General features: G+C 69.9%; 102 protein-coding genes, 1 tRNA gene and 3 pseudogenes (2 of these 106 cut by a window edge). 67 read left to right on the top strand and 39 right to left on the bottom strand.

Annotated elements, in window-relative coordinates; genetic code table 11:
- Nucleotides 1-337, top strand: the final stretch of a protein-coding gene (locus AB0J02_RS25195) for a class I SAM-dependent methyltransferase (RefSeq protein ID WP_363196013.1). 440 nt of this gene lie to the left of the window's left edge; the window shows 337 of its 777 coding nt (coding positions 441-777); the start codon falls outside the window, past its left edge; its stop codon occupies nt 335-337.
- Nucleotides 338-489: 152 nt separating this feature from the next.
- Here the strand turns inward: AB0J02_RS25195 and AB0J02_RS25190 are convergent, their stop codons facing one another.
- The 3 genes from AB0J02_RS25190 to AB0J02_RS25180 are packed head-to-tail and all read right to left on the bottom strand — an operon-like array spanning nt 490 to nt 3,247.
- Entirely contained in the window at nt 490-1,242 is a 753-nt protein-coding gene (locus tag AB0J02_RS25190) for an amino acid ABC transporter ATP-binding protein (RefSeq protein WP_363196065.1), read from the bottom strand.
- Between the two features lie 35 nt (nt 1,243-1,277).
- A complete protein-coding gene (locus AB0J02_RS25185; RefSeq protein WP_363196012.1) occupies nt 1,278-2,219 on the bottom strand; it encodes an amino acid ABC transporter permease in 942 nt (313 codons plus the stop codon).
- A 50-nt stretch (nt 2,220-2,269) separates the two neighbouring features.
- Nucleotides 2,270-3,247, bottom strand: a complete 978-nt coding sequence (locus AB0J02_RS25180) for an ABC transporter substrate-binding protein (protein WP_363196011.1) — start codon at nt 3,245-3,247, stop codon at nt 2,270-2,272.
- A gap of 565 nt (nt 3,248-3,812) precedes the next feature.
- Between AB0J02_RS25180 and AB0J02_RS25175 the strand changes: the two genes are divergently transcribed.
- From AB0J02_RS25175 to AB0J02_RS25160, 4 genes are all read left to right on the top strand, one after another.
- Nucleotides 3,813-5,027, top strand: a complete 1,215-nt coding sequence (locus AB0J02_RS25175) for an NADP-dependent malic enzyme (protein ID WP_363196010.1) — start codon at nt 3,813-3,815, stop codon at nt 5,025-5,027.
- 161 nt (nt 5,028-5,188) lie between these two features.
- A complete protein-coding gene (locus AB0J02_RS25170) occupies nt 5,189-6,151 on the top strand; it encodes a zinc-binding dehydrogenase (RefSeq protein ID WP_363196009.1) in 963 nt (320 codons plus the stop codon).
- Nucleotides 6,152-6,258: 107 nt separating this feature from the next.
- The gene (locus tag AB0J02_RS25165; RefSeq protein ID WP_363196008.1) at nt 6,259-6,468 is read left to right on the top strand and encodes a helix-turn-helix domain-containing protein; all 210 of its coding nucleotides are present in this window, start codon (nt 6,259-6,261) and stop codon (nt 6,466-6,468) included.
- A complete protein-coding gene (locus tag AB0J02_RS25160; protein ID WP_363196064.1) occupies nt 6,468-7,025 on the top strand; it encodes a Clp protease N-terminal domain-containing protein in 558 nt (185 codons plus the stop codon). The genes AB0J02_RS25165 and AB0J02_RS25160 overlap by 1 nt, the downstream gene beginning before the upstream one ends.
- A gap of 125 nt (nt 7,026-7,150) precedes the next feature.
- On the opposite strand, the gene AB0J02_RS25155 is transcribed toward AB0J02_RS25160, so the two are convergent.
- Nucleotides 7,151-8,197 (bottom strand): helix-turn-helix transcriptional regulator, encoded by a 1,047-nt coding sequence (locus AB0J02_RS25155; protein WP_363196007.1) that lies wholly within the window; start codon nt 8,195-8,197, stop codon nt 7,151-7,153.
- A 1-nt stretch (nt 8,198) separates the two neighbouring features.
- On the bottom strand, nt 8,199-9,131 hold the full coding sequence (locus tag AB0J02_RS25150; protein ID WP_363196006.1) for a DUF4097 family beta strand repeat-containing protein: 933 nt from the start codon (nt 9,129-9,131) through the stop codon (nt 8,199-8,201).
- Between the two features lie 166 nt (nt 9,132-9,297).
- Here AB0J02_RS25150 and AB0J02_RS25145 point away from each other — a divergent pair, with 166 nt between their 5' ends.
- Nucleotides 9,298-10,122: a hypothetical protein gene (locus tag AB0J02_RS25145; protein WP_363196005.1), complete on the top strand. Its 825-nt coding sequence runs from the start codon at nt 9,298-9,300 to the stop codon at nt 10,120-10,122.
- A 113-nt stretch (nt 10,123-10,235) separates the two neighbouring features.
- On the opposite strand, the gene AB0J02_RS25140 is transcribed toward AB0J02_RS25145, so the two are convergent.
- Nucleotides 10,236-10,421 carry a DUF6104 family protein gene (locus AB0J02_RS25140; protein ID WP_363196004.1) on the bottom strand — a complete coding sequence of 62 codons (186 nt, stop codon included), beginning with the start codon at nt 10,419-10,421 and terminating at the stop codon, nt 10,236-10,238.
- A 167-nt stretch (nt 10,422-10,588) separates the two neighbouring features.
- Between AB0J02_RS25140 and AB0J02_RS25135 the strand changes: the two genes are divergently transcribed.
- The 7 genes from AB0J02_RS25135 to fxsT all read left to right on the top strand — a co-directional run bounded on the left by AB0J02_RS25135 (nt 10,589) and on the right by fxsT (nt 22,114).
- Nucleotides 10,589-10,987, top strand: a complete 399-nt coding sequence (locus tag AB0J02_RS25135) for a CU044_2847 family protein (RefSeq protein ID WP_363196003.1) — start codon at nt 10,589-10,591, stop codon at nt 10,985-10,987.
- A 5-nt stretch (nt 10,988-10,992) separates the two neighbouring features.
- Entirely contained in the window at nt 10,993-13,104 is a 2,112-nt protein-coding gene (locus tag AB0J02_RS25130; RefSeq protein WP_363196002.1) for a trypsin-like peptidase domain-containing protein, read from the top strand.
- 51 nt (nt 13,105-13,155) lie between these two features.
- A complete protein-coding gene (locus AB0J02_RS25125) occupies nt 13,156-14,172 on the top strand; it encodes a MoxR family ATPase (protein ID WP_363196001.1) in 1,017 nt (338 codons plus the stop codon).
- Between the two features lie 5 nt (nt 14,173-14,177).
- On the top strand, nt 14,178-17,447 hold the full coding sequence (locus AB0J02_RS25120; RefSeq protein ID WP_363196000.1) for an SAV_2336 N-terminal domain-related protein: 3,270 nt from the start codon (nt 14,178-14,180) through the stop codon (nt 17,445-17,447).
- Between the two features lie 67 nt (nt 17,448-17,514).
- Nucleotides 17,515-17,727, top strand: a complete 213-nt coding sequence (locus tag AB0J02_RS25115) for a YxD-tail cyclophane-containing RiPP peptide (protein WP_363195999.1) — start codon at nt 17,515-17,517, stop codon at nt 17,725-17,727.
- 76 nt (nt 17,728-17,803) lie between these two features.
- A complete protein-coding gene (locus AB0J02_RS25110; RefSeq protein WP_363196063.1) occupies nt 17,804-19,006 on the top strand; it encodes an FxsB family cyclophane-forming radical SAM/SPASM peptide maturase in 1,203 nt (400 codons plus the stop codon).
- 147 nt (nt 19,007-19,153) lie between these two features.
- Complete coding sequence (gene fxsT, locus AB0J02_RS25105; protein WP_363195998.1) at nt 19,154-22,114, top strand: FxSxx-COOH system tetratricopeptide repeat protein; 2,961 nt, start codon at nt 19,154-19,156, stop codon at nt 22,112-22,114.
- A 76-nt stretch (nt 22,115-22,190) separates the two neighbouring features.
- Here fxsT and AB0J02_RS25100 read toward each other — a convergent pair whose 3' ends face one another.
- From AB0J02_RS25100 to AB0J02_RS25085, 4 genes are all read right to left on the bottom strand, one after another.
- The gene (locus AB0J02_RS25100; RefSeq protein WP_363195997.1) at nt 22,191-25,985 is read right to left on the bottom strand and encodes a multifunctional oxoglutarate decarboxylase/oxoglutarate dehydrogenase thiamine pyrophosphate-binding subunit/dihydrolipoyllysine-residue succinyltransferase subunit; all 3,795 of its coding nucleotides are present in this window, start codon (nt 25,983-25,985) and stop codon (nt 22,191-22,193) included.
- 240 nt (nt 25,986-26,225) lie between these two features.
- Complete coding sequence (locus AB0J02_RS25095) at nt 26,226-27,362, bottom strand: HAMP domain-containing sensor histidine kinase (RefSeq protein ID WP_363195996.1); 1,137 nt, start codon at nt 27,360-27,362, stop codon at nt 26,226-26,228.
- Nucleotides 27,359-28,096 (bottom strand): response regulator transcription factor, encoded by a 738-nt coding sequence (locus AB0J02_RS25090; protein ID WP_363195995.1) that lies wholly within the window; start codon nt 28,094-28,096, stop codon nt 27,359-27,361. The genes AB0J02_RS25095 and AB0J02_RS25090 overlap by 4 nt, the downstream gene beginning before the upstream one ends.
- A 94-nt stretch (nt 28,097-28,190) precedes the next feature.
- A complete protein-coding gene (locus tag AB0J02_RS25085; RefSeq protein WP_363195994.1) occupies nt 28,191-28,877 on the bottom strand; it encodes a spermidine synthase in 687 nt (228 codons plus the stop codon).
- A 322-nt stretch (nt 28,878-29,199) separates the two neighbouring features.
- Here AB0J02_RS25085 and AB0J02_RS25080 point away from each other — a divergent pair, with 322 nt between their 5' ends.
- The gene (locus AB0J02_RS25080; protein WP_363195993.1) at nt 29,200-29,982 is read left to right on the top strand and encodes a rhomboid-like protein; all 783 of its coding nucleotides are present in this window, start codon (nt 29,200-29,202) and stop codon (nt 29,980-29,982) included.
- Between the two features lie 28 nt (nt 29,983-30,010).
- Here the strand turns inward: AB0J02_RS25080 and AB0J02_RS25075 are convergent.
- Nucleotides 30,011-31,003: pseudogene (locus AB0J02_RS25075) on the bottom strand (DUF3626 domain-containing protein); the annotation flags it as partial.
- 56 nt (nt 31,004-31,059) lie between these two features.
- Nucleotides 31,060-31,716: a GNAT family N-acetyltransferase gene (locus AB0J02_RS25070; protein WP_363195992.1), complete on the bottom strand. Its 657-nt coding sequence runs from the start codon at nt 31,714-31,716 to the stop codon at nt 31,060-31,062.
- A gap of 169 nt (nt 31,717-31,885) precedes the next feature.
- Here AB0J02_RS25070 and lon point away from each other — a divergent pair, with 169 nt between their 5' ends.
- Nucleotides 31,886-34,297, top strand: a complete 2,412-nt coding sequence (gene lon / locus AB0J02_RS25065; protein ID WP_363195991.1) for an endopeptidase La — start codon at nt 31,886-31,888, stop codon at nt 34,295-34,297.
- Nucleotides 34,298-34,356: 59 nt separating this feature from the next.
- On the opposite strand, the gene AB0J02_RS25060 is transcribed toward lon, so the two are convergent.
- On the bottom strand, nt 34,357-35,178 hold the full coding sequence (locus AB0J02_RS25060; protein ID WP_363195990.1) for a lysozyme: 822 nt from the start codon (nt 35,176-35,178) through the stop codon (nt 34,357-34,359).
- A 273-nt stretch (nt 35,179-35,451) separates the two neighbouring features.
- On the opposite strand from AB0J02_RS25060, the gene AB0J02_RS25055 reads away from it, so the two are divergent.
- Nucleotides 35,452-35,964: a MarR family transcriptional regulator gene (locus tag AB0J02_RS25055; RefSeq protein WP_363195989.1), complete on the top strand. Its 513-nt coding sequence runs from the start codon at nt 35,452-35,454 to the stop codon at nt 35,962-35,964.
- A gap of 101 nt (nt 35,965-36,065) precedes the next feature.
- Here AB0J02_RS25055 and AB0J02_RS25050 read toward each other — a convergent pair whose 3' ends face one another.
- Complete coding sequence (locus tag AB0J02_RS25050; RefSeq protein WP_363195988.1) at nt 36,066-36,854, bottom strand: protein phosphatase 2C domain-containing protein; 789 nt, start codon at nt 36,852-36,854, stop codon at nt 36,066-36,068.
- A 559-nt stretch (nt 36,855-37,413) separates the two neighbouring features.
- Between AB0J02_RS25050 and AB0J02_RS25045 the strand changes: the two genes are divergently transcribed.
- From AB0J02_RS25045 to AB0J02_RS25025, 5 genes are read left to right on the top strand one after another with little or no spacing between them, the layout of a single operon-like run.
- Nucleotides 37,414-40,083 carry a nitrate- and nitrite sensing domain-containing protein gene (locus tag AB0J02_RS25045; protein ID WP_363195987.1) on the top strand — a complete coding sequence of 890 codons (2,670 nt, stop codon included), beginning with the start codon at nt 37,414-37,416 and terminating at the stop codon, nt 40,081-40,083.
- Complete coding sequence (locus AB0J02_RS25040) at nt 40,080-40,571, top strand: roadblock/LC7 domain-containing protein (RefSeq protein ID WP_363195986.1); 492 nt, start codon at nt 40,080-40,082, stop codon at nt 40,569-40,571. The genes AB0J02_RS25045 and AB0J02_RS25040 overlap by 4 nt, the downstream gene beginning before the upstream one ends.
- The gene (locus tag AB0J02_RS25035; RefSeq protein WP_363195985.1) at nt 40,568-40,972 is read left to right on the top strand and encodes a DUF742 domain-containing protein; all 405 of its coding nucleotides are present in this window, start codon (nt 40,568-40,570) and stop codon (nt 40,970-40,972) included. Before AB0J02_RS25040 ends, AB0J02_RS25035 begins: the two co-directional genes overlap by 4 nt.
- Nucleotides 40,953-41,582 carry an ATP/GTP-binding protein gene (locus AB0J02_RS25030; RefSeq protein ID WP_363195984.1) on the top strand — a complete coding sequence of 210 codons (630 nt, stop codon included), beginning with the start codon at nt 40,953-40,955 and terminating at the stop codon, nt 41,580-41,582. The genes AB0J02_RS25035 and AB0J02_RS25030 overlap by 20 nt, the downstream gene beginning before the upstream one ends.
- A gap of 53 nt (nt 41,583-41,635) precedes the next feature.
- Nucleotides 41,636-42,886 (top strand): styrene monooxygenase/indole monooxygenase family protein, encoded by a 1,251-nt coding sequence (locus AB0J02_RS25025; RefSeq protein WP_363195983.1) that lies wholly within the window; start codon nt 41,636-41,638, stop codon nt 42,884-42,886.
- Nucleotides 42,887-42,894: 8 nt separating this feature from the next.
- On the opposite strand, the gene AB0J02_RS25020 is transcribed toward AB0J02_RS25025, so the two are convergent.
- The 4 genes from AB0J02_RS25020 to AB0J02_RS25005 all read right to left on the bottom strand — a co-directional run bounded on the left by AB0J02_RS25020 (nt 42,895) and on the right by AB0J02_RS25005 (nt 46,478).
- The gene (locus tag AB0J02_RS25020) at nt 42,895-44,034 is read right to left on the bottom strand and encodes an NlpC/P60 family protein (RefSeq protein ID WP_363195982.1); all 1,140 of its coding nucleotides are present in this window, start codon (nt 44,032-44,034) and stop codon (nt 42,895-42,897) included.
- Nucleotides 44,035-44,171: 137 nt separating this feature from the next.
- Nucleotides 44,172-44,444 (bottom strand): hypothetical protein, encoded by a 273-nt coding sequence (locus AB0J02_RS25015; RefSeq protein ID WP_363195981.1) that lies wholly within the window; start codon nt 44,442-44,444, stop codon nt 44,172-44,174.
- A 207-nt stretch (nt 44,445-44,651) separates the two neighbouring features.
- The gene (locus AB0J02_RS25010; protein ID WP_363195980.1) at nt 44,652-45,377 is read right to left on the bottom strand and encodes a TetR/AcrR family transcriptional regulator; all 726 of its coding nucleotides are present in this window, start codon (nt 45,375-45,377) and stop codon (nt 44,652-44,654) included.
- 162 nt (nt 45,378-45,539) lie between these two features.
- A complete protein-coding gene (locus tag AB0J02_RS25005) occupies nt 45,540-46,478 on the bottom strand; it encodes a diiron oxygenase (RefSeq protein ID WP_363195979.1) in 939 nt (312 codons plus the stop codon).
- Nucleotides 46,479-46,621: 143 nt separating this feature from the next.
- Here AB0J02_RS25005 and AB0J02_RS25000 point away from each other — a divergent pair, with 143 nt between their 5' ends.
- A complete protein-coding gene (locus AB0J02_RS25000; RefSeq protein ID WP_363195978.1) occupies nt 46,622-47,728 on the top strand; it encodes a ferritin-like domain-containing protein in 1,107 nt (368 codons plus the stop codon).
- Here the strand turns inward: AB0J02_RS25000 and AB0J02_RS24995 are convergent.
- From AB0J02_RS24995 to AB0J02_RS24965, 7 genes are all read right to left on the bottom strand, one after another.
- The gene (locus tag AB0J02_RS24995) at nt 47,706-48,161 is read right to left on the bottom strand and encodes a DUF3291 domain-containing protein (RefSeq protein WP_363195977.1); all 456 of its coding nucleotides are present in this window, start codon (nt 48,159-48,161) and stop codon (nt 47,706-47,708) included. The genes AB0J02_RS25000 and AB0J02_RS24995 overlap by 23 nt on opposite strands.
- An 88-nt stretch (nt 48,162-48,249) precedes the next feature.
- On the bottom strand, nt 48,250-49,722 hold the full coding sequence (locus AB0J02_RS24990) for a penicillin-binding protein 2 (RefSeq protein ID WP_363195976.1): 1,473 nt from the start codon (nt 49,720-49,722) through the stop codon (nt 48,250-48,252).
- Nucleotides 49,719-51,122: an FtsW/RodA/SpoVE family cell cycle protein gene (locus AB0J02_RS24985; RefSeq protein ID WP_363195975.1), complete on the bottom strand. Its 1,404-nt coding sequence runs from the start codon at nt 51,120-51,122 to the stop codon at nt 49,719-49,721. The genes AB0J02_RS24990 and AB0J02_RS24985 overlap by 4 nt, the downstream gene beginning before the upstream one ends.
- Nucleotides 51,123-51,162: 40 nt before the next feature.
- Nucleotides 51,163-51,519 carry an SH3 domain-containing protein gene (locus AB0J02_RS24980; protein WP_363195974.1) on the bottom strand — a complete coding sequence of 119 codons (357 nt, stop codon included), beginning with the start codon at nt 51,517-51,519 and terminating at the stop codon, nt 51,163-51,165.
- Between the two features lie 130 nt (nt 51,520-51,649).
- Complete coding sequence (locus AB0J02_RS24975) at nt 51,650-52,909, bottom strand: HAMP domain-containing sensor histidine kinase (protein WP_363195973.1); 1,260 nt, start codon at nt 52,907-52,909, stop codon at nt 51,650-51,652.
- Nucleotides 52,906-53,619: a hypothetical protein gene (locus AB0J02_RS24970; protein WP_363195972.1), complete on the bottom strand. Its 714-nt coding sequence runs from the start codon at nt 53,617-53,619 to the stop codon at nt 52,906-52,908. The genes AB0J02_RS24975 and AB0J02_RS24970 overlap by 4 nt, the downstream gene beginning before the upstream one ends.
- A 133-nt stretch (nt 53,620-53,752) precedes the next feature.
- On the bottom strand, nt 53,753-54,007 hold the full coding sequence (locus tag AB0J02_RS24965) for a hypothetical protein (protein WP_363195971.1): 255 nt from the start codon (nt 54,005-54,007) through the stop codon (nt 53,753-53,755).
- Between the two features lie 220 nt (nt 54,008-54,227).
- Here AB0J02_RS24965 and AB0J02_RS24960 point away from each other — a divergent pair, with 220 nt between their 5' ends.
- Nucleotides 54,228-55,031: an NERD domain-containing protein gene (locus tag AB0J02_RS24960; protein ID WP_363195970.1), complete on the top strand. Its 804-nt coding sequence runs from the start codon at nt 54,228-54,230 to the stop codon at nt 55,029-55,031.
- A 199-nt stretch (nt 55,032-55,230) separates the two neighbouring features.
- On the opposite strand, the gene AB0J02_RS24955 is transcribed toward AB0J02_RS24960, so the two are convergent.
- Together AB0J02_RS24955 and ligD are read right to left on the bottom strand one after the other, a co-directional pair.
- Entirely contained in the window at nt 55,231-56,136 is a 906-nt protein-coding gene (locus tag AB0J02_RS24955) for an ATP-dependent DNA ligase (RefSeq protein WP_363195969.1), read from the bottom strand.
- Entirely contained in the window at nt 56,133-57,026 is an 894-nt protein-coding gene (gene ligD / locus AB0J02_RS24950; RefSeq protein WP_363195968.1) for a non-homologous end-joining DNA ligase, read from the bottom strand. Before ligD ends, AB0J02_RS24955 begins: the two co-directional genes overlap by 4 nt.
- A gap of 77 nt (nt 57,027-57,103) precedes the next feature.
- On the opposite strand from ligD, the gene AB0J02_RS24945 reads away from it, so the two are divergent.
- Complete coding sequence (locus AB0J02_RS24945) at nt 57,104-58,129, top strand: Ku protein (protein WP_363195967.1); 1,026 nt, start codon at nt 57,104-57,106, stop codon at nt 58,127-58,129.
- Nucleotides 58,130-58,192: 63 nt separating this feature from the next.
- Here the strand turns inward: AB0J02_RS24945 and AB0J02_RS24940 are convergent, their stop codons facing one another.
- The gene (locus AB0J02_RS24940) at nt 58,193-59,335 is read right to left on the bottom strand and encodes an acyltransferase family protein (protein ID WP_363195966.1); all 1,143 of its coding nucleotides are present in this window, start codon (nt 59,333-59,335) and stop codon (nt 58,193-58,195) included.
- A gap of 274 nt (nt 59,336-59,609) precedes the next feature.
- Between AB0J02_RS24940 and AB0J02_RS24935 the strand changes: the two are divergent.
- Nucleotides 59,610-59,906, top strand: a pseudogene (locus AB0J02_RS24935) (BlaI/MecI/CopY family transcriptional regulator); the annotation flags it as partial.
- Nucleotides 59,895-60,419, top strand: a pseudogene (locus tag AB0J02_RS24930) (M48 family metalloprotease); the annotation flags it as partial. The pseudogenes AB0J02_RS24935 and AB0J02_RS24930, both read left to right, overlap by 12 nt.
- Nucleotides 60,420-60,546: 127 nt before the next feature.
- Here the strand turns inward: AB0J02_RS24930 and AB0J02_RS24925 are convergent.
- Both AB0J02_RS24925 and AB0J02_RS24920 read right to left on the bottom strand, forming a co-directional pair.
- On the bottom strand, nt 60,547-63,126 hold the full coding sequence (locus AB0J02_RS24925; protein ID WP_363195965.1) for an FtsX-like permease family protein: 2,580 nt from the start codon (nt 63,124-63,126) through the stop codon (nt 60,547-60,549).
- The gene (locus AB0J02_RS24920) at nt 63,075-63,872 is read right to left on the bottom strand and encodes an ABC transporter ATP-binding protein (RefSeq protein ID WP_363196062.1); all 798 of its coding nucleotides are present in this window, start codon (nt 63,870-63,872) and stop codon (nt 63,075-63,077) included. Before AB0J02_RS24920 ends, AB0J02_RS24925 begins: the two co-directional genes overlap by 52 nt.
- 736 nt (nt 63,873-64,608) lie before the next feature.
- Here AB0J02_RS24920 and AB0J02_RS24915 point away from each other — a divergent pair.
- From AB0J02_RS24915 to AB0J02_RS24905, 3 genes are all read left to right on the top strand, one after another.
- A complete protein-coding gene (locus AB0J02_RS24915) occupies nt 64,609-67,185 on the top strand; it encodes a helix-turn-helix domain-containing protein (RefSeq protein WP_363195964.1) in 2,577 nt (858 codons plus the stop codon).
- A 119-nt stretch (nt 67,186-67,304) separates the two neighbouring features.
- Entirely contained in the window at nt 67,305-67,751 is a 447-nt protein-coding gene (locus AB0J02_RS24910) for a winged helix-turn-helix domain-containing protein (RefSeq protein WP_363195963.1), read from the top strand.
- Nucleotides 67,752-67,762: 11 nt separating this feature from the next.
- Nucleotides 67,763-68,332 (top strand): HD domain-containing protein, encoded by a 570-nt coding sequence (locus AB0J02_RS24905; protein ID WP_363195962.1) that lies wholly within the window; start codon nt 67,763-67,765, stop codon nt 68,330-68,332.
- On the opposite strand, the gene AB0J02_RS24900 is transcribed toward AB0J02_RS24905, so the two are convergent.
- Nucleotides 68,320-68,793 carry an NUDIX domain-containing protein gene (locus tag AB0J02_RS24900; RefSeq protein WP_363195961.1) on the bottom strand — a complete coding sequence of 158 codons (474 nt, stop codon included), beginning with the start codon at nt 68,791-68,793 and terminating at the stop codon, nt 68,320-68,322. The genes AB0J02_RS24905 and AB0J02_RS24900 overlap by 13 nt on opposite strands.
- Nucleotides 68,793-69,560, bottom strand: a complete 768-nt coding sequence (locus tag AB0J02_RS24895) for a helix-turn-helix transcriptional regulator (RefSeq protein WP_363195960.1) — start codon at nt 69,558-69,560, stop codon at nt 68,793-68,795. The genes AB0J02_RS24900 and AB0J02_RS24895 overlap by 1 nt, the downstream gene beginning before the upstream one ends.
- A gap of 536 nt (nt 69,561-70,096) precedes the next feature.
- Between AB0J02_RS24895 and AB0J02_RS24890 the strand changes: the two genes are divergently transcribed.
- The 12 genes from AB0J02_RS24890 to AB0J02_RS24835 all read left to right on the top strand — a co-directional run bounded on the left by AB0J02_RS24890 (nt 70,097) and on the right by AB0J02_RS24835 (nt 80,266).
- Entirely contained in the window at nt 70,097-70,366 is a 270-nt protein-coding gene (locus tag AB0J02_RS24890; protein WP_363195959.1) for a DUF6284 family protein, read from the top strand.
- Nucleotides 70,363-70,809 carry a Pycsar system effector family protein gene (locus AB0J02_RS24885; protein ID WP_363195958.1) on the top strand — a complete coding sequence of 149 codons (447 nt, stop codon included), beginning with the start codon at nt 70,363-70,365 and terminating at the stop codon, nt 70,807-70,809. Before AB0J02_RS24890 ends, AB0J02_RS24885 begins: the two co-directional genes overlap by 4 nt.
- Complete coding sequence (locus AB0J02_RS24880) at nt 70,806-71,021, top strand: hypothetical protein (RefSeq protein ID WP_363195957.1); 216 nt, start codon at nt 70,806-70,808, stop codon at nt 71,019-71,021. The genes AB0J02_RS24885 and AB0J02_RS24880 overlap by 4 nt, the downstream gene beginning before the upstream one ends.
- The gene (locus AB0J02_RS24875) at nt 71,018-72,124 is read left to right on the top strand and encodes a conjugal transfer protein (RefSeq protein ID WP_363195956.1); all 1,107 of its coding nucleotides are present in this window, start codon (nt 71,018-71,020) and stop codon (nt 72,122-72,124) included. The genes AB0J02_RS24880 and AB0J02_RS24875 overlap by 4 nt, the downstream gene beginning before the upstream one ends.
- 159 nt (nt 72,125-72,283) lie before the next feature.
- The gene (locus tag AB0J02_RS24870; RefSeq protein WP_363195955.1) at nt 72,284-74,470 is read left to right on the top strand and encodes a cell division protein FtsK; all 2,187 of its coding nucleotides are present in this window, start codon (nt 72,284-72,286) and stop codon (nt 74,468-74,470) included.
- 141 nt (nt 74,471-74,611) lie between these two features.
- Complete coding sequence (locus tag AB0J02_RS24865) at nt 74,612-74,863, top strand: hypothetical protein (protein WP_363195954.1); 252 nt, start codon at nt 74,612-74,614, stop codon at nt 74,861-74,863.
- Between the two features lie 166 nt (nt 74,864-75,029).
- Nucleotides 75,030-75,218 carry a hypothetical protein gene (locus AB0J02_RS24860; protein WP_363195953.1) on the top strand — a complete coding sequence of 63 codons (189 nt, stop codon included), beginning with the start codon at nt 75,030-75,032 and terminating at the stop codon, nt 75,216-75,218.
- A gap of 14 nt (nt 75,219-75,232) precedes the next feature.
- A complete protein-coding gene (locus AB0J02_RS24855) occupies nt 75,233-75,673 on the top strand; it encodes a hypothetical protein (protein ID WP_363195952.1) in 441 nt (146 codons plus the stop codon).
- An 86-nt stretch (nt 75,674-75,759) separates the two neighbouring features.
- A complete protein-coding gene (locus AB0J02_RS24850) occupies nt 75,760-76,620 on the top strand; it encodes a bifunctional DNA primase/polymerase (protein ID WP_363195951.1) in 861 nt (286 codons plus the stop codon).
- Nucleotides 76,621-76,622: 2 nt separating this feature from the next.
- Nucleotides 76,623-78,098 (top strand): ATP-binding protein, encoded by a 1,476-nt coding sequence (locus AB0J02_RS24845; RefSeq protein ID WP_363196061.1) that lies wholly within the window; start codon nt 76,623-76,625, stop codon nt 78,096-78,098.
- Between the two features lie 513 nt (nt 78,099-78,611).
- Nucleotides 78,612-78,803 carry a helix-turn-helix domain-containing protein gene (locus AB0J02_RS24840; RefSeq protein ID WP_363195950.1) on the top strand — a complete coding sequence of 64 codons (192 nt, stop codon included), beginning with the start codon at nt 78,612-78,614 and terminating at the stop codon, nt 78,801-78,803.
- Nucleotides 78,800-80,266, top strand: a complete 1,467-nt coding sequence (locus tag AB0J02_RS24835; RefSeq protein ID WP_363195949.1) for a site-specific integrase — start codon at nt 78,800-78,802, stop codon at nt 80,264-80,266. The genes AB0J02_RS24840 and AB0J02_RS24835 overlap by 4 nt, the downstream gene beginning before the upstream one ends.
- Nucleotides 80,267-80,328: 62 nt before the next feature.
- Here AB0J02_RS24835 and AB0J02_RS24830 read toward each other — a convergent pair whose 3' ends face one another.
- Together AB0J02_RS24830 and AB0J02_RS24825 are read right to left on the bottom strand one after the other, a co-directional pair.
- A complete protein-coding gene (locus tag AB0J02_RS24830) occupies nt 80,329-82,014 on the bottom strand; it encodes a DUF6119 family protein (RefSeq protein ID WP_363195948.1) in 1,686 nt (561 codons plus the stop codon).
- Between the two features lie 296 nt (nt 82,015-82,310).
- Nucleotides 82,311-82,382 (bottom strand) — tRNA-Arg (locus AB0J02_RS24825).
- A gap of 242 nt (nt 82,383-82,624) precedes the next feature.
- Between AB0J02_RS24825 and AB0J02_RS24820 the strand changes: the two genes are divergently transcribed.
- The 25 genes from AB0J02_RS24820 to AB0J02_RS24700 all read left to right on the top strand — a co-directional run bounded on the left by AB0J02_RS24820 (nt 82,625) and on the right by AB0J02_RS24700 (nt 109,111).
- A complete protein-coding gene (locus AB0J02_RS24820; RefSeq protein WP_363195947.1) occupies nt 82,625-83,152 on the top strand; it encodes a response regulator in 528 nt (175 codons plus the stop codon).
- 421 nt (nt 83,153-83,573) lie between these two features.
- A complete protein-coding gene (nrtL, locus tag AB0J02_RS24815; RefSeq protein ID WP_363195946.1) occupies nt 83,574-84,608 on the top strand; it encodes an ArgS-related anticodon-binding protein NrtL in 1,035 nt (344 codons plus the stop codon).
- A 27-nt stretch (nt 84,609-84,635) separates the two neighbouring features.
- Nucleotides 84,636-86,027, top strand: a complete 1,392-nt coding sequence (gene lysA / locus AB0J02_RS24810; RefSeq protein WP_363195945.1) for a diaminopimelate decarboxylase — start codon at nt 84,636-84,638, stop codon at nt 86,025-86,027.
- A 116-nt stretch (nt 86,028-86,143) separates the two neighbouring features.
- The gene (locus tag AB0J02_RS24805) at nt 86,144-87,436 is read left to right on the top strand and encodes a homoserine dehydrogenase (protein WP_363195944.1); all 1,293 of its coding nucleotides are present in this window, start codon (nt 86,144-86,146) and stop codon (nt 87,434-87,436) included.
- Nucleotides 87,437-87,450: 14 nt separating this feature from the next.
- Nucleotides 87,451-88,509: a threonine synthase gene (gene thrC / locus AB0J02_RS24800; RefSeq protein ID WP_363196060.1), complete on the top strand. Its 1,059-nt coding sequence runs from the start codon at nt 87,451-87,453 to the stop codon at nt 88,507-88,509.
- A gap of 384 nt (nt 88,510-88,893) precedes the next feature.
- The gene (thrB, locus tag AB0J02_RS24795) at nt 88,894-89,820 is read left to right on the top strand and encodes a homoserine kinase (RefSeq protein ID WP_363195943.1); all 927 of its coding nucleotides are present in this window, start codon (nt 88,894-88,896) and stop codon (nt 89,818-89,820) included.
- Nucleotides 89,821-90,224: 404 nt separating this feature from the next.
- Complete coding sequence (gene rho, locus AB0J02_RS24790) at nt 90,225-92,300, top strand: transcription termination factor Rho (protein ID WP_363195942.1); 2,076 nt, start codon at nt 90,225-90,227, stop codon at nt 92,298-92,300.
- A gap of 299 nt (nt 92,301-92,599) precedes the next feature.
- Nucleotides 92,600-93,700 (top strand): LCP family protein, encoded by a 1,101-nt coding sequence (locus AB0J02_RS24785; RefSeq protein ID WP_363195941.1) that lies wholly within the window; start codon nt 92,600-92,602, stop codon nt 93,698-93,700.
- Nucleotides 93,701-93,899: 199 nt separating this feature from the next.
- Nucleotides 93,900-94,121 (top strand): 50S ribosomal protein L31, encoded by a 222-nt coding sequence (rpmE, locus tag AB0J02_RS24780; RefSeq protein ID WP_363195940.1) that lies wholly within the window; start codon nt 93,900-93,902, stop codon nt 94,119-94,121.
- Between the two features lie 120 nt (nt 94,122-94,241).
- Nucleotides 94,242-95,318, top strand: a complete 1,077-nt coding sequence (gene prfA, locus AB0J02_RS24775; protein ID WP_363195939.1) for a peptide chain release factor 1 — start codon at nt 94,242-94,244, stop codon at nt 95,316-95,318.
- A gap of 96 nt (nt 95,319-95,414) precedes the next feature.
- Nucleotides 95,415-96,254, top strand: a complete 840-nt coding sequence (gene prmC / locus AB0J02_RS24770; protein WP_363195938.1) for a peptide chain release factor N(5)-glutamine methyltransferase — start codon at nt 95,415-95,417, stop codon at nt 96,252-96,254.
- A 65-nt stretch (nt 96,255-96,319) separates the two neighbouring features.
- Nucleotides 96,320-96,967 carry an L-threonylcarbamoyladenylate synthase gene (locus AB0J02_RS24765; protein ID WP_363195937.1) on the top strand — a complete coding sequence of 216 codons (648 nt, stop codon included), beginning with the start codon at nt 96,320-96,322 and terminating at the stop codon, nt 96,965-96,967.
- Between the two features lie 23 nt (nt 96,968-96,990).
- Nucleotides 96,991-97,623 (top strand): protein-tyrosine-phosphatase, encoded by a 633-nt coding sequence (locus AB0J02_RS24760; protein WP_363196059.1) that lies wholly within the window; start codon nt 96,991-96,993, stop codon nt 97,621-97,623.
- Nucleotides 97,624-97,699: 76 nt separating this feature from the next.
- Nucleotides 97,700-99,004 carry a serine hydroxymethyltransferase gene (gene glyA / locus AB0J02_RS24755; protein WP_363195936.1) on the top strand — a complete coding sequence of 435 codons (1,305 nt, stop codon included), beginning with the start codon at nt 97,700-97,702 and terminating at the stop codon, nt 99,002-99,004.
- A 98-nt stretch (nt 99,005-99,102) separates the two neighbouring features.
- Nucleotides 99,103-100,431: an MraY family glycosyltransferase gene (locus tag AB0J02_RS24750; protein WP_363195935.1), complete on the top strand. Its 1,329-nt coding sequence runs from the start codon at nt 99,103-99,105 to the stop codon at nt 100,429-100,431.
- A gap of 261 nt (nt 100,432-100,692) precedes the next feature.
- Entirely contained in the window at nt 100,693-101,130 is a 438-nt protein-coding gene (locus AB0J02_RS24745; RefSeq protein WP_363195934.1) for a hypothetical protein, read from the top strand.
- A gap of 225 nt (nt 101,131-101,355) precedes the next feature.
- Nucleotides 101,356-102,177, top strand: coding sequence for a F0F1 ATP synthase subunit A (gene atpB / locus AB0J02_RS24740; RefSeq protein ID WP_363195933.1), 822 nt, complete (start codon nt 101,356-101,358; stop codon nt 102,175-102,177).
- A gap of 77 nt (nt 102,178-102,254) precedes the next feature.
- Nucleotides 102,255-102,506, top strand: coding sequence for an ATP synthase subunit C (locus AB0J02_RS24735; RefSeq protein ID WP_018535366.1), 252 nt, complete (start codon nt 102,255-102,257; stop codon nt 102,504-102,506).
- A 40-nt stretch (nt 102,507-102,546) separates the two neighbouring features.
- Nucleotides 102,547-103,101 (top strand): F0F1 ATP synthase subunit B, encoded by a 555-nt coding sequence (locus AB0J02_RS24730; RefSeq protein ID WP_363195932.1) that lies wholly within the window; start codon nt 102,547-102,549, stop codon nt 103,099-103,101.
- Nucleotides 103,098-103,919: a F0F1 ATP synthase subunit delta gene (locus tag AB0J02_RS24725; protein WP_363195931.1), complete on the top strand. Its 822-nt coding sequence runs from the start codon at nt 103,098-103,100 to the stop codon at nt 103,917-103,919. The genes AB0J02_RS24730 and AB0J02_RS24725 overlap by 4 nt, the downstream gene beginning before the upstream one ends.
- Nucleotides 103,920-104,034: 115 nt before the next feature.
- Nucleotides 104,035-105,627 (top strand): F0F1 ATP synthase subunit alpha, encoded by a 1,593-nt coding sequence (gene atpA, locus AB0J02_RS24720; RefSeq protein ID WP_363195930.1) that lies wholly within the window; start codon nt 104,035-104,037, stop codon nt 105,625-105,627.
- 20 nt (nt 105,628-105,647) lie between these two features.
- Entirely contained in the window at nt 105,648-106,568 is a 921-nt protein-coding gene (locus AB0J02_RS24715; protein ID WP_363195929.1) for a F0F1 ATP synthase subunit gamma, read from the top strand.
- Nucleotides 106,568-108,004 (top strand): F0F1 ATP synthase subunit beta, encoded by a 1,437-nt coding sequence (atpD, locus tag AB0J02_RS24710; RefSeq protein ID WP_363195928.1) that lies wholly within the window; start codon nt 106,568-106,570, stop codon nt 108,002-108,004. The genes AB0J02_RS24715 and atpD overlap by 1 nt, the downstream gene beginning before the upstream one ends.
- 127 nt (nt 108,005-108,131) lie before the next feature.
- On the top strand, nt 108,132-108,506 hold the full coding sequence (locus AB0J02_RS24705) for a F0F1 ATP synthase subunit epsilon (RefSeq protein WP_028804231.1): 375 nt from the start codon (nt 108,132-108,134) through the stop codon (nt 108,504-108,506).
- 149 nt (nt 108,507-108,655) lie between these two features.
- Entirely contained in the window at nt 108,656-109,111 is a 456-nt protein-coding gene (locus AB0J02_RS24700) for a DUF2550 domain-containing protein (protein ID WP_356492661.1), read from the top strand.
- A 78-nt stretch (nt 109,112-109,189) separates the two neighbouring features.
- Here the strand turns inward: AB0J02_RS24700 and AB0J02_RS24695 are convergent, their stop codons facing one another.
- The 3 genes from AB0J02_RS24695 to AB0J02_RS24685 form a co-directional block, all read right to left on the bottom strand.
- Nucleotides 109,190-111,052 carry a glycoside hydrolase family 18 chitinase gene (locus AB0J02_RS24695; RefSeq protein ID WP_363195927.1) on the bottom strand — a complete coding sequence of 621 codons (1,863 nt, stop codon included), beginning with the start codon at nt 111,050-111,052 and terminating at the stop codon, nt 109,190-109,192.
- Nucleotides 111,053-111,233: 181 nt separating this feature from the next.
- Entirely contained in the window at nt 111,234-111,878 is a 645-nt protein-coding gene (locus AB0J02_RS24690; protein ID WP_363195926.1) for a response regulator transcription factor, read from the bottom strand.
- Complete coding sequence (locus tag AB0J02_RS24685) at nt 111,875-113,077, bottom strand: histidine kinase (protein WP_363195925.1); 1,203 nt, start codon at nt 113,075-113,077, stop codon at nt 111,875-111,877. The genes AB0J02_RS24690 and AB0J02_RS24685 overlap by 4 nt, the downstream gene beginning before the upstream one ends.
- Nucleotides 113,078-113,238: 161 nt before the next feature.
- Here AB0J02_RS24685 and AB0J02_RS24680 point away from each other — a divergent pair, with 161 nt between their 5' ends.
- A complete protein-coding gene (locus AB0J02_RS24680; protein ID WP_363195924.1) occupies nt 113,239-113,781 on the top strand; it encodes a hypothetical protein in 543 nt (180 codons plus the stop codon).
- On the opposite strand, the gene AB0J02_RS24675 is transcribed toward AB0J02_RS24680, so the two are convergent.
- Together AB0J02_RS24675 and AB0J02_RS24670 are read right to left on the bottom strand one after the other, a co-directional pair.
- Nucleotides 113,778-114,350, bottom strand: coding sequence for a cob(I)yrinic acid a,c-diamide adenosyltransferase (locus AB0J02_RS24675; RefSeq protein WP_363195923.1), 573 nt, complete (start codon nt 114,348-114,350; stop codon nt 113,778-113,780). The two genes, AB0J02_RS24680 and AB0J02_RS24675, sit on opposite strands and share 4 nt — an antisense overlap.
- A gap of 13 nt (nt 114,351-114,363) precedes the next feature.
- Nucleotides 114,364-114,376, bottom strand: the 3' portion of a protein-coding gene (locus AB0J02_RS24670) for an ABC transporter permease (protein WP_363196058.1). 743 nt of this gene lie beyond the right edge of the window; the window shows 13 of its 756 coding nt (coding positions 744-756); the start codon falls outside the window, past its right edge; the stop codon is at nt 114,364-114,366.

Raw genomic sequence — 114,376 nt, 5'->3', positions numbered from 1 at the left:
CCTCGTCCGCGACGGCGGCGTCTTCATGAACGCGGACCACATGACCGACCGGACGACGCCGCGGATCAACGCCGCCGAGCGCGCGCTCCGCCACACCGGGATGGACTCGGCCAAGGCGGGCGGGGCCGTCGACTGGGCCGAGTGGTGGGCGCTGGCCGCCCAGGACCCGGTCCTGGCCGGCCCGACCGCGCGGCGCTTCGAGATCTACGGCGAGCACGCCGACGGGGACACGCCTTCGGTGGCCTGGCACGCGGAGACGCTGCGCGGGGCGGGGTTCGGTGAGGCACGCGCGGTGTGGCGGTCGCCGTCCGACGCGCTGGTCCTTGCCCTGAAGTGACGTTGCGCGTCCGCGCGGTTGGTGTTCGTCGCGGGCTGCGGGCCGGCGGGCGCGACCGGCCGCGACGGCGCTGTGCATGTCCACGCACCGGAAAACGGGGTGGCCGGGGTCCATGACCCCGGCCACCCCCTTTTCCCGGTCCCGCCGGACGGCTAAAGCACCTTCGACAGGAACGACTGCGTCCGCTCGTGCCGCGGGTTCGTCAGGACATCGCGCGGGTGGCCGGATTCGACCACCACGCCCTCGTCCATGAAGACGAGGCTGTCGCCGACCTCGCGCGCGAAGCCCATCTCGTGCGTGACGACGACCATCGTCATGCCGGACTCGGCGAGGTCGCGCATGACGTCGAGGACATCACCGACCAGCTCCGGGTCGAGCGCCGACGTCGGCTCGTCGAACAGCATCAGCTTCGGGTCCATCGCGAGCGCCCGGGCGATCGCCACGCGCTGCTGCTGGCCGCCGGAGAGCTGCGAGGGGTAGTTCTTCGCCCGGTCGGCGAGCCCTACGCGTTCGAGCAGCTGGCCCGCCCGCTCCCGGGCCTGCGCCTTGGACACGCCCTTGACCTGGACCGGCGCCTCCATGACGTTCTCGAGAGCCGTCATGTGCGGGAAGAGGTTGAAGCGCTGGAAGACCATGCCGATGTCCCGGCGCTTGAGGGCGACCTCGCTGTCCCGCAGCTCGTAGAGCTTGTCGCCCTTCTGCCGGTAGCCGACCAGTTCCCCGTCGACGTAGAGCCGTCCGGAGTTGATCTTCTCCAGGTGGTTGATGCAGCGCAGGAAGGTCGACTTGCCCGAGCCCGAGGGGCCGATGAGGCAGAACACCTCGCTCTGCTTGACCTCCAGGTCGATGCCCTTGAGGACCTCGACGCTGCCGAAGGACTTGTGGACGCCTTCGGACTTGACCATGGCGGTCGTGGTCCCGGCGGTCGTGGTGTCGGTGGTCACGCCACGCCTCCCTTCGTGCGGCTCGTGCGGCCGATGACGCCGCGCAGGCGCTGCAACGGGGTCGGGGGCAGCGAGCGGGACGTGCCGCGCGCGTAGTACCGCTCGATGTAGTACTGCCCGACGCTGAAGATCGACGTGAGGACCAGGTACCAGGCGGCGGCCAGGAAGTACATCTCCACCGTGGAGGCGGAGGCCTGGCCGATGTCCGAGGCCACCTTGAACAGGTCGAGGAACTGCACCGCCGAGACGAGCGAGGTCGTCTTCAGCATGTTGATGACCTCGTTGCCCGTGGGCGGCACGATCACCCGCATCGCCTGCGGGATGACGATGCGGCGCAAGGTCTTGGCGTGGCTCATGCCGAGCGCGTGCGAGGCCTCGGTCTGGCCCTCGTCGACGGCGAGCAGCCCGGAGCGGCAGATCTCCGCCATGTACGCCGCTTCGTTGAGACCGAGCCCGAGCAGGGCGGTCAGCAGCGGGGTCATGAACGAGGACCAGTAGTCCTTGTAGACCGGCCCGAGGTTGATGTACTCGAAGACCAGGCCCAGGTTGAACCAGATGAACAGCTGGACCAGGACCGGGGTGCCGCGGAAGAACCAGATGTAGAACCAGGCGATGGTGCTCGTCACCGGGTTCTTCGACATCCGCATCACGGCCAGCACGATGCCGCCGACGACACCGATGACCATGGACAGGACGGTCAGTTCGAGCGTCTTCCACATACCGGTGACGATCCGGTCGTTGAAGAAGAAGTCGGGGATCGTGCCCCACTCGATCTTGCCTTGCGAGAAGGCGTAGACGATGGCGCCGAGCAGCGCGAGGGCGATGACCGCGGACACGTAGCGGCCGGGGTGGCGGACCGGGATGGCCTTGATGGCCTCCGCTCCGCCGACGGCGGGCGCGGAGCCCGCGGGCTCGTTCGCCTTGTTGAGGGAAGTCATGGGTGGTGCCTTTCAGAGCCCGTCAGAGTGCAGGACAGGGGTGACAGGGATCAGGAACCACCGTTGATCTTCGCTTCGGTGACGGCGCCGTCCGAGACGCCCCACTTCGCGATGATCTTCTCGTACTCGCCGCTCTTGATGATCGCGGTCATGGCCGCCTGCAGGGCGTCCCGCAGCTGCGTGTTGTCCTTGGCGACGGCGATGCCGTAGGGGCCCGCCTCGACCTGGTCGCCGACGATCTCGAAGTACTTGCCGCCGCCCGACTTCTTCACCGAGTACGCGGCGATCGGGTAGTCGGCGGAGACGACGTCGGCGCCCTTGGAACGCATCCGGGTCTCGGCCTCGGGGTTGGTGGCGAAGTCCTCGACCTTCAGAGCCTTCTTGCCGTCCGCCTTGCACTTCTTCACCTGGTCCTTGGCGAGGTCCTGGGAGAAGGTCGCCGTCTGCACGGCGATCGTCTTGCCGCACAGGTCGTCCCAGGTCTTGATGCCCTGGTCGTCGCCCTTGTTGGTGTAGAGCGAGACGCCCGCGGTGAAGTAGTCGACGAAGTCGACGCCCTTGCCGACCTTCTTGCCGGTGTCGCTGTCGATGCCCTGCTGGCGGTCCTTGGTGTCCGTCATGGCCGACATGGCGATGTCGTAGCGCTTGGAGGCCAGGCCACCCACGAGGTCGGCGAACTTGCCGTTCTGGAAGTTGAACGTCACGCCGAGCTGCTTGCCGAGGGCCGCGGCGACGTCCGGGTCGATACCGACGGCCTTGCCCGCGTCGTCCTTGTACTCGACCGGCGCGTAGGCGATGTCGGAGCCGACGTTGATGACGCCCTTGTCGCGGATCGAGGCGGGGAGCTTGGAGGCGAGCGGCGCGGACTTGGCCGAGGTCCCGCTGGAGTCGGAGTCGGAGTCCTTCGACTTCGTCTGGTCTCCGCAGCCGGTCAGCAGCAGAGTGCCGGCGACCGCGATCGCGCCGACCGCGGCTATCCGGGACTTCGCGGACTTGGCGGTCGTGCGACGGGTGGTGCTTGCGGTCATGGTTGGGTCCTCCGGCGGGATGGGTGGAGTTGCCGATTCGGTCGCCTGGCACACACCTTCGGGTGTCGCGACCTTGTGCGATGACGGCATCTTGCCATTCGGACGGGGCGCATCAGGGACTCGGCGATGTCAAAATCGGATAACGGGTCCGGCAAGACCCCCAACGCGACGGCACATCAGGGTGCATGGGGCCGCAGCATCTGCGGGTCCGCCGTCCGGCGGCGGAAGATTCTCCTGCGAACTGTCCGCTGTCTCACCATTCGGTACGACTTCCCCCCGCGCTCCAGGCGGGAGTTGACGACTTGTCCAGATATTCGGCTATGAGTCATGTCACCGGGCCGTGATCGATCACGTATGGGCTCGTCCGCGGCATGGTCCGTCGGGTAAGAAGGTTCTTTACACCCCTCATCCGGGGCTCAGGGCGCGCGTGCGGCGCGCCCGTCGCGTACACCCCCGTACAGCGGTTCACAAATTGGGACCGACCGGTGCGTACGCGGTGCCCGCCCGCTCCTCAACCAGGAGCGGACACCCTCAACTGATGTTTAAGACTTAAGGGGTAAGACAAGTGGCAGCGGAGATCGTCAATCCTCGCAGCGACAGCAGTACCGGCAACGAAGGCACTGACGAGCCCTTCGATCCGGCCTTCGCGCTGCACCGCGGCGGCAAAATGGCCGTGCAGGCCACCGTGCCGATCCGTGACAAGGACGACCTGTCCCTGGCGTACACGCCCGGCGTCGCGAAGGTGTGCAGCGCCATCGCGGAGCAGCCGGAACTCGTCCACGACTACACGTGGAAGTCGAGCGTCGTCGCCGTCGTCACCGACGGCACGGCCGTGCTCGGCCTCGGCGACATCGGCCCCGAGGCGTCCCTCCCGGTGATGGAGGGCAAGGCCATCCTGTTCAAGCAGTTCGGTGGCGTGGACGCGGTGCCGATCGCGCTCGCGACGACCGACGTCGACGAGATCGTCGACACCGTGGTGCGGCTTGCCCCGTCCTTCGGCGGCGTCAATCTGGAGGACATCTCGGCGCCGCGCTGCTTCGAGATCGAGCGCAGGCTCCAGGAGAAGCTCGACATCCCGGTCTTCCACGACGACCAGCACGGCACGGCCGTGGTGACGCTGGCCGCGCTGAAGAACGCGGCGCGGCTCAGCGGGCGTTCGCTCGGCGAGCTGCGGGCGGTGATCTCCGGCGCCGGTGCGGCGGGTGTGGCGATCGCGAAGTTCCTCCTCGAAGCGGGCCTCGGCGACGTCGCGGTCACCGACCGCAAGGGCATCGTCAGCCGGGACCGCGAGGACCTCACGGCGGTCAAGCGCGAGCTGGCCGAGATCACGAACAAGGCCGGTCTCTCCGGTTCGCTGGAGGACGCGCTCGCCGGCGCCGACGTCTACATCGGCGTCTCCGGCGGTACGGTCCCCGAGCCCGCGGTCGCCTCGATGGCGCCGGGCGCCTTCGTCTTCGCGATGGCCAACCCGAACCCCGAGGTGCACCCCGACGTCGCCCACAAGTACGCGGCCGTGGTCGCGACCGGGCGCTCGGACTTCCCGAACCAGATCAACAACGTGCTGGCGTTCCCCGGGATCTTCGCGGGCGCGCTGCAGGTGCGGGCCTCCCGGATCACCGAGACGATGAAGATCGCCGCCGCCGAGGCGCTGGCCGCCGTGGTGGGCGACGACCTGTCCGCCGAGTACGTCATCCCGTCGCCGTTCGACGAGCGGGTCGCCCCCGCGGTGACGGCGGCCGTCGCCGCCGCCGCGCGGGCCGAGGGCGTCGCGCGACGTTGAGAACCTGGCGGCGCTGTGTGCTGCTCTCAGGAAAAGGCCCCGCCTTGCGCGGGGCCTTTTCCTTGCTCTCCGCGGGGTCTTTTCCCCGTCCTCCGCCACGGGATGTGTGTCACAGGCGGAGGTGGTTCCCCGGCTACTGTCCGGCGCCTATCGTCAAGGCCATGTTCGCCGCCTACGCAGCCCGCATCGACCGTGACCAGCCGCTGAACGGACTGGAGTTGGGGGAGCGGCCCGCCCCCGAGAACCGGCCCGGCTGGACCACCGTGAACGTCAGGGCCGCTTCCCTCAACCACCACGACCTGTGGTCCCTGCGCGGGGTCGGGCTCGGCGAGGAGGCGCTGCCGATGATCCTCGGCTGCGACGCCGCCGGCATCGACAGCGAGGGCAACGAGGTCGTGCTGCACTCCGTCATCGGACAGAGCGGTTACGGGGTCGGGCCACGCGAAGGCCGCTCCATCCTCACCGAGAAGTACCAGGGCACGTTCGCCGAGCAGGTCACCGTGCCCGAGTGGAACGTGCTGCCCAAGCCGAAGGAACTCTCCTTCGAGGAGGCCGCGTGCCTGCCGACCGCGTGGCTGACCGCGTACCGGATGCTCTTCACCAACGCCGGTGTGCGGCCGGGTGACTCGGTGCTCGTACAGGGTGCGGGCGGCGGTGTCGCCACGGCCGCGATCGTGCTCGGCAAGGCCGCCGGGCTGCGCGTCTTCGCCACCAGCCGTGACGAGGCCAAGCGCAAGCGGGCCCTGGAGCTGGGGGCCGTCGAGGCCGTGGAGTCGGGGGCGCGGCTGTCGCAGCGGGTGGACGCGGTGATCGAGACGGTGGGCGCGGCCACGTGGTCGCACTCGGTCAAGTCCCTGAAGCCGGGCGGCACCCTGGTGATCTCGGGCGCGACCAGCGGGCCCAGCCCGAAGTCCGCCGAGCTGAACCGCATCTTCTTCCTGGAGCTGAAGGTCGTCGGCTCCACCATGGGGACCAAGGACGAGCTGGAGGATCTGCTGTCCTTCTGCGCCGCGACCGGTGTGCGGCCCGTCATCGACGAGGTGCTGCCGCTGGACCGGGCCCGTGAGGGGTTCCAGAAGATGGCCGGCGGCGAGCTGTTCGGGAAGGTCGTACTGACCGTCTGAGGACGTGACGTGACGTGACGGGCGGAGGGGCGCCTTGGCGCCCCTTTTTCGCGCCCGTCCTGTCAACTGCGGTTGACGTACCCGTCCCGTCAACCTACATTGACACCATGACCGAGGCAACAGATCTCGCCGAGCAGGCGGGCGCCCGCGACCCGCGCGTCGGACTGCGGTCGGTCGCCGCGCTGCGGCGACTGCTCGAGCAACTGGAAGCGGTACAGGTGCGCAGCGCGCGCAATCAAGGCTGGTCGTGGCAGGAGATCGCGGCCGAGCTGGGAGTCAGCCGACAGGCCGTGCACAAGAAGTACGGGAGGCGATGATGTTCGAGCGGTTCACCAAGGGCGCCCGGGACGTGGTCAAGGGCGCCGTCACCTACGCGGAGCACGAACGCGCCCCGCGGATCGATGAGGGCCATCTGCTCCTCGCGGTCCTCGACGCCCGCGGCACCCGCGGCTCCTTCGCCCTGGGCGCGCTCGGCATCGACGCCGAGGGGAAACGGGCGTCGGTCGGCGAAGCCCTGCTCGCCGCGCGCCGCCGGGCGGGCCTGACCCAGGCGGACACCGAGGCCCTCGCGGGGCTCGGCATCGACGTGGACGAGATCGTCGCCCGGGTCGAAGAGGCCCATGGCGTCGGCGCGCTGAGCGGCGGGCGGCGGCTCGGCGGGCGTCGGCCCTTCGCCAAGGAGGCCAAAGGAGTCCTGGAATCCTCCCTGCGCATGGCCCTCGCCCACCACGATCGCGCGATCGGCGACGAACACCTCCTCCTCGCCCTCGCCTCCCGCCCGGGCATCGCCTCCGAAACCCTCGCCGGACACGGGGTGACCGTGCCGGCGGTGGAGCGGGTGCTTTATGGGGGCGGTCGGGCGGCTGCCGGTTGAGGGGGCGGGTCCGGGGCCCCGGGGTCTGGCCGAGTGGGGACCGGGGTTGGCGGAACCTGGCTGAGTGGGGCCCGGCCCTGGGCTTGGGCGCGGACCCGTGGTGGACCCCGTAAGGCCTGCGCGGCTCACCCCTTCGGGGCTCGAAGCGTCGCCGCGATGTGTGCGGCCGCCTCCGACAAGTGGTGGCGGGTCGTGCGGAGCTGGTCGTCGGTGACGCCGTGGTCGCGGGCCGTGTCCCGGATGTCGTCGCGGAACCGGTCCAGCAGGCGGTCCAGGTCGCGGGCCGGGTCGCCGGTGGAGTCCTCCGCCGCCCAGGCCGGGACGTACTCGGCGGGTACCGCGTCCGACGCGGGGCGGTACGCGGGCTCCGCGGGGTCCTTGCGGGCGGTGTCCGCGGGTCCCTTGGCCGGGCCGGCGACGAAGTCCTTGCCGAACGACTTGCCGAACTCGCCGAACTCCTTGGCCAGTTCGGACAGCCCCTCGCGCATGCCGGTCGGCCAGTCGCCCCGAGCGAAGTGGTCCTGCACCTGGTCCTGGACGCGCTTGGCCATCCGCTGCAACTCGTCCTGCGCCTGCTCGCGCACCTTGTCCTGGGTCTCCTTGGCCTGGCGGCGCGCCCGCTGGGCCTCCTCGCGGGCACGCCGGCTCTCGTCCTTCGCGCGCCGCGCCTGCTCCTTCCACTCCTGCTTGGCGCGGCGCAGCTCCTCCTTGGCGGTGCGCCAGGACTCCTTGTCGGTGAAGTCCCGGAGGTCGCCCAGGTCCGGCCCCGGGCCGGTGCGGGCGCCGCGGGCCTGGGACGTGGCCGCGCGCACCTCGCGGCGCAGATCGCCCGCCGCCCCGCGCACGTCGTCCCGGATCTCGGCGGCCAGCTCGGCCACCGACTCGCGGATCTCCAGCTCCAGGTCGGCCAACTCGCCGCTGCGATCCGCCAGTTCGGCCCGGCCCGCGTCGGTGATCGCGTACACCTTCCGGCCGCCCTCGGTCGTGTGGGTGACGAGGCCCTCCGTCTCCAGCTTGGCCAGGCGCGGGTAGACGGTGCCCGCCGAGGGTGCGTACAGCCCCTGGAAGCGCTCCTCCAGGAGGCGGATCACTTCGTAGCCGTGGCGCGGTGCCTCGTCGAGCAGCTTGAGGAGGTAGAGGCGCAGACGGCCATGGGCGAAGACGGGAGGCATGTCAGAGCACCTTCTTGTCGGCGGGAACGTCGGCGGGAGCGTCGGCGGGGCCATCGGAGGGGGTGGACGGCCCGGGGCCGTCCGGCGTCGCAACCGTCGGCGGTGGCGCGTCGAGCGGGCCGTCGTCCTCGCCCGGCGGCCTGCGGAGCAGGGCGATCGAGCCGGAGACCGTGGTCGCCTTCAGTGCGCCGGTACCGGCGCCGAGCCGGCCCGCGATCTTGTGCGCGCCCCACTGGCCGGAGACCCGCAGTCCGTCGAAGGCGTTCGACACCGCGCCGCTCGCCGTGTTCGCCTCGACCTCCGTGTCCGCCGGGTGCGGGATGCGGATGGCGATCTCGCCGGAGACGCTCGTCAGGCTCACGTCCGTGGGCCCCGCCGGGTCCAGGTCCACGATCATCGAGCCGCTGACGGTGTCCGCCTTCACGAAGGAGCCCGAGCCCTCGACGACGGTCAGATCGCCCGAGACCGAACTGAACCTCAGGTCGCCGGTGACCGCCTGCGCCTCGACGCTGCCGGAGACCGTGCTCGTGCGCACCGGGCCCGTGACGCCGACGAGGGTCGTGTCCCCGGTGACGCCCTTCACCTCTGTCGGCCCCTCGACACCGGAGACGACGGCGCCCGCGCCGACCACGCCGACCTCGACCCGGGTGCCGCTCGGCACCGCGAGCGAGACGACCGCGCTGCGGTGCCAGCCCTTGCGGTCGAGCCACTTGAGGAAACCCTTCCAGGGCAGGTCCTCGTAGGCGACGGTCAGCGTGCCGTCGTCCTGCGTGACCCGCAGCGGCGGCCCCTCTATGCGCGAGACCTCCAGGCGGGCGGAACCTTCGTCGGTGCCCACCACGTTCACCGTTCCGTTGACGATGCGTACGTGCAGGGCCGTCACCGGCTCGTCGAAGGCGAGCTTCTGCGGCTCCGCGACGGACCACTCGGGCATGGTGCGACCTCCTCCGGAGTGAACGCGCCATATCGCGTCCTGTGCTAAACACGATATATCGCGGATCCGGGAAGTCAAGACTGTCGCGATCCTCCCCCGGCGGCACCGAGCAGCGCAAAGCGCCTATTTGTGGGCTAATTCGGGCTAATTGCCCTAGCGTGGGGCCATGTCGTCCCTCGAACCCGCCGGTGCGCTGCTGCTCTGTCGCGCCGAACCCGCCACCGTCGGCCCCGCCGCCCAACTGCTGCGCCAACGGATGCTGCTCGTCGGAGCCGGGCACGAGTGGAGCGTCCTCGTACCGGAGAGCAAGCCGTGGCTGGCCACGAAGGGCAGCGGCGGTGAACCCGTCGACCGGGTGCTCGGCGGCTGGGCCGGCGCGCTGGCCGTCGGCGCGCCCTGGCCCGTGCTCGCCCTGTGGTGGGACGCCGACCGCAGCGGATTCACGCTCGCCTCGGGCTTCCGCCGGCCCGTCGGTTACGTCTGGCTCGCGAACGGCACCCCGGTCGGCGAGGACGAGGCCCTGCGCACCTTCGCGGCCCGCCTCGGCCTCGACCCCGTGCTCGACGTGCAGTCCCTCTCCGCGCTGGCCAGGCCCGACACCGCGGCCGACGCCCGCGCCCGGATGCTCGGTCTGCTCGCCGTCCTCACCCGCACCGGCCTCGAACTCCCCGCGGGCCTGACCCCCGGCGAACCGGCCGACCGGCTGCGCGAGGCGGCCCGGGTCCAGGCGGACGCGGAGACGATCGAGTGGTCGGGCTGGCGGGACGCCGTCCATGCCGAACTCGACGTGGTGGAGAACACCGGCATCGGCCCCTGGATGCGCGGCCCCAAAGGGCGCTGTCTCGCCGCCGCCCAGCTCGCTGCCGGGGTGCCGCTCACCTTCCACGGCCTGCGGCGGCGCAGCGGTGGCTGGCTGACGGCCGGCGCCCTGCTGCTCGCACACGGGGCGCTCGGACTCGCGTACGACAGGATCCGCGCGGCCCGCGACTGAACCCCGCGGGACGATCGCCGCAGGCAGGGACTACAGACAGGGACTACAGGCAGGACGGCTACAGGCAGGACGGCTACAGGTAAGACGGCTACAGGTAGGACTGCAGGCAGGGACTACTCGTCGTCCTCGTCCTCGTCGTCGAGCCGCGCCAGCCACGTGGCCAGGCGCTCCACCGGCACCTCGAAGTCCGGGTTCAGATCGACGAACGTCCGGAGCTGCTCGGCGAGCCACTCGAAGGTGACTTCTTCCTCGCCGCGCCGCTTCGCCAGCTCTTCGATGCCGCGGTCGGTGAAGTACATGGGGTGCTCCGGGGGCTTGTGGTCGCGCTTTCCCACCCAGGATAGGACCAGGGCAGGAGAGCCCCGGAGGCCCTCGCCCCCCGGGCCCGGGCGAGCTAGCCTGGTGATTCATCAATGCCTATGGGGCGTACGTGCGTTGGTGCGCCGCAGGGACGGGGGAGCGCGGCATGGGGGACGGGATACGGCCGATACAGCTGCCGGACGGCACCGAGGTGTGGGTCAGGGCCTCGCGGCTCGACGGTCCCGGTGACGGCACCGACGAGTACGGCGATCTGTACGAGGACGTCGGTGTCTGGGAGCGCGTGACCACCAGAGTCGAGGGTTTGAGAGAGACGGTGGAGGGCGTCGCCCGGTCGGTGCGCGCGGCCACCGCCGCGGCCGCGCCGGACGAGACGGCGGTGACCTTCGGCATCGAGGTCAGCGCCAAGCCCGGGCGGGCCGTGGCCGTCCTCGCCGACGGCGAGGCCAAGGCGAATCTCTCCATCACCCTGACCTGGCAGCACGCCCGGCGGCGCGCGGAACCCGGCGGCGCCCGACAGGAAGGTGACGACCGGTCCGGGAGCTGACGACGATGCCGGAGCGGGAGCCCCTGTGGCACCTCGCCGAGGACGCGACCGTCGGCATCGGATCCACGCCGGGCACGGACGAGGGCGCGGCCCCGGCCTCCCGGGGCCTGTGGGGCAGCGGATTCTTCGTGGCGCCGGGCTGGGTGCTCACCTGCGCGCACGTACTGGTCGACGGGAGCGGGCGACGCCGGCCGGGCGCCGGGGACGGGCAGGCCGACGTGGGCCTGTACGTGGACGGCCGGGTGCTGCCCGGACGGCTCGCGTACTGCATGCCGATGCCGCGCCGGTCCGTGCCGAGGAGCGGTGGTGCCGGTGACCGGGAGACGTTCGCGTCCGCCGTCGAGGGCATCGTTCCCGACCTCGCCCTGATCGCCTTGCTCGAACCGGTGGAGCGCGAGCGCTGCGTATGGCTCACCGACCGGCCGCCGGGCGAGTTCGCGCGCGACGACGGGGGCGGCATCATCGGCCGGTTCGCGCCCGCGGCGCGCGACGGCGGGCCCTGCGACGCCGAACGGCTCACGTGCGGCCACGGCAGTACGAAGAGCACCCGCATCAAGTTCGGGCTCAGTGTCGACATGCGGCCCGGCACCTCCGGCGGCCCGCTCGTCGACCTGGAGCGCGGCGAGGTCGTCGGGGTCGTCAAGGCTCGTTTCCGGGAGGGTGGTTCGGGGCTCGCGGTCGCGGTCAGCGCGCTGCGCGGGCTGACGCCCGAGGCTCATCTGGAGGGTGCCCCCGACCTCGGCGACGAGCCGTACCACGAGCTGATGCGGCAGCACGACGCCTGGCACTGGCGGCGCCAGCACCCGGAGCACAGTGACGGCGAACCCACCTGGATCGACGTACAGCGCGAACTGCCCCGGCGGCGCGGCACCTGGGACGTGCTCGACCGTCTCGACGCGCTGCACCGGCTGGCGGGCGTGCCGGGCCCGGCGGCGCCCGCTGTCGTACGGCAGCTGGCCAGGGACGCTCTGGGCCGCTCGCTCGGCCACACGGTCGCGCCCGTCAGCTGGCGCGACGGCCACGGCATGCTGCACGGCTTCGGCGGCCGCGACGACCTCGCCGTCCATCTGCGCTATCTCTCCCTGGTGGCCGGCTGGATCACCGCCCACGCGGGCGGACCCGAGGCGGCGGGCGCGGCGCGGGAGCTGTACGAAGCCGTCATGCAACGCGGGCAGGCGCTCGGCGCCAAGGAGCGGGCCGGGCTCGGCAGCCTGCGGCCCCGGCCCCGGGCCGTCCTGCTCGAGTTCGACCACGCGCCGCCGCCCGCCTACCTCGACGAGGGCGAGGTGGAGACCCGCCAGTACACCTGGTCGCTCTTCAAGGGGTACGACGACGGGCGCTGGGAGCTGGCCGTGCCGCCGCCCGTCGAGGGCCGCCCCTTCGAGCGGGCCAGGGGGGAGGCGCTCGACGCGCTCGCCGAAGTGCTGGCCGCGGCCGACGCGGCCCGGCCCGTCGAGGATCCGGTGCCGCTCGAAGTGGCACTGCCCGGAGTCGAGTTCGCCGCCACCGTCGCCGATTGGGAGATCCGGGAGGACCCCAGGCCCAGCTCCCCGCGGAGCCCGATGGGGATCGACCGGCCCGTGGTGCTGCGCGATATCGAGCGGCGCGGCCAGGCGCTGGACCGGGACAGCGCGGCGGCGCTCACCGAGCGGTGGCAGGAGCGGTGGCGCGGTCTGGTCGGGGCGCCGCGTCTGCTGCCGTTGCGCTCAGCCGCCGCACCGGCACCGCTGCGCCGCCCCGACCTGCTGCGGGCGCCCCACGGATCCGTCCCGGTGCTGTGCCAGCAGGTGGCGGAGGGGCCCGGCCACGACGCGGTCCAGCGGGCCGTGGGTCTGGGCTATCCGGTTGCCCTCTGGCGGGCGGACGGGCACCGGATCGCGGACGGCTGCGGCACCCGCTGCACCGCGTTCCACGACGGCGTCGAGGGGCTTCTGGACAGGGGCGGCGACGCCGTACGCACCCTGCCGGGCCGACTGTGGCGGCTGCGCAGTGAGCAGACCGACGCGTGGGTGCGAGGGGTGGTCCTCTTCTACGACAGCCCGGACCATCCCCTCCCACAGGCGGCGGGCAGACCCCTCGAACCGCCCGGCGCCCGGCCCGACCGGAAACAGCCGTGAGGGGCCGCGCCCCCGGTATTTTCGTGGCAGCCTGTCGCGGAGGGGGCCGACATGAGCGAGTGGCTGATCTACCGGGGCGCCGGAGCCCCGCACGACGAGATCCAGCGACTGCCTCCACCACCCCCCTGGCGGGATTTCGACGGTGCGCCCGCGCTGCCCCCGCCCGGCGAACTGGACAGTGCCTCCGTGCGCAGGCTCGGTGTGCGCAGCCGGCAGGCCCAGATGCACCGGCCGGGCGCGGAGGAACGCGAACTGGTCAACGCGGCCCTGTACTTGCGCAGGCCGCTGTTGGTGACGGGCCAGCCGGGCAGTGGCAAGTCCACCATCGCGCACTCCGTCGCGTACGAACTGAAGCTGGGCCGCGTCCTTTCCTGGCCCGTCGTCAGCCGCAGTACCCTGCGCGACGGCCTCTACCAGTACGACGCCATCGGACGGCTCCAGGACCTCCAGATCCGTACCGCACTCGGCGAGGACACCGCCGCGGGCATCGCCGACATCGGGCGGTACATCCGGCTCGGCCCGCTCGGCACGGCCCTGCTGGCGTACGACCGGCCGCGCGTGCTACTCGTGGACGAGCTGGACAAGAGCGACATCGACCTGCCGAACGACCTCCTGAACGTACTGGAGGAAGGGGAGTTCACCGTCCCCGAGCTGGAGCGGATCGCCGACGTCGCCCCCGACGTCGAGGTGCTGACCGACGACGGCGCCAAGGTGACCGTGCACCACGGCCGGATACGCTGCCGCGCCTTCCCCTTCATCGTGCTGACCAGCAACGGTGAGCGGGACTTCCCGGCCCCGCTGCGCAGGCGCTGCATCCAGCTGGAGATGACGCCGCCGGACGCCGAGCGGCTCGCCGGGATGGTGCGAGCCCACTTCGGTGAGGGCGCCGACCGCGAACACGCCACACTCATCGAGCAGTTCCTCGACCGCGACCCCGGCGATGTCCTCGCGGTGGACCAACTCCTCAACGCCATCCACCTGGTGCGGCAGACGGGCTGGGACCAGGACAGCGCGGCCCGCGCCCGGCTGTCCGCTGAACTGATGCATCCGCTCGACCGGACCCGGTGAGGGCGGTGCCCGGACAACCCGGACAAGAGGCCCCCGACCCCCTCGCCCGCCTCATCCGCACTCTCGACGAGGAAGGCACCCCCCTCGACAGCCGGGAACTCGCGGACGCCCTCTGGCTGGCCCGCTGGACCCGCCCCGACAGCGGGGAGCGGAACCGCCCCGGGGCCGCGGCGGCAGAGGGCGGGCCGGCCACCGAACCCCCGGATCCACGCCACGATCCCGGTACGCGCCGATCGGATCCGGCCAATCCCGGAGCGCCTCATCCGACGGAGCCGCGCGCGGCACCGGCCGACGCCGGCGGCACCTCGCGGGCCGCGCCCGAAGCGCCCGCGTCCTCCTCCCCGTCGGTACCGGCACCGGGCGTGGCCGTGCTCCCCGGGCTTCCCCCGCTCCCCGCGCTGAGCCGCTCGTTGCGGTCCCTGCGGGCGTACCGGCCCCCGGGGCCGGCGGCGCTCAGCGAGCTCGATGAGACCGCCACGGCCGAACTCACCGCCACCACAGGTCTGTTGAGCCCGGTGCGGCGGCCCGTGCGCCGCCGCACCGCGGATCTGGTGCTGCTGATGGACGGCGCCCCGTCCATGGCGGTGTGGGACGGCCTCCTGGAGGAACTTCGGCGCGCCTGCGTCCAGGTCGGGGCGTTCCGCGACGTCGTCGTGCAGTACCTGCACCCCCTGGGGGGCGGCCTCGGTGTCACCGCGCAGCCGGGACTCGGGCACGTGCTGCGTCCCGCGCAGGAGGTGTCGGACCCTTCAGGGCAGCGAGTGCACCTGCTGCTCAGCGACTGCACCGGGCCGCTGTGGCGCGACGGCACGTTCCAGCGGCTGCTGCGGGGCTGGGCGGCGACCGCCCCGCTCGCCGTGCTGCAGCCCCTGCCGCGCCGCTTTTGGCAGCGAACCGCGCTGCCCGCCATGGCAGGCACGCTGACGCGTCGTCAGGGGCTGTACCGGGAGCTGGAGTTCAGAAGTCTCGCCCGGGGGGCCGCGTCGGGTCCGCCGCAGCCCGGCCCGTACGTACCCGTCCTGATGCCCACACCCGCCGCGCTCAGCACCTGGGCGCGCCTGGTGTCGGCGGACGGCGGGCTCAGGCTGCGCGCCGCGGCGGCACCACTGGACCTCTCCCGGCCGGCGCCGTCCGCGCGGAAACTGGATGCCGACGACGACGTCGAGCGGCTGCTCGTGGAATTCGACGAGACCGCGTCGCCCACCGCCCGCGACCTCGCCGTCCAACTGTCGGCCGCGCCGCTCGCCCTGCCCGTGATGCGGCTGATCCAGCGCACGATGCAGCCCGGCAGCGGCCCCGGTGAACTGTCAGAGGTCCTGCTCGGCGGACTCGTCACCGAACGGCCCTCCGGCACCGGCGCAGGCCCCGGCCAGGAGCAGGAGAGCCGCACGGGCCCCTGGTTCGACTTCAAGCCGAAGGTGCGGGCGCTGTTGCTGCAGCGGCTCAGCGCCGGAGAGGCCGCACTCGTCCTCAAGCACTGCGCCCTGTACATCGAGCGCACCTTCGGCCGCGGCGCCCGCAATTACCCGGCAGCCGTCGTCGCGTACCTGGAGGGCACCGGCCGCCGCCCCGCGGGCGGCACCGGCAGCGTCCCCGAACCCTTCGCCACGGTGTCGGACCTGGTGCTGCGGCACTTCGAACGCAGCCTCGCCGAACTGCCCGGTACACCCCGGCGCCCAGGCCATCCGCTGCGCGCGGCGGAGAAGCGGCTGCGCCGTTACGAGTCCGGTGGTGGCGCCGACGACCTCCTGGAGGCGCTGCGCCTGCTGCGGACGCGGAAGGCAGCGGGTCACCCCGACGGGAGCCGGCTGTACGCACGGGCGCTGCTGCACGCCTGGCAGGAGTGGCGGGACCCACGGCAGCTCGCGGAGGCGGCGGACGTGGCACGGCGCGAGGCCGACGCCCTCGCGCGGCAACCCGCGCCCGACCCCGAGGCGCTCGGCGCCGCCCGGCTGACGCTGGCGAAGGTGCTGCGGGCGCTCGGCGAGGACCGGATCGCCACGGCGGCCCGGCGCCGTCCCCCGGAAGCCGCCGAGGAACGGGAACGCGGCGAACTGCTCATCGGTGAGGCGCTGGCCCACCTCGAACTCGCCATGGAGCAGCCCGGGTTGACCCCCGACACGCTGCTCGAATGCGCCGTGCTGCACACCGCCGTCGTCAACCGTCGCCTGGACCACTCGCCCACCGGCGACCTCGCCCCCCTCGAACGCACCATCGCCCAGCTGGACCGGCTGACCCGGCACTGGCCCGGAGCGGCGCCGCCCGCCGACCTCTGGTACACGCTGGGCCGGGCCCTGCTCCGGCGCGCCGAACTCGCGCCCGGTGCCACTCGCGAACAACGAGAACTGGCACTGCGGGCCGCTTCGGCCCTCGCGTCAGGGGTACAGCAGAAAGGGGGCGCGAGCGGTAGCGGCGTACCACCCGGGCGTGCGCTTTTGGATCTTGCGGAGGCGCACGCGCTGAGCGGGGGCCTGTTCGGTTCAGTGGAGGAGGGGGAAACCTTGAAGCGGGCCGCGGAGGCGGCCCGGGCCGAGGGCGACGCCGAGGTGGAGGCCGAGGCCCGCGGCAGACTTGCCGCATTCCGATGGGCACGGTACCGAGCTACGGACGAAGCGCACGAACTCGAGACGGCCGAGGCGGAGATGAAGCGGGCACTGAGTCTGTTACGACCGGGCGATCCACAACGAGCTGAACTCCTCGTCTCCTATGGGCAGATGCTGCTGGAGTCGCAGCGCGACCCGGGCGGGGCCGACGACACGAACACCGTCTCCGAGGCCGTCCACAGCCTGCGGGAGGCGGTGGCCGACACCGCGCCGAGCCATCCCTCCGCGGTCGACCGCCGCCTGCTCCTCGCCGGTGCGCTGCGCAGGCGCTACCACTCCGAGTCCATGATCGCCGACCTGTACGAGGCGTGCTGGACGCTGGAGCAGGCACTGAGGGACACCGAAGGCGCCGCTCCGCGGGCCGCCGCCTGCCTTGAACTGGGCATGCTGCACCGCATGTTGGCCCAGCGCACTCTTGAGCGCGAGGAGTGGGTCCGCTCCGACGAGGCGTTCGGGCGAGCCGCCCGGGAGGCCGACGAGGCGCGGGATCCGCGGACCGCTGCGCGTGCGCTGCATGGACGTGGCGAGGTTCTGGAGTATCTGGCGGGCCCCGCCCGCGCCCTGGAGATGTACCGCGCGGCCCGCGAACGGTGGGTGCGGACGCCTGCGGCCGACCCCGGCGAGACGCGGCGCACGGATGACCGAATCCGGCGGCTCGAAGGCACGGAGTGACTCGCACGTGTTTCCGGGCCGGGGGACGGGGGCATGCCCGGGTAGCTGATTGTCACGAGGAGGCGATGTGCAGACCCCGGCCGCGAGCGCGCGCAGTGAATCGTTGCCCGACTTCTCCGGGCTCGATCTGGCGGAGCTGCGGGACCGGAGTGATCACCCGGTGCTCGGGGCGGTGATCGAAGGGCTCCTGGAGCGGCCGCGCGCGGCGGACCGGACCGTGGCCATGTTCGACGACGGCCCGACGGTGGCCATGTACGACGACACGTCCGACTACGCATAACCCACGCGACGGGGGGAGTGGCGTGAGTCTCGACAGCACGGCGCCGGGGGCATCGAGTTCTCTCGCCAGCTGGCCGCTGCGTGACCTGGACGTGCCGGGTCTGCGCCGGTCAGGTGTGCGGCCTGTGCCGTTCCGGCAGTTCGTGCTCAAAGTGCACAGCCGCTGCAACCTCGCCTGCTCGTACTGCTACATCTACGAGGGCGCGGACAGCACGTGGCGGGAGCGCCCTACGCGGGTCGCCGACGTCACGATGCGGCACACTGCCGCCAGGGTCGCCGAGCACGTCCGCACCCACCGGCTCACCTCCGTACGCATCGACCTGCACGGTGGGGAACCGCTGCTCGGAGGCACGGCCCCCCTGCTGCGCTACGTCGCCCTGGTACGGGAATCGGTGCCGGCCGACTGCGCCGTCGACTTCGGCCTGCAGACCAACGGCACTTTGCTGACACCGGGCGCCGTGGCCGAGCTCGCCGCCGCGGGCGTCCGGATCGGGCTGAGCCTCGACGGCGGAAGTCCCCGGCACAACCTGCAGCGTGCCGATCACGCGGGCCGCCCGGCCTGGCCGGCCGTGGCCCGGGCGGCCAGCCTGTTGAGCCGTCACCCCGACACGTATGCGGGCATCCTGTGCACCATTGACCTTGTCAACGACCCGACGGAAGTCGCGAGTTCGCTGTTCGCGCTACGTCCGCCCGCCCTCGACCTGCTGCTCCCGCACGCCAATTGGAGCACCCCGCCGCCCGGTATCGCCCCCGCCGACCCCACAGCCGTGCGACTGCCGCACGATCGCCCCACCCCGTATGGGGACTGGCTCGCCGAGGCCTTCGACCTGTGGTGGACGCGGCGCGGTGAGCCGCCGGTACGGATCCGGCTGTTCTCCGAGATCATCACGCTGTTGCTCGGCCGTCCCAGCGTCACCGAGGCCGTCGGACTCTCCCCGGTCGCCACGGTCGTCGTCGACACCGATGGCGCCATCGAGCAGGTCGACTCGCTGAAGACCGCATACGAGGGCGCCCCCGCCACCGGGCTCGACGTGCGCCGCAACAGCTTCGACCAAGCGCTCGAGCACCCCGGCATCGCCGCCCGCCATCTGGGCCGTGATGCCCTGGGGGCCGGCTGCCGGGCCTGCCCCCTGACAGCGGTCTGTGGCGGAGGCAACTACGCCCACCGCTACAGCGCGCACAGCGGCTTCCGGCACCCCACGGTGTACTGCGCCGACATGGCCCGACTGATACGCCACATAGCGGGCCGGGTGCGTGCCGAGATGGGCACCTCGACCTAGCCTTCCCGGCTGAATTTACCGGTCGCCCGACGCTTCGTCAGGTCTCCCGACCGACCATGAACTACCGTGCCACAAACTGACGTTCCTTCTCGTTCACACCGCTTACAGGACAGCTCGTACGACCTCGTAGGACAGGGAGACGGTCGCATGGCCGAGCACATCACCATCAGTCACGCGGGCTCCAGCCGTCCCTGGGCGGCATGGATCTCGCACCAGCTGGAGCAGCAGGGGATCAGCACCTCGATGCTGCGCTGGGACCCGGCGGTGGAGACCTCCCTCGTCGAGGCCCTGACCGGCCTTCTCGATGCACCCGGTCGCGTACTGCTGGTCCTCGACGACTGGTACTTCGGTCTCGGTCCACGGCCGATGTCGGAGTGGGCGGACGCCCTGCGCGAGGTTGTCCCGGCCCGCTCCGAGCGATTCGCCGCGGTCAACGTCGCCTCGGGTGCGTTGCCCGCCACCGCGGCCGCTCTCGTCCCGGTCGACCTGCTCGGTCTGGACGCGCGGGAGGCCCGGCGCCGGCTGCTGCGCAGGCTCGGAGTGGAGCGGTCGCGCCACGTCGATGACGAAAACGGTGGCCCCCGCTTCCCCAACGATGACCAGGCGCAGTGGAACGTGCCGCCGCGCAACGAGCGGTTCACCGGTCGTGACGCGCTTTTGGAGAAGATCCATTCCGTCTTCGCGGACAGCGGCGAGGGCGAGCGTTGCGTGCTGCGCGGCATCTCCGGTGTCGGCAAGACCCAGATCGCCCGCGAGTACGCGTACCGCTTCCGCAACGAGTACGACATCGTCTGGCAGGTCAACTCCGGTTACCCGGGTACCGCGCGCGAGCAGCTCGCCGAACTCGCGATCCGGCTCGATCTGCCCGCGGGCCGCGAGACCGGTGACCGCATCCGCGCCGTCCAGGGCACGCTGCGCGGTGGCCGCCCCTACCGGAACTGGCTGCTGATCTTCGACGGCGCCGACAGCGTCGAGGGCATCGAGGCCCTGCTGCCCGACGGGCCCGGCCACGTACTGATCACGACCCTCACCCGGGACTGGGCCGCTTTCAGCCGGACCCAGGAGATCGAGGTCCAGCCCTTCACCCGGCGCGAGAGCGTCGCCTTCGTCTCCCGCCGTGCGCCCCGGCTCACCCCCGTCCAGGCGGACGCGCTCGCCGCGGCCGTGCAGGACCTGCCGCTCCTGGTGAACCAGACCGCCGCCTGGCTCGCCATCAACGAGACCATGCCCGTCGAGACGTACATCGAGCGCATCCGCAGCGGCCGGCCCAACGAGTTCGGGCTGAGCATCATCGACGACGACTACAAGAAGAGCGTCTGGACGAGCTGGTCGCTCACGCAGAACATGCTGCGCGAACGGCATCCGGACGCCGCCGAACTCCTCAAGGTCTTCGGCTTCTTCTCACCCGACGCGATCCCCGTCGGCCTCATCCAGTCCGCCCGCCCCGGCGACCTGCCGGCGCACCTGGAGGCACTCACCGCCGATCCGATCGGCTGGCACACCAACCTGCGCCGTCTCAACGAGGCGACCGCGGTGATGCGCATGGACTACCCGGCCGCGGACACCGCTCTCGACCAAGGCGTCGAGAGCGTGCAGATGCACCACCTCTACCACAGCTATCTGCGCTCGGGCATGCCCGAGGCCGAGCGCGAGGCCGCCGCCGCCGCGGCCTGCCGAGTCCTGGTCAGCGGCTCTCCCCGCAACCCCAACGACACACGGTTGTGGGCCCGCTACGCCCAGCTCATTCCGCATCTCGACTACGCCGGGGTGTTCGACAGCGCCGACCCGGACGTGCAGGGGCTCGTCCTCGACTGCATCGAATACCTGCGTGTACGCGGTGAGCAGTCGGCCGGACTCGAACTGATCCAGAAGGTGCTGCCGCGCTGGCAGCAGCGCCTCGAACCGACCGACCGCAACCTGCTCCGGCTCGACTACTACCACGCGATCATGCTGCGCCGGGTCGGCCGCTACCGCGAGGCAGAGGCCGCCGGCCGCAACTCCGTGGCCCTGCTGCAGGTGCACGCCCCGGACAGCAACGATCTCCTGCTGGCCAAGCAGGGCCTGGGCGGATCCCTGTTGGCCCTCGCGGTCTACGACGAGGCCAGGGACCTTTTCAAGGAGGTGTGGGAGGCGTACCGCGGCCTGCTGGGCGAGCAGCACCCACGCACCCTGGGCGGCCACCACAACTACGCCGCCGCACTGGCCCAGTTGGGCCACTACGAACAGTCCCTGGCCATCGAACTCGACGTGCTGCAGGCCCGTGAACGCGTCCTCAAGCTCCGCCATCCCGTGACCCTGGAGAGCGGGACCGCTTGCGCCACCCGGCTGCGCTCGCTCGGCCGCTACGCGGAGGCGCTGTCGCGCCAGGAGCAGAACGTGCGGGTCCAGCGCCAGATCATGGACCTCTACCACCCGCAGACCCTGCGTGCCGAGCACAGTCTCGCGCTGTGCCTGCGCCGTTCCGGCGAGTACCAGCAGGCCGAATCCCTGATGCGTACGGTGCTCACCCGGTCCGAGCAGGTCCACGGCCCCGGTCACCCCGACACCCTCGCGGTGCTCGCCGACTACGCGACCCTGCAGCGCTCCCACGGAGACACCGGCCGGGCGAAGGAGCTGGCTGCGAGCGCCGCGGCCGGGTACGCGTCGCTGCTCGGCGACGGGCACCCCTTTTCCGCCGGAGTCCTCGGCAACCTCGCCCTGGCGGAGGCCGAGTTCGGTGACCGTGACGAGTCGCTGCACATGTCGGAGCGGGCTCTGTCCCGGATGAGTGCGGCGGTGGGCGCTCGGCACCCCTGGACCCTCGGCTGCTCCCTCAACACCTCGGGCGCCCGGGCCCTGGCGGGCGACGTGGAGGGCGCGGCGGAGCTCAGTCTCGCCACCGCCGAGGCGGCCGCGGACGTGCTCGGCGCGCTCCACCCTCTGACGCTCTCCGCGGGGGCCGCGTACGCCACGGATCTGCGTCTGCTGCGCCGCGGCAAGGAAGCGGGCGAGAAGGAGCAGGAAGTCATCCGCGGCCTGGCCGAGACCCTCGGCGACCAGCACCCGCACACGGTCGGCATCCGCCGCCGCTTCCGCCCCTACTGGGACTTCGAGCCGCAGCCGGTGTAGTCACGCGGGCAGAGACACGGAAGGGCCCGGCATCCCGAGGGGGTGCCGGGCCCAACTTCCGTACCGCTAAGGCGAATTACGCCTCGAACACCTCACGCACCAGCTGTTCCTGCTCCGCCTGGTGCCGCTTGGCGGAGCCGACCGCCGGGGAGGAGCCGTGCGGGCGCGAGATGCGCCGCAGGCGCTCCGCGCCGGGGATGTCGGCGCCGACCGCGAGGTCCAGATGGTCGATCAGGTTGAGCGCGATGAACGGCCAGGCACCCTGGTTCGCCGGCTCCTCCTGTGCCCACAGGTACTTCTCGGCGTTCGGGTACTTGGCGATCTCGGCCTGGAGCTCGGTACCCGGCAGCGGGTACAGGCGCTCGACGCGGATGATCGCGGTGTCGGTGACGCCGCTCTTCTTCCGCTCGGCCTCGAGGTCGTAGTACAGCTTGCCCGCGACGAAGACGACCTTGCGGACCGCCTTGGCGTCCACCGAGTCGTCGCCGATGACGGGACGGAAGCCGCCCGTCGTGAACTCCTCCACCTTCGACGCGGCGGCCTTGAGGCGCAGCATCGACTTCGGGGTGAAGACCACCAGCGGCTTGTGGTGCGGGTTGTGCACCTGCCACCGCAGGAGGTGGAAGTAGTTCGACGGGAGGGTGGGCATGGCCACCGTCATGTTGTTCTGTGCGCAGAGCTGGAGGAACCGCTCGATGCGGGCGGAGGAGTGGTCCGGGCCCTGGCCCTCGTAGCCGTGCGGGAGGAGCAGGGTGACGCCGGACGTCTGGCCCCACTTCTGCTCGGCGGCCGAGATGTACTCGTCGACGACCGTCTGCGCGCCGTTGACGAAGTCGCCGAACTGCGCTTCCCAGAGCACGAGCGACTCGGGACGCGCCAGCGAGTAGCCGTACTCGAAGCCCATGACCGCGTACTCGGAGAGCAGCGAGTCGTAGACGTTGTAGCGGGCCTGCTCGGGCGAGAGGTAGAGCAGCGGGGTGTAGTCCTCGCCGGTCTCCCGGTCGATGAGGACCGCGTGGCGCTGGCCGAAGGTGCCGCGGCGCGAGTCCTGGCCGGAGAGGCGGACCGGGGTGCCCTCCAGGAGGAGGGAGCCGACGGCGAGCGTCTCGCCCATGCCCCAGTCGATGGTCCCGTCCTCGATCATCGCGGCGCGGCGCTGCAGCTGCGGCAGCAGGCGCGGGTGCACCGTGACGTTGTCGGGGATGTTGACCTGGGACTCGGCGATCCGCTTGACGGTCTCCTGGGTGATCGCCGTCTGCACGGCCACCGGGAACTCGGCCTGCGGGTCCGGGAGCTGGGCCTCGGCCGGGGCCGAGACGGCTTCGCGGACCTCGGTGAAGACCTTCTCCAGCTGGCCCTGGAAGTCCTGCAGCGCCTGCTCGGCCTCTTCCAGGGTGATGTCGCCGCGACCGATGAGGGACTCGGTGTAGAGCTTGCGCACCGAGCGCTTCTTGTCGATCAGGTCGTACATCAGCGGCTGTGTGAACGCCGGGTTGTCCGACTCGTTGTGACCGCGGCGGCGGTAGCAGATGAGGTCGATGACGACGTCCTTGTTGAACGCCTGGCGGAACTCGAAGGCCAGGCGGGCAACGCGGACGACGGCCTCGGGGTCGTCGCCGTTCACGTGGAAGATCGGCGCCTCGATCATGCGGGCCACGTCGGTGGCGTACATGGAGGAGCGCGAGGACTCCGGGGCGGCGGTGAAGCCGACCTGGTTGTTGATGACGATGTGGACCGTGCCGCCCGTGCGGTAGCCGCGCAGCTGCGACATGTTGAGCGTCTCGGCGACCACTCCCTGGCCCGCGAAGGCCGCGTCGCCGTGCAGGGCGACGGGCAGGACCGTGAAGTCCGTGCCGCCCTTGTTGATGATGTCCTGCTTGGCGCGGACGATGCCCTCGATGACCGGGTCGACCGTCTCCAGGTGGGACGGGTTGGCGGCCAGCGAGACGTTGATCTGCTCGCCGTCCAGGCCGGTGAAGGTGCCCTGGGCGCCCAGGTGGTACTTCACGTCGCCGGAGCCGTGCATCGACTTCGGGTCGAGGTTGCCCTCGAACTCGCGGAAGATCTGCGCGTACGACTTGCCGACGATGTTGGCCAGCACGTTCAGGCGGCCACGGTGGGCCATGCCGATGACGACCTCGTCGAGGCGGGCCTCGGCGGCGGAGTCGATGACCGCGTCGAGCAGCGGGATGACGGACTCGCCGCCCTCCAGGGAGAAGCGCTTCTGGCCGACGTACTTCGTCTGCAGGAAGGTCTCGAACGCCTCGGCCGAGTTCAGGCGGCGCAGGATGCGCAGCTGCTCCTCGCGCTCCGGCTTGGAGTGCGAGCGCTCGATGCGGTCCTGGATCCACTTGCGCTGCTTGGGGTCCTGGATGTGCATGAACTCGACGCCGGTGGTGCGGCAGTACGAGTCGCGCAGCACACCGAGGATGTCGCGCAGCTTCATCATCGACTTGCCGGCGAAGCCGCCGACGGCGAACTCGCGCTCCAGGTCCCAGAGGGTGAGGCCGTGCTCGGTGATGTCCAGGTCGGGGTGCTTGCGCTGCTTGTACTCCAGCGGGTCGGTGTCGGCCATGACGTGGCCGCGGACCCGGTAGGAGTGGATCAGCTCGAAGACCCGCGCGGCCTTGGTGACGTCGTCGTCGTGCGAGGCGTCGATGTCCTTGAGCCAGCGGACCGGCTCGTAGGGGATGCGCAGGGCCTTGAAGATCTCGTCGTAGAACTCGCCCTCACCGAGGAGGAGGTTGGCGACGATGCGCAGGAACTCGCCGGAGGCGGCGCCCTGGATGACCCGGTGGTCGTAGGTCGACGTGAGCGTCATGACCTTCGAGATGCCGAGCTTGTTCAGCGTGTCCTGGGAGGTGCCCTGGAACTCCGCCGGGTAGTCCATCGAGCCGACGCCCATGATGACCGACTGGCCGGGCATCAGGCGCGGGACCGAGTGGACGGTGCCGAGGCCGCCGGGGTTGGTCAGCGAGACCGTGACACCGGTGAAGTCGTCCATGCCGAGCTTGCCGTCGCGGGCCCGGCGGACGATGTCCTCGTAGGCCTGCCAGAACTCGAAGAAGTTCAGCGTCTCGGCCTTCTTGATGCCCGCGACGACCAGCTGACGGTCGCCGTTGGGCTTCACCAGGTCGATGGCGAGGCCGAAGTTGATGTGCTCCGGCTTGACCAGCGTCGGCTTGCCGTCCTTCTGCACGAAGGAGTGGTTCATCGACGGCATGGCCTTGATGGCCTGCACCATGGCGTACCCGATGAGGTGCGTGAAGGAGATCTTCCCGCCGCGGGCGCGCTTGAGGTGGTTGTTGATGACGATGCGGTTGTCGAACAGCAGCTTCACCGGGACCGCACGCACGGACGTGGCCGTGGGGACCTCGACGGAGGCGTTCATGTTCTTCGCGACGGCGGCGGCGGGACCGCGCAGCGTCACGAACTCGGGGCCGGCGGGGGCCTCGGTCGTCACTGGTTCAGCCTTCTTCGGAGCGGGGGTGGCGGGGGCGGGCTTCGCGGCGGCAGGCGCCGACTGCGCAGGCTGCGCGGGCGCCGGTGCGGGAGCCGCGGCAGCGGGCTTGGCCGGGGCCGGCGCGGGGGCGGCCGGTGCCTGCGCGGCGGGGGCCGGCTGGGCCGGGGCCGCGGGCTTCTGGGCCGGCGCCGCGGTCGGCGCAGCCCCCGCGGCTGCGGCACCTGGCTTGTAGTCGGCGAAGAAGTCCCACCAGGCTCGGTCAACCGAATTCGGGTCCTGGAGGTACTGCTGATAGATCTCGTCGACGAGCCACTCGTTGGGACCGAAGGCGGCGGCAGGGTTTTTCCCCTGCCCGGCTTGGTCGGTCTCGGTCGAGATACTCGAGTTACTGGGGGACTGTGGCGACACGGCGGTAACCGCCCTCTTCCGCTTCTCACAAGGTGATGGACAGCGGGAATAAAGGCTACGCCTCCATCAGCGGCACGTGCAGACCGGGCCGGTGATCCGTCGCGTAAGTCACACTGGAAGGCAAGTTTCGGGACGGGAATTGGCGGGAAACAACCGGGGTTTCGGTACGTTCGGACACGCGCCCGGCGTCTTCGGGTACGCCCGGGCACGGCTTGACCTCCGCCTGACCGAAACCCTACGTCAACTTTGCGTTCGCGGCTCTCCCGGAAGAGTGACCTTGATGCGGCAGCCGCGGTCGGATTCGGCCACGCCTATCCGGCCACCGTGCAGGTCGACGGCCCAGCGCGCGATGGCGAGGCCGAGGCCCGTACCGCCGTCGCCCTTGCCGTTGGCCGTGTGTCCCGCGTCGCCCCGGTTGAAACGCTCGAACACCCGGTGCCACTCCGACTGCGGGATGCCGGGGCCCTCGTCGAGCACCTCCAGCTCCAGGGACTCGGGGTAGGGGCCGCGTCGTGCCTGCACGGTCACGCGGCCGTGCGGCGGCGAGTGCTTCACCGCGTTGTCGATGAGATTCGCCACTACCTGGTGGATGCGCTCCGGGTCGGCGTGCGCCGTCAGCTCCGGCGGGGAGACGTCGAGGTGGAGATGGACGTCGGTACGCGTATGGGTGCCGGAGCCGGAGGCGATGCCCGCGCGCTGGGACACCGCCATGTTCGCTTCCTTGAGCACGCCCGACAGATACGGCCAGACCTCGAAGCGGCGGGCCTTGAGCGGCACCACGCCGTTGTCGAGACGGGACAGGTCGAGGAGGGTCTCGACGAGCCGGCCGAGCCGCTCCGTCTGTTTCAGCGCGGTGCGCATCGTCTCGGGGTCGGCCGACATGACGCCGTCGACCACGTTCTCCAGGACCGCGCGCAGACCGGCGATCGGGGTGCGCAGCTCGTGCGAGACGTTCGCGACCAGCTCTTTGCGCTGCTGGTCCTGGGCCGCCAGCTCGTCGGCCATGCGGTTGATCGTGACCGCGAGGTCGCCGAGTTCGTCACGGCGGTCCGCGCCCCGGACCCGGCGGGTGTAGTCGCCGTTGGAGATGGAGCGGGCCACCGTGCTCATCTCGTCGAGCGGCGCGGTGAGGCTGTGCGCCACGAACTGCGTGATCAGCAGCGTCGCGATGATCGAGAACACGGTGATGAAGCGCAGCTCGGTCGCCGTGTACATCGCCACCATGAGCAGGCCCGTGGTGATGAAGACGGAGACGACGACGAGCGTGCCGAGCTTCGCCTTGATCGAGAAGGGGCGCAGGCCGCCCGTGGCCCAGTGCGGGTTGAGGGGATGCGGCCTGTGGGGGCGGCCGTACGGTGCCCGGTCCCCGGTGCTCATGGGTTGGGCGTCTCCAGCGCGTATCCCACCCCGTGCACGGTGCGGATGCGCTCCGCGCCGATCTTCCGGCGCAGCGCCTTGATGTGGCTGTCGACGGTGCGGGTGCCCGAGGCGTCCGCCCAGTCCCACACCTCGGCGAGCAGCTGCTCGCGGGAGAGGACGGCGCGGGGGGTGTTCGCCAGGCACACCAGGAGGTCGAACTCGGTCGGAGTGAGATGGACGTCCTCGCTCCGGACCCGCACCCGGCGCTGCGCGTGGTCGATCTCCAGTTCGCCGAGGCGGAGGATGCCGCTTCGCGGAGTCGCCGCGGCGAGCGCCGCCCGTTCGACCCTGCGCAGGAGTACGTGCACCCGCGCCGCCAGTTCCCGCATGGAGAACGGCTTGGTCATGTAGTCGTCGGCCCCGACGCCGAGCCCGACGAGCATGTCCGTCTCGTCGTCGCGTGCGGTCAGCATCATGACCGGCACCGGTCGCTGCGCCTGTACGCGACGGCAGACTTCCAGGCCGTCGAATCCGGGCAGCATGATGTCGAGAATCAGCAGGTCGGGCTGCCATGCCTCGGCTGTGTCGACCGCCGCCGGACCGTCCTGTGCGGTTTGCACGAGGAATCCCTCGGCCCGTAGCCGGGCGGCGATGGCGTCCACGATCGTGGGGTCGTCCTCGACGACCAGAACCCGGCGCTGGGCGCCCGGGGTCGCCGTGCTGCCGTTGTGGGAGGTGTGTGTCTGCTCCATCGCCCCGCCCCTGAATGCGCGCCGTCCTGACGCGCTTGACGCTTGAATGATCTGGGTTTCGGACGTCAGCGTACGGGGAGTTACCGCCGGTCGGCTACGCGCCCCGTACTGCGAGGTGCACCACGTCGGGTACGCCTCGGACAACGGGGATCTCTTCGGTGCGGACCGCCCGGAATCCGGCATTCCGCAAGGTTCCTTCGAAATTTGCGGAGGGCTGTGCGGACCAGACGGCCAGGACACCGCCGGGATTCAGACGGGCGTGACACGTGCCAAGTCCGACGGGGGAGTAGAGGCTTTCGTTGTCCTCGGTGACGGTCCAGTCGGGGCCGTTGTCGATGTCGAGGCAGAGGGCGTCGTACGTGACCGACGTTTCGCGCAGGTGGCGGACGAGGTCGGCCTCGAGGATCTCCGTCCGTTCGTCGGCGACGGCCGCGGCGGACAGGGGCCGCAGCTGACCTCTCAAGTGCCAGTCGACGATGGCCGGTTCACGCTCCACGACGGTGATGCGGCCCCAGCGGGGGTCGGCCGCGGCATGGGCCAGGGAGAAGCCGACGCCGAGTCCGCCGATGAGCAGGCTCGGTTCGGCCCGCGCGGTGGGGAGTTCGGCCAGTGCCGCGTCGATGAGCAGCCGTTCGGAGCGCCCGTCGGAGGTGTCCATCAGGAACGTGCCGTTGGCGATGATCTGCAGCAGGTCGCCGTGGCGGCGCAGGACGACTTCGCCGTAGGGGCCGGTGCGGCGGTCGAGGACGGTGGGCGGTTCGGTGAGGAAGCTGTCGGGCATGCGGTCATTGTTCTCGGACCGAGGTCTCGCGCAGGGGATGTTCCGGGACGTGGACGATCCGGAACGGGGACGTTCCGGGAAATATGCGGAGGGACCGGTGCGGTCGATGCCGCGCTCCGTGACCACATGCGGGCATGTGGCTACTGTGCGTGCCCGCCTGCCCGTTGCGGACGCCATCGGCATCTGTGAGGTTGCTGTGATTCGGGTCTCATATGGCGCCTGTCGTGGACAGTGGTGCCTGATGAGGCGAAGTCTGGACCGGGATCTATCGGTGTGGATCCGTTCAAAGGATCTGAAAGGGGTGCCTCACGTGGAACCAGGCGTGACGACCGCCATCGAGATGGCACCCGCTCCCGGGGCACGGCGCCCGCTGAACGGCATTCCGCCGCAGCCCCGGCCCCCGGTCCGCGAGAACGAGCCGTCCCGGCGCCCGCGGCTCCGGCGGCTGCTGCCCACACCGACCGGCACCCCCTTCACCTTCACGTACGCCCTCGTCCTCATCGGCACCTCGCTGTTCATGGAGTTCGCCGACCCGCACACGGTCTCCGCCGCACTCCGTGCATCCAGCACCGATGTAACCCATCTGGCCCAGTCGCCGGTGCTCGTGCTCGGGGCCAGCGCGCTGTGGATCGCGGGCGGCATCACCTCCCCGTTCGGGATCGCGTTCGTCGTCGTGCTGACCGCTCTGGAACGGCGCGCAGGCGGACTGCGCACGGCCGGTGTCTTCCTGCTCGGCCATGTACTGGCGACCCTGGCGACCGAGGTCCCCGTGGGTCTGTCGGTGATGGTCGGCCACCTCCCCGACACCTCGCTGCACCGCCTCGACTACGGCATCAGCTTCGGCGTCGCCGCGAGCGTCGGGGCGCTGGCCGGGCTGCTCACGCGGTGGCCGCGCCGGCTGGTGCTCGGCGGGTTCGCGGCGATGCTCGTCGAGGACCTGATCGCGTTCACCGACCCGATGACGAGCTGGGGACACCTGCTGGCCCTGGCCATAGGTGTGGCGAGCTGGCCGCTGCTCCGGCGCCGTCACCTCCTGCTGTCCGGTCGGTCCGGCGCCCCCGAGCGCTCGTCCCGAAGCGCACGACGCAGTGCCACAACTGCTTGAGGTACTGCGCGACCTCGTCCCTCGTCCCGTACGCCGCCCAGCCCTCCGGTGACCTGACCGCGTCCGCGGCGGCCCGCCCGACGGCGGCCGCGTCCACGCCGCCGTCGCCCGTGAACTCCGCGCGCACACGCGCCGCGACCGCGGGCAGCGCGGGCCCGCGGAAGTCCGCCAGGTCGGCGTCCCGGCCGCCGGGGTGCAGCACGTACCCGCCGTGCCACTCCACGGGCAGCCCGAGGCCGATGAGGAGGCCGCCGGCGCGGGTGCCGCGGAACGACGGGTCGAGGACGAGCGCCTCCGCGTCCCCGGCCAGGTCCACGTCGCCGTGCACCTGCGCCTCCACGTAGAAGTCGAGGGACCGGCCCGCTCGCGCGGGTGCCGTCGGGCGCGGCAGGCCGCGGATCACCGCCACCGGGTCGGCGCCCGCGACGCCGAGCGACTGCCCGCTCTCCTCGGCGTCCGCCACCAGCGCGGCCAGTACGGGGTGGAACGTGTCGGCGGTGCCCACGTCGGCGGGCCCGACATGGCTGTCCCCGAAACAGAAGGTGGCCCGCGCGCTCACCTTCGCCCGCAGCCGCACATGGCAGGACCCGAAGCGGGGTGCGGCCCCGTCCGCGTGACGCATCACGTTCAGCGCGCCGTACTTGGGCCGCTCCACGGCGGCGGCGCCCGTGTACGCCCCGCCGAACAGCCGCTTTTCCCAGCTGTCGCGCAGGCCGCCCGGGTGTGCGCTGCGGCTGCCGTTGGAGAGGCCCGTCTCGTACTGGCCGCGGTACCGGCCGTCGGCGGCGAGCCGCTCGGCGACCGTGGTGCGCCCGTCGGGGAGCAGCCGGTCCGGGTGGAAATTGAGGGTCACGCGCGCGTGGGTGCACAGGTCCCCGATGAGGGCGGCGGCCAGTGCGGGGGTGACGCCGTGCGCCGCGAGCCGGTCGAGTGCGCGGCCTCGGGCCGCGCGTCCCGCCGCGCGCAGGTGCCGCAGGGCGGCTTGCTGGGCGCCGGTCAGCGGGAGCGCGGGGGCGGTCATCGCCGCAGTATCGGGCGGTCCGGGCGTCACCGGCAAAGGAATTCCGGGGCGCTCGCTCAGGCCGCCGTGCCCAGGTGCTTCGCGTTCGTCAGCGGTGCCACGATCCGCCAGCCCACCGCCTCGTACAGGAGGCGTCCCTCGGGGGTGCAGGCGAGGACGGCGCGGGTGGCTCCCTGGGCGCGGGCCGCCTCCTGCAGCGTGCCCATGACCACCCTGCCGAGGCCCTTGCGGCGGTGGAGCCCGGACGTCTCGATCTGGTCGACGACCGCGCTCGCGCCGGTCGGGGCGGTCTGGCCGCGCGCGGCGAACGAGCCGTCCGCGTCGGTGAGCAGCACCCGGGTGACGCCTCCTCGGCTCCAGGTGTGCAGCCGGTAGCCCGCGGGGGCCTGCGGTGCGGCGGCGGGCGTCAGCTCGGTCGCCATCAGGAAGTCGCCCGAGCCGTACGGCTGCCACTCGGGCCCCAGCCACGGCAGCACCCGCTCCGGATCGGCGAAGACCTTGAGGTGGAAGGCGCGGGCGCGTGTCGACTCGGCGACCTTACGGACGTCTTCCTCGCGCACGCCGTCGTTGGTGGCGCCCAGCACATGACGGCCGGGCTGTTCCGGCAGGCCCACGTGGATCGTGTATCCCCAGGGCTCGGCGAGCGGGGAAGTGGCCCCGCGCGACACGACCCAGCCGTCGACCCAGTCCCGTACGAGATCGTCCCCCGCCATGCGCGCACTCCCCAAGCTCGTAATGGTCCTGACCGGCAAGCGCACCTTACGCGGCTCGATTCCGGGGGCGACAGACGTGATCGCTGAGAGCGAACGCGTGGCCGGGAACATTCGGAGGCGCCCATGCATTGAGTCGACATAGCTCAACTTGACTGCCTAAGGGGAGATCATGGCTTCGACGTCCACATCGCTCACCTTGCCCGTGCTGCCGCTCGACGACGAGGTCGTGCTGCCCGGCATGGTGGTGCCCCTGGACCTGAACGACACCGATGTACGCGCCGCCGTGGAGGCCGCACAGGCCGCCGCCCGTTCCACCGGGGACAGCAAGCCGAAGGTGCTGCTTGTTCCGCGGATCGACGGCACGTACGCGAACACGGGGGTGCTCGGCACCGTCGAGCAGGTGGGACGCCTCGCCGACGGCGACCCCGGCGCGCTGATCCGCGGCCGCGGCCGCGTGCGCATCGGCGCGGGCACCACCGGGCCCGGCGCCGCCCTGTGGGTGGAGGGCCTGACCGTCGAGGAGGAGGTGCCCGAGCCGCTGCCCGGCGCCGTCGCCGAGCTGGTCAAGGAGTACAAGGCCCTCGCCACGAACTGGCTGAAGAAGCGCGGCGCCTGGCAGGTCGTGGACCGCGTCCAGCAGATCGACGAGGTGTCGACCCTCGCCGACAACTCCGGTTACTCGCCGTTCCTCACCACCGATCAGAAGGTCGAACTCCTGGAGACGGCCGACCCGGTCGCCCGCCTCAAGCTCGCCGCCGAGCACCTGCGCGAGCACCTGGCCGAGCAGGACGTGGCCGAGTCGATCGCCAAGGACGTACAAGAAGGCGTCGACAAGCAGCAGCGCGAGTTCCTGCTGCGGCGCCAGCTCGACGCGGTCCGCAAGGAGCTGCGCGAGCTGAACGGAGAGGCCGAGGGCGAGGAGTCCGACGACTACCGCGCCCGCGTCGAGGCCGCCGACCTGCCCGAGAAGGTCCGCGAGGCCGCGCTCAAGGAGGTCGAGAAGCTGGAGCGGTCCAGCGACCAGTCCCCCGAGGGCTCCTGGATCCGCACCTGGCTCGACACCGTCCTCGAACTGCCGTGGACCGAGCGGACCGAGGACGAGTACGACATCAAGGGCGCCCAGCAGATCCTCGACGCCGAGCACGCGGGCCTGGAGGACGTGAAGGAGCGCATCACCGAGTACCTGGCCGTGCGCAAGCGGCGCTCCGAGCGCGGGCTCGGCGTCGTCGGCGGCCGCCGCGGCGGCGCCGTGCTCGCCCTGGTCGGCCCGCCCGGCGTCGGCAAGACGTCGCTCGGCGAGTCCGTGGCCCACGCGATGGGCCGCAAGTTCGTCCGCGTCGCCCTCGGCGGCGTGCGCGACGAGGCGGAGATCCGCGGTCACCGTCGTACGTACGTGGGCGCCCTGCCGGGCCGGATCGTGCGCGCGATCAAGGAGGCCGGGTCGATGAACCCGGTGGTCCTGCTCGACGAGATCGACAAGGTCGGCTCCGACTTCCGCGGCGACCCCGCCGCGGCCCTGCTCGAAGTCCTCGACCCGGCGCAGAACCACACCTTCCGCGACCACTACCTGGAGGTCGAACTCGACCTGTCCGACGTCGTGTTCCTCGCGACGGCGAACGTCCTGGAGGCCATCCCGGAGGCGCTGCTCGACCGTATGGAGCTGGTGCGGCTCGACGGCTACACCGAGGACGAGAAGGTCGTCATCGCCCGCGACCACCTGCTCCCGCGCCAGCTGGAGCGGGCCGGTCTGGAGAAGGACGAGGTCGCCCTCGACGAGAGCGCGCTGCGCAAGCTCGCGGGCGAGTACACCCGGGAAGCCGGTGTCCGGAACCTGGAGCGCTCCGTCGGCCGGCTGCTCCGCAAGGTCGCGGCGCAGCACGAACTGGGCGAGCGGAAGCTGCCGTTCACGGTGACCGACGCCGATCTGCGGGCGCTCATCGGGCGGCCGCACCACGTGCCCGAGTCCGCGCAGGACCCGGCCGAGCGGCGCACGGCGGTGCCGGGTGTCGCGACCGGGCTCGCCGTGACCGGCGCCGGTGGCGACGTGCTCTTCGTGGAGGCGTCCCTCGCCGACCCGGAGACGGGCGCGGCCGGGCTCACCCTCACCGGCCAGCTCGGCGACGTCATGAAGGAGTCGGCGCAGATCGCGCTCTCCTTCCTGCGCTCGCACGGGGCGGAACTGGAGCTGCCCGTCGGCGACTTGAAGGAGCGCGGCGCGCACATCCACTTCCCGGCCGGTGCCGTGCCCAAGGACGGGCCGAGCGCGGGCGTCACCATGACGACCGCCCTCGCCTCGCTGCTCAGCGGGCGCCTGGTCCGTACGGATGTGGCGATGACCGGTGAGGTGTCGCTGACCGGACGCGTGCTGCCCATCGGCGGCGTCAAGCAGAAGCTGCTCGCCGCGCACCGGGCCGGCATCACGACGGTGATCATCCCGAAGCGCAACGAGGCCGACCTGGACGATGTCCCGGCGGAGGTCCTGGCGAAGCTGGACGTGCACCCGGTGACGGATGTCCGCCAGGTGCTCGAACTGGCCCTCGCCCCGGCCACGGCGGGTGTGGAGGTTCCGGTGGCGGCGTGACGGACGCGACCGGTCGTCGGAGGCCCGGGCCCCTCGCGGGACCCGGGCCTCTCGGCAGGTCAGCCGTTGGCGAGCGCCTGCACGCGGTCCAGCGCGCCGTTGAACTTGTTGTGGTCGCCGACCGTCGGGCCGGACGACGTGTACTGCCAGATCGTCTGGACGCCCCAGCCGGCCGGCAGCGCCCCCACGGTGGAGGCGTAACGGGCGATCCACAGCGGGTTGGTGGACCCGAACGCGGCGGAGTTGCCGGTGCAGTCGGTCCACCAGCTCGTCGCCGTGTAGATCACGGCGTCCCGGCCGGTGCGCGCCTTGTACTGGTTCACGAAGTCCCGGATCCACGTCACCATCGCGGCCTGCGTCTTGCCGTAGCACGCGGCGCCGTACGGGTTCCACTCGATGTCGAGCACGCCCGGCAGCGTCCTGCCGTCCTTGGACCAGCCGCCGCCGTGGTCGACGAAGTAGTTGGCCTGGGTGGCACCGTTCGTGGTGTCCGGGGTCGCGAAGTGGTAGGCCCCGCGGATCATGCCCACGTTGTACGAGCCGTTGTACTGCTGCGCGAAGTAGGGGTTCGTGTAGTACGTGCTCTCGGTGGCCTTGGTGTAGGCCCACTTCACGCCGCTGCTCCACAGCGTCGACCAGGCCACGTTGCCCTGGTGGCTGCTGACGTCGACCCCCTCGGTCTGCGTGACCCTGCCGACCGGGCCCTCGCCGGTGTCGCCGTCGTGCTCGGCCACCCCCATGCCCAGGTGGGCCTCGCCCCGGGCGGGGACGTCGGCGGCCTGCGCGGCGCTCGGCAGGGTGAACAGAAGGGAGAGCGCGGCGAGCAGAGCGCCTGCCGCGATGCTCCTGCGCTTGGGGGTTACGGGTCTGTGCACGGGCATTGCATGCCTCCATGAAGGCCTCGTGGGGGACCAGCGCGTCGCTGATCGGGGACCTGTGCCGGGTGTGCGACCTGTCGGCATGTCACTCTGGCGACGCTTCCGACCGTGCTGGTGTGGACATGCCATGTATGACGCTACGCATGTAGACCACGGGGAGGGAAGAGGTCCTGGATGCTGCCGTTGGTCTACTCCTGCGAAATACTGGCGGAGCTGCGGTAATAGCGGTGATTGGCGAAAACTTTCAGAACAGGGAAACCCGGGGAAACTCTGGCCATGGGTGCTGACGTGCACGAAGACGGGAACGGCGAGCGGCGGTCCGCCGAACGCGACGCGAATTCCGCGGTCGCGCCGACTGGTGTGGACCACGAATTCCTGGCTCTGGAACGGGAGTTGACGGTCTTCCTGCGCCGGGCCCGGGCCTCCTCCGGGGAGATGGCCCGCGAGGTCCACCCCGATCTGGAACCGGCCGCGTACGGGCTGCTCGTGCGCCTGGAGGAGTGCGGTGCGCAGCGGGCCACCGAACTCGCCGCGTACATCGGTGTCGGCAAGGCGACGATGAGCCGCCAGCTGCGTGCCCTGGAGGAGCTCGGGTTCGTCGCCCGCGAACCCGACCCGGCCGACGGGCGGGCCTGGCTCATCTCCCTCACCGAGCGCGGCCGTGCCGACTTCAGTCAGGTGCGGGAGGCTCGGCGCATGCGGTATGTGCGCCAGCTGGCCGGGTGGGATCGGCTGGAGGTCGCTGAACTGGCCCGGCTGCTGCATCAGTTGAATGCCGGGGCGGAGTAGGGGGAGCGCACCGCCTCGGGGCTCCGCCCCGTACCCCGCTCCTCGATCGCCGGAGGGGCTTGATTTTCCGGACCCGGATCGTCGGGCGGCGGGGACTGTCCCTACAACTCCGCGTACACGATGCTCGCGTCGTCGTGGGTCTTGCCGCGGCGCAGATACGTACAAACCTGCGCGTCCGACTGCTCCAGCGCGCGGACCCGGGCCACCACCGCCTCCGCGCCCTCCTTTCGTATGAGCGTGAACAGGTCGGTCCAGTCGCCCTCGTGGAACTTCTCCACCCAGCGCGTCGCCCCGTCGGTCAGTGCGGCGAGCGCCCGGACCTCGGCGCGGGGGAGCGTGCCGGTCACGGCGCGGGCCGCCACCGCGGGGTCGGCGGCCGCGGTGAAGAAGCCGCCCTCCTTGTTGCGTACGGTCGCGTCGGCCACCGCGTCCGAGACCAGGGAGGAGCGCGGCACCCGGTCGAGGCGGTCGTCGAGCAGGGCCGTCACCGAGCCGTCCGGTGCTTCCGTGAGCAGCGCCGAGTCGGACAGCACGAGATGTTCGACGTGCTCCGCGTTCCAGCGGGCGAGGACGACGGTTGCCTGCGGAGTGCGCGGGTGAGAAAGGTCACAGGTCGCGCGGTGGGCGTCGGCGGTGCGGGCGATCGCCGCCGCGAGGACGTCACGCAAGGTCATATCCCGGCGTGAAGCGGACAGTTCGGCCAGCGCGCCCCCGAGGCGGGCGGTGAACCAGGGGACGGAGTGCAGGCAGCCGTCGTCGGCGGGCGGTGGCGTGACGCCGTCGAGGACGACCAGTGTTCCGCCTTGCCCGTGGGCCGGAACCGCTACCGAGGCGTAGTCCTCGTTGGGGCGGCCGGGGTCGCCGGGTTCGGTGGTCAGTTCGATGCGCATTCGGCCAGTCTGCACGAGGCCTTCACGGCGCCGGCCGATCCACGCGGGTTGGCCGGTACCGGCAGGTCGGGCGCCTGTTATGGGTGGAATGATCGACTCCGGCGAGGCGTGGCGGGGCATCTTGCCAAAGCCTGTGAAGGACGTCCAACCGGCACGCCGTTGCCGGGTCGCGGCCGTGACAAGGGAACTTGCTCCTCAACTCCCGCTCGATGTTCACTCCTTCGGGTGGCGGGCAAGGTGATGTACGCCCCCTGCTCACCGGCACTGGAATGGTCAGGGGCCATGCCAGAGGGGCCCAATTGTTGACAGACCGTCACTTGGGTCCATGGGTAGGACGAGTCAGGAATGCGAGCACCAGGTGCGGAACACCTCCGGCGGTAGCGAGGCCAGTGGGACGGGTGGGCCGGACGGTGCGGGTGGCTTGGAATCGATGGCGTCGAACGCGGGTGATCCGGTCACGCCCCGGCCGGTCCCTGTCGAAAAAGGTGCTGGTGCGGACGGCGGAAAGGGCACCGTCAAAGGCACCGGAAAAGGCGTAGGAAAAGGCAAGCGGGCCCGGGTGCGGAACCGGCTGATCATCGCTGTCGCCGTGGTCGCCGCCGCCATCGTCGGAGCGGGCGCACCGGCCGTCATGGCCGCCTCGGAACAGGTCGGGGAGTCCCAGGGGCTCGTCGACGACGCGGAGCGCACCCAGCGCGCGCTCGCGCTGTCGCACGCGCTCGCCGACGAGCGCGACGAGGTCAGCGCCTACATCGCCGCGGGACGCCCCAAAGGGCAGGGTCTGAGCGAGGCACGCAGCGCCCGCGTCGACCGGCAGGTGGACGAGCTGCGCGTCGACGCGGCCGGATCGCTGCGGCGCACCGTCGACGACGTCGCCGCGGTACGGCGCGCCGCCCTCACCGGCAAGGAATCCGCCCTGGAGGCGCACACCGCGTACTCCAAGGCCATCACGGAACTGCACCGGCTCGCCGAAGAGTTGGCCGACGCCACGCCGCCCCGCGCGGGCACCGGCGCGCACGCCCTCGCCGACCTCGACCGCGCCGTCGACCAGGCCTCCGCCGCCCGCGGCCTGCTGCTCGCCGTGTACGCCGTGCCGAAGTCCACCACGACCGCCCTCGACCCCGTCACCGGCCTGCCGCGGACCGTCGTGGACGAGGACTCCGCCGACGGCAGGCAGCGCGACAAGCTCAGCGCCGCCGCCCAGCAGGCCCGGGTGCGCGAGCAGTCCGCCCTGGAAGACTTCCGCGACTCCGCCCCGGCCGCGTCCGTGGCGGCGTACGACTCCACCGTCACCGGGCCCGACGTCGCGCAGGCCGACAAGTACCTGACCCGGCTGACCGACGCCCCGACGCTCTCCGACGACGAGCTCGCCTACAGCGCGAAGAGCGTCGACGCCGCGCTGACCGCCCGGATCGACTCGATGCGGGGCGCCGAGGCCGCGCTCGGGGACCAGCGCGTCAAGAGCCTGGAGCGGCTGCGTGACGACGACGTCAGCGGCCTGGAGATCCGGATCGCGCTGCTGGGCGTCTGCCTCCTCGCGGCCGTCGGCGTCGCCATGGGCGCGGCCCGTTCGCTGACCCGGCCGCTCGCCGTGCTCCGCATCGGATCGGCCCGGATCGCCGACGCCCCGGCGACCGAGGAGCCGGTCAAGTTCACCGGGCGCAACGACGAGTTCGCCCAGGTCGTCCGCTCGGTCAACGCGCTGCACGCGCACGCCGTCGCACTCCACGAGCGGCAGTCCACCCTGGAGTCCGACCGCAAGCACCTCATCGGCGAGCGGCAGCGCATGGCCGACGACCGCGACGCCCTGCGCGCCGAACTGGCAACCGCCGGCGAGCAGTTGGCTCGCGTCAAGAACTCCATCCACGGCACGTTCGTGAACCTCGCGCTGCGCACGCTCGGGCTCGTCGAGCGGCAGCTCGGGGTGATCGAGGGTCTCGAGGACCGCGAGCAGGACCCCGAGCGGCTCGCCACCCTCTTCAAGCTGGACCACTTCGCGACCGTCATGCGGCGCCACAGCGAGAACCTGCTGGTCCTCGCCGGCGCCGAGCACGGGCAGCAGCACGCGGGCTCGGTGCCGCTCGTCGACGTCCTGCGCGCCGCCGTCTCGGAGATCGAGCGCTACGAGCGGGTGCGGATCGCCGCGCTGCCGCCGCACGCCCACATCGCCGGGTTCGCCGCCGACGACCTCAGCCACCTCGTGGCCGAACTCCTGGAGAACGCCACGTCGTTCTCCCCGCCGGACGCCGCCGTCGAGGTCTCCGCCTGGCTCCTGGAGAACGGCGACGTCATGCTCTCCATCCAGGACGAGGGCATCGGCATGACCGAGGAGCGGATGCGGGAGCTGAACAACAGGCTCTCCTCCTTCGCCGCCGAGCAGGCCCACGACCCGGAGGACGCCGAAGGGCTCGGGCTCGGCCTGTACGTCGTCGCGCGGCTCGCGGCACGGCACGGGGTGCGGGTACGCCTGAGGGAGCAGAAGCAGGGAGGCATCGCGACCGTCGTCGTGCTGCCCACCGCGCTGCTCGCCGCCGTGCCCGCCGTGGCGGCGCCGCCGCCGGTCCCGGTGCCGGGCGGGGCGCCCGCCGTGCATCTGCCGGGCTCCGAGGCCGAGGCCAACTCCAATGTCCTGGCCGGCCGTTCGACGGACCGGGTGCCCGAGCCGGACCCGCACGCCGCGGACCCGCTCATCGAGGCCGCGGAACAGGCCGTACGCGAGGCCGAGGCCGAGGCCGAGACCGACTTCGCGCTCAAGCCGCCGGCGCCCGCGTCCGCGCCGGAGTCCGAGTCCGAGTCCGAGACCACGATGGAGCTCATCGCCCCGCCGTCGCCCGACGACTCCGAGCCGGACACCCACGAGCGCACCCCGGACGAGAGCCCCGCCGAACCGGCGCCCGCGCGCGACATACCGGAGCCCGCCGCCGAGGTCCCGCCGCAGCGCGAGCCCCAGTGGGAGCGCGTCACCGACAAGGGCCTGCCCAAGCGCACCCCGAAGGTGTCCGCGCCCGCCGCAGCCCCGAAGCCGCGCGCCGGCGCCGTCGACGCGGACGCGCTGCGGCGCAGGCTCGGCGGCTTCCACCGCGGCGCCCAGGAGGGCCGGCGCGACGTGGAGGCGGAACTCGAAGACGGCACGGACAGCACGGACGGTACGGCCGCGACCAGGGCCGCCGGAGCCGAGGAACGTAGTGGAGAAGCCAAGGGGGACACCGCCGAGGAGGCAAGCAGTTGACTGCGCCCACCCCTGCACTCAACAACCCCGCGCTCAGCACCGAAGCACGCAATCTGCACTGGCTGCTGACCAATCTCGTAGAGGAGGTACCAGGGCTCCTCTCCGTCGCTGTCGTCTCGTCCGACGGACTGCTCCTGCTCTCCTCCGACCCCGGGAGGAACACCGAGGCCCCGGCCGACCACAGTGGCGGCCCCAAGGGCTCCAGCGCCGACCTGGCCACCATCGTGTCGGGCATCGGCAGCCTCACCATCGGCGCCGCCAAGCTGATGAACGGCGGCGGCGTCAAGCAGACCGTGGTCGCGATGGAGGAGGGCAGCCTCTTCGTCATGTCCATCAGCGACGGTTCCCTGCTCGGCGTGCACGCCACCCCGGACTGCGACATGAGCGTGGTCGCTTACCACATGGCGCTCTTCGTCGGGCGTGCCGGGCACGTCCTGACGCCCGAACTCCGCAGCGAACTGCGCCAGTCGATGGAGAGCACCCGGTGACCACTCCGAAACTTCCCGTCCGCGGCGGCGAGCGCAAACCCGCCCGCGTCCGCCCCTACTCCCTGACCGGCGGCCGCACCCGCTTCGGGCACGTGCTGCTCGTCGAGACGTTCATCGCGAGCACGGCCGCCATCGAGGGCCCCGACGAGCGTCTGGAAATAGGGAAGGGGACGCTCGCCGGTGTCATGCCGGAAATGCGGGCCATCGTCGAACTGTGCCGCCGCATGCGCACGGTCGCCGAGATCGCCGCGCTCCTCAAGATGCCCCTGGGCGTGGTCCGCGTACTGCTGAGCGACCTCGCCGACCAGGGAAAGATCCGCGTGTACGGAACCGGTCACGGCCCGGGACAGCCGGACCGCGCGCTGCTGGAAAGGGTGCTGAGTGGACTCCGCCGTCTCTGACCTCTTCGCCGGACTCCCGGGCGAAGAGGAGCAGTTGCAGGCCTGGCAGACGGACCGCACCCGGGCCCCGGTCGCCACGAAGATCGTGGTGGCGGGCGGCTTCGGCGTCGGCAAGACGACGCTGGTCGCCGCCGTCTCGGAGATCGAGCCCCTCCAGACGGAGGCGCTGATGACCGAGGCGAGCGAGGGGACCGACGACCTCACCGCGACGCCGGAGAAGACGACCACGACCGTGGCCATGGACTACGGCCGCCTCACGCTCGACGACGATCTGGTCCTCTACCTGTTCGGCACGCCGGGGCAGGACCGTTTCTGGTTCATGTGGGACGACCTGGTGCGCGGCGCGATCGGCGCCGTCGTCCTCGTCGACACCCGCCGGCTGGCGGACTGCTTCCCGGCCCTCGACTACTTCGAGAGCTGCGGACTGCCGTACGTCGTGGCCGTCAACCACTTCGACGGATCGGAAGAGTTCGACGCGGCCGACGTGCGCGAAGCGCTGACGGTGCCGCCGCACGTCCCCGTGGTGGTCATGGACGCGCGCCGCCGGATATCGGCGATCGAGACACTGCTCGCCCTGGTCGGCCACGCTTTGGACGTCACCCCCGAATAACGCCCCGTCCGTACGCCAGTGATCAGCGATCAGCACTAGTTAGAGGCAGCCGTATGTCCCGGAAGATACTCGTCGTCGGAGCCGGCCAGTCCGGTCTCCAGCTGGCCCTGGGACTGCAGTCCCACGGCTACGAGGTCACCCTGATGTCCAACCGCACCGCCGACGAGATCCGCTCCGGCCGGGTCATGTCGACGCAGTGCATGTTCCACACCGCGCTCCAGCACGAGCGCGACCTCCAGCTCAACTTCTGGGAGTCGCAGGCCCCGCGGATCGAGGGCCTCGGCGTCTCCGTCGCCGCCCCCGGCTCCTTCGACCCCGGCCCCTCGCAGCGCGCCATCGACTGGGTCGGCAAGCTCGACGGCTTCGCCCAGTCCGTCGACCAGCGCGTCAAGATGGCGGGCTGGATGGACACGTTCGCGCAGCGCGGCGGCCAGCTCGTCATCCACGGCGCGGCCGTCTCCGACCTGGACTACTTCTCGCGTACGTACGACCTCGTCCTGGTCTCCGCGGGCAAGGGCGAGCTGGTCTCGATGTTCGGCCGAGACGCCTCCCGCTCCCCGTACAGCGAGCCGCAGCGCGCCCTCGCCGTCGCCTACGTGCACGGTCTGGACGTACGCCCCGAGCACCCGGACTTCGACGCGGTCCGGTGCAACCTCGTGCCCGGCGTCGGCGAGCTGTTCGTCATGCCCACGCTGACCACGACCGGCCGCGCGGACATCCTCTTCTGGGAGGGCGTCCCCGGCGGGCCGGTCGACGCGTTCAAGGGCGTCAAGGACCCCTCCGAGCACCTGGCGCTGACCCTGGAGCTGATGGAGAAGTTCGTGCCCTGGGAGTACGCGCGCGCCACGAAGGTCGAGCTGACCGACGCCAACGGCACGCTGGCCGGCCGCTACGCCCCCACGGTCCGCAACCCCGTCGGCCGGCTGCCCGGCGGCGGCGCGGTCCTCGGCGTCGCCGACGTGGTCGTCGCCAACGACCCGATCACCGGGCAGGGCTCCAACTCGGCGTCCAAGTGCGCGGCCGCCTACCTCGCGGCGATCGTCGAGCACGGCGACAAGCCGTTCGACGAGGACTGGATGCAGTCCGCGTTCGACCGGTACTGGGACACGGCCCAGCACGTCACGAAGTGGACGAACGCGATGCTCGGCCCGCCGCCGGAGCACGTCCTCAACCTGATCGGCGCGGGCAGCCGGCTCCAGCCGGTCGCCGACCGCTTCGCGAACGGATTCAACAACCCGGCCGACTTCGAGAACTTCTTCTACGAGCCGGAGAAGACGAACGCCTACCTGGCCTCGGTCGGCTGAGCCCCGGCCTACTCACTGCCGGGCGCCCCGGCGGCGTATCCCGCGTCGCCGCCGGACATCGCCCCGGCCGGCAGCTCCGGCGCCCGGTACCCGGTCATCGGGCCGGCCCCGGGATCCGGCCGGACCGCCCCGAGCAGCGGGTTCGCCGCGATCGGTGACACCTTCACACGCGCCCCGGGCCGCGGCGCCTGCACCACCATCCCGTCGCCGAGGTACATCGCGACGTGCGTGGCCTTGGGGAAGTACACGACGAGGTCACCGGGCCGCAGCCCGGACAGCGGCACCCGGGGGAGCGTGGCCCACTGCTCCTGCGAGGTCCGCGGGATCACCCGCCCCGCGTGCGCCCACGCCTGCGAGGTGAGCCCGGAGCAGTCGAAGGCCTTCGGTCCCTCCGCGCCCCACACATACGGCTTCCCGATCTGCCGCACCGCGTACGCGAGCGCGACGCCGCCCGCCCTCGACGGTGACCTGCCGACCGAGCTGAGCGCCCCCGACGCCATGAACGTCCGCTGCGCGTCCGCCGTCCCGGCGTTCTCCAGGCGGGCCAGCTGAGCGAGCTGATCCGAGGTGAGGGAGGCGAGCAGCTCCTCGACGTCCTTCAGCCGTTTCCGTACGGCGTCCCGTTCCTTCTTCTGGTCCGTCGCGAGCTTCAGCTGCTGGTCGAGCGCGGCCCGCGCCGTCGTGGCGAGCCCGTCGGCCTTCTTCTCGTCGCCGACCAGCCGGTCGACGGTGGCCTTCTGCTCCTTGGCGGCCCGCTGGAGCACCCGGCCCTGGTCGAGCGCGTGCTGCGGATCGCGGGCGAGCAGCAGCCGTACGTACGGGCCGATCTCGCTGCGCCCCTGGTACTGCTCCCGCGCGAGGCGCCCCGCGGCGAGCCGGCTGCCGTGCAGCGAGCCGCGCGCCACGGCCAGCTTTTCGGCCAGGGACTCGGCCTCCGCGCGGCGCTTCCTGAGCTGCTCCTCGGTCGCGTTGTACGTCTCGGTGGCCTCCTCGGCCTCCTGGTACAGCGTCTGAAGATCCGTCAGCAGCTCGGCGACGGACTTCTCCCCGCCAGGCCCCGGCTCGGGCACCGCGCCCGCCGGGCCCGGCGCGAGCAGCACCCCCGCGACGGCCGCCGTGCACACCCAGCGCACCAGCCTGCCTGACACCTCATCACCTCCGGCGCGGGGTCACCGTCTGCGCCCCGCACCGTGAACATCAACAGACTGCCGCCCCGCCCACGCGGTGGACTGCGCGGTTCGGCCCAACTCCACCACTCCTGCGGTGGTCGCCCGGCGAGCCGCCGCTACGCGTCACGCTTCTTCGTCCACGGCCACCTGACGCCGCGCTCCACCCTCCCGTCGGGCACGAACGCGTACCGCCACTTCTGCACCAGCCGCACGGACTTCCCGTCGGGCACGGGTTCACGTACGTACACGAGCACGGTGTCGGGCCCGCCGTCCCTGTCCGGTACAGGCACCTTGTACACCTTGGGCGGATTGCCGGTGGCCGTCACCAGAACGGGCAGCGAGCGCCCGTCGAGGGGCCCGCCGACAAAGGGGATGTCTTCGCTCTTCACCTGACCAGTGTCCCCTGGACCTCAGCCGAGCCGGGCGGCCCGCGCCTTCAGTTCCTCCGCGAAGGCATCCCGGTCGGGCCCGAAGGAGAGAAGATCGGCCGCCGCGCCGCGCCTCCTCGTCGGCGGTCGAACCGATCGATTCCCGCGTCAGCCGCGTCAGGTCGGACATGATCCGATTCCGTTCACAGGTTGAGCCAGTAGGCGGGGTCACAACAAATGCGCCGCGTCGCTCACCACCGGCAGCACCCGCCGGGCCAGCTCGCCCACCGGGCCGTCGGAGGTTTCCAGGGAGAGGGCGTGGCGGACGACGGCCGCGGTTTCCGGGTCGCGGCCCGCCGTCGCCGTCAGGACCGCCATGAACTGGTCGACCAGGCCGTCGCGCAGCTCGTCCAGCGGCGGCTGCTTCTCCTCGTCGAGCCAGATGAGGGAGGCCGCTTCCACGGCCGTGATCCACATGCGGACGGTCATGCGCAGCCGCGGGCCCGGTGCCGTCACCGACAGGTGGCTGAGGATGTGGTCGGCGGCGGCCCGGCGCACCCCGTCCACGATCGCGGAGGTCCGCGAGGTCTCCACGACGCTGCCGCCCTGGAGCAGCGCCGCGAAGCCCATGTCGTGCTCGTCGACGAAGGCCAGGTAGCGGTCGAGCGCCCGGGCGAGACGGGTCGTGAGGGAACCGTGCGGCGGCTCGGCGAAGCACTGTTCCAGTACGTCGGCGGCGGACCGCAGCGCGGCCTCGTACAACTGCTGCTTGCCGCCCGGGAAGTAGCGGTAGACGAGGGGCCGGGAGACTCCGGCGGCCTCCGCCACGTCGTCGAGGGAGACCTCCTCCGGCGCCCGGTGCGCGAACAGCGACAGCGCCGCCTCGAGCAGCTGCGCCCGCCGTTCCTCGACGCTGAGCCTTCGATACGCGGGCGTGCCGGTTGCCGACGTCATGCCCGAGAGAGTAACCGGCCGGGGCCGGGCGCCGTCAGGCGAAAGCGGGGCGGACGGTGGCCCGCCCCGCCCCGGCTCAGCCGGTCCGGGAGACGCGCCAATGGCTCTCCGCGACGTGCTGCTCCAGCGCGGCACGGTCCTCCACCCCGTCGTCGCCGGCCGTCAGGCCAGCAGTCCGGAAGACTTCCACAGCTGCCGGCCGACACCGCGCAGCACCCCGATGTCGTCCAGGAAGTCCGTGAGCCGCTTCGCGCCGGTCTGCATGATCTCGCGGCGGTGGCCGCTCGCCTTGACCTGGGCCACGGCCTCCCGCTTGTCGAGTCCTACGTTCGTGTAGACCTCGGGGTTGATGAAGGCCTCGGAGAAGATGCGGGCGAACTCGCCCGACGTGAGACGCGTGAACTCCTGGGACCAGCGCGGCGCCGTCACCATCTGGCGCCGCAACTCCTCACGCGCGTACCGGACATGGCGGGCCTCCTCGACCACGTGGATGCGGGTCACGCCGCGGACGAGGGGCTGGACGCGCTCGTCCGGGAAGGTCAGCCGCTGCATCCAGTCGAGGATCTCCTCGCCGAGCAGCGTCGCCGTGAACGACCCGGGGGTGGTGGAGACCGTCTTGAACAGGCGCCCCAGGTTGTGGTGGACGCGGGCCACCGGGTAGTGCGGGGTCTCACCGCGCGTGATGAGCCGCGCGAACATCTTGGAGTGCCGGCACTCGTCCTCGATCTCGGTGAGGGCGTACCGGACGTGCGCGCTCGTCGCCGCCTTGTCGTAGACGTGCCGGACGAGCAGCTGCATCAGGATCAGTTCGAACCAGATGCCGAGCGAGGCGAGCGCCGCCGCCTCGTGCCGGGACAGGTCGATCCGCTGCTCCTCGCTCATCCGCTTCCACAGCGGGGTGCCGTACAGCGACACGAGCTCCGGCGGCCAGAACCACTTGCCCTCCTCGAAGGGGGCTTCCCAGTCCAGCTCCTTGTCCGGATCGAAGGAGTGCTTGGCGGAGGAGTCGAGCAGCCGCTCGGCCACCTGCTCCCGGTCCCTGAGCAGACCGAGCGCGTCACGCAGCCCTTCCAGCGCGTCGGCTTCCGTCACGGTCGTCATCGCTGACTCCCCATCCTCGGTATTAGGAGTTACCGGCAGTCACAACTGTGCCTCCGTTTTATGAGACTGCTTGTCAGCAAGGGCGTCAATCCCTCACGCACGACTTGTTGACCCCGCGTCTACCACCGTGTGAGCCTGCCGGTATGTCGACGCATGAGCTGTACACCAGGGCCCCGGGCGAGCCCAACTGGCAAGTACCGTCGGCCAGTTCGGCCCGCTTCAGCTGGGAATACGACGACGGGCGCGACCGGCTGCTCGCCCTCTACCAAAAGGGCAAGGACAAGCAGTGGGACGGCGCCAAACGCATCGACTGGGAGCTGGAGGTCGATCCGTACGACCCCCTCGGCACCCCGGACGAGGCGATGTCCCTGTACGGCACGCCCCACTGGGCGAAGATGACGGAGAAGGACAAGGGCGAACTGCGCAAGCACTACGCCTCCTGGCAGTTCAGCCAGTTCCTGCACGGGGAGCAGGGCGCGATGGTGTGCGCGGCGCGCATCGTCGAGTCCGTCCCCGACCTGGACGCCAAGCTGTACTCGGCGACCCAGACCATGGACGAGGCGCGGCACGCGGAGATCTACGGCCGCTTCCTCCACGAGAAGATCGGGATGCTGTACCCGATCAACGACAATCTGCAGGCCCTGCTCGGCGACACGCTCCGCGACTCCCGCTGGGACATGCCCTACCTCGGCATGCAGGTTCTCATCGAGGGGCTCGCGCTGGCCGCGTTCGGCATGATCCGCGACACCACCGACAAGCCGCTGCCCAAGCAGATCCTCGCCTACGTGATGCAGGACGAGGCCCGCCATGTCGCCTTCGGGCGGATGGCCCTGCGCGACTACTACAAGCAGCTCACCGACGCCGAACTGCGCGAGCGCGAGGAGTTCGTCATCGAGGGCTGCTACCTGATGCGCGACCGGCTGCGCGGCGTCGAGGTCCTGGAGGACTTCGGCATCCCGAAGGCGCAGGCCGACGAGTACACCGAGCAGTCCGAATTCCTGGCGCTGTTCCGGCAGTTGCTGTTCTCGCGGATCGTGCCCTGCGTCAAGGACATCGGCCTGTGGGGCCCGCGGCTCCAGCAGGCCTACGTCGACATGGGCGTCTTCGAGATGGGCAACTCCAACCTCGATCTGCTGATGACCCAGGACGAGGAGATCGCCGAGAAGCTCGACGCCGAACGCTTCGCGGCGGAGGAGCACGAGCGGGTCGCGGAGGTGGAGGCGGCGATCAGCGCGGGAGCACAGGACTGAACGTCGTGCGGAGAGTGAAGGCGTACGGGGTCGGGCCGTTCTCGCGCAGGTGCGTGAGGCGGTCCTCGGCCTCCGCGACGGTGGGGCGGTGTCCGGCCGGCACCCACCACAGCGCCGTCACCGCCTCGCTGAGGCGCTCGACGAACTCCCGTCTTCGGGCGAGGAGTTCGCGATGTACGCCCTGGTACATGAAGGCTTTCAGCGCTTCGATGTCGCGCCGCACGGACATGTTCACCCACAGCCACTCGTCGTCGTGGATCCGCAGGTCGGTCGCGTCGCCGGAGTCGCCCTGGAGCCGCCGGACGAAGCCGTCGGAGCCGTCGGCCGCGGCGTTGACCGGATCCAGGTTGTTCGTGAAGTCCTTCAACTCGGGGGTGTCGAGAGGGGCTTTGAGGCGGCCGATGTTCACCGGTGCGAGCTGGTGGATGGCCATGGCCGGGACGGTAGATCGCCGCGCGCGCCCCGCGCAGGGCCGGTCCAGTGCGTGACACCGAGACCACCTGCCCACCTGCCCACCTGGCCTACTGGTCACGGGAGTTGAGCACGGCCTGCATCACCGACCGGGCGATCGGCGCCGCGCTGCCGCCACCGCTGATGTCCGAACGGTCCGCCGACGCGTCCTCCACGACCACGGCCACCGCCACCTGCGGCGAGGACGCGTCGTCGGCCTGCGCGTAGGAGAGGAACCAGGCGTACGGGACGCCCTCGTTGTTCACGCCGTTCTGCGCGGTGCCCGTCTTGCCGCCGACCGTCGCCCCGTCGATGCGCGCGTTCGTGCCCGTGCCCTTGGTCACGACGTCGACCATCATCTGCTGCAACTGCGTAGCGGTGTAGGGCGACATGACCTGCTTGTACGTCTTGGTGCCGGTGGTGGAGACGAGGTCGCCGTCACCGGCCGTCGTCTTCTCCACCAGGTGCGGGGACATCAGCGTCCCGCCGTTGGCCACGGCCGCCGAGACCATCGCCATCTGCAGGGGTGTCGCCGCGGTGTCGTACTGGCCGATGGAGGAGAGCGCCAGCTGCGATTTGTTCATTTCGGTGTCGAAGTTGGACTTGGCGGCGGTCATCGGGACCTTGACGCCGCTGTCGTTGAAGCCGAAGTTCCGCGCCATCTTCACCATGCCGTCGAGGCCCACCCGCACCCCGAGGTTGGCGAAGACGGTGTTGCAGGAGACCCGCAGCGCGTACTCCAGGGTCGCGTTCTCGCAGGCGTCGGACGCGGACTCGTTGGTCAGCTGGGTGGTGGTGCCCGGCAGCGTGTACGGGGAGGGCGTGTCGGTCTCCGTGGAGATGTTGCCGACGACCTCGTTCTCCAGTGCGGCGGCGGCCGTGACCACCTTGAACGTCGAACCCGGCGGATACGTCTGCCGGATCGCCCGGTTGAGCATCGGCTGGTCGGGGTCGGCGTTCAGCCGCGCCCACGCGTCCGTCGTGACCGAACCGGTGCCCGCGATGTCCCCGGGGTCGTACGACGGTGTGGAGACGAGCGCCAGGATCTTCCCCGTCGACGGGTCGATCGCCGCGACCGCGCCCTTCTTGCCGCCGAGCCCGGAGTACGCGGCCTGCTGCGCGGCGGCGACGATGGTGGTCTCCGCGTTGCCGCCGGGCTCCTGCGTGCGGGAGATCTCGTGCCAGAAGGGGATCGGGGAGAGCATCGGATCGGTGCCGGAGAGGATGTCGTCCTCGGCGCTCTCGACGAACGTCGTGCCGTACGTCTGCGAGGCGTACCCGGTGACGGGGGAGTACAGCGGGCCGTTCTTGTACGTGCGCTCGTAGCGCAGCGACTGCCCGCTGTCCTTCGAGCCGGTGACCGTCCTGCCCTGCACGAGGATGTCGCCGCGCGGCTGGCCGTAACGCTGGATGGTGGAGCGGCGGTTGGCCGGGTTGTCGTCGAGGGAACCGGCCTGGAAGACCTGGACGCGGGCCGCGTTGACGAGCAGCGCGACCAGCAGGATCAGGCAGAAGACCGACGCGCGGCGGATGTACTTGGTCACTTGGCTGCCTCCGCCTTGTCCGCGGCGTCCGTGGGGGTGTCGGGGAGCAGCGCGCTGCGCGCCCGGTCGCTGACCCGGATGAGGATCGCGACGATGACCCAGTTGGTCACGAGGGACGAGCCGCCCTGCGCGAGGAACGGCATCGCCATGCCGGTCAGCGGGATGAGCCCCATCACGCCGCCCGCGATGACGAAGACCTGGAGCGCGACGATCGAGGCGAGACCGATGGCCAGGAGCCGGCCGAACGGGTCGCGCAGCGCGAGGCCCGCCCGGTAGCCGCGCTCCACGAGCAGCGCGTAGAGCAGGAAGATCGCGGTCAGCCCCACCAGGCCGAGCTCCTCGCCCGCCGTCGCCAGGATGAAGTCGGACTTGGCGGCGAAGCCGATGAGGATCGAGTGGCCGAGCCCGAGCCCGGTGCCGAGCATCCCGCCGGCCGCGAACGCGAAGAGGGACTGGGCGAGTTGGGTGGCCCCGTCACCCGCGTCGATCGACGCGAAGGGGTGCAGCCAGTCCTCGACGCGGCTGTGCACGTGCGGCTCGAAGGACGCCACGACGAACGCGCCCGCCGCGGCGAGCACCAGGCCGATCGCGATCCAGCTCCCGCGGCCCGTCGCGACGTAGAGCATCACGATGAACAGGCCGAAGAAGAGCAGCGAGGTGCCCAGGTCGGTCTCCAGGACCAGGACGCCGACGCTGATCAGCCAGAACGCGAGGATCGGGGCGAACACCCGCATCGTGGGCAGCTGCAGCTTCCAGATCTTCCTGCCGGTGTACTTGAGGGCGTTGCGGTTGGCCGCGAGATAGCTGGCGAAGAAGATCGCGAGCAGGATCTTGGCGAACTCGCCGGGCTGGATGGAGAAGCCGCCGATCCGGATCCAGATCCGGGCGCCGTTCACCGCCGGGAAGAAGATCGGCAGGATCATCAGGATCAGGGCCGCGACGACCGAGAGGTACGCGTACCGCTGGAGCACCCGGTGATCGCGCAGGAAGACCACGAACACGATGAACAGTCCGATGCCGAGCGTCGACCAGATCAGCTGGGTGGGGGCCGCCTCGTCGCTCGGGGTCTCCAGGTCGAGGCGGTAGATCAGGACCAGACCGAGGCCGTTGAGCAGCACCGCGATGGGCAGCAGCAGCGGGTCCGCGTACGGGGCGCGGAAACGGACCGCGCAGTGGGCGAGGAGCGCGAGCACGCCGAGCCCGGCGCCGTATCCGGCGGCGCCGGGCGGGACGGAACCGTCCTTCGCGAGCCCGACGTCGCAGTAGCCGTAGACGCTGAGCAGAACGGCCAGGAGGGTCAGGGCGAGCTCGGTCCCCCGGCGCCGGGGGACGCGGACGGCGGGCACCGAAGAGGGCGCTGACGCTGCTGTCTTTCCTGCCGAGCCCGTTGAACCGGTCATGGCGGGAACGTAGCAAGCCCGTCCGCGATATCCACTTATGTCAGCACCAGCGGGGCGCGGCGCCGATGTTGTCGATGTACTTCGCCGAACCCCAGGCCCAGGTGCCGTCCGTCAGCAGGTACCAGAGGCGGTTGCCGGCCACGTCGCCGCCGCTCGTCTTGCAGAAGATCGTGACGACCGCCCGGTACGGCACGGAGCGCACGACGCGGCTGCCGCGGGTGGGGTTGTCGCGCAGCAGCAGCCCGGACTTCGCGACGACCCGGCCCTTGTAGACCGGCGGGCGGCCGCCCGAGCCGCTCGCGGAGTCGTCGCCGAGGGCGGGGGACGCGGCGGCGGTCAGCGTCGCGAGGGCGGCGACGGTTATGCCGAGACGAGTGGTGACGGACCGTGCGGTCACGGGGGACCTCCTGGGGAGCGGAGCGCGGGGACAGGACCCGTGGTCAGGGCCCTGGCTCTCACTCAATGCGCCACGCGGGGGATGCGCACGGCGGCGGGCGCCGCCAGGGTGAGCCCGGGCCCACCCCGGGTCAGTCCACCGGCTCCTCGTAGGGCAGGGTCAGCGTCGCGAGGGCGCCGCCGTCCGGCGCGTTCGTGAACAGCAGGCGCGCGCCCAGGATCTCGGCCTGCCCCAGCGCGATGGTCAGGCCGAGGCCGTGGCCCTTCGCGCCGCCCTCCGTGCGGAACCGCTGCGGCCCGTGCTCCACCAGATAGTCCGGGTAGCCCTCGCCGTGGTCCCGCACCGTGATCACCGGGCCGTCCACCGTCAGCTCGACGGGCGGGCCGCCGTGCCGGTGCGCGTTGGCCACGAGGTTGCCGAGGACGCGCTCCAGGCGGCGCCGGTCGGTCACCACGCACACGTCCCGGGCCACGACGACCCCGGTGCCGGTGCCGGACGCGCGCACCACCCGCTCGGCCACCGGGCCCAGCCAGGTCGCGTCCAGGTCCACGTGTTCGCTGCGCGCGTCGAGCCGGGAGATCTCCAGCAGGTCCTCGGTGAGCGTGCGCAGTGCGGCGACCCGGTCGCGCACCAGCTCGGTCGGGCGGCCCGGCGGCAGCAGCTCCGCCGCGGCGTGCAGTCCGGTCAGCGGCGTACGCAGCTCATGGGCGACGTCGGCGGTGAACCGCTGCTCGGTCAGAATCCGGGCCTGCAAGGACGACGCCATGCTGTCGAGGGCGCCGGCCACCGCCGCGACCTCGTCCTGGTGCCGGGCCGGGTCCCGGGTCCGCGGATCGCCGACCCGGGCGTCCAGGTCGCCCGCGCTGATCTTGCGGGCCACCCGGGCCGTCGTGTGCAGGCGCCGCGTCACCCGGGTCACCGCGAACGCGCCGACCAGCAGCGTCGCCCCGATGGCCAGCACGGACGAGCCGAGGATCGCCTGGTCGAGGCCGTCGATGGTGCGGGCGCCCTGCGAGTAGTCGATCTCCACGGCCAGCGCCTTGCCGTCGGCCGCCGGGCCCGCCGCCCACATCGTCGGATGCGTGTCGTGGCTGCCGACCATCGTGCCGCGCTGTCCGCCGGCCGCGAGGGCGCGCAGCGAGGCGGGCAGCCCCGGCGGATCGAGGGCGGCGCCCGGCCCGAGCCGGCCGCCGGCCCGGAAGGCGTCGGTCGCCTCGTCGAGCCGGGTCAGCGCCCGCTCACGGGCCTCGCGCACCGTCTGGTTGGTGACCGAGACGTGCACGAGGATGCCGAGCAGCGCGGCGAGCCCACAGCAGATCACCGCGAGGAACGCGGCCGCCTTCCAGGTCAGCGACGCGGTCCAGGAGGGCAGCCGCGGCCGGCGCGTCATGACGCGCTCGGGGAGGCCGAGCGCGTCGGCTCCGCCGACGGCGTCTCCGGCACGGGCGTCGTCGGCGGTCCGGTGCGCACGATCTCGTCGCGCGTCGGCAGCATCGCCCGCTGATGACTGTCGTACGACCACGAGGTCCGGTACTCGTAGCCGGACAGGTCGGCGACCGCGCGCACGACCACGCTGCGGTCGGCCAGCTGGACGCTGATGACGGCGTCCTCGTCGTTCATGATCTGGGTCAGCTTGCCGTCCGCGAACATGTAGACGCGCACCACGAGCTGGCCCTTCGGTGCCCGCACGCCGACGACCATGTCGTCCTTGCCGTTGCCCGTCAGGTCCGAGTAATAGGCCTGCAGCACCGGGCAGTCGGGCCCCTTGGGGCCCGGGGCGCCGCAGTCGTCCAGCCCCTTCTTCACTTCCTTGTACGTGTCCGGGTCCGAGGCGGCCTGGGCGCGGATCACGGCCACCGGGTCCACCTTGCGCAGGTCGCCGTCCGGCACGGGGACGCCCCTGACCACCTGGGTCTCGCCCGCCCCGTAGTCGTCGGCGGGCGCGGACGCGGGGGGCAGCGACGGCCACAGGTGCCGCGGTCCCACCGCCGTGGGGGTCGGGCCCGCGCCTTCGAGGCCTCCGGTGTCCCCGCAGCCCGCGAGGAACAGCACGGCGGCGGGCACCGCGAGGGCCGAAAGACCGAGGCGCCTGGGCGTCACTGCACTCCTGCCTGTCGGGTGCTCGCCTCGGGTCCTGACGAGGTCGGCGTAGGAAAAGTTGCTGTCGCTGCGTACACCTTATTGGCGGGGAAGTCCTTTTTATCGGGGGGTTTGTCGGGGGGCGCGTGTCGGCTCACGTGTCGGCGCGGCCCCGGCGGGCCGTGGAGTACACCAGGCCCGCGGCGCCGGCGGCGGCCATCGCGCCCCCTGCCACCAGGAAGTACGGGTTGGCCCTGGCGTCGCCTGCGCCGTCGTCCGGGGCCTGGGCCGAGGTGTGGGCCGGGGCGTGGTGGGCCTGGGCGTCCGCGAACGCGGCGGTGGGCGCCAGCACCGCGCCGCCGAGAGCGGCGGTGACGACGGCGCTGCGGAGGAGGGCGGGGCGGCGCATGAGAGCTCCGATCGCTTTCGGGGAGTCGCGGTCCTGAGGTGTCGCGGTCCCGGGGTGTCCGGTTCCGGAGCGCCCGGTTCGGGTGTGTCCGGTGTGGCTTCATCACCGTAAGAGGCGGCCATCACGGCAGCTCGGCAGCTGTGTAACAGCGAGCCGACGCTCTGCGGGCTTCTTGCCCTGCGGCGGGCTTGCTGCTCCCATGGTCAGGGGGTGATGAGGCATGAACGGACTACGCGTCATACCGACCTGGCGGCACGGGCAGGAGCGGCTCTACGTCTACGGGGAGGACGGCAGGACCGTCGCCTGGTACGACCGGGAGACGGCCCGGGTCAATCTGCTCACCGAGTCGTCCCGGGAGGCCGTGCTCTCCGTGCTCCGCCCGTTCGTCACCGGCCACGTCACCGTCGGGCCGCCCCCGGTGCCCACGCCCGCCGAGCTGGCCCGGCTCAGCCTCCACCCCGACGACGACCTCGCGCCGAACCGGCCCGGCGAGGCCCTCGTCATCGCCCTCGACCGGGACCCGGCCCCGCAGCGCAGGCTGCGCAGCGATCCCCGGCGCCGGGCACTGGCCGCGCAGCAGCTGATCGGCGAGACGCTCGACGGGATCGAAGGGGCGGGCTGGCGCGTGCTGCACTCCGTGCCGCTGCCCGGCGGGGCCCGCGTCCACCATCTGCTGATCGGGCCCGGAGGACTGTTCGCGCTGCACGTGCTCCCGGCGCACCGGCAGCGGGTGCGGGTGAGCGACCCGATGGTCACGGCGGGACGGGGCGAACCGCAGCCGTTGCTGCGCCGGGTGCGGGCCGACGCGTCGCGGGCGTCGTTCGCGCTGACGGCCGAGGTGCGGGCGGGGCTCGTCCTCGTACAGCCGGCCTCGCTGGACGTCCTGGTGCCGCCCAGGGGCGTGCGCCTGCTGCTGGACACGGAGGTGGCCGGTCTTGCCCGGTCCGGCGGGCTGCTGAAGCCGGCGGACGTGGAGGGGCTGCATGCGATGGCCCGGGACCGGGGGACGTGGGCGCGGGTCTAGGGCCAATGCCGTTGCCTTAGCCGCGATCTTGGTGCGTGCACCTCCGAGCGCAGGCGCGGCGCGCATCCTGGTGACATTCTCAAGAACCGCAGGAGTCCACCGTGTCACGGCGGTTCATGAGCCTGGGGCTACGAAGGGCAAGATCGCCCGTAACGCAACGGCATTGGGTCTAGGGCGCTCGTGAGGGGCCGGTATCGGCTCAGCGGAATCTGACCGGCTCCGCCGAGAAGGCGCCGTGGCGGGTGGTGCGCTGCCGGATCTCCAGGGTCAACTGCGGTTCGGGCGGCAGGAGTTGGTAGGTGACCTCGCCGATGCCCACTGCCGTCACCACCGCCTCCTCGCCCGTCGCGGGCGGCAGCAGGGCCGCCGCGTTCGCGCGCAGCGCCGCCGGCAGCGGGGTCGTCAGGATCGGTGTGCCGTCGCCGGGGAGGGCGATGACCAGGGCGCGCGGCGCCGTCGGCGGGCCCGTGAAGCCGACGGCCACGGCGTCCCGGGTGTCGCTGTGCCGCAGCTTGCGCCAGATGCGGCGGCCGCCGCGGTAGGGGCCGTCGAGACGTTTCGCGACGAGGCCCTCGACGCCGGTCGCGGGCAGCTTCTCGTACCAGGTCAGGGCCGTTTCCCGGTCGGTCGTCGACGGGACGGGCTGCAATGGCGGGCCCAGTGGCGACAGGAGGCGGACCAGCCGGGCGCGGCGCTCGGCATAGGGCAGCGGGCGCAGATCCGTGCCGTTCTCGGCCAGCAGGTCGAAGGCCGCGTACGAGGCGGGCAGCTCGTGCGCCAGGGCACGGGCCCGGGCCGCCGACGCCGCGGCCGCCCGGCGCTGCACCGCCGCGAAGTCGGTGCGTCCCTCGTGCCAGACGACGACCTCGCCGTCGAGCACGGTCCCGGCGGGCAGCGCCCGCGCGGCCGCGACGAGGTCGGGGAAGGCCCGCGCCACCTGCCGCCCCGACCGCGCCTGGAGCATCACGTCGTCGTCCCGGCCGTCCTCCCGGAACCGGAACACGACCATCCGGTGCCCGTCGAACTTCGGCTCGAAGGCCCAGCCGTCGCCCGGCGGCAACGCCTCCACGGACTCGGCCAGGGCCACCTGCAACGGAGGCCTCACGACGGCAGCAGCCCGGCCCGGTCACGGTCGAGCAGCGGGCCGAGCAGATCCCCGTACCGCTGGAGCCTGGGCGCGATGTCGTCGGCCAGGAACACCAGGGCACGGGCGTTTCCGTGCTTCCGGCAGGCCTCGACCTCGTCCCACGTCACCGGCGTCGACACCGTCGGCTCGGGGCGGGCGCGCAGCGTGTACGGGGCGGCCGTCGTCTTCGCGGCGGAGTTCTGGCTGTGGTCGACGAACACCTTGTCCGGGCGGAGGCTGCGCTTCATCAGGTGCACCACCAGCTGCGGCAGGTCCGCCTCGGCCTCCCGCGCGAGCGCCTTCGCGTAGGCGCTGACCTGGTCGGACGGGGCCGGGACCAGGGGGACCAGCAGGTGCAGGCCCTTGGATCCCGACGTCTTCGCGAAGGCGTGAAGACCATCGGCCGACAGCCGGTCGCGCAGCCACAGCGCCACCTCGCAGCACTGGACGATGTCGGCCGGGTCCCCGGGGTCGAGGTCCAGGACGAGCCGGTCGGCCTGCGCGGGCGCGTCGGCCTGCCACTGCGGGGTGTGGAACTCCGTGACCAGGTTCGCCGCCCACATGAGCGTGGCCAGGTCCTGCACGAGGATCTGCCGGGAGGGGCCCTCGGAGCGCGGCACCTCCGCCGTCTTCACCCATGCGGGTGTCCCCGGCGGCACGTTCTTGGCGAAGAAACGCTGGCCGCCGGGCCCGTCGGGGAACCGCAGAAAGGAGACCGGGCGGTTGGAGAGGTGCGCGAGCAGCGGACCCGCCGTCGTCGCGTAGTAGTGCAGCAGCTCGCCCTTGGTGAAGCCGGTGGCCGGGTAGAGCACCTTCTCCAGATTGCTGAGCGGGATCCGCCGCCCCTCCACTTCTGTGATGGGCGTCATACCGTAATACTCTGACAATCCGCACTGAACCGTCGCATCGGTCAGCTGAACGGGACGGACGGAACGGGAGGTCCATCGTGCGCAGCATCTGGAACGGGGCCATCTCCTTCGGCCTGGTCAGCATCCCGATCAAGCTGGTCAACGCCACCGAGAACCACGCGATCTCCTTCCGCCAGATCCACCTGGAGGACGGCGGGCGCATCCGCTACCGCAAGGTGTGCGAGCTGGAGGACAAGGAGGTCCCGGCCGCCGAGATCGGCAAGGGGTACGAGGACGCCGACGGGTCGATCATCCCGATCACGGACGACGACCTCGCGGCACTGCCCGCCTCCGCGGCCAAGACGATCGAGATCGTCGCGTTCGTCCCGGCGGAGCGGATCGACCCGCTCCAGATGGACACGGCCTACTACCTCTCGGCGAACGGCGCCCCCGCGACCAAGCCCTACACGCTGCTGCGCGAGGCCCTGCGGCGCAGCAGAAAGGTGGCCATCGCCAGGTTCGCGCTGCGCGGCCGCGAGCGGCTCGGGATGCTGCGCGTCGTCGACGACGTCATCGCGATGCACGGGCTGCTGTGGCCGGACGAGATCCGCGCCCCGCAGGACGCCGCGCCCGACACCCGCGTCACGGTGCGGGACGCCGAACTCGACCTGGCGGACGCCCTGATGGACACGCTGGGCGACGCCGACATGGACTCGCTGCACGACGACTACCGGGCCGCCGTCGAGGAGATGATCGCGGCGAAGGCGTCCGGCGGGGCGGCGCAGGCCCCCGCGTCGTCGGCGGCAGGGGAAGGCAAGGTCATCGACCTGATGGCCGCGCTGGAGAACAGTGTGAGGGCCGCGAAGGAGGCACAAGGCGACGCCGGTGCCGAGGCCGGGGACATGGCCGAGGTGACCCACCTCGCGGGCCGGTCCCGCAAGAAGGCGGCGCCGAAGAAGAAGCGGGCACCGGCCGCGAAGAAGGCGGCTGCCAGGAAGGGCGGTTCGGCGAAGGACGCGAACTCCTCCGCCACGAAGAAGAAGTCCGCGGCGGCGAAGAAGTCGACATCCGCCACGGCCGAGAAGACGACGCCCCGCTCGCCTCGTAAGAAGTCGTCGGCTTGAGGGTGGTGAGCATGATGCGGGGGCGGAGAAAATCTCCGCCCCCGCATCATGTTCGCTCGCTGTCTATCGCCCGCGGGCCACCGCGGCCGCGTCCCGTTTGAACGCCCACTCCATCTTCGGCTCCATCACGAACCGGAACATCCGCTGCACCGGTGGCGTGCACAGCACAGTGATCACGGACGCGGCGATCAACGTCACCGCGATCTCACCGAGCGGCGTGTGCATCCAGTGCGCGTCGTACCAGTCCCAGAAGCGCGAGCCCTTGGCCAGGAAGCCGTGCAGCAGGTAGCCGTACAGCGTGCCGGCGCCGAGCGAGGTCACCCAGAGCTTGCGCCCCGGCACCCACGCGAAGAAGCAGGCGGCCAGCAGAACCGAGCAGCCGAACATCGCGAGAGTCATCACGGCGCCGCTCCAGCCGGGCGCCGCCAGTTCCTGCGCGCTGTCCCGCCGGTAGAACCAGGCGGCGTTCATCCGCGGCGCCGCCCAGTACGCGAACAGCAGCGCGCTCGCGAACACCGGCAGTGCCAGGATCCGGGCCTCACGGCGCCGCACGAGCCGGAAGTGCTCCGGCTTGAGGCACAGGCCGAGCACGAAGAAGGGCAGGAACTGCAGCACCCGCTGCAGATCGAGGTCGTCACCGATGTCGGGGGAGACCGACGCCAGCACCGCGATGGCGAGCGCCACCGGCAGCGGCCAGCGGATCACCTTCCACAGCGGTGTGCTCAGCCGCCACACGAACAGCGCGATCAGGAACCAGGTCAGGTACCACGGATCGAGCAGGCTGAACGGGTAGTCGGGATCGCCCCCGGCCGTCCGCTTGAACAGGGTGTAGGCCACCTCGAAGACCACATACGGCACGGCCACGCCTGTGACCAGCCGCTTCAGGCGCCCCGGACTCGCGTCGAAGCTGCGCGAGAAGTACCCGGAGATCACGATGAACGCCGGCATGTGGAACGAGTAGACCGTCATGTAGAGCGCCGACGCCGCCCGGCTGTCACCGCGCAGCGGCTCCCAGGAGTGCCCCATCGCGACCAGCACGATCGCCAGGTACTTCGCGTTGTCGAAGAACGCGTCGCGCACCTTGCCGGGCTTCTGCCCGGCAGCCGTGGCAGGAGTGTTCGAGGTGTCGGCTCGGGAAGGTGAAGTGCCGGCGCGTTGCGGGGGCAGAGGCGCCCGCGAGGTGGCCAGCCGTACCGGTTCGCTCACAATCCCTCCCGCGTGGAACCCCGACTCTTGAATTCACGTCTTCTCAGGTTTGCGGGATTCAAGTGGCTGCGAGACATCCCACGCACCGTAGTCACCCATTGAGGCAGACGTAAACCTGTGCTGGTCATGGGTGGCGGCTGTCACAGTGAGACGGACGGTCGAGTCGGACATCGATGCCCAAGTCGGGCGGGATCCCGTGCTCACTACGATGAGTTGGACGCGGAGAAGGAGGACGGGGACGAGGGCCGGGACGGCAACGGGGAGGCGCGGCGTGGTGAACCAGGACGAGAGCGGGCGCAGGCGCGGGCAGGGCGAGTTGGAGGGGCAGGTCCTCGCGGCCCTGTGCGAGGCGCCGGATCCGGTGACGGCGGGCTGGGTGCGCGAGCGCCTCGGCGGCACGCTCGCCTACCCGACGGTGATCACGATCCTCACCCGCCTCCAGGCGAAGGGCGCGGTCACCCGCGAACGCGTCGGCCGTTCCTTCACCTGGACCGCCGCGTCCGACGGGGCCGGTCTAGCGGCCCACCGCACGCGCCGGGTCCTGGACGGCGAGAACAACCGGGCCGCGGTGCCGCACGACGAGGTCGCCGGCAAGGCGGCGGCCGGCGGACTGGCCGCGCTCCTCACCTCCTGTACGGCGTTCCTGCTGCACCGCCGCAGGACCGGACGGCAGGTGTACGCGCCCTCGCCGGACCCCCGCCCCGCCACCGGATCGCGGTCCTGCTCGACACGGCCCCGTACGCCCAGGCGCTCCCGGACGGCCGCATCGTCGTGTCGACCGGGATGCCGACGGGCCTCAACTCCCCTGAGCGCCGGGCCCTGTTCGCACACGAACGCGCCCACCTCGCGACCGGCCACCGCCGACACCTCCTGCTGAACCGGACTGGCGGCCCGCGCCAACCCGTTCCTGCGGCCCCTGCGCACCTCCGTGACGTACACCGTGGAGCGCTGGACCGACGAGGATGCCGCCCGCGCGGTCGGCGACCGGCGCCTCACGGCCCGCGCGGTCGGCAAGGCGGCCCTGTTGACCCCGAGCCGAACACTCCCCGCGCTGCCCGCCTTCGCCGCCCCAGGCCCCGTACCGCACTCGGCCGCCGTTGTGCACGGGGGTCGGCGCGGCGGCTCCGGCGGGGGAGTCGGACAGCTGCAACTCCCCTTGGCCGTGAGTCCCGTAGGCCGCAACTCCCCTGGGCCGCCGCTCCGATGAGCAGTTACTCCCGCAGGCCCGCCATGTCCCCGGGCCGCCCGCGCAGTACCGCCCCCGCCGCGAGCAGCGTCGTCACCAGGGTCAGGGCCGCCGCCCCGGCGACCACCACTACCAGGATCCAGAGGGAGCCGCCCGGCAGGGCCGTGCCGAGGACGCTGATGCTCAGCGGTACGAGGGTCGCGGCGCCGACCAGGAGACCGAGCACGACGCCTGCCAGCGCCACGAGCGCGGCCTCGACCGTCATCATCTGCAGGACCTGGCGCCGGGTGGCCCCGATGAGCCGCTGCAGCATGAACTCCTTGCGCCGCTCGGTCGTCGCCAGGATCTGCGTGTTGACCAGAGCGAGCGTCGCGTAGCCGACGACCACACCGAGCACGAGGTACGCCATCCAGGCCTGGGTGTCGTCCGCGTCGGCCTGGCCGGCCGCCAGCACCTCCGTGCCGGACACCCGCAGACCGGGCGAGCGGTCCGCCAATTTGCCGAGTAACGCCCGCAGTTGACCGGGATCCGTCCCGTCCGCCGCGCTCACCATGATCTGCGGAACGAGCCCGCCGTCCGTATGCCCGACGAGGAGCGACGCCGGGACGAGCGCGGTCTCGTAGCCGCGCCGCCCGTCGACCGTGGCGACCAGTTTCAGCTTGACCTGCGTACCGTCGCCGAGCCGCATCGGGACGAGGTCACCGAGCTTGTGGTCCTTGGCGTATTCGGTGGGCAGCGCGACGGAGTCGCCGCTCAGTGCGGACAGGCTGCCGCTCGCCGCGTGGTACGCCGTCGTGCGGTCCAGGCCCTGCGGGGTGACCCCCTGCAGGGACACCTCGGTCGGCTGCGGCCCGGTGTCCTCGCCCTCGCTCGGCCGCATCGGCTCGTCCGGCTCGATATAGCCGGTCGTGGGGATCTGCGCGGACGCCGCGGCGACGCCCGGCTGTTCGCGCACGGTGTTCACCAGGTCGAGCGGCAGCCCGCCCGAGGCCGAAGTCACCACCACGTCGGCGCGCAGGTTCTCGTCGAACGCCCGCTTGGCGCCGTCGGACTGCGTCGTCTGCATGTAGAGGAGGCCGAGAGCGAGACCGCTGGCCAGCATCACGGGCATCACGGCCGACGCCAACCGGGCCGTGCGCGCCCGCGCGTTGTGCGCGGCGAGCTCACCGGCGAGCCCGGACAGCTTGCCGACGGGCCGGCGCAACGCGGCCGTCATGGCGCGTACGACGACGGGCCCGAGCAGCCCGAACGCGGCCGCCCACACCATCGCCGCCGGGGTCGCGACACCCGCCGCGTCCGGCCCCGCCGAGCCCGCGGTGCCCCAGGCGAGGGCCGCGCCCCCGGCCAGGCACAACAGCCCGGCGACCAACCGGAACGCGCTGAACCACCGGCGCTGCAACGTCGCTTCGGCCAGCGCCTCGGTCGGCCGGGTGCGCGCCGCCGCCTGCGCCGCGATGCACGCGGCACCGATGGCGGTGAGCAGCGCCATACCCGCCCCCACGATCACCGGCACGGAACCGGCCCGGTACGCGATCGACTCCGGCACGACGCCCGCGTCGGCGAACGCGCCCAGGAGCCAGTGCCCGAACCGGGGGCCGGGGATCGTGGCGAGTCCGGTGGCGACGACCGCGAGGAACAGGGTCTCCCCGACCACAAGACGCCGCAGCTGCCCCGGCGTCGTACCGATCGTGCGCAACAGGGCCAACTCGCGTCGGCGCTGCTGGATGGAGAGGCCGAGCGTGCTGGCCACCACGAACACGGTGACCATCGCGGACAGCCCGCCGAAGGCGGCGGCGAGCGGGATCAGGTCGCTGCCGTCGGCCACCACGTCCGGGTCCTCGGCGCGGCCGCGGTTGTCCCCGGTCAGCACCGTGACCGGTGCGCCGTCGACGACCTTGCGGACGGCGGAGGCGATCTCCTGCGTCTTCGCCCCGGAGACGGGAAAGACGCCGATGTTGTCGACCCTTCCCACGAGCCCGGCGGCCCGCCCGGCTTCCGCATCCGAGAGGAAGACGTCGCCGCCGTCGTCGGGACCGGCGGCCAGGCCCGAGACCCGATAACTCCTCTCAGTGCCGTGAACGAGGAGTTGCAGTCGCTCGCCGGGCTTCAACCCCATACGGTCCGCGAGCTTCGAGCCCAGAACGATCTGGCCATCCGTGGCCGGCGCGACGCCATCCGTAAGCTCGTACGGCGAGAGCCTGGCGGAGGACCAGCCGTGGCCGGTGACCTTGCCACCCACACCGAGAGCAGCCGGGAACGACATGTCCTGAACCGCGGCCCCCACCCCCGGAACCTTCGCGATCCTTTCCGCCAGGCCGGCGTCCATGTGCAGTCGTTCGGGGAAAACGAGCTCCTGCTGGGTGTACGCGTAGCGCTGGTCGCCGGTGACGACGATCGGTGCGGCGGCGAGGCGGTGCGGCGGCGCCGCGTTGTGAATGCCGGTCTCCAGCAGGCCGCCGGAGCCGATGACGATCACGGCGCCGAAGAACAGGGCCACGAACGAGGCGATGAAACCGCCCTTGTGAAAGCGCAGGCTGCGCACCGCGAGCCGGATCATCGCCGCACCCCATGTCCCGCCGACCGCCCCGCGAACGGGTCGCCCCACGTACCCAACTCCTGCATCCGGGCGGTGACTTGCTGCACGGTGGGCTGCTCCAGACCGCCGACGAGCCGGCCGTCCGCGAGAAAGACGACCCGGTCCGCGTACGAGGCGGCCACCGGGTCATGGGTCACCATCACAAGGGTCTGCCCCACCGCGTCCACCGACTGCCGCAGCAGCGTGAGGACTTCGGCGGCGGTACGGGTGTCCAGGGCGCCGGTCGGCTCGTCCGCGTAGATCACCGCGGGCCGGGTGACGAGCGCCCGCGCGATCGCGACCCGCTGCTGCTGCCCCCCGGAGAGTTCACCGGGCCGGCTGCCCCGCTTCCCGCTCAGCCCGACCTGCTCCAGGACCTCGTCCACGACGGCCCGCGCGGGCCGGGTACCGGCAAGACGCAGCGGCAACGTCACGTTGTCGACGACGTTCAGCGCGGGCAGCAGATTGAACGCCTGGAACACGAAGCCGATGCGCTCGCGCCGAAACCGGGTCAGCGCCCTCTCCCGCAGAGAGGCAAGATCCACGCCATCCAGACGTACGGTCCCCGACGTGGGCCGGTCGAGCCCCGCAGCGCAGTGCAGAAAGGTCGACTTGCCCGACCCGGAGGGCCCCATGACGGCAGTGAAACTCCCCGCCCCAAGCCCCAAACTGACCCCATCGAGCGCGGCCACCCGATTCCTGGCCCCGCCATAAACCCGACTGACCCCCTCAAGCCGAACAACCGGCTCAACCTGCGGATCCCGCGTCCCGTCCATCAACGTCCGACCTGGATTCTCCATGCCATCCATGCTGGTCGCGAGCCCCATGCCACCGACAGCGGCGACCGGTTGAACACGGCGTCCACCAACTGGTGGACCCGCACTCCAGAGCCCCCCGAACGCAAGAAGACCCCGACCGCAGCGTTACCGCTGCTGACGGGGTCCTCGGACACCTCATACAAGGTGCCCCCGGCAGGATTCGAACCTGCGCACACGGCTCCGGAGGGCAGACCGCATTTACGGCTGACACAACCTTGACCTGCACAGTCACCTTGGTTGAGAGGGAGTGCTGCGATCTCCACTCGCCTCTCACTCGTGGGGATTGGCTGCCCTGCCCATGGAGCTGCTGGCGAGCTGCGGTCGCGTCCTGCTTCGGCTGTCGGCCAGAGCAGACCTGAAGCTGGTGTTCAGCGTAGGACGGTGGCCAACGCCGTTGTGACACCGCAAGCGAGCGTCAGTGCGCTTCCGAACGCTGCGGCGGCGCGGGAACAGGCTACGGGGTAGGTGGCACTGTCCCGGCGTGCACAGAATGCGGCAACGACCGCGGCGAGGGCTGCAAGCAGCATGATCGCGAAGCAACCCAGTACAACGGCAGCTGAGTGGTCGGACATGATCGATCTCCAATCGGTGCGCCAAACTGTGCCGCCAAATCTCCTCAAGCTGCTGTTCGTCGTGGTCCGCAACGGTAGAACTGGTCGAAGACGAACAGAGGCGAACGATCGAAGGGGATGGTATGGCCGTAGAGGATGAGTCGGCCGCGAGGGCAGCTTCAAATGAACTGCGAGCTCGTCTGGAACGCGGGCTTGCAGAGCGAGGTGTGACGAAGACTGCTCTTGCGCGGCGCTCGGGGTTGGGGCGAACTGCTGTCAGCGAAGCTTTCAACAGGTCTGCTTCCGTTCCTTCGGCTCGAACTGTTGTTTCGCTCGCCCAAGCACTCCATCTGGATGTGTCGGAGATCCTGGAGATACGGTCAACGGCGGCCGGCGTTCATCGCGAGACGTCCGTGGGGGAAACGCATCCTCTGCCTTCGGGCATTGGGCGCCCAATCGCTGACTTTGATCCACATGATCTAGAAGTTCATCCGGCCATTGACGTCGCTTCGGGCCAGGCTGTTTTGGGAGGTGGACAGGAGCGCCGGCTTCCCGCGTACGTACGTCGTCACCATGACCGAGAACTGGATGACCTCGTAAAAGCAGCGGCAGGTGGCCAAAGCGGTATGGTCGTGTTGGTTGGGTCGTCGTCGACGGGTAAAACCCGTTCCTGTTGGGAAGCGATTCAACCCCTCATGCCACTGGGATGGAACCTCTGGCACCCGTTTGACCCCACGAGGGCTGAAGCAGCGTTGAGTGATATCGAGCGCGTGGGGCCGCGCACTGTGGTGTGGCTCAACGAAGCTCAGCACTATCTTGGCGCGCGACGAGGTTTCGGTGAACGTATCGCAGCCTCCCTCCGCTCGCTCCTAGTTAATCGGCAGGCTGGTCCCATCTTGGTGTTAGGGACACTTTGGAATAACTATGCGACTGAATACACGGCTCTTCCGGTAAAAGGGGTGCCAGATCTGTACCCGCAGACTCGGGAGCTGCTGGCGGGACGGATCCTTGCGCTTCCAGACACGTTTGACGCGTTTGCGGTTAGAGATGCGAGGGTCAAGGCCGCCGAAGGTGATCTGCAACTCGCTCAAGCGTTGGAGCGTGCAGAGGACGGGCGCCTGGCTCAATATCTGGCAGGTGCTCCTGCGCTGGCTGAACGGTATAGAACAGCCGACCCCTCGGTCCGAGCATTGATCCAGTCCGCCATGGATGCGCTTCGTCTGGGTGTCGGAAGCCGCTTAACGGGCAGTTTTATTTCCCATGCAGCCGAGGACTATCTTACTGAATCTGAGCACGCGAATCTGGCGGGTGATTGGGTCGACGAAGCCTTCCAGGAAGCCACTAAGCAAGTACACGGAAACATGGCCCCCCTAACACTCGTTCGTCTTCGCGGACCGTCTCGCCTGGGGGAGGCTCGCAGGATTGATTCGGTTGGCGAAACTGAGTATCGGTTAGCTGACTCGCTGGAGCAGCTAGGGCGAATTGAGCGTCGCACCTACTGTCCTCCGGATTCGTTCTGGGAAGCGGTTATTGAAGGGCTGACAGACCCTGCGGAGCTAGCGAGCCTGGCCATCGCTGCGCATGATCGATATCGGCTTCAGTGGTCCTATCGCCTTACTAAGAAAGTCGCTAAACTATCTGATCCCTCCTCGTTGTGCGAGGTGGCGACTACATGGATGGAGGGGCATCCAGGATTGGCTGAACCCCTGTTTCGGCAGTGTGCCGAGATGGGATATGCCCGCGCTATGAGCGACATGGGATATATCCGTGAAGAAGCTGGTGACCCAAAGGGGGCCGAAGAATGGTTCCGCAAGGCGGCTGATTCAGGTGACGGAGAAGCTGCTTATCACCTCGGGAAGAGGTGCGAAGAGAGGGGGGATTTGGAAGCGGCGGAAATGCTTTATCGTCAGGCTGTAGATTCCGGTGACGGGGAGGCCTTGGGGGCGCTAGGTGACACTCTGTATACCCGGGGTGGGGATGTCTTCGAATCCCTCAATTTGCTAAACCGCTCCATTCTCCTCATGATGCGTCAGACTGCACGTGCGCTGATTGCAATTTTGGAGGGTGAGATCGGGGAGAGAAACTCATTTATGGGCCCATGGAGTGAAAGGAAAGAGGAGGGCCGCCTAAGGTCTAGGATAGAAGAGGCGGGCGATGGTGGGGACTTGGATGGTTTCTCGGAGGCTGCGGAGGATGGTGCTCGCAATGGGGACACCTATGCGCTTTTTTGCCATTATCTTTTCTTGGGGATGAAAGATCGAGATCAGGCTGACGCGGCGCTAGAGCGTGCCGGAAGGGACGGAAATGTATACGCGCTTTTGGAAACTGCAAGAAAGCGCATCAAGCTTGGTAAGGCGAGTGAAGCTCAAGAGATCTACCAAGCGTTGCTGGACGCTGGCAGTACTGCTTCGGCGGCGCCTCTTGCAAACCTGATGAGAGCGGCTGGGAAATTCAAGGAAGCTGAGGCTTTATATTGGCAGGCCATCGAATCGGGTAATTTGTATGCCTTGACCCAGCTTGGCGAGCTGAAAGAAAGTATGGGTGATCGCGCTGGTGCCGAGGAGATTGCACTACAGGCTGTTAACGCGGGGGATTCTTCCGCTGTACGTAGGTTGTCAAAGGCCAGGGGCGGGGATGCGGAGTCTCTGGGCCTATGGCCGAATGGGCTTGATCCGGACGGCACACCGACGGCTGAGTCCTGGGATGTAGTGCTCCCCTGACTGGATGCCCGAGACGGCTGCTATGGGCGGTTGCTGAGAGGCAAGGGCAACGCTGCTCAACCCCGTGGGAAACTGGGATGCCCAGGAAAACGCGGCAGATCGGTTGAAGAGGGGGCCAAGTGCCAGAGCCCAGTCCACGAGGAACCTACCTGGTGATTGCAGAAGCACTCCGGGAGGAGGTTGACCATGGTGCGATCGTCGGAGCGCTGCCCTCCGAAGCAGATCTCATGCGCTCGCATAACGTCGCTCGGAACACGATCCGTCGCGCGCTCAAAGTTCTTGAAGCGGAGGGGATTCTGGAATCTGCGCCAGGGGTTGGATGGCGTGTCGCCCGGGGTCACGATCGTAGGACGCTCGTGGAGCGCATGACGGATGCGATCCTGGAGGACTCATTGAATGTGGGGGATTCGTACCCCTCCGAGGCGAAGCTGTGTGACCGCTTCGACGTCTCGCGTACGGCCGTGCGGCGGGCGCTCGCTCAGATGGAGGGGACCGGCTTGCTCGACACCGTCCACGGTAAGGGGCGTACCGTACGCGCCCTCCCCACTCCTACCGCCCAGCCGTAGCCTTGGCCTCCATGGGACTGACTGAGTGGGCGTACTCGCTCTCCGAATCGCTGCTGTCTGATCCGCTACCGCGTCGGTGGGCGCACTCTCTTGGGGTTGCCAAGCGTGCACGCTCCTTGGGGCCGATCCTGGGGAGTGACGCGGAGCTGTTGGAGGCTGCGGCAGTGCTGCACGACATCGGATACTCGCCGGCCATCGCCACCACGGGTTTCCACCCGCTTGACGGCGCGCGGTTCCTTCGCGGCCAAGAGGGCTCTGACGAACGGGTCGTGCGCCTCGTTGCCCATCACTCCTGTGCACTCTTGGAAGCTGAGGAGCGCGGGCTGAGGGCGGAACTTGAGGGCGAGTTCGACTTGGAGCGCGCGGACCTGGTGGACGCCCTGATCTTCTGCGACATGACGACGACGCCGGATGGGAGGCAGACGACGCCAACTGCTCGGCTGGACGAGATCGTGCAGCGATACGGCCCAGACACGATCGTCGGGAGATTCATCCAACGGGCCGCGCCCGAAATCCACGCGGCGGCGGAGCGCGTCGAGGGCCGCTTGGCGAAGGCCTCCATGAGCGATCAGCCGATGTAGGGATCGTGGCGCGTGTCGTCAAGGCCGTGCCGAATGCGCAACATCATCGAAGGGTGAATGTCGAGGCCGTCAAGGTCCGCTGGGTCGACCCAGCGGACCTCTTTCGATTCGCTGCTCGTGCGCAGGGAGCCGCCGATGGGGTGGGCGCGGAAGCAGATTGAGAATTGTTGGCGGACCTCTCCGTCGTCGTAGGCCAAGACGTGTTGAGGGTCGGTGTACAGGCCGACGATGCTGTCCACCTCTACGTCGACCCCGGTCTCTTCCGAGACCTCGCGGACAGCGGTGTCAGCGATGCGCTCTCCGATGTCGTGACCGCCACCGGGCAGTGCCCACAGGTCGTTGTCTGTCTTGTGGATGAGCAGCAAGCGGCCTGCTCCGTCCTGAACAACGGCCGTTACTGAGGGTACGACCGAGTTCGCTTTGGGTGCAGTCGGGTCCCGGAAGTAGTCGATGCGGCTCATCAGGGGGTGCCTTCCCAGTCGGCAGGCGAAGAGATCGGACGGGCCGACTCCCAGACTTTCTCAAGGCTCTCAGCGTAGGCGTCGAACAGTTCACCCCCCGGCACCCGTCGCAGGTGAAGGACCGGCGCCATGTAGGCGCCTACGCCGAAGAGGTGGCCGTTCGCCAGCATCTCGTCATCGGCCCGGTAGATCGAGTTGTAGAGGGTGGTGCTGTGGAGCCGGAACTCCACCCCTGGTAGACCGAAGAGTGGACCGTAGTTGACCAGGGCGTTTCGAATCTTGCCAGCCATCGCGGGGCCGATCCCTTCGTCTTCACCGCGCATGGCGACGGCCGGCGACGCGGGTTCGCCCAGCATGAATCGGATGGGTACCCCATCGGCAGACTTCTCCTTGACGATGCGGTGGAACGTCGCATCCTCCGTGAGCCAGAACCCGGAGTAGACCAACAGATCGAACTGTCGAGTGGCCGTGGAGTAGAGGCTGGTCCAGAGGGTCTGCATCACGACGGACCGGTGCGGGTAGAGCCTGACCAACTCGGCATTCCCTGAGGCTGTGACCTCGGCTGACGTTCGTTCATCTGGCCACAGATACGACACCTCGCACTTCAACAGCGAGGCTGTCGCGTACTGGAAGCGGCGATATGGCTTGCGCTCCGGTTCGTTGATCCAACGTTCCACGGTCTTGGCGGCGACGCCTAGTCGGTCCGCGACTTCATCGAGCGTCAGGCCCAAGTCCACGATTGCGCCGCGCAGTCGCTCGTTGGTCACGTACAACCTCCGCTTGTCCGGGACGACTTGGTACGACTTCACCGTAACCAAGGACGACCTGAGTCGTACACGTGCGAAGTCGATCGTCGTGCTCGCCGCGGCCAGTCTGTAGGTACATCGAGCGCAGGGGCTCGCGGAACTCAAATATCCGAAGGGCTTGACGCCGCGAACTTCTCTCTGCACGATGAGGAACACGTAATACATGTTCCTCTCGTTCGGATCGCTTCAGCGACTTGGACGAGCGCACGACAAGGGGCCCGGGACAGAGCGGGCCGAGGGTCCCGGATCCCTGGTCAACCGGAGGGCTTAGACCGAAAGGTCACGTCTTCATACGCCTGCAACGGGAGCTCGTGTTCCCGAAGGAGACAGCGCACTACTTCACCTTGCCGCAGCTCATGGGCTGCGGCCGGTTGCCTCCGCTGCTCGTCTCGTACGAGCGGCGCCGGATCTACCGACTTCAACGGCGCGCGGCCCCGGTGCTCGAACACCGGGGCCGCTGTTCGGGCCGTTGCCACCTGCTAGGGAGAACACGACCCATGAACCACATCGTTACTGTTCAGGACGCTGTTACGGCGTTCGCCCCGTACATGGAGCCGACCGCCGCTGAGCTGGACGCGATCGAGCAGGAGATGCCCGTCGTTCTGGCGGACGTCGACCTGCTGGACGCGCACATCGCCACGCTGGACCGCACGCCGACCGAGCTGGATGAGCGCCGCATCCGCCGCGCCCGTCGCCGGGCACTCGCCGCCCGCGTTGCCCTCCTCAACCGCCCAGCCGTCACGAACCTGTCCGGCGGTGCCGCGTGAGCACCACCATCCGAGACCTGCCCTGCGCGCTCGCCGAGGTGAAGGCGGAGATCACGCGGACCGACAGCAAGGCCAGCCTCCTGCTGGCCTTCATCGGCGCGGTGCTGGCCGGCGTGTGGAGCGCGGGCCACGACCTCCCGTTGAACGTCTACCTGCTCGCCCCCGGTCTTACTGGGATTGCGCTGCTGCTCGGTGCCGCCGCGCTGCTGCTGTCCACGGTCCGGCCGAACCTGAAGGGCCGTCACGGCTTTCCGCTGTGGGCCACCCTCACCCCCGAACAGGTCCGCGAAGCGGTGGCCACCGACCTGGCCGCCGACATCGCGGGCCTGTCCCGCCTCGCCGTCACCAAGTTCACCGCGCTGCGGCGCGCGATCGACCTGACCCGCATCGGTGGCGTCCTGCTCATCACGGCCGCTGTCCTCGCGCTGGGAGGTGCGGCATGAGCGAGCAACACTCCAAGTCGTCTGCGTTGAGCGGGCTTCCGCTGGTGCTGATCGTGCTCGGTGCCCTCGCGCTCATCCTCGCGACGTTCATGCCGCCGGCCATCGGTGGGCACGGCTGGCGCTGGGTGGTCGTGGGCGGCAGCGTGGTGCAGTTCGTCGGCTGGGTGCTGCTCGGCTGGCGCCTGGCCCGCCAGGGGGGCGGTGCCCGATGACCGCCACCACGGCACGTAAGCCGCTCACCAAGGTGCAGTTCATCGTGCTCGGTGCCGCGTTCCTGCCGATGCTGGCCACCGGAGCGTTCGGCGGGATCGGCACCTACTCCAACATCAGCGGCGCCTACGGCAAGGGCACCGCGCTCGGCGCGGTGGCCGCGGGCGAGGGCGCCACGGCCGTGCTCGCGCTGGTGCTGCTCGGCCTGACCATGCTGGGCCAGGCCTCCCCGCGCATCGTGCGCCTCGGCCTGTGGGCACTGCCCGCAGCGGCGTCGGCGATGGCCGCGATGGCCGCCGACGACCCGGGCACCACCGTCATCTACGCCATCACCCCGATGGGCATGTGCGTCTCCGCCGAAGGCATGGCCTTCCTCGCCCGACGGATCGCGGTGCACACCGAGGGCCGCGATGCGGAGGGCGAGCGGCGCGCGGTCGAGATCGTGCAGCGCCTCGCCTATCACCGGGCCCGCGCCGCCAACCACCCCGACGAGAAGATCCGGGAGCGCTCGGATCGGGCGTCGTGGCGCCTCGCCCGCAAGGTCGGGTTGGGGGATGCGGCGCTGGGATCGGCGCTGCTCGATGTGCAGCGCGAGCGCGTCACGATCGGGGCGGATGTCGCGCTCGGATCGATGTTCCACCTCACCCCGGACGCTCTGCCTGCCCCGGGAGCGAATACGGAGGAATCTACCGAGACTATGATGATTCGGTCTACGGCTGACCTGCCCGAATCGACTCCCGAACCGATCACACCGAACATCAAGGAACTGCCCCGTCCGGTGGCCGTCGGCTTCCTGAAGTCGACCCTGCCCAGCAAGCCGCTCCCTTCGATCGAGTCGACCCCTGCCCACCCGATCGAGCACCGGCCGGTGGCGGCGGAATCGACCCGCCCGCGCGGCGTGACCGGTCGAGTCCCCGAGGCTGCCAAGTCGTCCCGGCCGAAGCGCACCCCGGATGAGTTGCTCGCTGAGGCACGCACGGCGACGGCCGATTGGCCGGACGCCAAGCTGACCGGGGAAGGCATCCGCCGCGCCCTGCGCACGTCCCCAGCGAACGCCCGGATGCTGCGCGACACCCTGCGCACCGAGCGCGCCGAGGTTGCGTGATGCGGGTTACGTCATTCCGACCTCGCTCGGCATGTGCGTGACCTGCGCCTACCCCGACACCCGACGCGCTGTCTGAATTGCCGCGGGCCCGATCGCTCACCTCTCACAGCACGCGATCGGGCCCGCCATCCCTCACACCCTGAAGCGGAGGAAACCCCAGTGAAGCACCCCGACGACGACCCCGAGTTGTTCGCCCGACTCGAAGCCGAAATGACCACCGACACCGACCCCGAGGGCAACGTGGTCGACCTCGACAAGGCCCGCTCCGCCCGCGCCGCATCCACAGGGGAGCGGCCGATCGAGACGGAGCCGGCCGACCCGGAATCGACCGTGCCGGTCGACTCCCCGGCCAAGACGAGCGGCCCCGGATATCTGGGGCGCCTCATGCACGCCAAGCGCCGTGAGGTCGTCCCCGTCTGGCTGCGCTCCCTCGATGAGCTGAAGACCGCCACCACCTGGGTGGGCCGCCACTACGCGCACTCGGTCGGCTATCACGCGCTGCGCTCCCCGGTCTACGCCCTACGCCTGACCCTCCAAGCCCCATCAGGGGCGGCGAAGTTCATCGGCTCCACCATGCGCTGGGTGGCCGACCGCGAGGGCGAGCCGGTCCGGCTGGCCGCGGTGCGCCGCGAGGACGCCGCCGAGTACCTGAAACTGTCCCGGCAGCGCGACGGCCGCGTCCGGCTGCGCTCCCTGCTCACGGTCCTGGCGATGTTCGTCGGGCTCGGCACCGCCCTAGCCATGTACGTCCTGGCCCCCGGATGGCTTCAGACCGTCTCGGTGTCCGCGCTGGTCATGGCGCTGGGATTCAACGGCCGGCGCGCCGATGCCCCGGTCATCCACCGGGCCGTGGAAATACCCAAGGCGACCAAGCTGACCAGCGACATCGTCCTTCGCGCCCTCGGTGCACTCGGCATTCCCGCGATCAGCCAGGCACAGGTCAAGGGCCGGGACGGCTTCGAGTTCACCGCCCCCATCACCCGCGACGGCCCCGGCTGGCGCGCCGAGGGCAACCTGCCCTACGGCGTCACCGTCACCGACGTCATCGAGCGCCGCGAAAAGCTCGCCTCCGGCCTGCGCCGCCCGCTGGGCTGCGTCTGGCCCGAGGCCGTCGCCAACGAGCACACCGGCCGCCTGGTCCTGTGGGTCGGCGATCAGGACATGTCCCAGGCCAAGAAGCCCACATGGCCGCTGGCCAAGTCCGGCACGGTCGACCTGTTCAAGCCCATCCCCTACGGCACGGACCAGCGCGGACGCTGGGTCGAACTCACCTTCATGTACATCGCCGGGCTGATCGGGGCCATCCCGCGCATGGGCAAGACGTTCCTCCTGCGGCTGTGGCTGCTCATTGCCGCCCTCGACCCGCGGGCGGAGCTGCACACCTACGACATGAAGGGCACCGGCGACCTTGACCCGGTGGGCAACGCCGTCTCCCACCGCCACGCTGCGGGCGACGACGACGAGACCATCCAGTACGCGCTGAACGACTTCCGGGCGCTGCGCGAGGAGTTGCGGCGGCGGACCAAGGTGATCCGGTCCCTGCCGCGGGACATCTGCCCGGAGTCCAAGGTGACCAGCGAACTCGCCTCCAAGCGCACCCTGGGACTGCACCCGATCATCATCGGGGTGGATGAGTGCCAGGTCCTGTTCGAGCACCCCGAGCACGGCAAGGAGTTCGAGGAGCACGCCACCGACCTGGTCAAGCGCGGCCCGGCCACCGGGATGGCGCTGTTCCTGGCCACCCAGCGGCCGGACGCGAAGTCGCTGCCCACCGGCATCAGCGCGAACGCCTCGCTGCGTGCGTGCCTGAAGGTCATGGGCCAGACCGAGAACGACATGGTGCTGGGCACCTCCTCCTACCGGCGCGGGGTGCGGGCGACCATGTTCGCGTGGGGTGACAAGGGCATCCATTACCTGATCGGGGAGGGCTCGGACGCCCGGATCGTCGGCGCCGTGTTCGTCGACGCTCCCGGCGCCGAACGGATCGCGGCTCGGGCCCGCGCCGCCCGTGAGAGGGCCGGTCTGCTGTCCGGCTACGCGCTCGGCGAGGAGCCGGAGACGGTGGCGAGCGCCTATGACCTGCTCGCCGACATCCTCGCCGTCGTCCCGGCCAAGGAAGCCAAGGTGTGGTCCGAGACGGTCGTGTCCCGGCTCGCCGAGCTGCGGCCCGAGGTCTACGACGGCTGGGACCCGGACGCGTTCGCTGCCGCGCTCAAGCCGCACGGCATCACCACCATCCAGGTGGGCCGCCGCGTCAACGGCAAGGTCGTCAACCGGCGCGGCATCGACCGCTCCCACCTCACCACCGCGATCGCGGAGCGTGACGGAAAGCGGGACGCGTCCTGACCCTCCGGGGCCGCTAGCGCTAGCGGCACACCCCGCTAACGTTAGCGGCCCCGCTAGCGCCCCAAACCCACTCTGATCAGGCCGCTAGCGGATAGCGGCCCACCTGCGAGAACCCCCGGAAACCGCCTGGGAGGGCCCGCCATGAGCTCCACCCTGCTCGCTATCGCCCTCATCCTGCTCGTCACGCTCTGCTACGCCGGGATGTGTGCTGCGGTCCCGTTCCGTGACTGCCCGCGCTGCAACGGCATGGGCCACGACATCACCACCGACCGCAAAGGGCGCATGAAGCGCGGCCACGACTGCCGCCACTGCAAGGCCACCGGCAAGCGCATCCGCTTCGGCCGCCACCTCTACAACCTCTGGCTCGGCGTCCACCGCGACGGCACCCGCTGACCGACCCCGGGACGCGAAGCGACCGACGGTGCCCGTCATGAGACGTACCCCGCTCTGAGAAGGAGCTAGGTGGGCGCAACCGTCGGCCAGTCACCCGAGCTTGCCAGCACCCGAGGACCTGCACAGCCAACCGCCCAACCCCCGCCCCGTCAAAGGAGTTTCCCCGATGGCCGTGACCGTCTCCCTGGTCCTGTTGTTCGGCCTGGTCCTGTTCTTCCTCGTGCGCGGACACACCCTCGGCTACGGCAGCGCGTTCATCGCCGCCGGCTTCGGGTTCTTCCTCGCCTCCACCGGCGCCGCCGCACCCATCAACCAACTCACCGGCGCCGTCATCACCGCCATCCAGCAACTGTGAGGAGGACCCACCCCATGACCACCCACCAGCCCCAACGGGCCACCCTGGAAGTCCACCAGCCCACGCCGATCCCCACCCCAGCACCGGCCCCGATGGTCCCCGTGCAGGTCGGCCAGATCCCCGCCGTGGCATCCATCGTGCTGCCCGACGGACGCGTAGTCACCGGCTACGCCATCGAGCCGACCAAGCCCGAACCGGATGCGGCCAAGCCGCTCGTCTCCCGGACCGCGGTGAACGTCGCGCTCGGGGGCGTGGGGTTCCTCGCGGTGTGCGGCGGACTGCTGATGCTTACCACGTTCATCGCCGCCCTCGCCGCGCTGATCCAGCAACTCATCATCCTGGCCGCCGTCGTGTTCGGCGGGTTCATTGCGGTGCAGGTGCTGGGCGCCTCGCGCGGCGGCACCACCGTCAACATCCGCAAGGCCGTCTTCAAGCGCAACCACTTCCACGGCTAGCTACGCCAAGGGCGGCCCCCGTCTCGCCAAAGTCCGGGGCCGCCCTTGTCCACCCGTCCTCAACAGACTTGATGGAGGTCTCCAGCATGACCCAACCGACCCTGATCGGGCGAGAGCACCTACACACCGCTCTCGCCCTCGCCGCCTCCGGCGTGCCCGTGCTCCCGCTGAGGGCAGGGAAAGTGCCGTTCGGGAACTGCCGCCGCTGCACCGACAACGCGTGTGGCGGCCGGCCGAACATGAAGACCCCCGGCCTGTGCACCTGTCCCGGCCCTTGCCACGCATGGGCCGCCGCGACCACCGACCGGAACGTCATCGGCTCCGACGTCTGGCGCCGTGCCTGGCTGTGCGCGAGCGCGGTCGCCTACCACCCGGGCGGCGCCGGTCTCACGGTCGTGGACCTGGACAACGCCGACGCCATCACGTGGGCCCGCGAGCACCTGCCCGCCACACAGACCGTGCCCACCACCCGGGGTGAGCACTGGCTCTACCAGGGCGCCATGACGTCCGCGAACGGTGTGCGGCCGGGCGTGGACATCAAGTCGACGATGGCCTACGCCCGGTGGCTCGGGTCCGGCTCCGGCACCATGACCGCGCTGCCGGACGCCGTTCGCGCACTCGCCACGAGCAAGCCCACCCCGGCCCGCCCTGTGCCGCAGACCGTCACCGCGTCCGTGCCGGGTGGGGGCGGGGACTGCCGCCACCGCACGCCCGCCTTCCTGGAACGCGGCATCGCCATGGCGGAGCAGCGCATCACGCAGGCCACGAGCGGCGTGCATCACGCGGTGTACCGCGTCTTCCTGGCCGTGTTGTCCACCCACGGCCGGTGCGGCTGCCTCACCGACACCCACGTGGCGCGGCTGTTCGCCGCCGCGCAGGCCAAGGGCGAGACCACCCGGCACTGCACCGAAGCATGGACCAACGCCCGCACCACCTTGGGACTGTGATCGTGGCCGACGACGAGAAGAACCCCGCCCGCGAGATCATCACCGACTACGCGCAGTCCCACTTCCGGTACTTCCGCACCGCCGACGGCACCGTCTACGCGCAGCGCAACGGCCACCCGGTGGCCCGCCCGATCCGCTCTCAAGGCACCACCGGCAGTCACCGCCAGGAACTCATGGTGGGCCTGTTCAAGGACGGGCACGGCGTCTTCAACGGCACCGCGCTCAAGGAAGCGTTGGACTTGATCGAGGCACTCGCGCTGACCGAGGACGTGCAGCCCGTGCACATCCGCGTCGCCCCGGGCTTTGACGGGGCGACCTGGCTGGACCTGGGACGCAGCGACGGGCAGTCCGTCCGCATCCATCCCACCGGCTGGGACATCACCGTGCCCGACCCGCGCGAGGTGTGCTGGCGCCGGACCCAGCTCACCGGGGAGCTGCCCCTGCCGGCCAAGGACACCAACGGCAAGGGCATCGACCTCCTGCTGAGGCTGTGTAACTTCGCCACCGCCGAGACCGAATGTCTGGCCATCGCTTGGCTCATCGGGTGCCTCGGTCCGTCCGTGCCGGTCCCGGCACCGTTCCTCACCGGGCCGCAGGGGGCGGGCAAGTCCACGGGCGGGCGCATGCTCGTGCGGATTATCGAGGGCATGAGCGGCGACCTGCGTCGCGCACCGAAGGACGAAGAAAACCTGATCGCAGCCGTGGCCGCAGGCTGGGTAACCGCCCTGGACAACCTCTCCCACATGACGCCGGACCTGTCCGACGCCGTGTGCTGCGTCGTCACCGGCGCCGAGAACGTCAAGCGGGCCCTGTTCACCGACGGGGACGTCTTCCGCGTCGGCTATCGTCGCCCGCTGCTGCTCACCGGGATCGATGTCGGCGTCATCCGCGCCGACTTGGCTGAACGGCTCCTGCCCCTGCGCCTGGAGCGCCCCAAGGTCCGGCGCACCGAAGCGGAACTGTGGGCGGAGTACGCCGAAGCGCTCCCCGTCGTCCTCGGCTCGCTCCTGGATCTCACGGTCAAGGTCCGCGCTGTGGCGGCGGAGACGCCGACCGATCTGCGGATGGCGGACTTCGCGCACCTATGCGCGCAGCTCGACGCCGCGACCGGCCTTGGGGCTCTTACCGCTTACCGGGCCAGCCTGGACGATCTGAACGACGACGTAATCGAGGGCGATCTGCTTGCGCAGACCGTTCTCAAGCACGCCGACACCATCGAGCCAGGTGGCGAGCAACGGATGACCTCCACCGAGTGGCTGCACTGCCTCAGCCGCCTCTACAGCGACGACGAACTGCGTCCCCTGCCCAAAGGGTGGCCGACCACCGGAAAGGTCCTCAGCGACCGCCTCAAGCGCCTCCAACCGACCCTGGCCGCCCGCGGTGTCCTCATCGACTCCGGCCGCACCCGAGAGGGCAGGTACCTCGAAATGACCCGCCAGCCCCACTCACCCCTACACGAGCAGAAGCGCGTGTTCTGATCTCTGCTCCGCGCGCTCGTCCTGACAAGCAAGAGGAGCACCCCGGGCCGGGCGTGCTCCTCTTGTTGTTCGGCGGAACGCCGCTCGATGGTCGTGCCGCGACGCGGCTCGTTCTTCGCTCTTTGAGCGGCACCCGCACTACAACAGACGCCCCTCTTTTGTCCTAAGAGGGAAACGCTGCGTCACCCGCGTCACGCGGACGGAAAAACGGCCTCTGACCTGTGCATACACACGTGACGCAGACGACGACCTCTGCGTCATGCTGCGTCACCTGCGTCACGGGATGACGCGGGCTGTGACGCATCGGTGACGCACACTCCGGCCACCGCGTCACAAAAAGCAGCAGGTCAGAGACCTACGTGACGCTCGTGACGCCGTGACGCAGAAATCCACACCTCGGACACACGCGCTGCCAGGCAACGCGAATTTGCAGACCTACGCCATCCCGAAAACCTCGCTGGCAAGGCAGAGCTTCGGAGCTTGCCCATGCCTGTGCACCCACAAGGAGGAGTCGTGGCCGAGCTCCGCGACGAGATGTTGACCATCCCCGAGGTCATTGACGAGATCGGCGTACCGCGAGCGACGTTCTACCGCTGGCGGCAGCTCAGGAAGGGACCGAAAGCCATCAAGCTCCCCAACGGATCGGTGCGTATCCGGCGGTCGGAATTGGAGCGCTGGATCGAGGCCTTGGAGGAGGCTGCGTGACCTACAGCAGCAACTCGGAGGGCGCCCGCGAAAGCGAGCGCCCTTCTGGGGCTCAAGAACCGCATCTGTCCACCGACGTGAGGGTGTGGAAGGTCAACCGGGTGCGGAGCAAGAGGGCCCCGTATCAGCTTCGTTGGGTTGTGGCGGGCAAGGTCAAGACAGCCAGTTTTGCCACCGTCACCCTCGCGGACAGTCGCCGCTCTGATCTGTGGAAGGCGATGGTGAAGGGTGAGGCATTCGATGTCGAGTCAGGGTTGCCGGAATCTGAACTCAGGGCGGCAGCAGCCCGGGAGAACGTCAGGCCTGATCCTTCGTGGTGGGACTTTTCCCGTGAGTACATGGCGGGCCGGTGGCGCACCTCTGCGGCTAAGACCCGCGAGGGGTTGGCGGACAGCCTCGCGACGGTAGCGCTCGCGATGATGGAGGACGGGAAGAAAGCCCCGTCGCCCGAAGAAGCGCGCTTGGCCATGAGGTGGGCGGTGGTGCCGGCGCACAAGGGTGAAGACCCGCCCGCAGATCTCACAGCAGCTTGCACCTGGCTCCAGAACTGTTCGCTTCCGCTATCGGCCCTTACCGACCCGAAGGTGCTCCGGGACGTTCAGTACCGGCTCTCGTTCAAATTGGACAACACCCCGGCGGCGGGGGAGACCTACAAGCGTCGTCGCCGCGGCTTCAACACCGCCATGGAGTACGCGATCGAATGCGGCTACCTGGACGCCAACCCGCTCGCGGGGGTGAAACGCACTGGGGCCACTCAGGGTGACGTCGTAGACCCCCGAGTCCTGGTGAACGCGGCACAGGGTGCTCAACTCCTCACGGCGGTCTCGTACGTCGGCTCTGTGCACCGCAACCGGGGCCGTCGTCTGGTCGCCTTCTTTGCCTGTCAGCTCTACGCGGCGATGCGGCCGGCCGAAGCGGTTGGCCTCCGGGAAAGGGACTGCTACCTGCCCGAGAAGGGGTGGGGGACCCTGACCCTCAAGGAGACTCGGCCCGTCTCAGGCAAGAAGTGGACTGACTCCGGCGAGCGGCACGACAAGCGCGGGCTGAAGTCCAGAGAGGCCAAGGCCGACCGCCCGGTACCCATCCCGCCTCCGCTGGTCACGATGCTGCGAGAGCACATCAGGGAGTTCGGGACGGCGAAGGACGGCCGGGTCTTCCCCAACGAGCGGGGCGACGTACTCGGGACGTCCAGCTATTGGCGCGTGTGGCAGGAGGCTCGCCCCGTCGCTCTCCCGCCGGACAAGGTGAATTCGCCGCTCGCGCACAGGCCTTACGACCTGCGGCACACCTGCATCACGAACTGGCTGAACGCGGGAGTTCCCGTTGCCGAGGTCGCTCGCCGCGCGGGCAACTCGCCCGAGGTCATCCACCGTCGGTACGAGGGCTGCATCGACGGTCATGAGGAGCTGAACAACAGGAAGATCGAGGACGCCATGGGTTGGAGTGGGGGAGACTCGGTGTAGCTTCTTGGGCGCTCAACTGCCGGGGTCTCCGTTACGAGGCCTCGGCAGTCGCGGTGCTTCCGCTAGCGCATCTGAATGCGAGCCACTGAAGGCTCGATTTTCATCCTGCGTAGTTTGTGTACGAAGCCTCTCAGATTGACCTTGCTGAAGGTCGGAAGGCTAGAAGGAACGGTTCTGTCACGTTCTACAGCAATGGCGTATGTAACCTTTACTGGCGCTTCTTCTGCCGCACCTGCCAAACCAGGATTCAGGTCTCTGATTTTTTCGACGAAGTCTCTTCTGTAATCCTGATCTTCCGTCAAGGTTTGGGCCGCGACGTACCCTTGGGAGAAAAGGTGACTCAGTGTTTGGCTGTCCGTGTACTTCTTGACGTGCACTAGGTAGCCGCTGGAGTGGAATAGGTCGCATGCTTCGATCTGATTCCCCAGGGACGACATGGTCTTTTTGTCCAGGCAGGCCAGATCGTCGCGGCCCCGAGAGGCGTCAGCGTTGTATGCTCCCTCGCCGGACTTGTTGTCGTTCGCCTTGTCCTTCTCTTTGTATTTTTCTATGTTCCAGTCGATCAGGCCTAGGAGATCGGTTACGTCCTCTATCCCGGATAGGTCATCTTCGAGTTGCCGAGCATAGCTCTCTGCGAGCGCGAACCATTTGCCGAGAGTGAGCAAGTAGCGTTTCTCTTCGGAGCCTGCTTCGAAAATCAGCCAGTTCTTCAGCGGTGTCTCGTTGCTGGCTGGGTTCCCATCGGAGTCGACGGCCATAATCTTGATGTCTTTCAGCGCTGATCGGCCAAAAGACCTCCTGAATGAGGAGATGGTGTCGAGGAGGGACTCTATGCGCATCTCGTGCATGTACCCCAGGTCATCGCCGTGCTTGACGCGTATCGCATGGACGTTCTCGATCGTCAGATCGTCCGGCGGGGCAAAGGAAAGAAGGTATGGGTCTAGGCTTGCGACGTCCTCGTCCTCGGGGGCGCTCTGTCTTGTGGCCCTGGCGCCGAAAAGGTTCAGTGTCAGCAGCTTTTCGAGTTCGGAGGTTAGTTCGCTCTTCGACCGTAAGGGTTCGAGAGAGTCGATGAAGCGCAGGTCCTCCCTGACTTCGTTCTGCGATACGGTTTCCAGCATTCGAGCCAGAATGCTTTGCACTTGATGCAAGTCGGTCTCTACCTTGAATGCAACGGAATCTGTGGCGACAACGGCTCCTAGTTCAGACGACTCGACTCCGTCATCGAGCTCCCCCACCACCCGACGCACAAATTCGCCCTCTAGCTCAATGTCGAAATCTCGGAGACTTGTTCTGTTGGGTATCTGGACTGACTGAGTGCGAGCGGAGGGGTCAATACGACGGCTGCGTATCTCGTTGAGCGCAAGCGTGTTGTAAGACCGGGATGCGAACCGCAAGCCGAAATTCGCTTCGACGTGGGACCACTCAAGGGTCGAGCTGCCGTATCCGAAGCAGACAGCAAACGTCCTCTCGTTTACGGGCAGGAATATGACGAGACGGTGAGACAGGCTGCGAACGCTTTCCAACTTCGGGAAGGTCTGGGACAGGGAGCGGGCCCATGGGGGCTCGCCGTCAGTCTTCGACGAGAAGAATGCCGTGCACCCTTCAGGGGCCCCCTCGGTCGAGGTGAGTTCCTGCAGTGGAGACCTGCCGTTGGTCCTGTACTGGACGCGGAACGCTTCTTGGAGCGAAACGATGTCTTCGCGCAGCAAGTAGCAGTTGAACCGCAGTTTGGATGCTTGCGTCATGATTGCCCCCCAGCAGTTAGTTGTCCCTTATAGCATCGGATTTCACCTGCTGAGAAGAGTGCACGCTGCAGCGGAACGAGCCTCCAGCTCATACGGGCAGCGTTTCCACGGTCTGGCGCACGCCTGATGCGAGATCCCGAGCCAGCGCGTTCGGGAGTGCTCCGGGGCTCACTCGCCACTCACTCGGGAACCGTGCGTGAGAACGACAAAGAGCCGGACCCAGTGAGACTGGGTCCGGCTCTTTGTATGTGGCACTTTGGCTGGTCAGCGGCATGATCGCGCTGTTCCGGCTTCTGTGCCCCCGGCAGGATTCGAACCTGCGCACACGGCTCCGGAGGCCGTTGCTCTATCCCCTGAGCTACGGGGGCGTCCGCCACTTGGTGAGCGGCGACGGGTAGAACCCTACCAGCTCATCCGGGGTCCTCATGAACAGGTATTTCCGGCCCGGATGGGGGGTCTGATCGGGGGTGGGCGGAGGGTCGGACAGAGGGGGGAAGGGAGGGCCGGTTGGAGGGTGGGCGCGGGGGCCGGATTCAAGCCGGGTCCCCTGTACGGGGCGGAAGTGGGGAAAACCCGGACGCGGTGGTGTGTGCCGACCTACTCTCGAGTTGTGCCAGGCGCTTCGGGCCGGGTCCTCGTTGTGGACGACAACAAGGTCATCCGGCAGTTGATCAGGGTCAATCTCGAGCTGGAGGGCTTCGAGGTCGTGACCGCGGCCGATGGTGCCGAATGCCTGGATGTTGTGCATCAGGTGCGGCCCGATGTCATCACTCTGGACGTGGTCATGCCGCGTCTTGACGGTCTCCGCACCGCCGCGCGGTTGCGCGGGGACGCGCGGACCAGCGGCCTGCCCATCGTCGTCGTCAGTGCGTGTACCCAGTACGAGGTGGAGAGCGGGCTCGATGTCGGCGTCGACGCCTTTCTGGCCAAGCCCTTCGAGCCCAGTGAACTCGTGCGCCTAGTAGGGCAGTTGAGTGAGCGAGGGCGTGCGGCGTCGGAGACGACGGCAGCAGAAGCAGGTGGCCAGGGTCAGGGGCAGGGCGAGGATGGCAGCAGTGCCGTCGGTAGCTCCCGGCGCGGTGCCTCCGCCCGCCCCTCGGACGAGTCCGAGCGTGCGGGCCGCACCGCAGACGCTTGACGGGGATGTGCCTCCGCGACCTCGGACGAGTCCGAGCGCGCGCGGCCCCGTCGCGACGCCTGACGGGGATGTGTCTCCGCGACCACGGACGCGTCCGAGCGCGCGCGGCCCCATCGTGACGCCTGACGGCGATGCGCCTCCGTGCCTCCGGTGACCAGGGTCTCGATGCGTGGCATATGGGACACCTGGCCGCCGGACCGTCCGACCACTGGGCCGTTCCACCACCGGGGCCGCCCGTCCGGCAAGCCGCATGGCGGCCAGGCTGTACACCCGCTTGCCGCATACCCGGCAACGTATCGGTCACCGACCCCCGGACCCGCCCCGCCCGCACCCCGCCCCCCGGACCCCCATCCGTCCGCATCCCGGACCATCCGACAAACCGACTCGCCTACCCACCCCCCTCCTCGCCTACGCTTACCCCGTGACCCCCGCAGAGCTCTCCCACACCGTGCTGCGCGCCGTGCGCCGTGCGGTGGACGATGGTGAGCTCGGGGCGGGTGCGGGTGAGCTCGGGGCTGCTCGGATCGTCGTTGAGCGGCCTCGGCCCGGTGGGCATGGGGACTACGCCACGAACGTCGCCCTGCAGCTGGCCGCTCCGGCAGGTCGGCCGCCCCGGCAGGTCGCCGAGATTCTTTCCCGGCGGCTTGCCGACAGTCCGGGTATTGCCGCTGTTGACGTGACGGGGCCCGGGTTCCTCAATTTCACGTTCAGCGCTCGTGACCCGCACGCCGCCGACCTTCTTCGAAGCATCCGCGCGGCCGGTCTCGCCTACGGTCACGGCGGAGCGCTCCGCGGGCACCGCGTCGACCTGCGCATCCCGCACGAGCCCCGCGCCGAGATCCTCGCCGACGCCGTCGCCCGCATCGGCCGTAGTCAGGGTGCCGAAGTCGAGGTCGCGTATGCGGAGGAGCCGGGTGAGGTCACGTACAGGCCCGTCCCCGGTGATCCGGATCCGCGGGGGCTCGGGGCCGACGCCGGGCGCTGGGCTCTGCTCCACCCCGCCGCGCACGACCGGCCCCGTACCGAATCCGTCGAGGACCGGGCCGGGCACCTCGCCCAGCGGGAGTCGAACCCCCTCTTCCGCGTCCGGTACGCCCATGCCCGCACCCGCGCCCTCACCCGCAACGCAGCCGACCTCGGTTTCGCGAGCACCCCGGGTGAGTTCGCCGCCGTGGACGACGAGCACCCCCATCACCTCGTCGCGACCCTGACCGATCACCCCCGCATCCTCCTCACCGCCGCCCGCCACCGCGCCCCCGACCGCCTCGCCCGGCACCTCGTCGATGTCGCCGACGCCTTTCTCGCCGACGTGCGGGTCTGCGTCGGCGCGTTGCCCAAGGGCGAGGAGAAACCCTCGGCCGCCCACCGCGCCCGGCTCGCGCTCGCCGAAGCCACCGGGACGGTGCTGGCCGGCGGCCTGTCCCTGCTCGGTATCGACGCCCCCGCACACCTGTAGAGAAGACGAAGAGAGCGCCCCGCAGTCATGAGCCGTTCCGCACACCCCGCAGGCCCCCGCCACGCCGATGTCGTGCCCGAGGGGCACTACACCGCCCCGGCCGCCGACCTGAACGTCCTCGATCCGAAGGTGTGGGCGCAGACCGTGGCGCGTACCGCCGATGGTGGTGTGCGGGTCGGCGGGATCGAAGTGACCCGGCTCGCCGAGGAGTTCGGCACCCCGGCCTACTTCCTCGACGAGACCGACTTCCGGGCCCGGTGCGCCGCGTGGCGTGACGCCTTCGGGCCCGACGCCGACGTGTTCTACGCGGGCAAGGCCTTCCTGTCGCGTGCCGTCGTGCGGTGGCTGCACGAGGAGGGGCTCAACCTCGACGTGTGCAGCGGTGGCGAGCTCGCCACCGCTCTGTCGGCCGGGATGCCCGCCGAGCGCATCGCCTTCCACGGCAACAACAAGACCGAGGAAGAGATCCACCGGGCGATCGAGGCCGGTGTCGGGCGCATCGTCCTCGACTCGTTCCAGGAGATCGTCCGCGTCGCGCACATCGCCGACAGCCTCGGCAAGCGGCAGCGCGTGCAGATCCGGGTGACCGTCGGCGTCGAGGCCCATACGCACGAGTTCATCGCCACCGCGCACGAGGACCAGAAGTTCGGGATCGCGCTGGCCGGGGGACAGGCCGCCGAGGCCGTGCGGCGGGCCCTGAAGCTCGACGGGCTCGAACTGATCGGGATCCACTCGCACATCGGCTCGCAGATCTTCGACATGGCCGGCTTCGAGGTCGCCGCGCGCCGCGTGGTCGGTCTGCTCGCCGAGGTGCGGGACGAGCACGGTGTCGAGCTCCCGGAGATCGACCTCGGCGGCGGCCTCGGCATCGCGTACACGAGCGACGACGACCCGCGCGAGCCGCAGGAGATCGCCAAGGCGCTCGGCGAGATCGTGACGCGCGAGTGCGAGGCGGCCTCGCTGGGCACGCCGCGGATCTCCGTCGAGCCCGGCCGCGCCATCGTCGGCCCGACCGCCTTCACGCTCTACACCGTCGGCACGGTCAAGCCGCTCGACGGGCTGCGTACGTACGTCTCCGTCGACGGCGGCATGTCCGACAACATCAGGACCGCCCTGTACGACGCCGAGTACACCGTCGCCCTCGTCTCCCGCCGCTCGGATGCCGAGCCCATGCTGGTCCGTGTCGTCGGCAAGCACTGCGAGAGCGGCGACATCGTCGTGAAGGACGCCTTCCTGCCGGCCGACATCGCGCCGGGCGACCTCATCGCGGTCCCGGCCACCGGCGCGTACTGCCGCTCGATGGCCAGCAACTACAACCACGCCCTTCGCCCGCCGGTCGTCGCCGTGCGCGACGGCGAGGCCCGGGTGATCGTCCGGCGCGAGACCGAGGAAGATCTCCTGCGTCTCGATGTCGGGTGATGAAATTTCTGTCTCACCTACCGGACCGGGGACAGAAAGACCGGTCCGGTGCGTGAGACTGGTTCCACCGTAGAGATACGTCGAAGTAGATGTAGTAACAGAGGAAACGAGGTCGGATGATGCGTACGCGTCCGCTGAAGGTGGCGCTGCTGGGCTGTGGGGTTGTCGGCTCAGAGGTGGCGCGCATCATGACGACGCACGCCGCCGACCTCGCCGCCCGTATCGGTGCCCCGGTGGAGCTCGCGGGGGTGGCCGTCCGGCGCCCCTCGAAGGTCCGCGAAGGGATCGACCCCGCCCTCGTCACCACCGACGCCACCGCGCTCGTCAAACGGGGCGACATCGACGTGGTGATCGAGGTCATCGGCGGGATCGAGCCCGCGCGCACCCTCATCACCACCGCCTTCGAGCACGGCGCCTCCGTCGTCTCGGCCAACAAGGCGCTGCTCGCCCAGGACGGTGCCGCGCTGCATGCCACCGCCGTCGAGCAGGGGCGCGATCTGTACTACGAGGCTGCCGTGGCCGGGGCGATTCCGCTGATCCGGCCGCTGCGCGAGTCCCTCGCCGGTGACAAGGTCAACCGTGTCCTCGGGATCGTGAACGGCACGACCAACTTCATCCTCGACAAGATGGACTCGACGGGGGCGGGCTATCAGGAGGCCCTCGACGAGGCCACCGCCCTCGGGTACGCCGAGGCCGACCCGACCGCCGACGTCGAAGGATTCGACGCCGCCGCCAAGGCCGCCATCCTGGCCGGTATCGCCTTCCACACGCGCGTACGCCTCGACGACGTGTACCGCGAGGGCATGACCGAGGTGACCGCCGCCGACTTCGCGTCCGCGAAGGAGATGGGCTGCACCATCAAGCTGCTCGCGATCTGCGAGCGGGCTGCCGATGGTGGTTCCGTTACCGCTCGGGTTCATCCCGCGATGATCCCGCTCGAGCACCCGCTGGCCTCCGTGCGCGGCGCGTACAACGCCGTGTTCGTCGAGGCCGAGGCCGCCGGGCAGTTGATGTTCTACGGGCCCGGTGCCGGCGGTTCGCCGACCGCGTCCGCCGTTCTCGGCGACCTCGTCGCCGTCTGCCGCAACCGCCTCAACGGCGCGACGGGACCCGGCGACTCCGCGTACACGCAACTGCCCGTCTCTCCGATGGGCGACTCCGTGACGCGGTACCACATCAGCCTCGACGTGGCCGACAAGCCAGGTGTGCTTGCGCAGGTGGCGACGGTCTTCGCCGAGCACGGAGTCTCCATCGACACCGTGCGCCAGTCGGGCAAGGACGGCGAGGCCTCCCTCGTCGTCGTCACCCACCGCGCGGCGGACGCGGCCCTCACCGGGACCGTGGACGCGCTGCGTCAGCTCGACACCGTGCGCGGTGTCGCCAGCATCATGCGTGTTGAAGGGGAGTAGCAGGGATGACCGGAATGACCCACCAGTGGCGCGGCATCATCGAGGAGTACCGGGACCGGCTCCCGGTGACCGGCACCACGCCGGTCGTGTCGCTGCGCGAGGGCGGCACGCCGCTCGTGCCCGCGCAGGTCCTCTCCGAGCGCACGGGCTGCGAGGTCCACCTGAAGGTGGAGGGCGCCAACCCCACCGGCTCCTTCAAGGACCGCGGCATGACCATGGCCATCACCAAGGCCAAGGAGGAGGGCGCGCAGGCCGTCATCTGCGCGTCGACGGGCAACACGTCGGCGTCCGCCGCGGCCTACGCCGTGCGCGCCGGCATGGTCTGCGCCGTCCTGGTGCCCCGCGGCAAGATCGCGCTCGGCAAGATGGGCCAGGCGCTGGTCTACGGCTCGAAGATCCTCCAGGTCGACGGCAACTTCGACGACTGCCTGAACCTGGCCCGCAGCCTCTCCGAGAACTACCCGGTGGCGCTGGTCAACTCGGTCAACCCGTTCCGTATCGAGGGCCAGAAGACGGCCTCGTTCGAGATCGTGGACGCGCTCGGCGACGCGCCCGACATCCACGTCCTGCCGGTCGGCAACGCGGGCAACATCACGGCCTACTGGAAGGGCTACAAGGAGTACGCGGCCGATTCGGTCTCTTCGCGCACTCCGCGCATGTGGGGCTTCCAGGCTTCCGGTTCCGCGCCGATCGTGCGCGGCGAGATCGTCAAGGACCCGTCGACGATCGCGACCGCGATTCGCATCGGGAACCCGGCGTCGTGGAATTACGCGCTCGCCGCGCGCGACGAGTCCGGCGGCTTCATCGACGAGGTGACGGACCGTGAGATCCTGCGCGCCTACAAGCTGTTGGCGGCCCAGGAGGGTGTCTTCGTCGAGCCCGCGTCCGCCGCGTCCGTCGCCGGTCTGCTGAAGGCCGCCGAGCAGGGCAAGGTCGACCCGGGCCAGAAGATCGTCTGTACCGTCACCGGCAACGGCCTCAAGGATCCCGACTGGGCCGTCTCCGGTGCGCCGCAGCCGGTCACCGTGCCGGTCGACGCGGCCGCGGCCGCCGAGCGCCTCGGTCTCGGCTGAGCCGGAGCCCGGCGCTGACGCCCCGTCAACCGGGCGTATCCGTACGGGGGGTGCACAGGGGGCTTACGACACGCATCGTGCGCCTCCTGTGCGCCCTATGTCGCCACAGAACCTTCCTTCGATAGGCTGTACAGAACCCGCCCGCCGCATATGCCGCGGTGCCGCCGCCGTTCCGTCGTTTTCCGGCGCTTTTCAGCCGTGGTTCCGTCGTTCGCGGCCCGGGTGTCGACGTACACAGCACAAGACATCGGAAGTCTCGGAAGTTCCCGAACACCTCGACCGTCCTACATCTCGTATCTCTCGCAGATCTCGCAGATCTCGTTCGGTCCGCCGGTCTTCGGAAGTTCCCGAAACCTCCCGCAGCTCAAGGAGAGTCATCGAGCGATGGCCGGTCCCGCGTTCCGCGCCGCCGCCGTCAGGGTGCGCACCCCCGCCACCAGCGCCAACCTCGGCCCGGGCTTCGACGCCCTCGGCCTGTCGCTGGGGCTCTACGACGACGTGGTCGTCAGGGTCGCCGACTCCGGGCTGAACATCGACATCGCCGGCGAGGGCTCCGAGACCCTGCCGCGCGACGAGTCGCACCTCCTCGTACGGTCCCTGCGCACCGCCTTCGACCTGCTCGGCGGGCAGCCGCGCGGCCTCGAGATCGTCTGCGCCAACCGCATCCCGCACGGCCGCGGCCTCGGCTCCTCCTCCGCCGCCATCGTCTCGGCGGTCGTCGCCGCCCGCGCGGTGACCATAGGCGGCGACGCCCGGCTCGACGACGCGGCCCTGCTCGAACTCGCCACCGAGATCGAGGGCCACCCCGACAACGTGGCCCCCTGCCTCCTCGGCGGCTTCACCATCGCCTGGATGGAGTCCGGCGCGGGACGGGCGATCCGCCTCGACGCCGCGCCGTCCGTCGTTCCGGTGGTCTTCGTGCCGTCGAAGCCGGTCCTCACGGAAATGGCGCGAGGACTCCTGCCGCGCACCGTCCCCCATGTGGACGCGGCGGCCAACGCGGGCCGGGCTGCCCTGCTCGTCGAGGCCCTGACCAGGCGCCCCGAGCTGCTGCTCCCCGCCACCGAGGACCGGATCCACCAGGAGTACCGGGCTCCGGCCATGCCGGAGAGCGCCGCACTGGTGGAGCGGCTGCGGGCCGACGGGGTTCCCGCAATGATTTCCGGGGCGGGCCCGACGGTCCTCGCCCTGGTGGAGGACGGAGCGGCCGACAAGGTCGCCCGGCTGGCCGGAGAGGGGTGGGCGGCGAACCGTCTGGCCCTCGATGCCGACGGGGCGAGCGTGCTGCCGCTCGGCTCCTATCCCGATTGATCGAATACGTACGGTTGCCGGATTACGAGAGGGGGAATGTTTGTTGGATCCGGTAGTGTTAACCTCAAGTCTGCACCCGACCCCACCATGGCGAGGTGCTGTGTGTCCCCGTCCGGGACAACCATTCTTCCGGGAGCCTCCCCAGCATTTCCGTACAGCGTCCTTCTATGCCGGGATGCAGTACTGAGCGTTGGCGAGCATGCTCCGGAACCGGCGTGACCGAGCCGGGTGACACGGAAATCCAGTGCACCCGCGGGTTCGCGAATCGCCGTCACCACTGAATTCTTCCGCCTCATCGGCGGACAACCGCCCCGGCACGGTCCGTACAGGCAGGACCACCGCCGGACAGCACGACCGGTCGCCGAGCCAGACAGGCCGACGTCCGCTCCAGGGAAGGACCCTTCGTGAGCGACACCACCGATCTGATGGGCGTTGCCGACAGCTCTGCTGCGGCGCCCTCCACGGATGCCTCTGCCGCGCCTGCCGCCGGTGCTTCGGGCTCCCGGCGGCGCCGCGGTACCGGCCTTGACGGCATGGTGCTGGCCGAGCTGCAGCAGGTCGCATCGGGCCTCGGTATCAGGGGCACCGCGCGGATGCGCAAGAGCCAGCTGATCGAGGTCATCAAGGAGGCGCAGTCGGGTGGCGGCGCCCCCGCGAAGAGCGCCGACGCCGCCGAGACGAAGCCGAAGCGCCGGGCCACCTCGAAGGCCCGCATCGGCGAGGAGCCCGCGGCCGACGCCGCGCAGGCCAAGTCGGACGCCAAGGCGGAGAAGGCCCAGGCGGCCGACAACGGCTCGGCCAAGGCGAAGAAGATCGCCGACCAGCAGCAGATCGACATCCCCGGCCAGGGCGCCGGGGACGAGCAGCCGGCCGGTGAGCGCCGTCGTCGGCGTGCCACCTCCGAGGCGGGCAGCCCCGAGTCCGTCACGGCCGAGGCCGCGACCGCGAAGGCCGAGCCCAAGCAGGACAAGCAGGACGGCGCCGAGAACAAGGGCGACGGCGGCCAGGACAACAGCAACGACGGACGCCGTGACCGTCGCGACCGCCGTGACCGTGGCGGCGAGCGCGGCGGCGACCGCGGCGACCGGGGTGGCCGCGACCGCCGCGGCAAGGGCGAGGACCAGGGCGGCCAGGGCAACAAGGACCAGGGCGGCGGCCGGCAGCAGCAGGGCGGCGGCCGGCAGGACCGGGACCGGGACCGCAACAACGGGCCGCAGGACGACGACGACTTCGAGGGTGGCCGCCGCGGCCGCCGCGGCCGCTACCGCGACCGCCGTGGGCGTCGTGGACGTGAGGAGGGCGGCGGCTTCGGCAACGAGCCGCAGGTCTCCGAGGACGACGTCCTGATCCCCGTCGCGGGCATCCTCGACATCCTCGACAACTACGCCTTCATCCGTACGTCGGGCTACCTCCCGGGCCCCAACGACGTCTACGTCTCCCTCGCCCAGGTCCGCAAGAACGGCCTGCGCAAGGGTGACCACGTCACCGGTGCGGTGCGTCAGCCCAAGGACGGCGAGCGCCGCGAGAAGTTCAACGCGCTCGTCCGCCTCGACTCGGCGAACGGTATGGCGGCCGAATCCGGGCGCGGGCGGCCGGAGTTCAACAAGCTGACCCCCCTCTACCCGCAGGACCGGCTCCGTCTGGAGACCGACCCGGGTGTGCTGACGACGCGCATCATCGACCTGGTCGCGCCGATCGGCAAGGGCCAGCGCGGTCTCATCGTGGCCCCGCCGAAGACCGGCAAGACCATGATCCTGCAGGCGATCGCCAACGCGATCACCATCAACAACCCCGAGTGCCACCTGATGGTCGTCCTGGTCGACGAGCGTCCGGAAGAGGTCACCGACATGCAGCGGTCGGTGAAGGGCGAGGTCATCTCCTCGACCTTCGACCGTCCGGCCGAGGACCACACGACGGTCGCCGAGCTCGCCATCGAGCGCGCCAAGCGCCTCGTCGAGCTGGGCCATGACGTCGTGGTGCTGCTCGACTCCATCACGCGTCTGGGCCGCGCCTACAACCTGGCGGCCCCGGCCTCCGGGCGCATCCTGTCCGGTGGTGTCGACTCGACCGCCCTGTACCCGCCGAAGCGCTTCTTCGGTGCCGCGCGCAACATCGAGGACGGCGGCTCGCTCACCATCCTCGCCACCGCGCTCGTGGACACCGGCTCGCGCATGGACGAGGTCATCTTCGAGGAGTTCAAGGGCACCGGCAACGCCGAGCTCAAGCTCGACCGCAAGCTCGCCGACAAGCGCATCTTCCCGGCGGTGGACGTCGACGCGTCCGGTACCCGTAAGGAAGAGATCCTGCTCGGCAGCGACGAGCTCGCGATCACCTGGAAGCTGCGTCGCGTGCTGCACGCGCTCGACCAGCAGCAGGCGATCGAGCTGCTGCTCGACAAGATGAAGCAGACGAAGTCCAACGCGGAGTTCCTGCTCCAGATCCAGAAGACGACGCCGGCGCCGGGCAACGGCAACGACTGACACTTCACGGAACCTGGTTCCAAGGGCTGGGCCCCGCCGCACCTGCGGCGGGGCCCAGCCCTTTCGCATGCGCCCGAGACCTTCACCACAGGCATAAGAATTCGGGGCCCCTGTGAAGCATGCGGTTCATGAGTACAAAGGTGCAGGTGAGAGCGGTGTGGGACTTAGGTCCCGTGACGTTCCGTGGCCTTCTCGCCCCGCTGCGGGCACAGCGCGCTGTGCAACCCTTCATGGCGGTTCGCCGTCACACCGAGTGAAGAGCAAAGCGTGCCGAAGGAAGACAAACCTGCGAGGAGCACATGCCCGACAGTGACAGCAAGCCCGGGCGCCACCGCGCCAAGGGCCGCCGCCGCAAGCCGAACGCCGGGCGCGGCAAGGCGCTCCGCCTCGTGGCGTGGAGCGCGGCGGGCATCGTCGTTCTCGGCGGCACCGGGCTCGGGTACGTGTACTTCAAGCTCAACGGCAACATCAAAAGCGTCGACATCAACCAGGCCCTCGGCACCGACCGGCCCGACGACGTCGACAACGGCTCGCAGGACATCCTCGTACTCGGCTCCGACAGCCGGGCCGGCAGCAACAAGAAGGCCGGCGGCGGCACCGACGACGGCAGCGCCCGCTCGGACACCGCGATGGTCGTCCACGTCTACAAGGGGCACAAGAAGGCGAGCATCGTCTCCATACCCCGGGACACCCTCATAGAGCGGCCGTCCTGCACCGACAAGGACGGCACGGAGCACCCGGCGCAGAACGACGTCATGTTCAACTCCGCGTACTCCACGGGCGGCGCCGCCTGCGCGGTCAAGACCGTCGAGTCCATGAGCGGCATCCGGATGGACCACTACGTCGAGGTCGACTTCAGCGGCTTCCAGGACCTGATCGACGACCTCGGCGGCGTCGAGGTCACCACCAGCAAGGCGATCGACGACCCCGACAGCCACCTGCAGCTCGACGCGGGCACCCACAAGCTCGACGGCAAGCAGGCCCTCGGTCTCGTACGGACCCGGCACGGCGTCGGCGACGGCAGCGACCTGGGCCGTATCCAGCTCCAGCAGGCGTTCATGAAGGCCCTGATGGACCAGATCAAGCACGTCGGCGTCTTCAGCAACCCCAAGAAGCTGTACGACCTCGCGGACACGGCCACGAAGTCCGTGACGACCGACTCCGAGCTGGCGTCCGTCAAGAACCTGACGTCGTTCGCGGGCGGGCTCAAGGGCATCGGGTCGAACGACATGAACATGGTGACGATGCCGGTGCAGTACGACGCGGCCGACGCCAACCGGGTCCTGGTCGACCAGACCAAGTCCGACCAGGTCTGGAAGGCCCTCAAGGCCGACAAGGCCATCCCGAAGTCGGCCGGCGAGGGCACCGCCACCGGCACCGCGGACGGCGTCCTCAAGTAACCCGGTAACCCGGAAAGCACGCCGGAAAGTACGCAGGAAAGCACGCCGGAAAGCCGCAGGAAAGCCGCCGGGAATAGTTGCGGTCCCACCCTGGTTTTGGGAGATGCGCCCAGTCCTGGCAGACTGGTCCGTCGGCTCCGGTTCACGCTCCCGCAATCCGCGTCTGCGACCCGGCGCCCTCCCGAACCTAGGAGACACCTTGAAGCGCGACATCCACCCCGAGTACACCGAGACCCAGGTCAGCTGCACCTGTGGCGCGTCGTTCACCACTCGTAGCACCATCGACTCCGGCACCATCCGTGCCGAGGTCTGCTCCGAGTGCCACCCGTTCTACACGGGCAAGCAGAAGATCCTCGACACCGGTGGCCGTGTGGCCCGCTTCGAGGCCCGCTTCGGCAAGGCTGCCGCTGCCAACAAGTAGCGAGGCTCCAGCGCCGGTCTCCGGTGCCCCGATCGCAGGGGCACCGGGACCGGCGCTTTGCGATGCAGCCCCCTTTGCCCTTGGGATGACACAGCACCCCCGTACCCGCAGGAGCCGGAGATGTTCGAGGCCGTCGAGGACCTCATCGGTGAGCACGCCGATCTGGAACAGAAGCTCGCGGACCCGTCGGTCCACGCCGACCAGGCCAACGCGCGCAAGCTGAACAAGCGCTACGCAGAGCTCACCCCGATCGTCGCGACGTACCGCTCCTGGAAGCAGACCGGCGACGACATCGAGACCGCACGTGAACTGGGCGCCGACGACCCGGACTTCGCGGCCGAGGTCAAGGAGCTCGAGAAGCAGCGCGAGGAGATCACCGAGAAGCTGCGGCTTCTCCTGGTGCCCCGTGACCCGTCCGACGACAAGGACGTCATCCTCGAGGTCAAGGCCGGCGCGGGTGGCGACGAGTCCGCGCTGTTCGCCGGTGACCTGCTGCGCATGTATCTGCGGTATGCCGAGCGCGTCGGCTGGAAGACCGAGATCATCGACGCCACCGAGTCCGAGCTGGGCGGCTACAAGGACGTCCAGGTCGCCGTGAAGACCAAGGGCGGCAACGGCGCGACCGAGCCCGGCCAGGGCGTCTGGGCGCGGCTGAAGTACGAAGGCGGCGTGCACCGTGTGCAGCGCGTCCCGGCGACCGAGTCCCAGGGCCGTATCCACACCTCCGCGGCCGGTGTGCTGGTCACGCCCGAGGCCGAGGAGGTCGACGTCGAGATCAACATGAACGACCTGCGGATCGACGTCTACCGCTCCTCCGGGCCCGGCGGCCAGTCCGTCAACACGACCGACTCCGCGGTGCGCATCACGCACGTTCCCACCGGCGTCGTGGCCTCCTGCCAGAACGAGAAGAGCCAGCTGCAGAACAAGGAGCAGGCGATGCGTATTCTGCGCTCCAGGCTGCTCGCGGCCGCGCAGGAGGAAGCGGAGAAGGAGGCCGCGGACGCCCGCCGCAGCCAGGTCCGCACCGTCGACCGCTCCGAGAAGATCCGCACGTACAACTTCCCGGAGAACCGCATCTCGGACCACCGCGTCGGCTTCAAGGCGTACAACTTGGACCAGGTGCTCGACGGTGATCTCGACGCCATGATCCAGGCGTGCGTCGACGCGGACTCGGCCGCCAAGCTCGCCGCCGCGTAAGCACGCGTACACGCGTAAGCCTGTACGGCCCGTAAGACAGCTCGGAGGACCAGGGTGCAGCAACATCTTGGGGGGCGACCCCCGAACCCCCGCAGCGTGCTGCTCGCGGAAGTGGCCCAGGCCACCCAGCGGCTGGCCGACGCCGGTGTGCCCTCGCCGCGCAACGACGCGGAGGAACTCGCCGCCTTCGTGCACGACGTGAAGCGGGGCGAGCTGCACACCGTCAAGGACGCGGACTTCGACGCCCGGTACTGGGAGGTGACCGCGCGCCGCGAGGCCCGCGAGCCGCTCCAGCACATCACCGGCCGCGCGTACTTCCGCTACCTGGAGCTCCAGGTCGGGCCCGGCGTCTTCGTGCCGCGGCCCGAGACCGAGTCGGTCGTCGGATGGGCCATAGACGCCGTCCGCGCGATGGACGTCGTCGAGCCGCTCATCGTCGATCTGTGCACCGGCTCGGGCGCCATCGCGCTCGCGCTCGCCCAGGAGGTCCCGCGCTCGCGCGTGCACGCCGTGGAGCTGTCCGAGGACGCCCTGAAGTGGACGCGGAAGAACGTCGAGGGGTCCAGGGTCGACCTGCGCCAGGGAGACGCCCTGGAGGCCTTCCCGGACCTCGACGGGCAGGTCGACCTCGTCGTCTCGAACCCGCCGTACATCCCGCTCACCGAGTGGGAGTACGTGGCTCCCGAGGCCCGCGACCACGACCCGGACATGGCGCTGTTCTCCGGCGAGGACGGCCTCGACCTGATCCGCGGCATCGAGCGCACCGCCCACCGGCTCCTGCGGCCCGGCGGCGTCGTCGTCATCGAGCACGCGGACACGCAGGGCGGCCTGGTGCCGTGGATCTTCACCGAGGAGCGGGGCTGGGCGGACGCCGCCGATCACCCCGACCTGAACAACCGGCCGCGGTTCGCGACCGCCCGCAAGGCGATGCCGTGACCCACACCGCACTTCATCACATCGAGCAGTCCGCAGAGCAGTACGCAGAGCAGGAGGCCCGCTAAATGGCACGGCGTTACGACACCAACGACGCGACCGACCGCGCTACCGGTCTGCGTGAAGCCGCGTCCGCCGTCCGCCGCGGCGAGCTCGTCGTGCTGCCCACCGACACCGTCTACGGCATCGGCGCCGACGCGTTCGCCGCCGAGGCGGTCGGTGACCTCCTGGAGGCCAAGGGCCGCGGCCGCAACATGCCGAGCCCCGTCCTCATCGGCTCCCCGAACACGCTGCACGGCCTCGTCACGGACTTCTCCGAGATGGCCTGGGAGCTCGTCGACGCGTTCTGGCCCGGCGCCCTGACGATCGTCGCCAAGCACCAGCCGTCCCTCCAGTGGGACCTGGGCGAGACCCGCGGCACCGTCGCGGTCCGCATGCCGCTGCACCCGGTCGCCATCGAACTGCTCACCGAGGTCGGCCCGATGGCCGTCTCCTCCGCCAACCTCACCGGCCACCGCGCTCCCGAGGACTGCGACGCCGCCCAGGAGATGCTCGGGGACTCCGTCTCCGTCTACCTCGACGGCGGCCCCACCCCCGGCATCGTCCCTTCGTCGATCGTCGACGTCACCGGCAAGGTCCCGGTGCTGCTGCGCGCCGGTGCGCTCACCGCCGACGAACTGCGCAAGGTCGTACCCGACCTCGAGGTGGCGAATTGACAGCCCCTGAGACGGGGCGTGGCATAGGCACCGACTACGGGGCGCTCTCGCTCCCCGGCGACTCGTTCCGCATCCTCCACGTCAGCACCGGCAACGTGTGCCGCTCGCCGATCACCGAGCGGCTGACCCGGCACGCCCTCGCGGACCGGCTCGGCGACCCGCTGGCCGGCGGGCTCATCGTGGAGAGCGCGGGCACCTGGGGCCACGAGGGCGCCCCCATGGAGGCCAACGCGGAGACGGTGCTGGCCGACTTCGGCGCGGACGCCTCCGGCTTCGTCGGCCGCGAACTCCTGGACGACCACGTCATAAGAGCCGACCTCGTGCTGACCGCGACCCGGGACCACCGCGCCCAGGTCATCTCCATGGGCCACAGCGCGGGCCTGCGCACGTTCACGCTGAAGGAGTTCACGCGGCTCGTGCAGGCCATAGACCCGGCGACCCTCCCCGACCCGCTGGAAAGCGGCGTGGTGCAGCGCGCACGGTCCCTGGTGCGGGCCGCGGCGGCGCTGCGCGGGTGGCTGCTCGCCCCGAGCGTCGAGGCGGACGAGGTGTACGACCCGTACGGGGCCCCGCTGCCCTTCTTCCGCTCGGTCGGCGGCGAGATCAGCGAGGCACTGGCCCCGGTGGTCCGCGCCCTGACGGGCGTCACCAAATAATCCCGGAACCGGCCGGGGCGGAGCCCCGTGACAGCAACGCCAGGCGCCCCGCACCGCCCGGATCTACATTGGAAAGATGCCGGTCACGCCCGATCCCGCACCCCTGGCGGAGCTGACGCGCCAGGACCCCGAACTGGCCGAGATCATCCACGGCGAGGCGGCCCGCCAGGCCGACTCCCTCCAGCTGATCGCCGCGGAGAACTTCACCTCGCCCGCGGTACTGGAAGCCCTCGGCTCCCCTCTCGCGAACAAGTACGCGGAGGGTTACCCCGGCGCCCGCCACCACGGCGGCTGCGAACTCGTCGACGTGGCCGAACGCATCGCGATCGACCGGGCGAAGGCCCTCTTCGGCGCCGAGCACGCCAACGTGCAGGCCCACTCCGGCTCCTCGGCCGTCCTCGCCGCGTACGCGGTGCTGCTGCGCCCCGGCGACACCGTCCTCGCCATGGGCCTGCCGTCCGGCGGCCACCTCACGCACGGCTCACCGGCCAACTTCTCCGGCCGCTGGTTCGACTTCGTGCCGTACGGGGTCGACCCCGAGAGCGGCCTCATCGACTACGACCAGGTCCGCGCCACGGCCCGCGCACACCGCCCCAAGGCCATCGTGTGCGGCTCGATCTCCTACCCCCGGCACATCGACTACGCGGCCTTCCGCGCCATCGCCGACGACGTGGGCGCCCATCTCATCGCCGACGCGGCGCACCCCATCGGGCTCGTCGCCGGGGGAGCGGCCCCGAACCCGGTCCCGTACGCCGACATCGTCTGCGCGACCACGCACAAGGTGCTGCGTGGCCCGCGCGGCGGCATGCTGCTGTGCGGCGCCGAACTCGCGGACCGGGTGGACCGGGCCGTCTTCCCGTTCACGCAGGGCGGGGCGCAGATGCACACGATCGCCGCGAAGGCCGTCGCGTTCGGCGAGGCGGCGACCCCGGCCTTCAGCGGGTACGCGCATCAGGTCGTCGCCAACGCCCGGGTGTTCGCCGGGGCGCTGGCCACGCTGGGTTTCGCCGTCACCACGGGCGGCACCGACACCCACCTCGTCACCGTCGACCCGGCTCCGCTCGGCGTACTGGGCCAAGTGGCCCGCGGCCGTCTGGCCTCCGCCGGAATGGTCCTGGACACCTGCGCCCTGCCCCACGGAGACGGCCGCGGCCTGCGCCTCGGCACCGCCGCCGTCACCACGCAGGGCATGGGCGAGGCGGAGATGGCACGGATCGCGGCGCTCTTCTCAGGCGTCGTACGAGATGATCTCGACGCGCGCGCGGTCCGCGAGGAGGTCCGCGGACTGACCGCGAGATTCCCCCCGTACGCCGCCGGAGAACGGGTAGGCGCCCCACCCGGGACACTCGCGCCCGGCACCGCCGACGTCACCGCTCAGTAACTCGTGCAACCATCGTCGCTACCCGGAAGTCTCCATCCTCAAGCACGCGAAGCTAGTGTGTGGGGCTGAGATGGCCAGCGATACCTGTGGGGAAGCCCGTGCGTGAATACCTGCTGACGCTCTGCATCACGGCCGCGGTGACCTATCTGCTCACAGGCCCGGTGCGGAAGTTCGCGATTGTGGCCGGCGCGATGCCGGAGATCCGTGCGCGCGACGTGCACCGCGAACCCACACCGCGGCTCGGCGGTATCGCCATGTTCTTCGGCCTGTGCGCGGGCCTCCTGGTCGCCGACCACCTCACCAACCTGGACAAGGTCTTCGACTCGTCCAACGAGCCGCGGGCGCTGCTCTCCGGCGCCGCCCTGATCTGGTTGATCGGCGTGCTGGACGACAAGTTCGAGATCGACGCGCTGATCAAGCTGGGCGGCCAGATGATCGCCGCCGGCGTCATGGTCATGCAGGGTCTGACGATCCTGTGGCTGCCGATCCCGGGTGTCGGCACGGTCGGCCTGACCCAGTGGCAGGGCACGCTGCTCACGGTCGCCCTCGTGGTGATCACCATCAACGCGGTGAACTTCGTCGACGGCCTCGACGGTCTCGCGGCGGGCATGGTGTGCATCGCAGCTGCGGCGTTCTTCCTGTACGCCTACCGGATCTGGTACGGCTACGGCATCGAGGCAGCCGCTCCCGCGACACTCTTCGCGGCGATCCTCATGGGCATGTGCCTGGGCTTCCTGCCGCACAACATGCATCCGGCCCGGATCTTCATGGGCGACTCCGGCTCGATGCTCATCGGGCTCGTCCTGGCGGCCGGCGCCATCTCCATGACCGGCCAGATCGACCCGGACGCCCTCAAGCTGAACCTCGGCGGCAGCACGCGGGACACCACGCACGCGATGCTCCCGGTCTTCATCCCGCTGGTGATGCCGCTGACGATCATCGCGATCCCGTTCGCGGACCTGGTCCTCGCGATCGTGCGCCGCACCTGGAACGGGCAGTCGCCGTTCGCCGCCGACCGCGGCCACCTCCACCACCGGCTCCTGGAGATCGGCCACTCCCACAGCCGCGCGGTCCTGATCATGTACTTCTGGTCGGCGCTCATCGCCTTCGGCGCGGTCGCCTACTCCGTGCACTCCGCATCCGGAATGTGGGTCGTGCTCACGATCGTCGCGCTGAGCTTCGTCGGCCTGGTGCTGCTCCTGCTGCCGCGCTTCACCCCGCACGCGCCGCGCTGGGCCCAGCACTTGGTGCCGCCGCGCTACCGCCGCGGCGCCAGATCGGACGACGCCTCGGAGGCCTCCGAGGCGTCGGAGACGCCCGAGGACGAGGAGACTCCGCCCCCGGTGCCGGCAGGAGTCAACGGAGCGACAGCAATTGGCGCTCGTTCGCGCTTCACGGATCGGCGCAAGGCGGAGTCGTCACGCTGACGCCGTGGTGGAAAACGCGGCAATACCAGACAAGTTGACCCGGTGGGCGCACAGACGCGCAGCTTCCCTCTCACGTGTGACGGTTGGCACACCTTCTAGGTAAAGACCGCATCAAATAGTTTGTGATACCGTTCACGAAACCCGGGGATAGAGCCGAAAGACCGTAGTGCGACGGTCCCTTGGCCCGAAGTTCAGTCTCGGCCCCGGACTACGCTCGTCCATGACGACACCCTGCCCCCATCAATAAGCGGAGCTGCCGCCATGCCGTCCAACGACGCACGGACCCTTCTCAAAACTGCCGTACCCACAGCTGCTGTTGGCGTGATCACCATCGTGGTCAGCGCCGCTGTCGCGGGTGGCAAGGGGGCCCTCGGTGCGCTCGTCGGGACGCTGGTGGCGATCGCTTTCATGGGGATCGGACTCGTGGTCCTTGAGCGGACCGCCAAATCACTTCCGCACCTGTTCCAGATGATGGGCCTGATGCTCTACGCGGCCCAGTTGCTGCTCATGGTCATCTTCATGGCGCTCTTCAAGGACACGACGCTCTTCAATCCGAGGGCGTTCGCCATCGCCCTCGTGGTCTCGACCCTCGCGTGGATCGCCGCGCAGACGCGCGCCCACATGAAGGCCAAGATCCTCTACGTCGAGCCCGACACCCAGAAGGGCGACAAGCCCGAGAAGACGGGGCCGAAAGCGTGAAGCGTAGGGGCGGGATAAGTGGGTGTTCGCAACCCTGCTATCGTCCGGTGCCAACTGCGGCATCGCGGGCGCGGGCAACTGAGCTGACGCCTGCTGTAACGCGAGGCTCGATGCCCGACTGCCGCCCCCACATCCGTTACACCAGTCCCGTGCCGAACTGCGGCCGTGCGCCGCGCCGACACAACGAGGTTGCCGTACCTATGCGCCACGCTGAAGGAGCCCGCGGTGAGTGCTGACCCGACGCAGGTGCTCGCCTTCGAGACCGACTGCCACCTTTTTGATGGGTGTGGCTTCCCGGCTCCCGGCCTGCACTCGTTCCTGTTCGAGCCCCTGTGGGGCGATGGAACCAGCAACCTGTACTTCGACAAGACGATGCTGCTGGCGCTGCTCGGCTCGGTCGTCATCATCGGCTTCTTCTGGGCCGCCTTCGCCAAGCCGAAGGTCGTCCCGGGCAAGCTCCAGATGGTCGCCGAGGCCGGATACGACTTCGTCCGCCGCGGCATCGTCTACGAGACGATCGGCAAGCGTGAGGGCGAGAAGTACGTCCCGCTGATGGTCTCGCTGTTCTTCTTCGTGTGGATGATGAACCTCTGGTCGATCGTCCCGCTCGCCCAGTTCCCGGTGACGGCGATCATTTCGTACCCGGCGGCCCTGGCGGCCATCGTCTACGTCCTCTGGGTCAGCCTGACCTTTAAGCGCCACGGCTTCGTCGGAGCCTTCAAGAACTTCTCCGGCTACGACAAGTCGCTGGGCGGAGTCCTCCCGCTCTCGATGACGATCGAGCTGTTCTCGAACCTGCTCGTCCGGCCGTTCACGCACACGGTCCGACTCTTCGCGAACATGTTCGCCGGCCACACCCTGCTGCTGCTCTTCACGATCGCCAGCTGGTACATGCTCAACGGCATCGGCATCGCGTACTCGGCCGTCTCGTTCGTGATGGTCATCGTCATGACCGCCTTCGAGCTGTTCATCCAGGCCGTCCAGGCCTATGTGTTCGTGCTCCTGGCCTGCAGCTTCATCCAGGGCGCGCTGGCCGAGGGCCACTGAGCCCGCACCTCGCACCACACCCATAGACATCCGGTGGCCAACCCCCACCGGTACTTGAAAGAGAAGGAAGAACCGGCATGTCCGCTCTCGCGCAGACCCTCGCCGCTGGCGTCGAAATCAAGGGCAACCTCGGCTCGATCGGTTACGGCCTCGCGGCCATCGGCCCGGGCGTCGGCGTCGGCATCATCTTCGGTAACGGTACCCAGGCGCTCGCCCGTCAGCCCGAGGCTGCCGGTCTGATCCGCGCCAACCAGATTCTCGGCTTCGCCTTCTGTGAGGCGCTCGCCCTGATCGGTCTGGTCATGCCGTTCGTCTACCCGACCTCCTGACCACACGTCGGACAGCACCCTTTCGACGAAAGGCAGTTAAATGAGCCCCCTGGTTCAGCTGGCGGTTGAGGAGTCCGAGAACCCCCTCATCCCGCCGATCCCAGAGCTCGTGATCGGCTTCATCGCCTTCGTCATCGTCTTCGGCTTCCTCGCCAAGAAGCTCCTCCCGAACATCAACAAGGTTCTGGACGAGCGTCGCGAGGCCATCGAAGGCGGTATCGAGAAGGCCGAGGCCGCTCAGACCGAAGCCCAGAGCGTGCTCGAGCAGTACAAGGCTCAGCTCGCCGAGGCCCGGCACGAGGCCGCGCGGCTGCGCCAGGAGGCGCAGGAGCAGGGCGCCACGCTCATCGCCGAGATGCGCGCGGAAGGCCAGCGGCAGCGTGAGGAAATCATCGCCGCCGGTCACGCCCAGATCGAGGCCGACCGCAAGGCCGCCGCTCACGCGCTGCGTCAGGACGTCGGCCAGCTGGCCACCGACCTGGCCGGCAAGCTGGTCGGTGAGTCCCTCGAGGACCACGCCCGGCAGTCGCGCACGATCGACCGCTTCCTCGATGGTCTCGACGAGACCGCGACGAAGGCAGAGGCCGCTCGATGACCGTCCACGGAGCGAGCCGCGAGGCCCTCGCCGCCGCGCGTGAGCGCCTGGACGCGCTGACCGACTCCACGTCGGTCGACGCCGAGGTGCTCGCCGGCGACCTGGCCGCGGTCACCGCGCTGCTCCACCGCGAGGTGTCGCTGCGTCGGGTCCTGACCGACCCGGCGCAGGCCGGCGACGCCAAGGCCGAGCTCGCGGGCCGACTGCTCGCCGGCCAGGTCAGCGGCGAGGCCGTCGACCTGGTGGCCGGTCTGGTCCGCTCCCGGTGGTCGGCCTCGCGCGACCTGGTCGACTCCCTGGAGGAGCTGGCCAACACGGCGGACCTGTCCGCGGCGCAGAAGAGCGGCGCACTCGACGATGTCGAGGACGAGCTGTTCCGGTTCGGGCGGATCGTCAGCTCCAACACCGAGCTGCGCGCCGCGCTCACCGACAAGAGCGCCACGGCTTCGGCCCGCGGCGCCCTGGTCAAGGAGCTTCTCGGCGGCCGGGCCCGGCCCGCCACCGAGCGACTCGTCGAGCGTCTTGTGACCGCGCCCCGGGGACGTAGCCTGGAAGCGGGACTCGAGTCCCTCTCCAAGCTCGCCGCCGATCGCCGGGAACGCATGGTGGCGGTCGTCACCACCGCGGTACCGCTGAGCGACCAGCAGAAGCAGCGCCTGGGCCAGTCCCTGGCGAAGCTCTACGGCCGCCAGATGCACCTGAACCTGGACGTGGACCCCTCGGTCCTCGGCGGGATCAAGGTGCAGGTGGGCGACGAGGTCATCAACGGCTCCATCGCGGACCGCATCGAGGAGGCCAGCCGCCGTATGGCCGGCTGACCCCTCAACCACGTACTACCTACGGCCCTAGTTGGGCCGTGCAGAGGATTCCTGGGGGCTGACCCCAGACCCCCCAAGAACACTTCGGGCCCAACAAGGAGAGCAGGGAACCCAGATGGCGGAGCTCACGATCCGGCCGGAGGAGATCCGGGACGCGCTGGAGAACTTTGTCCAGGCGTACAAGCCGGACGCGGCCTCGCGCGAGGAGGTCGGTACGGTCACCGTGGCCGGCGACGGCATTGCCAAGGTGGAGGGCCTGCCCTCCGCCATGGCGAACGAGCTGCTGAAGTTCGAGGACGGCACCCTGGGTCTCGCCCTCAACCTCGAGGAGCGCGAGATCGGTGCGGTCGTCCTCGGCGAGTTCAGCGGTATCGAGGAGGGCCAGCCGGTGCAGCGCACCGGTGAGGTTCTGTCCGTCGGTGTCGGCGAGGGCTACCTCGGTCGCGTTGTCGACCCGCTCGGCAACCCGATCGACGGCCTCGGCGAGATCGAGACCAGCGGCCGACGCGCCCTTGAGCTGCAGGCTCCGGGCGTCATGGCCCGTAAGTCGGTGCACGAGCCGATGGAGACCGGCTACAAGGCCGTCGACGCGATGACCCCGATCGGCCGTGGCCAGCGTCAGCTGATCATCGGTGACCGTCAGACCGGCAAGACCGCCCTGGCTGTCGACACGATCATCAACCAGCGTGACAACTGGCGCACCGGCGACCCGTCGAAGCAGGTCCGCTGCGTCTACGTCGCCATCGGTCAGAAGGGCTCCACCATCGCCTCCGTGCGTGGTGCCCTGGAAGAGGCCGGCGCGCTGGAGTACACGACCATCGTCGCCGCTCCGGCGTCCGACCCGGCCGGCTTCAAGTACCTGGCGCCGTACACCGGTTCGGCCATCGGTCAGCAGTGGATGTACGAGGGCAAGCACGTCCTCATCATCTTCGACGACCTCTCGAAGCAGGCCGACGCCTACCGCGCCGTGTCCCTGCTGCTCCGCCGCCCGCCGGGGCGCGAGGCCTACCCGGGTGACGTCTTCTACCTGCACTCGCGTCTGCTCGAGCGCTGCGCGAAGCTCTCGGACGAGCTGGGCGCCGGTTCGATGACGGGTCTGCCGATCGTCGAGACGAAGGCGAACGACGTGTCGGCGTTCATTCCGACCAACGTCATCTCCATCACCGACGGCCAGTGCTTCCTGGAGTCGGACCTGTTCAACGCCGGTCAGCGCCCCGCGCTGAACGTCGGTATCTCGGTCTCCCGTGTGGGTGGTTCCGCGCAGCACAAGGCGATGCGTCAGGTCTCCGGCCGTCTGCGTCTGGACCTGGCCCAGTACCGCGAGCTGGAGGCGTTCGCCGCCTTCGGTTCCGACCTGGACGCCGCGTCCAAGTCCCAGCTGGAGCGCGGTCAGCGTCTGGTCGAGCTGCTGAAGCAGGCTCAGTACCAGCCGATGGCCACCGAGGACCAGGTCATCTCCATCTGGGCCGGCACCAACGGCAAGATGGACGAGGTGCCCGTCGCCGACATCCGTCGCTTCGAGCGCGAGCTGCTCGACTACCTGCACCGCAAGGAGCAGGGCCTGATGACCTCCATCAAGGAGGGCGCCAAGATGTCGAACGACACGATCCAGGCCATCGACGACGCGGTCGCGGAGTTCAAGAAGCAGTTCGAGACCTCGGACGGGAAGCTTCTCGGCGAGGACGCTCCGGCCGCCGCCGGCAAGTGACGACGGAAGGGACCTGACTCATGGGAGCCCAGCTCCGGGTCTACAAGCGTCGCATCCGATCCGTCACCGCGACCAAGAAGATCACCAAGGCGATGGAGATGATCGCCGCCTCGCGTGTCGTCAAGGCACAGCGCAAGGTGGCGGCCTCCACGCCGTACGCGACCGAGCTCACGCGCGCGGTCACGGCGGTGGGGACCGGGTCGACCACCAAGCACCCGCTGACGACCGAGGCCGAGACGGCGACCCGTGCCGCGGTGCTGCTCCTCACGAGCGACCGCGGCCTGGCCGGCGCCTTCAACTCCAACGCGATCAAGGCCGCCGAGAAGCTGACGGCGCGCCTCGAGGCCGAGGGCAAGGAGGTCGACACGTACATCGTCGGCCGCCGCGGTCTGGCCCACTACAACTTCCGCGAGCGCAAGGTCGCGGAGTCGTGGTCGGGCTTCACCGACGAGCCCACGTACGCGGACGCCAAGAAGGTCGCGGGTCCGCTCATCGAGGCCATCGAGAAGGAGACGGCGGAGGGCGGCGTGGATGAACTCCACATCGTCTACACCGAGTTCGTCTCGATGATGACGCAGACGGCGGTCGACGGCCGCCTGCTGCCGCTCAGCCTCGAAGAGGTCGCGGAGGAGACGGCGTCCAAGGGCGACGAGATCCTTCCGCTGTACGACTTCGAGCCGTCGGCGGAGGACGTCCTCGACGCCCTGCTGCCGCGCTACGTCGAAAGCCGTATCTACAACGCGCTGCTCCAGTCGGCTGCCTCCAAGCACGCCGCCACGCGCCGCGCGATGAAGTCGGCGACCGACAACGCGGGTGAGCTGATCAACACGCTCTCCCGACTTGCCAACGCGGCCCGCCAGGCCGAAATCACCCAGGAAATCAGCGAGATCGTCGGTGGCGCCAGCGCCCTGGCCGACGCGACCGCGGGGAGTGACAAGTAATGACGACCACAGTTGAGACCGCGACGGCCACGGGCCGCGTCGCCCGGGTCATCGGCCCGGTCGTCGACGTGGAGTTCCCCGTCGACGCGATGCCGGACATCTACAACGCCCTCCACGTCGAGGTGAACGACCCGGCGCAGGACGGTCAGAAGAAGACCCTGACGCTCGAGGTCGCCCAGCACCTCGGTGACGGCCTGGTCCGCGCCATCTCCATGCAGCCCACCGACGGTCTGGTCCGCCAGGCCTCGGTGACCGACACCGGTGCCTCCATCACCGTCCCCGTCGGTGACTTCACCAAGGGCAAGGTGTTCAACACCCTCGGCGAGGTCCTGAACGTCGACGAGCAGTACGACGGCGAGCGCTGGGGCATCCACCGCAAGGCGCCGAACTTCGACGAGCTCGAGTCGAAGACCGAGATGTTCGAGACCGGCGTCAAGGTCATCGACCTTCTCACCCCGTACGTCAAGGGTGGAAAGATCGGCCTGTTCGGCGGTGCCGGCGTCGGCAAGACGGTGCTCATCCAGGAGATGATCTACCGCGTCGCCAACAACCACGACGGTGTCTCCGTGTTCGCCGGTGTCGGCGAGCGCACGCGTGAGGGCAACGACCTCATCGAGGAGATGGCCGAGTCCGGCGTCATCGACAAGACCGCGTTGGTCTTCGGTCAGATGGACGAGCCGCCGGGCACCCGTCTGCGCGTGGCCCTCGCGGGTCTGACCATGGCGGAGTACTTCCGCGATGTGCAGAAGCAGGACGTGCTGTTCTTCATCGACAACATCTTCCGCTTCACGCAGGCCGGTTCCGAGGTCTCGACCCTGCTGGGCCGGATGCCCTCGGCCGTGGGTTACCAGCCGAACCTGGCCGACGAGATGGGTCTCCTCCAGGAGCGCATCACGTCGACCCGTGGTCACTCGATCACGTCCATGCAGGCCATCTACGTGCCCGCGGACGACCTGACCGACCCGGCCCCGGCGACGACCTTCGCCCACCTCGACGCGACGACGGTGCTTTCCCGTCCGATCTCCGAGAAGGGCATCTACCCGGCCGTGGACCCGCTGGACTCCACGTCCCGCATCCTGGACCCGCGGTACATCGCGGCGGACCACTACAACACCGCCATGCGCGTCAAGACGGTGCTGCAGAAGTACAAGGACCTCCAGGACATCATCGCGATCCTCGGTATCGACGAGCTCGGCGAGGAGGACAAGCTCACTGTCCACCGCGCCCGTCGCGTGGAGCGCTTCCTGTCGCAGAACACCCACGTCGCCAAGCAGTTCACCGGCGTCGACGGGTCGGACGTGCCGCTGGACGAGTCGATCGTGGCCTTCAACGCGATCATCGACGGCGACTACGACCACTTCCCGGAGCAGGCGTTCTTCCTGTGCGGTGGCATTGAGGACCTCAAGGCCAACGCCAAGGAGCTCGGCGTCTCCTGAAGTCCTGACATCACGTCTGCGACTTCATGACGGGGGGCGGGTGCCCCGCCCCCCGTCGTACGCCCACTAGACTTTGACCCAACACCCGGCAGCGAGTGCCGCCGGGTGGTGACCCGAGGAGCCCACCTTGGCTGCTGAGCTGCACGTCGAGCTCGTCGCCGCGGACCGCAGTGTCTGGTCCGGCGAGGCCACCCTGGTCGTCGCGCGCACCGCGTCCGGCGACATCGGCGTCATGCCCGGTCACCAGCCGCTGCTCGGTGTGCTGGAGTCGGGCCCGGTGACGATCCGTACGAGTGATGGTGGAACGGTCGTGGCGGCTGTCCACGGCGGTTTCATCTCGTTCGCGGACAACAAGCTGTCGCTGCTGGCCGAGATCGCCGAGCTGTCGGACGAGATCGATGTCCAGCGCGCGGAGCGGGAGCTCGAGCGCGCGAAGGCGGAGGGCGATGCCTCTGCCGAGCGTCGCGCGGACGTCCGACTGCGTGCGGTGGCGGCCCGCTGATCCCAGCGAGCCCGAAGACGCGACTCAGCCGCGGCCCGGTCCGGAGATAACCTCTCCGGACGGGGTCGCGGCTGAGGCGATCTACAACTGTTTTTGCTGTTCCGTTATCTGGCGTTTGGATCTGTCGAGAAGCGAGGAGGTCGGTGCAGATGGTCCTCGTTCTCGTGCTGTGCGTAGTCGCGGTCGTCGTACTCGTACTGCTGGGGCTCTTTGTCTTCGGACTGCGGCGGCGGCTGATCCAGCGCTCGGGGGGCACGTTCGACTGTTCCCTGCGGTGGGACGCGCCGGGCCCCGACGCCGAGGACACCTCCGGCAAGGGCTGGGGGTACGGCATCGCCCGCTACAACGGTGACCGGATCGAGTGGTTCCGGGTCTTCTCGTACGCGCCGCGCCCGAAGCGCATTCTCGAGCGTGCGGCCATCGAGGTGACGGGGCGCCGTGCCCCGGACGGCGAGGAGGAACTGGCGCTGCTGTCCGACGCCATCGTCCTCGCGTGTACGCATCGCGGATCGCGCCTCGAACTGGCGATGAGCGAGGACGCGCTGACCGGCTTCCTGGCCTGGCTGGAGGCGGCGCCGCCCGGCCAGCGGGTGAACGTGGCGTAGCCGGCCTGCGGGGCCGGGCATGAAAGAAGCCGAGCAGGTGGGGGGCGTTCCCACCGGCCCGGCTTCAGTCTTCGGGGGCTACTTCAGCCCGGAGTTGATCGCGCTGACCAGCTCGCCGTTGCTCGTGTCCCCTGAGAACTCCCAGAAGAACGCGCCGCCCAGACCCTGCGACTTGGCCCAGCTCATCTTCGAGGTGATGGTCGCCGGGGTGTCGTACGACCACCAGTCCGAGCCGCAGAACGCGTAGGCCGTGCCGGCCACCGTCCCGTTCGCCGGGCACTTCGTCTTCAGGACCTTGTAGTCCTCGATGCCCTGCTCGTACGTGCCGGCCGCCGGACCCGTCGCCGTACCGCCGGGTTCCTTCTGCGTGACGCCCGTCCAGCCGCGCCCGTAGAAGCCGATGCCGAGCAGCAGCTTGGCGGCGGGTACGCCCTGGGCCTTCAGCTTGGCGATGGCGTCGGCGGAGTTGAAGCCCGCCTGCGGGATGCCGCTGTACGAGGTGAGCGGGGAGTGCGGGGCCGTCGGACCCTGGGCCGCCCACGCGCCGAAGAAGTCGTAGGTCATGACGTTGTACCAGTCGAGGGACTGGGCCGCGCCCGCGTAGTCGGTCTTCTCGATCTTGCCGCCCGCCGAGCCGTCGGCGGTGATGGCGGCGGTGACCAGGTTGTTCGAGCCGAACTTGGCGCGCAGCGCCGAGGTGAGCCCCTTCAGCGCGGCGGGCCCGGACGTGTCGCAGGTCAGGCCGCAGGCGTTCGGGTACTCCCAGTCGATGTCGATGCCGTCGAAGACATCGGCCCAGCGCGGGTCCTCGACCAGCTTGTAGCAGGAGTCGGCGAAGGCGGCCGGGTTCTGCGCGGCCTGGCCGAAGCCGCCGGACCAGGTCCAGCCGCCGAAGGACCAGAGGATCTTCAGGTTCGGGTGCTTGGCCTTGAGCTGGCGGAGCTGGTTGAAGGCGCCGCGCAGCGGCTGGTCCCAGGTGTCGGCCTGGCCGGAGACGGAGTTGGCCGCGGTGTAGGCCATGTCCGTGTCGGCGTAGGAGTCACCCATCGTGCACTGGCCGTTCTGCACGTTGCCGAAGGCGTAGTTGATGTGTGTGACCTTCGCGGCCGAGCCGGAGGTCTCCAGGTTCTTCGGGTAGTACTGGCGGCCGTAGACGCCCCAGTCGGTGAAGTAGCCGAGGTTGACCTTGCCGCCGGTGCCGGGGTTGCCCGGGTCGGTGCCGCCGCCAGTGGTGTGGACCTTCACCGCGCCGGAGGCCGGGCCCGTCTGGTCGGCGGTGTCGCGGGCCTGGACCGTGTACGAGTAGTCGGTGCCCGCGGTGAGGCCGGTGTCGGAGTACGAGGTGCCGGTCACCGTCGCGACCTTGGCGCCGTCGCGCAGCACGTCGTAGTTCTTGACGCCCTTGTCGTCGGTGGCCGCGGACCAGGAGAGCTTGACCGAGGTGTCCGTGACGGCTGAGGCGGTCGGGGTGCCGGGCGCGGACGGGGCCGCGTCGCCGGGCACGTCGCCGCCGTCACAGGAGGCGCCGTTGATCTTGCAGCCGCTGGGGGCGCCGGTGCCGGAGCCGTTGAAGCCGAAGGATATCGAGGCGCCGGGGGCGAGCGTCCCGTTCCAGGAGAGGTTCTTGCCGGTCCAGTGGTTCGCGGAGTTGGTGACGGTGGCGTCCCAGGCCGAGGTCACCTTCGTACCGGAGGGGTAGTCCCATTCGACGGTCCATGAACTGACGCTCGTGGTACCGGAGTTCTTGATGGTCCACTTGCCTTCGAAGCCGGTGCCCCAGTCCTGGGTCTTGGCGTACGTGGCCGTGACCGCGGTGGCCTCGGCCGCGGCGTGGGACGGGGTGGCGAGGCCGACCAGGGCGGCGGCGGGCAGCAGCAGCGTGGTCAGTGCCGCGGTGGCTCGGTGGCGGAGTCTTCGTCGGGGTACGTCACTTGCGCGCATGGAGTGCTCCCTCGGGTGGTCCTGGGTTCGCTGACGGGGGACGGAACCCTGCGACGCCCGTGAGCACCGGAGTGGGGGGTGTGCTCACCGCAGTGCGGTGAGAATAGAAAGGTCTGGACCAGCGGTCAAGGTCTAAACCAATCACGGCTTTCGGTCAGCCTCGTGAGAGGGGCGCCGGGCGCTATAGATCCAACTCCTGGGCGAGCACGGCCGCTTGTACCCGGCTGCGCAGTTCCAGCTTGCCGAGCAGGCGGCTGACGTGCGTCTTCACGGTGGCCTCCGCCATACCGAGACGCACCGCGACCTCGGCGTTGGACAGCCCCCCGCCGAGGCAGCCGAGCACCTCTCGTTCGCGCCGCGTCAGCGTCGCCAACTCCGGGGGCGCTGCGCGCGGTTGTGCCCGCTGGGCGGTGACCGCGAACTCGGTGATGAGGCGGCGCGTCACGGCCGGTGCGATCAGGCCCTCGCCGCGCGCGACCGTCCGCACACCCTCGATCAGGTCCTTCGCGTCGGTGTTCTTCAGGAGGAACCCGGAGGCCCCGGCCCGCAGCGCCCCGAAGACGTATTCGTCGAGGTCGAACGTGGTCAGGACGAGGACGTCCGCCAGGCCCTCGCCGACCACCGCGCGGGTGGCCGAGACGCCGTCGAGACGCGGCATCTGTACGTCCATGAGGACCAGATCGGGGCGGAGTTCGCGGGCCAGGGCCACCGCCCGCTCGCCGTCCTCGGCCTCCCCGACGACCTCGATGTCGGGCGCGCTGTTCAGGATGAGGACGAGCCCGGCCCGTACGGCGGACTGGTCCTCGGCGACGAGCACACGGATCACGCCGGCTCTCCTTCGGGTGAGGGGGTTTCGAGGGGCAGGGCGGCCCGGACCCGCCAGACCTTGCCGCCCCCGTCGCTTTCCGGTCCGGCTTCGAACGTGCCGCCGAGCAGCGCCGTGCGCTCGCGCATCCCGACGAGCCCGGCGCCCGAGCCGGGCGCGCGCGGCCCGTCCCGGTCCCCGTAGGGACTGGTCACGCACACCTCGATCCGCTCGCCCGCGCGCTCGACGGTGACGGTGACGCGCCCCGCCGAGGCGTGCTTGAGCGCGTTCGTGAGGGACTCCTGGACGATGCGATAGGCGGCCAGCTCGACGGGCGCGGGCAGCCCTCCGGCCGGGCCGGACAGGGTGGGCCCGGTCAGAGCGAGGCCGACGTCCAGGCCGTTCGTGCGCGCCTGCTCCACGAGTGCGGCCAGGCCGTCCAGGGTGGGCGCCGCGGCCGGTTCGGCGTCGCCGCTGGAGTCCCGCAGGATGCCGATCAGGCGGCGCATCTCGGCGAGCCCGTCGACACTGTTCTCGCGGATCGTCTCCAGGGCGGTGCGCGTGGTGGCCGGCTCGTCGATGGAGAGCGCGGCCGTGGAGTGGATGGCGATCGCCGACAGATGGTTCGCCACCATGTCGTGCAGCTCGCGGGCCATCCGCGCGCGCTCGGCCGTCACCGCCTGCGCCCGGTCCATCTCGGCGAGCAGCGCGGTCTGTTCGGCGCGCAGCCGCTCCTCGGCGGCCCGGTCCCGGTGGTTGCGGACGAGGACGCCCGTCGCCGCGGGCCCGAACGAGACGAGCCCGGTCGCCACGCCCACCAGGATCGCCTCCGGCTGCCGCCACCAGGCCAGGAAGCCGAGCGTGGCGGCGACCGTGACAAGGCCGGTGGTCACCGGCAGGCGCCGGGCCGCGGCCGGCGTCCCGTACAGCACGCCCGCGTACATCAGATCCGTGAACATCAGCACCGTCGCCAGGCTGCCCTGGGTGAACTGGTCGGCGACCAGCACGAGCGTGCCCACCACCACCGCGAACTGCGGCCGGGTGCGGCGCAGCAGCTCCAGGGCCGACATCACGACGAGCGGGACCAGCAGCCAGGCGCCGTCCAGCAGGCGCCCGGTGTTCATGCCGAGCCCGATGCCCCAGAGGGCGAAACCGCCGAGCAGACCCACGACGGCGATCCGGACGTCGTCGCGGTGCGGGCGGGGCAGCGGCAGGTGCATGGCTCCATCCAACACGTACGGCGCGGGCCGGGCATGGTGCCGCGGGACGAAGCCCGGCGTGCGGCCGCTACATCGAAGGATGCAGTCGTACTTCGTCACTGGCGACGACGATCACGGGCGGTCCCGCGGCGAGTCTGGAAGGAGGACGAGAGGAGTTCACCGTGATCGTCACGCTGATCATCATCTGTGAGGTCGGCTTCTGGGTGCTGCTGGCCGCGGGCCTCGCCCTGCGCTACTGGGCGAAGATGCCGCGCACGAGTGTCGCGGTGCTGCTGTGCGAGCCGCTCCTGGAGGTGCTCCTGTTCGTCGTCACGGCCATCGACCTGAAGAACGGCGCCGAGCCCGACTGGAAGCACGGCCTGGCCGCCGTCTACATCGGCTACTCCGTCGCGCTCGGCCACTACACGGTCAAGTGGGTCGACGTGCGCGTCGCGCACCGCTTCGCGGGCGGCCCGCCACCGTCGACACCCAAGTACGGGACGCCGCGCGCGGTCCACGAGTGGAAGGTCGCCGCGCGCTGGATCGCCGCCGCGCTGATCGCCATGGGCCTGCTCCAGGGCGCGATCTGGTACGTCGGCGGAAGCGGGAACACCGGGTCTCTCGAGCAGTGGCAGCAGCGCATGCTGTTCCTGATCGCGATCAACGTGATCATCGCTGTGAGCTACACGGTGTTCCCGAAGAAGAAGCCGGTCGGCGCTGCCTAACGCTCCCCGCCCGGCACCCACAGCACGTCCCCGACCTCCTTGTTCGCCGTGCGCGCCAGGATGAACAGGAGGTCGGAGAGCCGGTTGAGGTAGGTCGCCGTCAGCGCGTTCATCGTCTCGCCGTGCACTTCGAGCGCCGCCCACGTGGAGCGCTCGGCGCGGCGCACCACCGTGCACGCCTGGTGCAGCAGCGCCGCCCCGGCCGTGCCGGCGGGCAGGATGAAGGAGCGCAGCTTCTCCAGCTCCGCGTTGTAGCGGTCGCAGTCCGCCTCCAGCTTGTCGATGTAGAACTGCTCGACGCGCAGCGGCGGGTACTCGGGGTTCTCCACGACGGGCGTCGACAGGTCGGCGCCGACGTCGAAGAGATCGTTCTGTACGCGCGTGAGCACCTTGACGACTTCCTCGTCGAGGCCGCCGAGCGCGATGGCGGTGCCGATGACGGCGTTGGCCTCGTTGGCGTCCGCGTACGCCGAGATCCGCAGATCCGTCTTGGCGGTACGGCTCATGTCGCCGAGGGCCGTGGTGCCCTTGTCTCCGGTACGGGTGTAGATGCGCGTCAGATTGACCATGCCGCCAGCGTAGTTACGACCCGGCC

The organism is Streptomyces sp. NPDC050264 (genome assembly GCF_040655895.1).
Taxonomy (GTDB): Bacteria; Actinomycetota; Actinomycetes; order Streptomycetales; family Streptomycetaceae; genus Streptomyces.
The sequence above is the reverse complement of the archived record's forward strand: the minus strand, read 5'-3'. Positions and strand labels throughout refer to the sequence as shown.

Excerpts from the sequence above, each read along its gene's own strand:
- AB0J02_RS25190 (WP_363196065.1), bottom strand. The coding sequence starts at position 1,242 with ATGGTCAAGTCCGAAGGCGTCCACAAGTCCTTCGGCAGCGTCGAGGTC.
- AB0J02_RS25185 (WP_363196012.1), bottom strand. The coding sequence starts at position 2,219 with ATGACTTCCCTCAACAAGGCGAACGAGCCCGCGGGCTCCGCGCCCGCC.
- AB0J02_RS25180 (WP_363196011.1), bottom strand. The coding sequence starts at position 3,247 with ATGACCGCAAGCACCACCCGTCGCACGACCGCCAAGTCCGCGAAGTCC.
- AB0J02_RS25170 (WP_363196009.1), top strand. The coding sequence starts at position 5,189 with ATGTTCGCCGCCTACGCAGCCCGCATCGACCGTGACCAGCCGCTGAAC.
- AB0J02_RS25165 (WP_363196008.1), top strand. The coding sequence starts at position 6,259 with ATGACCGAGGCAACAGATCTCGCCGAGCAGGCGGGCGCCCGCGACCCG.
- AB0J02_RS25160 (WP_363196064.1), top strand. The coding sequence starts at position 6,468 with ATGTTCGAGCGGTTCACCAAGGGCGCCCGGGACGTGGTCAAGGGCGCC.
- AB0J02_RS25155 (WP_363196007.1), bottom strand. The coding sequence starts at position 8,197 with ATGCCTCCCGTCTTCGCCCATGGCCGTCTGCGCCTCTACCTCCTCAAG.
- AB0J02_RS25150 (WP_363196006.1), bottom strand. The coding sequence starts at position 9,131 with ATGCCCGAGTGGTCCGTCGCGGAGCCGCAGAAGCTCGCCTTCGACGAG.
- AB0J02_RS25145 (WP_363196005.1), top strand. The coding sequence starts at position 9,298 with ATGTCGTCCCTCGAACCCGCCGGTGCGCTGCTGCTCTGTCGCGCCGAA.
- AB0J02_RS25140 (WP_363196004.1), bottom strand. The coding sequence starts at position 10,421 with ATGTACTTCACCGACCGCGGCATCGAAGAGCTGGCGAAGCGGCGCGGC.
- AB0J02_RS25135 (WP_363196003.1), top strand. The coding sequence starts at position 10,589 with ATGGGGGACGGGATACGGCCGATACAGCTGCCGGACGGCACCGAGGTG.
- AB0J02_RS25130 (WP_363196002.1), top strand. The coding sequence starts at position 10,993 with ATGCCGGAGCGGGAGCCCCTGTGGCACCTCGCCGAGGACGCGACCGTC.
- AB0J02_RS25125 (WP_363196001.1), top strand. The coding sequence starts at position 13,156 with ATGAGCGAGTGGCTGATCTACCGGGGCGCCGGAGCCCCGCACGACGAG.
- fxsT (WP_363195998.1), top strand. The coding sequence starts at position 19,154 with ATGGCCGAGCACATCACCATCAGTCACGCGGGCTCCAGCCGTCCCTGG.
- AB0J02_RS25095 (WP_363195996.1), bottom strand. The coding sequence starts at position 27,362 with ATGAGCACCGGGGACCGGGCACCGTACGGCCGCCCCCACAGGCCGCAT.
- AB0J02_RS25090 (WP_363195995.1), bottom strand. The coding sequence starts at position 28,096 with ATGGAGCAGACACACACCTCCCACAACGGCAGCACGGCGACCCCGGGC.
- AB0J02_RS25085 (WP_363195994.1), bottom strand. The coding sequence starts at position 28,877 with ATGCCCGACAGCTTCCTCACCGAACCGCCCACCGTCCTCGACCGCCGC.
- AB0J02_RS25070 (WP_363195992.1), bottom strand. The coding sequence starts at position 31,716 with ATGGCGGGGGACGATCTCGTACGGGACTGGGTCGACGGCTGGGTCGTG.
- lon (WP_363195991.1), top strand. The coding sequence starts at position 31,886 with ATGGCTTCGACGTCCACATCGCTCACCTTGCCCGTGCTGCCGCTCGAC.
- AB0J02_RS25060 (WP_363195990.1), bottom strand. The coding sequence starts at position 35,178 with ATGCCCGTGCACAGACCCGTAACCCCCAAGCGCAGGAGCATCGCGGCA.
- AB0J02_RS25055 (WP_363195989.1), top strand. The coding sequence starts at position 35,452 with ATGGGTGCTGACGTGCACGAAGACGGGAACGGCGAGCGGCGGTCCGCC.
- AB0J02_RS25050 (WP_363195988.1), bottom strand. The coding sequence starts at position 36,854 with ATGCGCATCGAACTGACCACCGAACCCGGCGACCCCGGCCGCCCCAAC.
- AB0J02_RS25025 (WP_363195983.1), top strand. The coding sequence starts at position 41,636 with ATGTCCCGGAAGATACTCGTCGTCGGAGCCGGCCAGTCCGGTCTCCAG.
- AB0J02_RS25010 (WP_363195980.1), bottom strand. The coding sequence starts at position 45,377 with ATGACGTCGGCAACCGGCACGCCCGCGTATCGAAGGCTCAGCGTCGAG.
- AB0J02_RS25005 (WP_363195979.1), bottom strand. The coding sequence starts at position 46,478 with ATGACGACCGTGACGGAAGCCGACGCGCTGGAAGGGCTGCGTGACGCG.
- AB0J02_RS25000 (WP_363195978.1), top strand. The coding sequence starts at position 46,622 with ATGTCGACGCATGAGCTGTACACCAGGGCCCCGGGCGAGCCCAACTGG.
- AB0J02_RS24995 (WP_363195977.1), bottom strand. The coding sequence starts at position 48,161 with ATGGCCATCCACCAGCTCGCACCGGTGAACATCGGCCGCCTCAAAGCC.
- AB0J02_RS24985 (WP_363195975.1), bottom strand. The coding sequence starts at position 51,122 with ATGACCGGTTCAACGGGCTCGGCAGGAAAGACAGCAGCGTCAGCGCCC.
- AB0J02_RS24975 (WP_363195973.1), bottom strand. The coding sequence starts at position 52,909 with ATGACGCGCCGGCCGCGGCTGCCCTCCTGGACCGCGTCGCTGACCTGG.
- AB0J02_RS24965 (WP_363195971.1), bottom strand. The coding sequence starts at position 54,007 with ATGCGCCGCCCCGCCCTCCTCCGCAGCGCCGTCGTCACCGCCGCTCTC.
- AB0J02_RS24960 (WP_363195970.1), top strand. The coding sequence starts at position 54,228 with ATGAACGGACTACGCGTCATACCGACCTGGCGGCACGGGCAGGAGCGG.
- ligD (WP_363195968.1), bottom strand. The coding sequence starts at position 57,026 with ATGACGCCCATCACAGAAGTGGAGGGGCGGCGGATCCCGCTCAGCAAT.
- AB0J02_RS24920 (WP_363196062.1), bottom strand. The coding sequence starts at position 63,872 with ATGGACGGGACGCGGGATCCGCAGGTTGAGCCGGTTGTTCGGCTTGAG.
- AB0J02_RS24915 (WP_363195964.1), top strand. The coding sequence starts at position 64,609 with ATGGCCGTAGAGGATGAGTCGGCCGCGAGGGCAGCTTCAAATGAACTG.
- AB0J02_RS24905 (WP_363195962.1), top strand. The coding sequence starts at position 67,763 with ATGGGACTGACTGAGTGGGCGTACTCGCTCTCCGAATCGCTGCTGTCT.
- AB0J02_RS24900 (WP_363195961.1), bottom strand. The coding sequence starts at position 68,793 with ATGAGCCGCATCGACTACTTCCGGGACCCGACTGCACCCAAAGCGAAC.
- AB0J02_RS24890 (WP_363195959.1), top strand. The coding sequence starts at position 70,097 with ATGAACCACATCGTTACTGTTCAGGACGCTGTTACGGCGTTCGCCCCG.
- AB0J02_RS24880 (WP_363195957.1), top strand. The coding sequence starts at position 70,806 with ATGAGCGAGCAACACTCCAAGTCGTCTGCGTTGAGCGGGCTTCCGCTG.
- AB0J02_RS24875 (WP_363195956.1), top strand. The coding sequence starts at position 71,018 with ATGACCGCCACCACGGCACGTAAGCCGCTCACCAAGGTGCAGTTCATC.
- AB0J02_RS24865 (WP_363195954.1), top strand. The coding sequence starts at position 74,612 with ATGAGCTCCACCCTGCTCGCTATCGCCCTCATCCTGCTCGTCACGCTC.
- AB0J02_RS24860 (WP_363195953.1), top strand. The coding sequence starts at position 75,030 with ATGGCCGTGACCGTCTCCCTGGTCCTGTTGTTCGGCCTGGTCCTGTTC.
- AB0J02_RS24855 (WP_363195952.1), top strand. The coding sequence starts at position 75,233 with ATGACCACCCACCAGCCCCAACGGGCCACCCTGGAAGTCCACCAGCCC.
- AB0J02_RS24850 (WP_363195951.1), top strand. The coding sequence starts at position 75,760 with ATGACCCAACCGACCCTGATCGGGCGAGAGCACCTACACACCGCTCTC.
- AB0J02_RS24830 (WP_363195948.1), bottom strand. The coding sequence starts at position 82,014 with ATGACGCAAGCATCCAAACTGCGGTTCAACTGCTACTTGCTGCGCGAA.
- lysA (WP_363195945.1), top strand. The coding sequence starts at position 84,636 with ATGAGCCGTTCCGCACACCCCGCAGGCCCCCGCCACGCCGATGTCGTG.
- AB0J02_RS24805 (WP_363195944.1), top strand. The coding sequence starts at position 86,144 with ATGATGCGTACGCGTCCGCTGAAGGTGGCGCTGCTGGGCTGTGGGGTT.
- thrC (WP_363196060.1), top strand. The coding sequence starts at position 87,451 with ATGACCCACCAGTGGCGCGGCATCATCGAGGAGTACCGGGACCGGCTC.
- thrB (WP_363195943.1), top strand. The coding sequence starts at position 88,894 with ATGGCCGGTCCCGCGTTCCGCGCCGCCGCCGTCAGGGTGCGCACCCCC.
- AB0J02_RS24785 (WP_363195941.1), top strand. The coding sequence starts at position 92,600 with ATGCCCGACAGTGACAGCAAGCCCGGGCGCCACCGCGCCAAGGGCCGC.
- prfA (WP_363195939.1), top strand. The coding sequence starts at position 94,242 with ATGTTCGAGGCCGTCGAGGACCTCATCGGTGAGCACGCCGATCTGGAA.
- AB0J02_RS24765 (WP_363195937.1), top strand. The coding sequence starts at position 96,320 with ATGGCACGGCGTTACGACACCAACGACGCGACCGACCGCGCTACCGGT.
- glyA (WP_363195936.1), top strand. The coding sequence starts at position 97,700 with ATGCCGGTCACGCCCGATCCCGCACCCCTGGCGGAGCTGACGCGCCAG.
- AB0J02_RS24745 (WP_363195934.1), top strand. The coding sequence starts at position 100,693 with ATGCCGTCCAACGACGCACGGACCCTTCTCAAAACTGCCGTACCCACA.
- AB0J02_RS24735 (WP_018535366.1), top strand. The coding sequence starts at position 102,255 with ATGTCCGCTCTCGCGCAGACCCTCGCCGCTGGCGTCGAAATCAAGGGC.
- AB0J02_RS24730 (WP_363195932.1), top strand. The coding sequence starts at position 102,547 with ATGAGCCCCCTGGTTCAGCTGGCGGTTGAGGAGTCCGAGAACCCCCTC.
- AB0J02_RS24725 (WP_363195931.1), top strand. The coding sequence starts at position 103,098 with ATGACCGTCCACGGAGCGAGCCGCGAGGCCCTCGCCGCCGCGCGTGAG.
- atpA (WP_363195930.1), top strand. The coding sequence starts at position 104,035 with ATGGCGGAGCTCACGATCCGGCCGGAGGAGATCCGGGACGCGCTGGAG.
- AB0J02_RS24715 (WP_363195929.1), top strand. The coding sequence starts at position 105,648 with ATGGGAGCCCAGCTCCGGGTCTACAAGCGTCGCATCCGATCCGTCACC.
- atpD (WP_363195928.1), top strand. The coding sequence starts at position 106,568 with ATGACGACCACAGTTGAGACCGCGACGGCCACGGGCCGCGTCGCCCGG.
- AB0J02_RS24700 (WP_356492661.1), top strand. The coding sequence starts at position 108,656 with ATGGTCCTCGTTCTCGTGCTGTGCGTAGTCGCGGTCGTCGTACTCGTA.
- AB0J02_RS24695 (WP_363195927.1), bottom strand. The coding sequence starts at position 111,052 with ATGCGCGCAAGTGACGTACCCCGACGAAGACTCCGCCACCGAGCCACC.
- AB0J02_RS24685 (WP_363195925.1), bottom strand. The coding sequence starts at position 113,077 with ATGCACCTGCCGCTGCCCCGCCCGCACCGCGACGACGTCCGGATCGCC.
- AB0J02_RS24675 (WP_363195923.1), bottom strand. The coding sequence starts at position 114,350 with ATGGTCAATCTGACGCGCATCTACACCCGTACCGGAGACAAGGGCACC.